Below are 115,343 nucleotides of genomic sequence, written 5' to 3' on the forward strand. Positions count from 1 at the left end.
GCCCAGCTTGTTGGCGACGACGTCGCGCGCCTTGAGCTGTTCTTCGGTGTTCCTGAAACGGATCAGAATGAAACCATGCTCGAACGCAGCATGCTTGACCGGGATCTGAGCCGCCTCTAGGGCCTCTTTCACCAGATCAAGCGTCTCTAGCTTGACTTCGGCACCCCGGCTGGCAGAGATCTGCAAGGCCGGGTCTTCGCCGTAAAGATTGGGGGCTGCATATAGAAAACCGATGGCGATCACGAAGACCACCATCAGGTATTTCCACAGCGGATAGCGATTTAACACGCTGTGCTCCTCGGGAGATTAAAGGGACTGGATAGAACCCTTGGGCAGAACGGCAGAGACGAAATCACGTTTGATGGTAACTTGAGTCTGATCATTCAGGGACAGCACTATGTATTCGCTATCGGCGGACACCTTGGCGATCTTGCCAACCAGGCCACCTGAGGTGAGCACTTCATCACCCTTTGCCAGGGAGCTCATCAGGTCACGATGAGTTTTGGCACGCTTGGCCTGGGGACGATAGATCATGAAGTAGAAGATAAGGCCGAACACGGCCAGCATGATGATCATTTCCATGCCACCACTCTGTGCACCCGGAACTGCGCCTTCTGCATATGCCTTGGAGATAATGCTCATTTAACAACCTCTTATTTGATGTAGATTTGATAACTAACTTATATATCGTTGTTATTTAACGTCATTTTCAGCTAATGGAGGCACAGGCTTCCCTTGCCGACGGTAAAACTCAGTTACAAAGTCGTCTAATTTACCCTGCTCGATCGCGTCCCGCAAACCCTGCATCACACGCTGGTAATAACGCAGGTTGTGAATGGTGTTCAGACGAGCACCGAGGATCTCGTTGCACTTGTCCAGATGGTACAGATAGCTGCGGGTGTAGTTCTTGCAGGTGTAGCAATCGCAATCGGCATCCAGGGTGCTGGTGTCGCTGCGATACTTGGCGTTGCGGATCTTGACCACACCATCGGTGGTAAACAGATGACCGTTGCGGGCATTGCGGGTCGGCATCACGCAGTCGAACATGTCGACCCCGCGGCGCACCCCTTCCACCAGATCTTCCGGCTTGCCCACCCCCATCAGGTAGCGCGGCTTGTCGGCCGGAATTTTCGGGCAGACGTGCTCGAGGATCCGGTGCATGTCTTCCTTGGGCTCGCCCACCGCCAGACCGCCGACCGCATAACCGTCAAAGCCGATCTCCAGCAGACCGTTGAGGGACACATCCCGCAGCTCTTCATAGACCGAGCCCTGGATGATGCCGAACAGGGCATTTTTATTGCCCAGCGCATCAAACTTGTCGCGCGAGCGCTTGCCCCAGCGCAGGGACATCTCCATGGACTTGCGCGCCTCTTCGTAAGTGGCCGGATAGGGGGTGCACTCGTCGAAGATCATCACGATGTCGGAGCCCAGATCGTACTGGATCTCCATGGATTTCTCGGGGTCGAGGAAGATCTTCTCGCCATTGATGGGGTGACGGAAGTGCACACCCGCCTCGGTGATCTTGCGAATGTGTCCCAGGCTGAACACTTGGAAACCACCTGAGTCGGTCAGGATCGGGCCCTGCCAGTTCATGAAGTCGTGCAGATCGCCGTGGGCGCGCATCACTTCCTGCCCCGGCCGCAGCCAGAGGTGGAAGGTGTTGCCAAGCAGGATCTGGGCACCGGTCTCACGCACTTCTTCCGGGGTCATCCCCTTGACGGTGCCATAGGTACCGACCGGCATGAAGGCCGGCGTTTGTACCACGCCACGTTCGAACACCAGCTGACCGCGACGGGCACGGCCATCGGTGGTTTTCAGTTCAAATTTCATTGTTACCTCGTTGCGTCAGAGAAACAGTCTGACAATAGAGAGCCCAAAGGCCCGGTATATAAGGGCGAGGCTTATGCCACTGCCCGGCGACGGGTGACAAACATCGCGTCCCCGTAGCTGAAGAAACGGTACTGCTCGGCCACGGCGGCCTGATAGGCCGCCATCACCTGATCGTATCCGGCGAAGGCACTGACCAGCATGATCAGGGTCGACTCCGGCAGATGGAAGTTGGTGACCATGGCATCGACTACCTGAAACTGGTAGCCGGGGAAGATGAAGATGTCGGTGTCGCTAAAAAATGGCGCCAGTGGCTTGCCCTGGGCCAGGCTCACCTTGGCCGCGCTCTCCAGGGAGCGTACCGAGGTAGTGCCGACGGCGATGACGCGACCACCACGGGCACGGGTCGCCGTAATGGCATCCACCACTTCCTGCGGCACTTCGGCATATTCCGAGTGCATGTGGTGATCTTCAATCTTGTCCACCCGCACCGGCTGGAAGGTCCCCGCTCCTACATGTAGGGTGACGAAGGCCGTTTCAACCCCTTTGGCGCGGATCTTTGCCAGCAGCGGCTCATCGAAGTGCAGGCCGGCGGTCGGCGCGGCCACGGCACCCGGCTTCTGGTTGTAGACAGTCTGGTAGCGCTCCTTGTCGGCATCCTCATCGGGCCTGTCGATATAGGGCGGCAACGGCATGTGACCGATGGCGTCCAAAATCTCCAACACCGGACGCGGGTCGAGGAAATGGATCTCGAACAGGGCATCGTGGCGGGCCCGCATCTCGGCTTCCACCCCACCATCCATGATCATCCGGGTGCCCGGCTTGGGCGACTTGGAGGAACGCACGTGAGCCAGCACGCTGTGCTCGTCCAGGATGCGCTCCACCAGCACCTCCAGCTTGCCGCCGCTGGCCTTCTGGCCAAACATGCGCGCCGGAATGACACGGGTGTTGTTGAATACCAGCAGATCACCGGGGTGGAGCTGGTCCAGCACATCCACAAATTGACCATGGCGCAGGGCGCCGCTTTGACCATCGAGCTGCAACAGGCGGCTGGCGGTACGCTCTGCCATCGGATAGCGGGCAATCAGCTCGTCTGGCAGATCAAAATGAAAATCGGATACTTGCATCTTTCACCTCGGGGGAATCGGCGGCTAGTCTAGTTATCCCCCTCTTCCAAGGCAACCCAAAAGACCAAAAACCCAAGAGAGACAAGGGATAGCGAGCAATATTGAGACACACCTCCGGTTAATGATTCTTTAATGATCTGTATTGACCCTGATCATGTTCTATTCAGGAGGGGTGAGCTAGGGTGAAAGCAGATACACAAGGAGGCCCACCATGATGACTTTATCCGAGATCATGACAGAACATCCCTTCACCCTGGGTCCGGAAAACAGCGTCAAACAGGCGATGGATTTGATGCAACAGGAGCAGATCCGCCACATCCCCATCGTCGACGAGCACCGTCATCTGCTGGGTCTGGTCACCCTCACCGACATCCTGGCCACCCGCGAGTCCAAGCTGCTGCTCATCAACCCGGAGCGGGAAGCGGAATTCACCGACAGCGTCCAGCTCGACGAGATCATGACCCGCCAGGTGGCGAGCGTGGATCCCCACGCCGGCATCAAGGAAGCGGCCCTCTACCTGCAACGCCACAAATATGGCTGCCTGCCGGTGCTCAAGGGGCGCAAACTGGTAGGCATAGTCACGGAGTCGGATTTCATTGCAGTTGCCATCAACCTGCTCGAACTGATGGAAGAACAGGAGCCGCTCAGCGATTCTGATCTTTAGATTATGTAATAAAATTACAACAAAAGCGTTTTCAGCACATTAAATCAGCAATAATGCTGAAAGCGCTCCATTTTGATGGAAAAATTACACCACAGACTTGCTTTGTGATCTGCGTCACACTATTATCTGCCCCATGCAATAGTTGCCGAGGGGGAGACGAGGGATTGTGCACCCAGCCTCTTCCTCTCATATGTCTGCAAGTTTGCACACCCCGTAGTTAGTCTTTGCTGTAAAGCTTTTGTTTACATAGCCATTCCTTGTTTGATGACCCGGCCTTGTCCTCACGACAGCGCCGGGATTTTTTTATCTGCACGATCCTGCCCCACCCCACTTTGTTACATGCGTCACGCAGCACGTCACTGCCACGCCCTGCCCGTCCCTGAAGAAGATGCCCATTCGGCCCTTGAAAATCCAGGGTGCCGCACAGATGTTAATCTCGACAAGGGGTTACCTTGGCACGTCAGAAATATTCATGTTTAGTACAGCAGCGGTAGATTATCTAATAGATAGATTGAAGTGATTCAAAATTGCGGCTTTAGCCGATTAGGAGAAGCCCCTATGATGAATCCATCGAACGTTAAACGCCTGATCCGGATAGACTCTTCAACACCAGACAGGCATATGTACATCACCAAGGAGCAAATACATGTCTACCTACATCAACACTGCAATCAAGCCGTTCAACGCCACCGCCTACCACAATGGCAAATTCGTTCAGGTGTCTGACGCTGACCTGAAAGGCAAGTGGTCCGTGGTGTTCTTCTACCCGGCAGACTTCACCTTCGTTTGCCCGACCGAGCTGGGTGACTTGGCTGACAACTACGCCGAATTCAAGAAGCTGGGCGTCGAGATCTACTCCGTCTCCACCGACACCCACTTCACTCACAAGGCGTGGCACGACACCTCCGACACCATCCAGAAGATCCAGTATCCGATGATTGGTGACCCGACAGGCGCCATCACCCGCAACTTCGGCGTGATGATCGAAGAAGCCGGTCTGGCTGACCGCGGCACCTTCGTCATCGACCCGCAGGGCATCATCCAGATCGTTGAAATCAACGCTGGCGGTATCGGCCGTGACGCTCTGGAACTGCTGCGCAAAGTCAAAGCGGCCCAGTACGTTGCCTCCCACCCGGGTGAAGTGTGCCCGGCCAAGTGGAAAGAAGGCGATGCCACCCTGGCCCCGTCCCTGGATCTGGTAGGCAAAATCTAAGCCTCCGCTTCCAAGACCGGCCCATTCAAGGGCCGGTCTGCTTTCTGGCCTGACAAAACGCCGACCCGCAATCACAAGAAGGAATTGGAAGATGTTGGATACCAACCTCAAACAACAGCTGAACACCTATCTGCAGTACATCGTCAATCCCATCGAGATCAGCGTGTCCGGCAACGACAGTGACAAAACCGCCGAGCTGCTGGCGCTGGCCCGCGAGATAGCCGAGATGTCCCCCAAGATTGCCATGACTGATGGCAACAATGCCCGCAAGCCTTCCATGAGCATCGCGCCGAAGGGCGAGATCCCGCGCGTTCATTTTGCCGGCATCCCCATGGGTCATGAATTTACCTCTCTCGTGCTCGCCCTGCTGCAAAGCGGCGGTCACCCCTCCAAGGCCGATGCGGCCGTGCAGGAGCAGATCCGCAATCTCAAGGGCGAGTTCCACTTCGAGACCTATATCTCCCTCTCCTGCCACAACTGCCCGGACGTGGTGCAGGCGCTGAACCTGATGGCGACCTTAAACCCCGGCATCACCCACACCATGATCGACGGCGCCCTGTTCCAGGAAGAAGTCACCGAACGTCAAATCATGGCGGTGCCGAACGTCTATATGAACGGTCAGCCATTCAGCCAGGGCCGCATCTCGCTGGAAGAGATAGTGGCCAAGCTCGATACAGGCGCGGCCGATCGCAAGGCTGCCGAGCTGAGTGAAAAAGCCCCCTACGACGTGCTGGTGGTCGGTGGTGGCCCGGCTGGTGCTGCAGCCGCCATCTATGCCGCTCGTAAAGGCATTCGCACCGCCATCGTCGCCGAGCGCTTCGGCGGCCAGATGATGGACACCGTCGGTATCGAGAACTTTATCTCCGTGCCCTACACCGAAGGTCCCAAGCTGACCGCGAGTCTGGAGCAACACGTCAAGCAGTACGGCGTGGAAGTGATCACCGAGCAGCGCGCCGCCGCCATCAGCAAAGATGGCTATGTGAATGTGGATCTCGCCTCCGGCGCCACCTTGAAGAGCCGTGCCGTGATCCTGGCAACCGGTGCCCGCTGGCGCGACCTGAACGTGCCGGGCGAGCTCGAGTACCGCACCAAGGGCGTGGCCTACTGCCCGCACTGCGATGGCCCCTTCTTCAAAGGCAAGCGGGTGGCGGTGATCGGGGGCGGCAACTCAGGTGTCGAGGCTGCCATCGATCTGGCCGGCCTAGTCGAGCATGTGACCGTGGTGGAATTTGCCGATACCCTGCGTGCCGACGAGGTGCTGCAGAAGAAGGCTCGCTCCATGGGCAATATCGACATCATCATGAGCGCCCGCACTACCGAAGTGATTGGTGATGGCAGCAAGGTGGTCGGCATGGATTACGAAGATCGCACTACTGGTGAGATCAAGCACTTAGGCGTGGCGGGTATCTTCGTGCAGATAGGCCTGATCCCCAACACCGAGTTCCTGAAAGGGAGCGAGATTGCCCTGACCCGTTTTGGCGAGATCGAGATCGACACCAAGGGCGCCACTTCCCTGCCCGGCGTCTATGCCGCCGGTGACGCCACTACCGTGCCGTTCAAGCAGATCATCATCTCCATGGGAGCGGGAGCCACTGCAGCACTGGGTGCGTTTGATTACCTCATCCGCAATGCGGCGCCGGACGCCACCGAGGCATCCGCCAAGGCCGATGGCGTGACCGCCTGATAATCCTTTTACCAATAAAAAGCCGGCTCACTGGAGCCGGCTTTTTTGTCCACGTCATTCAGACCGCTAGGCCGGCCCGGACGACTCAGGCGTGGCATAGCTGGCAGGTACGGCCTCCCCCGCCAGATCCGTTCTCGGCTCCAGCTCAGGCGTCATGGGCGTATTGGGCGGCACCGGCATGAACACCTGATGATCGGCCAGGGGAATGGGGGCCCGCTGCCGCTTGCGCCAACCCAGATACGCTGTCAGCAGGGTGCCGCACAGGGCGAAATAGACAAACAAGCCCTGCGGCCCAAACTGCAGCATGACGAAAGGCGCCAGCAGCGGCCCTATCATGGCCCCCAGACTGTAGGCGAGCAGCAGCCCCTGATTGGCCCCCAGCACCTGATCCGGACGCAGCTCATCGCAGGCGTGACTCAGGCTCAGGGGATAGATGGAAAACGCCATCCCTCCCAGCAAGAACACCAGGGTACCGGTGACAGGTTCGCGCCAATCCTCCGGCAGCAGCACCATCAGCAGGGCGAGCAGAGTCAGCACGGCGCCGAGCAGCAGGATCACCAGCCGCCTGTCATAGCGATCGGACATACGGCCTATGGGGTACTGCAGGCACATGCCCCCCAGGATAACCAGTGCCATCATCTCCGCCACCCGCGAAAGCGAGGCACCGCTGTCGGTAAAGTAAAGTGGCAGCAGGCCGTAAATGGCGCCGAGGATCAGGCCTGAGAGGAAGCTGCTGCCCATGCCAGCCGGAGTGAGCCGTACCAGATCGATCACCCCGACCGGTTGGGACGCGACCATGGCGGGCGTCGCCACCCGGGAGAGCGCCAGCGGCACCACAGACAAGGTGGCTGCCATGGCGCACAGGGCAAACGGGGTCAGCACCATGGGGTCCACCCACTTGAGCAGCAACTGGCCCATGGCCAAGGATCCGTAGAGCAGGATCATGTAGAGCGACATCAGCCGCCCCCGGTTGAGCGGGGTGCTTGAAACCAGCATCCAGGACTCCAGCACCACGAACAGGCCACCGGTGGCAAAGCCCCCCACCAGCCGCAGTGCGGCCCAGCTGACGGGGTCCACCACCATGCCGTGCAACAGAAACAGAAAACAGAGCAGGGAGGCGTAGGCCGCATAAGCCCGGATATGGCCGACCCGTATGATAAGGCGAGCGTTGACGAAGGCCCCCAGTACCAGGCCACTGAAATAGGCAGCCGACACCAGACCGATGGCCTGCACCGACACCTGCTCGGCCGAGAGGCGCACCGTCAGCAGGGTATTGAACATGCCGTGGCCCAGAATGAATATCACCAGACTGGCCAAGGGTGAGAACAACCTTGTGAGCGTCATGGGGTCTTCCTGTCGGGCTAAACAACCATGGTACCGTTTGCTTCCCCCCCACTTCAACCCAACCGGCCCTGCCACGACCACACTATGCTTGATGAGACCCACCATTGAGGTAACCAAGATGAAACCTGTCCTGTTATTGATTGGCCTGCTCTTTGCCGGCAGTGCCCTCGCGTTTCACTGCCCCGCAGACATGAAGAAGATCGATGATGCCCTCGCCGCAGGCCCCGCCCTCAGCGCCGAGCAACTGGCCGAGGTGAAGCAGCTCAGGGCCGAAGGAGAAACCCTGCATAACGCGGGCAAACATCAGGCATCCGTCGATGCCCTGGCCAAAGCCCTGGCCATCCTGGGCATAGACCAGGGCTAAGGTCACAAGCCCCCCTCGCGACTGTCTGCGTCGCAGCGCACCCAAACGAGGTACCCGGGAAATAACAAAGGCCCTCGCCGTGAACGACGAGGGCCTTGTCATGTCGGGAAGCCGGCTCCGATCAGGCCGACACCCGGCCGCTGTAGACCAGGGTGCTGTAGTTGAAGGAGACTCTGCCACCCACCGCATGGCGGCCAAATTCGCGTCGGATGAGCGCCGTCATCTGCTCATGGGCCGGGGTGCCGACGGCGGGGGCATAGGAGGAGGAGTTAAGCCGCCCCAGCACACCATCGAGATCGAACAGCTGGTGGTTCTCGAAGCGATCGAGCCGATACTCACCCTCGAAGAAGGCACGAAAATCGTGCTCGCGGAGGTTGCGATGATTGACCTCTTCGTAATCCCCCGAATAGGCGTGCAACCCCTCCTCATAGGCCTTGAGAAAGGGGGTGTCGGTCAGCCTGTCATTCCAGATGAGGGCGACCCGGCCATCTGGTCTGAGCAGGCGCTGGCACTCCTGCCGAAAGGCCGCGCGATCGAACCAGTGAAACGCCTGGGCGACAGTGACCAGATCCACCGAGCCCGCCGGCAGCCCGGTGGCCTCCGCACTGCCGTGCGACCAGCCGATATTGCCCACATCCGCCAGTAGTCGTCTGGCGGCGGCGCGCATCTCGTCATTGGGCTCCACCGCCCAGACCCGCGCCACCCGGGGTGCAAGCAGGGTGGTCAGGATGCCGGTGCCCGCCCCTATGTCGGCCACATGGGCCTCGGGCCCCATGGCAAGCTGCTGGGCCAGAAAGTCCAGCATGGCCGCCGGATAACCGGGGCGGTACTTCACATAAGCCTCGACCCTGGTCGAAAATCGCTGGGTACTGTCCATCGCGCACACCTCTCTTGTCAGTGACGGGCGCCATTTGCCCGCATCCCGTTGCCCTGGCTGTCGTTCAACACGCCAAAGCGGGTAGTCCGGATCACTATGCCACTACACTTGACGACATCATGCAACTCCCAGATTGGCAACATACGGGTCCACTCGCCAGCCAGTGCGGTGACCACGGACCCGCCACGGGTGAGATGAAGAGAGCGCCACCTTGGCGGCGCAGGGTGCAGGGGCCACCAGATGATGACGCCGTACACCGCGCCCCGGCCGATTACCCCGCCGGCAAGCGAGGGGATGTGCTGACGGTCTAGTTCAGGGTGATGGGGATCCCCTGCCTCGGGCTCAATGGCAGCCCCGGGGTCAGGCACAGCAGGGCCTTCTCGTTCCAGGTTGCCACCCAGAGCCAGGCCAAGACAGATCACTCTATTGGCACGCCATCATTGAGAGCGGCGGTCAGGGGTGCGAGTGTGGCTGGTGTCAGGACAAGTGGGGCATCTCCTGCCAGATGCCCTGACCGAGGCGATCGCCGAACCCGAGGCCATGATGCAGATGGGCAAGATTGATATCGCAGCTATCGAGGCGGCGCGTCGCGGCTGAAAGCCGTTTGAGGGCGCCACAAACGACAAGGCCACCCGCTGGGGTGGCCTTGTGTTTATTGGCTGTCAGCCCGTCAGGGACCGTGATTACTTGGCGTACTCCTCGGTGGGGATGCAGGCGCAGAACAGGTTGCGATCGCCGTAGACGTCGTCGATACGGTTCACCGACGGCCACAGCTTGCTGGCCCGCACGGCGTCGGTCGGGAAGACCGCCTCGGCGCGGCTGTAACCCCGGTTCCACTCGCTGTCCATCACGTCATCCTGGGTATGGGGCGCGTTGACCAGCGGGTTGTCGGCCAGGCTCCAGTGACCATCCTGCACCTTGGCAATCTCGGCACGGATGGCGGTCATCGCCTCGATGAAGCGATCCAGCTCGCGCTTGGATTCGGATTCCGTCGGCTCGACCATCAGGGTGCCCGCCACCGGGAAGCTCATGGTCGGCGCATGGAAGCCATAGTCCATCAGCCGCTTGGCCACGTCCATCTCGCTGATGCCACAGGCCTCTTTGAGCGGGCGGATATCCAGGATGCACTCATGGGCCACGCGGTTGTTGCGACCGGAGTAGAGCACGGGGAAGGATTCACCCAGCTTCTTGGCCAGGTAGTTGGCGTTGAGGATGGCCACCTGAGTGGATTTCTTCAGCCCTGCATCCCCCAGCATGGCGATATACATCCAGCTGATGGGCAATATGCTGGCCGAGCCGAACGGCGCCGCCGACACGGCGCCGTTGTTACGGCTCTCCTTGTTGGTCTTGACCACAGAGTGACCGGCCACAAACGGTGCCAAGTGTTTCTTCACGCCGATGGGGCCCATGCCCGGGCCACCGCCGCCATGGGGAATGGCGAAGGTCTTGTGCAGGTTGAGGTGAGATACGTCCGCCCCGATAAAGCCCGGGGCAGTGAGGCCCACCTGGGCATTCATGTTGGCGCCGTCGAGATAGACCTGACCACCGTGCTGGTGAACGATGTCGCACACCTCCTTGATGGTCTCCTCATACACCCCGTGGGTGGAGGGATAGGTCACCATCAGGCAGGAGAGCTGATCCCCCGCCTCAGCGGCCTTGGCGCGCAGGTCATCGAGATCCACGTTGCCGAACTTGTCGCAGGCCGTGACGATGACCCGCAGCCCCGCCATCTGGGCGGAGGCCGGGTTGGTGCCGTGGGCAGAGGCCGGAATGAGGCAGATGTCGCGATGACCATCGCCACGGGACTCGTGGTACTTCTTGATGGCGAGCAAGCCCGCGTACTCACCCTGAGCACCTGAGTTCGGCTGCATGCAGACCGCATCGTAACCGGTCACCTTCACCAGCCAGTCTTCGAGGTCGGCCAGCAGCAGCTGGTAGCCCTTGGCCTGGGCCAGCGGCGCAAACGGGTGCAGCTTGCCAAACTCGGGCCATGTCACCGGGATCATCTCGGCGGTGGCGTTGAGCTTCATGGTGCAGGAACCCAGCGAAATCATGGCGTAGTTGAGGGCCAGATCTTTGGCTTCGAGACGGTGGATGTAGCGCAGCATCTCGGTCTCGGAGTGGTACTTGTTGAACACCTCGTGGGTCAGCACGGCATCGGTGCGCAGCAGATCCTGCGGGATGCCGTGATGGGTCTGGGCCGCCTTGTCGAGCACCTCCACGTCCAGGCCGTGGCCTTGACCGAGGAAGAGATCAAACAGCTCGGCCACATCGGCGCGGGTGGTGGTTTCAGAGAGCGACACCCCCACGGCGCCATCGAGATCGGCACGCAGGTTGATGCCCAGCCCTTCGGCTTTGGCAATGAGCGCGGCTTTATCTGCTGTCAGCACTGTGAGGGTGTCGAACCAGCTGGCGTGCCTGAGGGCCACGCCCTTGGCTTTGAGACCCAGCGCCAGAATGGTGGTGAGACGGTGAACGCGGGAGGCGATGGTTTTCAGCCCCACCGGGCCGTGATAAACGGCGTAGAAACTCGCCATGTTGGCCAACAGCACCTGTGCGGTACAGATGTTGGAGTTGGCCTTCTCGCGGCGGATATGCTGTTCGCGGGTCTGCATCGCCATGCGCAGGGCACTCTTGCCACGGGCGTCCCTGGAGACACCGATGATGCGACCCGGCATGGAGCGCTTGTAGGCATCGCGGGTGGCGAAGAAGGCGGCGTGGGGGCCACCGTAACCCATGGGCACGCCGAAACGCTGGGCGGTGCCCAACACCACGTCGGCACCCAGCTCGCCCGGGGATTTGAGCAGCAGCAGGGAGAGCAGATCGGCGCTGACGCAGGCCAGCCCTTTCTGGGCCTGTACCGCGGCAATCAGGGCCCGCAGATCTTTCACCTCACCGGTAGTGGTGGGGTACTGGAACAGGGCACCAAACACCTCTTCGTTCACAGCATCGCTCGCGGCGCCGACCGCCACGTCAAAACCGAAGTGAACCGCGCGCTCCTTGACCACGTCGATCACCTGCGGGTGCACATCGTCAGCCACGAAGAAGAGGTTGGATTTGGACTTGGCCATGCGCTTGGCCAGCGCCATGGCTTCGGCGGCAGCGGTGGCTTCATCCAGCAGGGAAGCGCTGGCGAGATCCATGCCGGTAAGATCCAGCGTCAGCTGCTGGAAGTTGAGCAGGGCTTCGAGACGCCCCTGGGCCAGCTCGGGCTGGTACGGGGTGTAGGCGGTATACCAGCCCGGGTTCTCCAGCACGTTGCGCAGGATGACGTGGGGCACATGGGTGTCGTGATAGCCCATGCCGATGTAGCTCTTGGCAATCTTGTTCTGAGCGGCGTAGCCCTTGAGCTTGGCCAGCGCCTCCACTTCCGTCATGGAGGCGCCGATACCGAGCGGGCCCGGCCGGCGAATGGCGGCGGGGACCGTCTGTTCAATCAGATCGTCCAGGCTCTCTGCGCCAACGATGGCCAACAGGGCGCGCACTTCTTCCTCACCCGAGCCTATGTGGCGACGGATGAAATTGGTTTTTTGCTCGAGTTCAAACAGTGACTGGGTCATTTCCCTATTCCTGGTTTTAAGTCCTGATAACCAAGACCTGATGTTCCTGATAGCCGGCAGATACCAGCTCCACTCATGTTCTGGGTCCCGCAGGCAGAGTGCGGCACCAGCATTGACAGGGGATCGCCTTGTTGCGTACCGGCCTGCTTGCCCCGTGGCAAGGCCAGGTTGACAAACGGCAGGCGCGGGCGACGTCACCCTTCTACCAGAGGGCGCGTGCCCGGCTGGCGGTCATACAAACGGGCCCTGCTGTGTGGCAGGGCCCGGGGGCATTACTCTTCGTCCACCACGTTCTGGTAGCCTTCCGCATCCAGCAGGTTGGCGAGCTCGCCCGCATCGTCCAGCTTGATGCGGAACAGCCAGCCAGCGCCGTAGGGGTCTGAGTTGACCAGCTCCGGGCTGCCTTCCAGCTCTTCGTTGATGGCAACTATCTCACCGCTCACCGGGCTGTAGATGTCAGAGGCGGCCTTGACCGACTCGGCCACGGCGCAGTCATCACCGGCGCCAATTTGCTTGCCCACTTCCGGCAGGTCGATAAACACCATGTCTCCCAGCAGATCCTGGGCGTGCTCGGTGATACCGACCACGGCCTCGCCGTTGGCTTCAACACGGATCCACTCGTGGGAGGTGGCATATTTCAGTTCGCTCGGGATATGGCTCATTTGTGCTTCCTTCTTATTCACTTGGATCACTTGTACCTGGACCGCGTACAAGGGGTACTGGCGAAGGGCTGCCCCTTCGCCGCAATGGGGTTGTTACACCAGCTTCTGGCCGTTGCGCACGAAAGCGGGCTTGGTGACCTTCACAGTGACCAGCTTCTTGCGGATCTCTACCTGGGCCTCTTCACCGATATCGCGGGGCACCCGAGCCAGGGCGATGCTGTAGCCCAGGGTCGGCGAGAACGAGCCTGAGGTGATCACACCTTCCCGCTTCTCACCGCTGGCGGTGGTGAAGGTGACCGGCATGCCGGCACGCAGCACCCCCTTCTCTTCCATCACCAGACCAACCTGCTTGGGCTGGGTGCCCGCCGCCTTCTGTGCTTCCAGCACGGCGCGACCAATAAATTGGCGGGAGGCCGGCTCGAAGGCCAGAGTCCAGGCCATGTTGGCGGCGAGTGGGCTGATACTCTCATCCATGTCCTGGCTGTAGAGGTTCATGCCGGCTTCGAGGCGCAGGGTATCCCGCGCGCCCAGCCCGCAAGGGGCCACGCCGTTGTCCAGCAGCGCCTGCCACAGGTCGCACGCCCGGGATCCCGGCACCACGATTTCGTAACCGTCTTCGCCTGTGTAGCCCGTGGTGGCGATGAAGAGATCCCCTGCCTGCACGCCGAAGAAGGGTTTCATCCCTTCCACTGCCGCGTTCTGCTCAGGGGTAAACACCTTGGCCGCCTTGGCCTTGGCGTTGGGGCCCTGCACCGCGATCATGGCGAGTTCGGGACGTTCGGTCACGCTCACGGCAAAATCGATGGCGTGGTGACGGATCCAGGCCAGATCCTTCTCACGGGTAGCCGAGTTCACCACCAGGCGATAGAAGGTATCGGTCAGATAGTAGGTAATGAGGTCATCGATGACGCCGCCATCGGGGTTGAGCATGCCACTGTAGAGGGCCTTACCCGGGACTGTGAGTTTGGCCACGTCATTGGCCAGCAGGTGTTGCAGGAAGGCTTTGACCCGCTCGCCAGTCAAGTCGACTATGGTCATGTGGGAGACGTCGAACATGCCGGCATCGGTGCGCACCGCGTGGTGCTCTTCCAGCTGGGAGCCGTAGTTGATGGGCATTTCCCAACCGTGGAAGTCCACCATTTTGGCGCCGGCTTCCAGGTGCTTGGGATGCAATACTGTAGTCTGGATCATCGCTGTGTTTCCTTAAGCGTTCGCGACAACACTCGCAATCCGCCCTCCCCTGACAGCCAACAGAACATGCCATCGTCTGTGCAACAGAAAAAGAGAAGAGACGGTCGGAGTCTGTGCTCGTTCCAGCCCCGCAGGGCAAGAGTGATTCCTTGAACGCAGCGGATTATATGACAAGCGGGCGAGCGGGCCGCTCAAAAAAAACTAATCCACTGCCAGTAAACAGACCCCAGACACTAAGGTAAAAACAGTGATAAAAACAGTAAAAAAGCGACTCACACGAGATTAAATTTTGATTTTTACCGTTTCGTCACAATTTACAGAAAAACGTTTCGCCCGCCACCCAGATTAAAGGCTGATGCCCAAAATAGGTCATCAGCCTCGTCAGATTAGTTTTGTTGTAAAAAAACCTGAGTAGTATTAGATTTTTTCACCCTTGGCCAGGATGGGCAGTTCGCCATCTAGCCCCATGGCAGCCCGGATCACCCCTTGTTTGAGCGGCGCCAGTGCGTCGAAAGCACACAATCCCACCCCGCGCACCAGCTTCTTGAGGGGGTTGGCCCCGCTGAACAGCCGCTTGAGCCCTTCCATCGCCGCCAGCATGCGGGCCGCCTCGCTCTTGCGCCAGCGCTCGTAGCTGCGCAGGTTGGCCAGCAGGCCTATATCCCCACCGACACGATGAGTGTGCACAATCTGCTCCGCCAGCGCTGCCGCATCCAGCAGGCCCAGGTTGACCCCCTGCCCCGCCAGCGGATGTATGGTGTGAGCCGCATCCCCCACCAGCACCAACCGCTCGCGAGCGAAATCGCGGGCATAGCGGGCGGTGAGCGGGATGGCACTGCGCGCCCCTTCCACCTTGCACAACCCCAGCCGGCCATCGAAGGCGGTGGTGAGCTGGCGATTGAACTGTTCATCATCGCAGGCACACAGCGCCTCGGCCCGCGTGGCGGGCACAGACCAGACGATGGAGCAGAGATCGGGTTGCCACAGGGGCAGGAAGGCGAGTGGACCATCGGGGGTGAAGATCTGGCGGGCCACCGCCTCGTGGGGCTCGGCACAGCGCACCGTCACCACCAGGGCGTGATGACCGTAATCCCAGCTGGTGAGCGGAATATCCGCCTGCCGGCGCACCCAGGAGTGGGCGCCATCGGCGGCCACCACCAACTTGGCCGACAGGGCGCGGCCATCGTCCAGCAGCAGGAGCGAACCCGCCTCACCACTTTGCAGGCTGGCGGCTCGGGCTGGGCTCAGCAGACTGATGTTGCTCGCCCCCCCGTTACTGTCATCGAGAATCGCCTCCAGCAACGCCAGCTGAATGACCCGATTCTCGACGATGTGACCGAGCGCCGCCTGGCGCAGACCGGCGGCATCAAAGCCAATCTGGCCGAAGCTGTCTTGCTCCCACACCTGCATCTTCTCGTAGGGCTGCAGGCGGCGCGACTCGATCCCGGCCCAGGCGCCAACCTGCTGCAAGATGCGCTGACTGGCCAGACTCAAGGCACTGACCCGGTTGTCCGGCGCGTCACCAAGCGCAGGATCGGGCAACTGCCCCTCCACGATGGCGATCTTGAGGCCACTCTGCTTGAGTGCGGCGGCGAGCCCAAGGCCCACCATGCCACCTCCCACAATCACCACATCCACGTTTTGCATCTGCATCATCTGTTCCTTTCGTGGCTGACCGTCGGGTCAGCAGGGGACGCCCGTTGGCATCAGCCCTTTCAATTCGCGTTTGACCGCTGCAGGGCGACGCACCTCATTTACTACGGCACACGTCAGCCACAAACCCCAGGGTACGGGAGGCCAGCGGCGCCTTGAGGCAAGCCAGCCGCCCCATCAGGGAGAGCGCCAGGTTGCGGCCCACCACCAACGGAGCGTGGCCATTGGAGAAGAGCTGGGCCAGCGAGGAGGTGAGCCAGATGGTGCGGGCCTGATCCTCCTTGCGCCGCTGCCAGTAACCGTTGAGCACAGCAAAGCTGCCGATGTCCTCCCCCACCGCGAGCGCGCCAGCAACCGCCTGGGCAAGCAGGTCAAGATCGCGCATGCCGAGGTTGAAGCCTTGCCCTGCGATGGGGTGCAGCAGGTGAGCGGCATTGCCCACCAGCACGGTGCGCTGAGCCAACGGATAGTCGGTGGCCGTCTGCACCAGCGGATAGACGTGACGCTGGCCGCATCGCTCGAAACGGCCGAGCCGCCAGCCAAACGCCTGCTGCAACCGGGCAAGAAAGGCGGTGTCATCCAGTCCCATCAGGTCATCCGTCTGATCCCGCCCGACGCTCCACACCAGGGAGGAGAGCCCATCCTGCATCGGTAGCAAAGCCAGCGGCCCCCCTTGGGTGAAGCGTTCGAACGCCCGCCCGGCGGGATCCTCGGCGGTCTTGACCGTGGCGATGATGGCACTTTGCTCAAAGTCGTGACGAGTGACCGGCAACTTGAAGTGCTGACGCACGAAGGAGTGACCGCCATCCGCCGCCACCAGCAGCCGGGTCTGGTAACGCTCGCCACTGGCCAACACCAGGGTCACGCCCTCCTCAAGCGGTTCAATGGTCGAGAGTTGGGCCGGGCACCGCATATGGATGTGAGGACAGGTCGCCATTCCCTGTTGCAGTGTGATGCCGGCCGCTGACAGCTCGATCACCTGGCCGAGCGCAGGCAGACCATATTCCGCCGCCGACAACCTGGCCTGGCCACAATGGCCCCGATCCGAGACATGGATCTGGGTGATGGGGGTGCAGTGGGGGGCGAAGCGAGGCCAGAGGCCGTGACGGGCCAGCGCATCACAGGTGCCCGCAGAGAGCGCGATGGCGCGGGCATCGAAGCCGGGATGGGCATTGAGCTCGGGAGCGCTCGCCTCCAGCAGCAGGATCTGCAGGGGCTCGCCGTCGGCACCTCGCAACGCGGCAAGAGAGAGCGCCAGCACGGCGCCACTCATTCCACCGCCGACGATAGCCACGTCGACATGAACCAGATCAGATTGAGACATGAGATGAGAGGAAGAAGCTGGAAACGTGGCCCCATGCTATCACAAAGCGGGGGGCCGGGATGCGAAGCCACGGGCAAAAAACGGCGTCACGACCATGATCTGGTTGAAAAAATGCTGAACGGGTTCCCCCATCAGGCCGGATAAAATCAGAGCGCCACCAGGGCGCTCTGCGTTGTTTTATGCTGTTTCTGTCGCAAGGGCCATCAGTGCAAGGTCGGCGGCGCGATCGGGGTATCGGGACGCTTGCCAAACTCCTCGAAGGTCATCATGACCCCCAGCCGTACATGCTCGTAGAGCACCAGGAAGGAGGCTTCGTTTTCGTCATCTTCCTGATCGAACTCGGCAGAGACCTGGGTGATGCTGGCGATGTCCTGGATCATCTCCTGCAACTCTTCGGACGCCCTGGAAAGCTCCTGCTGCACCACGCCAAACCCGGCCAGAAATGCCTGTGACCAGTCCACCAGCGAGTCGATGCGCTCATCGAGCGGCGCCTCATCGCTTGGCAGCAGCAGCTCGACGCCCTTCTGGGCCATCAGGCTCTCGACTATCTCGTGATAGAGATCTGTCATCACCTGGCGCACCGGGGCCGGCAAGCCGAAACCGTCGTTAACCAGATCGTTGAAGGGCGGCAGCCAGCTCTTGTCATCCAGTGCCACGCCACCGCAGACGAGACCGCAGATCACGCCATGGGCCTCCACCGCCGTTGCCATCAGCTCATGCTGTTCCATCAGGTCGGCCACGGCCGTGTATTTCAGGGGGTTCGTTTTGCTCATCGAAGATCCGCTCAAAGTTCAGGCAAATATGCAAAATTAATGGTCAGGATCCTAGCATTCTCCCCCTTCCAGAGCCAGCAAGGCCTTGAAACTTCTGCATCTGCGCTATATAGTCCCGCCCAGTTGTCCACGTGGATAAAGGCGGAAATCAGCACCGCCGTATTGAGGAAGGCATGAGCACAGAGGCCGTAGAAATCGTCATTTTGGGACGTCCCTACAAGGTATCCTGTCCCTTGGGACAGCAGGATGCCCTGCGCCAGGCCGCCGACCAGCTGACTGACAAACTCATCGAGCTGCGTCAACGCTCAAAGGTCTCCAGCAATGAACAGCTGGCGGTGATGGCCGCGCTCAATTTTTGCCATGAGCTCTGCCTTGAAAAAGAGAAGAATCACCAATACTCTGAGACCATGGACAAGCGGATCAAGATGCTGCAACGCACCATAGAAGCGGCCTTGATCGAGCACGGACAGTATGGCGAATCCAGCGGCGAGGGCCTGCAGCCCTAATCGCGTACCGTTTTAAAATTCCCTGGGATGTTTGTCAGCCGGTTCAAGTCCCCGAGCCGATAATCATACCCACTAGGGGATCGGCCTTCTGGCTATTGCGCATGCTCGGCACGACCGAGAAGCCTGCGGTCAGATTCGATTCCCGCCTTGAACCTACGGTTCAAGGGCCCAAACCGGCAACGGCATCTCCGGGGTACCAACAGCAAAAAGCCCGTCATCCAGATGACGGGCTTTTTCTTTGCCTGCCGTTTACCAAGGCCCAGCGCGCAGCGCATTCTTGTCTGCTCAGATTCCCCCCGGTCGATGCCCGCGCGGCACCGGCTATCGAGCCAATAAAAAGCCCGCCGACGAGGGCAGGCTTGTCATTGTGACAGAAGGCGATCAGACGGCCATCTGCTCGTGAGGCGAGCCGTGGTGGCGCAGCCAGGCAAAGCTCAGGGCCACCAGCAGAACCATGAGCGTCATGATAACCCCCAGGGTCACCTGCCCTTCCATCGGGAAGCAGGCAGCCAGCAGGGTGACTATCCCCGCCCCCAGGTTCTGCATGCCACCCAGGATCGCGCCGGCTGTTCCCGCCTGTCCCGGGAAGGGCTCGATGGCGCAGGAGGTGGCGGTCGGATAGAGGATGCCGCTACCGATGAAGTAGACGGCCGCACCGCCCACCAAAGAAGCCGCACTTACCACGCCAAACAAGCCCGGCAGCAGAATGATCAGCGACCCCAGCGCCAGGAATACGATGCCCAGGCGCATCAGCTTGCCCTGACTCAGGCGAAAGCTCAGCTTGGCGGAGAGCCAGGCGCCGAACAGGTAGCCGGGCAGCGGCAACACGAACAGAACGCTCACGGTGCGGGCACTCAGCTTGAGCACATCGCCGAGCAGCACGCCGGCCGCCGCTTCAAACACTGCCAGACCGGCAAAGGTCGCCATCAGGCAGAGCAGATTACCCTGAAAGCGCGGATTGCCCAGTACGTGGCGGTAGGCGGCGCCGACTCGCAGCGGCTGTTGCCGGGCAGCCTGCGGCAGGGTTTCACCAAACCAGGCCAGCAGTGCCAGGGTGGTCACGGCACCAAAGCCGAACAGGAACCAGTAACCGGCGCGCCAGTTGAACAGCTCGGTCAACCAGCCACCCAGTACGGGCGCCAGCAACGGGGAGAAGATCACCCCCATGCTCACCAGGCTGTTGGCCCGGTTCAATTCGGCGCCGCTGTAGCGATCGCGCATCACGGTACGGCTCATGGCCCCGCCGGCACCCGTCCCCATCCCCTGGATCAGGCTGCCCACCAGCAGCGCGGTGAAGCTCGGGATCAGCTGAATGGTCAGAGTCCCCACCAGAAATACCATCATGCCGATAAGCAACACCGGACGACGGCCGATGCGATCTGACAGCGGGCCATAGACAAACTGGGAGAGCCCGTAGGGAATGAGGTAACAGGCCATCACCGCCTGCAACTGGCCGGAGGCCACGTTGAAGTCCCCCGCCATCATAGGAATAGAGGGCACATACAGGGTCTGGGTCATCTGGCCCACCGCAACCATCAGGATGGTCAGAAAAAACAGAGGGTAAAAACTGTGCCGATACATATCTCAGTCCCGAAAATCATCAAAAAGCTGCCGCATCCCTGACAGAAACCTGCAGAGGGGATCCAAAAAAAGAGTCAATCAAAGGTGAAAATACAAGGCGGAGAACCCGCACCGGCCGGGAGCAGGGCACTCCCTTGGCTTGGCGTGATCTTAGTGATTCAGATCACGAAAAACGAACGAATCTTTGTAATCAGCTTTCCCAAGTTTTTCTAATGTAACGGGGCAATTTGCCCCGTCAGCAATAAAAATCAACGCGTTACCATCCGCTGTGCCTGCTTGACCAGATCCTCCGGTGTCTCGTTGCGCGGCGGTATAGTAATCCCTTTCTGGCAGGCGGGTTTCTCTGCCATGCGCACCATCCAGGCTTGCAGATGCGGCAGACCCTCGATGGAGATACCACTCCAGTCATGAATGCGCACCCAGGGCCAGGTGGCGATGTCGGCGATGCTGTACTCATCGGCCAGGTATTCATGCTGCGCCAGGTGACTGTCGAGCACCTCGAACAGGCGGCGTCCCTCCTTCTGGTAGCGCTCGATGGCGGCCGGAATCTTCTCCGGGAAGTAGCGATAGAAGACATTGGCCTGCCCCATCATGGGGCCCACCCCGCCCATCTGGAACATCAGCCACTGGATGGCTTGGGAACGACGCTTGGGATCCTGCGGCAGCAACTTGCCCGCCTTCTCAGCCAGATAGAGCAGGATGGCGCCGGACTCGAACACGGCGAAGTCACCGTTATCCCGATCGACGATGGCCGGGATCCGTCCGTTGGGGTTGATGGCCAGAAACTCGGGCTTTTTCTGATCCAGCGCCGACAAATCCAGCGGGATCACCCGATAAGGCAGCCCCAACTCTTCGAGGGCAATCGCCACCTTGAAACCATTGGGGGTAGCTGCGGTATAAAAATCAATCATCATGAACTCCTTGTGATCCACACATTGGCACAGAGATGGCCACTACTGTGCTTATGCCAGATCGTTAACGACTACGGGGTAGATCCACGCGGACATCTTCCCGTGCTCCGGCATGGCAAAGCGGCACAATACGGTCAGTTATGACAAATATTGCACCGCTTTAACAGCCCGATAGCAGGAAAGAAAACGCTAGCTATACAGCCCCATGGGTTGGCGCTGACGCAACAAGATGAGACGGGACAACAGCGGAAAATAGGACTCAAGCTTGCTCAATAGCACTCTGCTACAGGCGGGATCGGCCAGCTCGGATTCGTCCAGCACTATGCCATTGGAGACAAAATAGAAACGCGGATCCCGCACATCCGGCCCCTGAATGGTGAGGGTCTCATCCCCGCCGCGCATCAACAGCGGTAATACCGGCAAACCGAACGTCTCGCCGCTGCGCTGCCAGGCAAACTCGGGCCAGGGTGTATCGCCATCTAACAGCAATATGGCCGCCTCTTCTGTACCCGGCTGCCACAGTGATGGCTGGGCAATGCTCACCTCGTTGAAGTAGTCGCCATATCCGGTTGATGCTCTCAAGGCAGCCAGCAGACCTTGAGTGGTCGCTGCCGACGGTTTTTGACTGACTAATGACAGATTCATGATCCACGTCCCTATGCTCAATGCAGCCTGTTATTCGGCTACCGCCATAAGATTAGACCAAAAAGAGTCTGTATTGGAGCCGTCAGATCTGGCAGTCGCCAAGGTCAGGGAGAAGGCGTATAACGGTTGCCATTATCGAAAAGACTGCTATTATACCGCGTCCTTTTATCCCCCGTTCTTTAACATCCAGTGGTGAACCTATGCATCCGATGCTGAATATCGCCGTGCGCGCTGCGCGCAACGCCGGTCAAGTAGTAGTAAAAGCCTTCTCCCAGCCCGAAAACATCGAGGCCATCCAGAAAGGCAGCAATGACTTCGTGACCAACGTTGACCGTGACGCCGAAGCGGCCATCATTCACACCATCAAAAAATCTTACCCGGAACACAGCATCATAGCTGAAGAGTCTGGTGAGATTGCCGGAACCAATCCGGACTACCAATGGATCATTGACCCACTGGATGGCACGACCAACCTCGTCAAGGGCATTCCGCACTTTGCTGTCTCCATCGCCCTGCGCGTCAAGGGCAAGACCGAGCAGGCCGTCGTTTACGATCCCATCCGTGACGAGCTGTTTACCGCGACCCGTGGTAACGGCGCCCAGCTGAACGGCTACCGCATCCGTGTCGGCAAGGCCAAAGAGCTGGCTGGCACCGTACTGGCCACCGGTTTCCCATTCAAACAGAAGCACCACATAGAACCGTACCTGAAGATGTTCCAGAGCATGTTCATCGAATGTGCTGACATCCGTCGCTCCGGCTCTGCCGCGCTGGATCTGGCCTATGTGGCTGCCGGTCGCGTCGACGGTTTCTGGGAAATCGGCCTCAAGCCCTGGGATACCGCTGCCGGTGAGCTGCTGGCCAAAGAGTCCGGCGCCATCGTCACCGACTTCGTGGGTGGTCACAACTACGAAAATTCCGGCAACATAGTGGTTGCCAACCCGCGCGTCCTGAAAGAGATGCTCGGCAAGATCCGTGAAAACCTGCCTGAGTCCCTGGCCAAATAAGCCAGCGCCTCGCAGAGGCACGCACAGTGAACCCGGTCCAGGCCGGGTTTTTTTATGTCTATTGCAAAGCCATCTATCTGCAAAGCCGCAAAACAATCCTGCCCGGCACCTACCTTACCCTCAGCCGGGAGCTTGATATACACATGCTCTCAGCAAGTGTCTTGCCACCGATATCAACTCCCTCCCCTTTGCAACGGCTCAATCAACCACAAAAAGGGGTTTATCCACTGGGCGCCGGCCTTTTCAGTACTGTCTTTGCCAAATAACAAAACCCGGCCTGAGCCGGGTTTTGTTATCCATCCAACGGGGACAGTGCCTGCTCAGCGTGAGCCGACCCGGCACAGCCCTTTATATCATCAAGCCAGACGGAAGCGACCTATGGTCTGCTTCAGGCCGGCGGCCAGCTGGCTCAGCTCCAGACAAGCGCGGGCGGTGTGATCGGCCCCGATGGCAACTTCGTTGGAAGATTCATTGATCCGCTCCACGTTGCGACCCAGCTCATCGGAGACCGCATCCTGCTCACCACAGGCACTGGCAATCTGAATGGCCATGTCGGCAATCTGGGCGACCGCCTCTTCGATCTGCTGGATGCCATCGCTGGTCTGTTCGCTCTGCACCACACACTGGCGGATCATATCGCAGCTTTGACCTGTCACCTCTTTCGCCTGGTTGGCGCGCGCCTGCAGGGTTTCTATGATGGCCACTATCTCGCCGGTGGATGCCTGGGTGCGACCCGCCAGGGTACGCACCTCATCAGCCACCACGGCAAAGCCACGACCCTGCTCACCGGCACGGGCCGCCTCGATGGCGGCGTTGAGCGCCAGCAGGTTGGTCTGATCGGCGATGCCGCGGATCACGTCCACCACCACGTTGATCTGGGCAGATTCACGCTCCAGCTCGGCGACCAGGGTCCCCGCCTGTTCAATCTCCTCGGCAACCCGGGTAATGGCCACCAGCGAGCTCTGCACATCCTGATTGCCGCGACGGGCCAGGGCGTTGGCAGAGCTGGCGGACTCAGAGGCGGTCTCTGTGTTGCCGGCCACATCGGCCACGGTCGCCTTCATCTGGGTCATGGCGGTCGCCACCAGGGTGATCTCCTGCTGCTGGCTCTGGATCCCCTGCGCCGACTGTGCGGAGACGGCACTCACCTCTTCGATGGCGGTGCCAAGCTGGGTCACGGCGGCGACCACTTCTTCAATCAGGCCACGCAGATTGTCCTGCATCTTGAGGGATGCCTTGGCCAGCATGCCCAGCTCATCACGGCCTATGTGCTGGCGATCCAACTGATGGGTCAGGTCACCTGCGGCGATGGCGTTGGCCTGCGCCACCACGGCTTGCAGCGGCAAACAGATCTGGCGAGTCAGGAACCAGGTCATGGCCATCATGAACAGCAGCAGACCACCGATGCTCACCATGGCAAAACGGGTCACCATGTTGACGCTGTCGAGCAGGCTGCCACGATTCTCCTTCACGAAGCCGAGGTTCACCTCCACCAGGCTGTTGACCGACTGCTCCAGTGCACCATAGGCGGCGTTGGACTGGAACAGCTGTGCCTTGGCCTGGGCCAGCTGGCCTTGTACCAACAGCTGATCGACTGCATTGACCGAGTTCAGGTACTGCTGCCAGTCCTGCTTGGCTCGGTTGAACACCCGGCGCTCATGTTCAGCACCCACCGTTGACTCGTAGCCACGAAAAGCACGCTCGACCTTCTGGACACTGTCCTGAATACGGCCACGACGGGCCTGCAGATCGGCGGCATCGTCAACCATCAGCAGGGCGAACTGGGCCCGACGCACATAAGAGACGTCGTAGAGCAGCGTTTGCACCGAAAGCACGCTCGGCAGGGTGGAGTCGGTAAAGTTCAACACGCGGTCGCGCACGCCGCGCAGCTCGCTGGAGAGAAAAATACCGAATATCACGTTGACGGCAGCAATGACCGCAAAGACCACGGCAATCTTCTTGCCGATAGACAGATTTTTATAAAACATGGTGACTGGTGATCCTCAACTGCTGACAAGCAGGTGCACTGTGGCGATCACATCCGTGTGAGCTAATACCCGGACATTCCTGACGGGAGATGAGACGTTGCGAAAAACCAAGGGAAGGGCTGGTTTCGCGAGGGCGGCATGTTATCACAGAACGGCCTACTCCCTTCACCGGAATTCGCAGTGTGAAAGCAAGTTACTTTTCCTAACAACCAGACTTTCATCACAAACTATTTATAGCGACCAAAACATATCAAATCGTTAGCCGATGAATGCAATCGGTCAGCGGGCATGGACCCATGCCGCAGGCCCGCCTCGGTGTAATGCAACACCATGGTGATGAGCATCCTCATCCGCTGCCAATCGAGGTCATGCTTATGGATAACGCGTCGGCGCTGCCAGTTTCCTCCAGCTCAATCCCGCTACACGGGCTGGCGGTGCCCGTTATGGCCTCATCGGTGGACCGGCCGGCTTGGCCGCCAGTGCCATAGAGATCTATCACACGGTGACGCAACCGGAATCGGTCCCAAAATAGATCGACAACCGGGATGGACACACTAGCCGGGTCTGCGTCGTCCTCAGCAACCATGACAACGGCGCCATAGCGCGGCGGCAAGCCATCGGCGGGCTCTTCATCAATCGCGGCGAGATCCGCAACCGGACCCACTGCGACAAGGGCTGATGAAACGGGGACATATCACTTCCACCTCTGCCCCCTTTTATCTTCCTCCTGGCGATAATCTCGGAATGCTCGGCGCCATCGCCAACTTTTGTTATGATTCACAACAACTTATTCGGCCACACGGCCATCGAGACGAGGTGAGTGATGAAAGTAGGTATTATCGGCGCCATGGAACAGGAAGTGGCCTTGCTGCGCAGCCAGATGAACGAGCCAACCACCCTGCAACTGGGCGGTTGCGAGTTCTATCAGGGAATGCTGGCGGGCAAAGAGGTGATCCTGACTCGCTCTGGCATCGGTAAGGTTGCCGCCAGCGTCGCCACCAGCCTGCTGCTGGAAAAATTTGCCCCGGATTGCGTGATCAACACCGGCTCTGCCGGCGGCTTTGCCCAGGATCTGCATATAGGTGACGTGGTCATCGCCAGCGAAATGCGCTTCCACGACGTGGATGTGACCGCCTTCGGCTACGAGATGGGCCAGATGGCGCAACAACCCGCCGCCTTCCCCTGCGATGATAAATTGATTGCAGTGGCCCAAGATTGCATCGCCGAGCAAGGCAAGCATCAAACCAAAGTTGGCCTTATTTGTACCGGCGATCAGTTCATGTGCAAACCGGATGCCATCGCCAAGGCCCGTGCCGATTTCCCGCAGATGCTGGCAGTCGAGATGGAAGGGGCCGCCATCGGCCAGGTGTGCCACATGTTCAAGGTCCCCTATCTGGTGGTGCGTGCCATGTCAGACATCGCCGGCAAGGAACAGGTTGAATCCTTCGACGCCTTCATCGAGGTGGCGGGCAAGCATTCGGCCGAGATGATCATCAAGATGCTCGGCAAGCTGTGATCGACCTCGCCACGCTGGAACACATGGCCGCCACTCCGGCGGCCATTTTGCTCGGGGCCGCGCTGCTGGAAGCCATACTGCCCTGGCCTGCCCAGTTCAGACTCTCCGCGCTGGTGCCCCTGCTGACTCGCTTGGGCCACAAGGTTCACCGTCCAGATGGCGCGCCCCAGCAGCAATTTCGGGCCGGCCTGCTGGCCCTGCTGGTCGTCTGGCTGCCATGCGCCGCCGGACTCTGGGCCGTGCGCAACCTCTCCCTCTCGGAGCCGCTGTTTGATCTGCTGTTTCTGCTGCTGATGATAGAATCGCGCCCGCTGCGAGAGCTCGCCAAGTCCACCCGTTCACTAGCATGTCAGGAAACCCTGGTGGTTGCCCGCCTGCAGGCCGCCCCCTGGCTCAGGCGTGAGACCGGCAAACTCTCCGTGATGGGGGTCACCAAGGCGGTCAGCGAGACCTGCGCACTGCGGCTGACAGGGCAGTGGGCCGGCCCCTTGCTCGGGTTTGCGCTGGCAGGCGTTCAAGGTGCCCTGCTGTGGCGACTCGCTCAATTGATGAACCAGGGCTGGAGCCCCAAGCAAGCGGCATTCAGCCACTTCGGCCGTGCCGCTGCCATGCTTTACCAGGGGCTCTGTACCCCCGCCATCCTGCTGCTGGTACTGCCCCTCGGCCTGATCCGGCTGCGCCAACTGGGGGCTCGCCTGCGCACGGCCATACAGTGGCCCTACCCTGCCATGGGCGCCTTGTTGACGCTGCTGTCCCACTCGCTGGGTATCCGGCTGGGTGGCCCACGCTATTACCAGAACACCCTGTTCCGCTTCCCGGTGTTCGATGCGGTGAACGACCCTGATGCCAGCAGTGCACTGCGCTTGCTCAACCGGTTGCAACAGGTTGGCTGGGGCTGGCTGGCACTGGCACTCCTCTTCACCGCTCTGGAGCAACTGCATGGCTAGGTATGTCGCCCTGATCTGTCTGCTCTGTTGGCCACTGACGCTGCTGGCGGCTGCGCCGATGCGCATCGTCAGCCTCACGCCCCATCTGACCGAGCTGCTGTTTGCCATCGGTGCCGGCGATCGCATCGTCGCCACCGATGATGCCTCCGACTTTCCGCCCGAGGTGACAACTCGGCCACACGTGGCCAACTACCGCAGCATCAACCTGGAAGCCCTGCTGGCCCAAAAACCGGATCTGGTGGTGGCCTGGCACTCTGCCCAATCCCGCATGCTCGCCCCCATAGAGCAGCTGGGCATTCCCGTGTTCTACTCTGAGCCCACGGACTTCGCCTCCCTGGCCACGGAAATACGGGCGCTGGGACAACGGCTGGAGCTGGAACAAGCAGCCAATTCCCAGGCCGATGCCTATCTCGCCAGATTGGCAGAACTCAAGCAACGCTACGGCCAGCCCAAGCATATCAAGGTGTTTTATCAGCTCTGGCATCCCCCTCTGACCAGCGTCAGCGGTGCCGCCTGGCCAGCTCAGGCCATCGAACTATGCGGGGGGGAGAACCTGATGGCCAAGGCCAAGACCCCCTACCCTCAAGTCAGTCTGGAGCAGGTGATCAAGGCCAACCCGGCACTGATCCTGGCGGGGAGTCAAGATCCCGGCGCCCTGCGTCACTGGCAGCAGTGGCCCATGATCGATGCGGTCAAACACCAGCGCCTGCAACTCATCAACTCGGATGAGCTACACCGCTTCACCCCGAGGGCACTCAATGCCGTGCAGCAGGTGTGTGATGCCATAGAGCAAGCGAACCCATTCAAGCCCACATGAAACGACCCCACAACCATTTCAAAATGGTCCAAATTTTGCTAGGGAATATGAGTGATTTAAGTTTTAGCTCAGTGAGGATCATACTAAACAACGCACTGATCTATTTTTACGCTATTAGAATGACACTTTGTCCTCTCGATTTGTATTGGTGATAAAGAATGAACAATGAGATCCTGCCCCTGATTGATCGTAAGATGTCCCTGTTTACTCTCGATCTCCAAAAAGTGGAAGTACTGCTGAGTCAGACGGTAATAAGTTCACGGTTCTTGGTATTAGGTGGGGCTGGTACGATAGGGCAAGCCGTCACTAAAGAGATCTTCAAACGTCATCCTCTCAAACTTCATGTCATTGATATTAGTGAGAATAACCTAGTTGAGTTGGTAAGAGATATTCGCAGCTCGTTCGGATACATCGATGGCGATTTTCAGACCTTTGCGCTGGATATTGGCTCCATTGAATATGATGCGTTTATCAAAGCCGATGGCGCTTACGACTATGTGCTCAATCTCTCCGCGTTGAAGCACGTGCGTAGCGAAAAAGATCCCTTCACCCTGATGCGCATGATCGATGTCAACGTGTTCAACACAGAGAAAACCATCCAGCAGTCCATCGAGATGGGAGTGAAGAAGTATTTCTGTGTCTCGACGGACAAGGCCGCCAACCCGGTCAACATGATGGGGGCCTCCAAGCGCATCATGGAGATGTTCCTGATGCGTCGCAGCGAGCAGATTGCCATTTCAACCGCGCGTTTTGCCAACGTGGCCTTCTCCGATGGCTCCCTGTTACACGGCTTCAATCAACGGCTGCAAAAGCGTCAGCCCATCGTCGCCCCCTGCGACATCAAGCGCTATTTTGTGACACCGCAAGAGTCCGGGGAACTGTGTCTGATGTCCTGCATCTTTGGTGAGAACCGGGATATTTTCTTTCCCAAACTCAGTGAAGCACTGCATCTCATCACGTTCGCCGAGATTGCGGTGAAATATCTGGAGCGGCATGGTTACAAGCCTTATCTGTGCAAGGACGAGGATGAAGCCAGGACCATGATGGCGAGCCTGCCGGAGCAGGGAATGTGGCCTTGCCTCTTTACAAAGAGCGATACGACGGGTGAGAAAGACTTCGAAGAGTTCTTCACTGATAAAGAAGTGCTGGACATGGAGAGGTTCGAAAATCTGGGTATCATCAAGAATGCAGCCGCCTACCAGAATGACTTGCTCAACCATTTTGAGCAGACCATTACTGCCATGAAAATGAAACGTGCCTGGGACAAGAAAGATATCGTGGAGTTGTTTTTTGCCATGCTCCCGGGCTTTGCTCATAAAGAAACGGGCAAATACCTCGACGGCAAGATGTAAGGAGTCGGTGTGCATACTCAATTAATTCGTTTTATTCGTGATACCTACAAGACCGATGACTTCATCCCTCTCCATTCGCCGACCTTTGCCGGCAATGAGCGACAATATGTTCTGGACACTCTGGAAAGCACCTTTGTCTCCAGTGTCGGCGCCTATGTTGAGCAGTTTGAGCACCAAATAGCGGCCTTTACCGGTTCTGCCCGTGCCGTTGCCACCATGAATGGCACGGCGGCGCTGCATATCGCGCTCTATATGGCGGGGGTACAGGCCGGCGATCTAGTGATCACCCAGCCCCTGACTTTCGTGGCGACCTGCAACGCCTTGTATCACATGGGCGCAGAACCCGTGTTTGTCGATGTGTCACGCCAGAGCCTGGGTCTGTGCCCCATTGCCTTGGCCAACTGGCTGGAAGAGCATGCCTCTCGCACCGAGACAGGAGCCATCCACAAGGCAAGCGGGCGCCGCCTGCAAGCCGTTGTGCCCATGCACACCTTTGGTCATCCGGTTGAACTCGATGAGCTTCAGGCCGTGTGTCAGGCCTGGGGCATAGCTCTAGTGGAAGATGCTGCCGAAAGCCTTGGCTCCTATTACAAAGGCAAACATACAGGGACGTTGAGTGCATTTTCCGCCCTGAGCTTCAATGGCAACAAGATTATCACCACGGGGGGCGGCGGCATGGTGCTCTGCCAGAATGCCGAACAGGGGGCGCGTACCAAGCACATCACCACTACGGCCAAGGTGCCGCACCCGTTCGAGTTCTATCACGATGAGCCTGGCTTTAACTACCGGATGCCCAATCTGAATGCGGCTCTGGGGTGTGCCCAGATGGAGGCCTTGCCTCAGTTCCTGGCACAGAAGCGGGCACTTGCCATGCACTATGCCGAGTTCTTCAAAGATCAGGCGTGCCAGTTTGTCACCGAACCGCCCTACGGGCGTTCCAACTACTGGCTCAATGCGATTGTCTGTGAAGATCAAAGCCAGCGGGATACCCTGTTGACCGAGCTGAATAAAGCGGGCGTCATGATCCGACCGGTGTGGAAGCTGATGCACCGCCTGCCCATGTTCTCCCATGTCCTGCGAGGAGACCTAAGTCAATCAGAATTCCTTGAAGCTCATTTGGTAAATTTACCGAGTACGCCTGTACTCCGAGGATAAGACAATGGTTGCACAAAATAACTGTGATCTATCGTCAGATATCTACTACCAGCGAGCTTATTCGGCATTGTATGAGGGAGCCAGTGCTTACTTTCACTTTCTCTATGAAGAAGGATGTCACTCCGTAAAATTTAGTGCGTTGAAACGCCGAATAATGAATGTTGCAGGAGTAAAAATAGATGAGGAGCTGTATGATTTAGAAACGCCTTATGGGTATGGAGGTCCTATCTCTAACTGTATGGATGAGCAATTTTTACAAAATGCCTTCACTGCATACAGAGAATACTGTAAGCAGCATCACATTATATGTGAATTTATCCGATTTCATCCATTTAACAGTATGGCTGATAAAAGCATGCTGTTTGACATGCACTTTCCTGAGCGACAAGTAGTTATTGTTGATTTAAAAAAAACGATAACAGAGCGTCGCAATATATATTCAAAAACGACAAGAAACATTGTAAGAAAAGCAGAAAAAAACTTGTTAGTCGAAACTGAAGATGTAAGCCTTAATGACTTCATTGGTATGTATTACCTGACGATGAAAAAAAATTCCGCGAGCGATTTTTTCTACTTTAAAGAAGATTACTTCAAAGAGTTGATGAATTTAGCGGGAGTATCCCTCCTCGCTATTAAAAAAGAAAACATTTACGCATCCATTGGTTTTTTTATGTGTAGTAAAGAACTTGCTTATTATCATCTTTCAGCCAATAACCCAGAGTTTGTTAAAGAGAATGGTAATTATCTGCTGCTTGATGCTGCATTTGAGTTTGCGAAAAAGCAGGGATGCAAATATATGATGTTAGGAGGAGGAAGGACTTCATCTCCAGATGATAACTTGTTTCTATTTAAGTCTAAGTTCTCGCCATTAGTCGCCCCCTTTTATATTGCAGGCTTGGATTTCATGCCAAAAAAACGCCAGATGTTAAACCAAATTTGGTGTGAACAAAATCAAGGAGTACAACCTCCGAAATTATTCCAGCTATACAGAGTTGAGAGGAACACATGATGAGCAATACTTTTATTATTGCAGAGGCTGGAGTGAACCATAATGGTGACATCAACTTAGCAAAAAAATTGATCGATGTAGCCTTTGATGCCGGCGTTGATGCTGTAAAATTTCAAACATGGAAAACTGAATTACTGGTAACTGAAGACGCAAGAATGGCGAACTACCAGATTGAAAATACCCAGCGAGAGGAAACTCAGTTTCAAATGCTGAAACGGTTGGAACTAAGTTACTCCGACTTCATCTTGCTTAAAGAATATTGTGATGAAAAAAATATTATTTTTATGTCTACGCCAGATGAAGAGCAAAGTGCAACATTTCTAAATAACTTGCAAAGCATATTTAAAATTGGCTCTGGTGAACTAACCAATATTCCATTTCTTCGTCACATTGCGTGTTTTGGTAAACCCGTTATCTTATCTACCGGTATGGGGTATCTATCGGAGGTAGAGAATGCAATTCTTACGTTAAGTGAAGCGGGGATTCCTTTGTCAGATATTACTGTTCTTCATGCAACAACAGACTACCCTACTTCACCTAGTGATGTGAATCTGCGAGCGATGACAACTATTGAAAATGCATTTCCAGGAGTGACTATTGGTTATTCAGATCATACCTTGGGCATCGAAATACCAATAGCAGCAGTCGCTCTTGGTGCGAAAGTAATTGAAAAACATTTCACCCTAGATAAAACCATGCAAGGTCCCGATCATAAGGCAAGTTTGGAACCTTCTGAATTGGCCAATATGGTATCAGCTATTCGAAATATCGATAGAGCACTGGGTGATGGTTGGAAAATACCAACTAAAGCAGAAAAATTAAATCGAAATATTGTCAGGAAAAGCATTATTGCAAGAATAAATATTCCTATTGGTACACTAATTAGTGCGGATATGTTGGAAATTAAGCGCCCTGGTAATGGTATCTCAGCAGCTCGTTGGGATGAAGTTGTTGGGTCGATAGCGAAAAAAAATTACCGTGAGGGGGAGCTGATCTAATGCGTAAGATCTGTGTAGTAACTGCCACTCGGGCGGAATACGGTTTACTTAAGTGCCTGTTAGAGGATATCCAAGCTGATAGTGATCTTGAATTACAAATCATATCTACCGGCACCCACCTTTCTCCAGAATTTGGTTTGACGAATCAGCAAATTGAAGGAGATGGTTTTGCTGTTAACAAAAAAATTGAAATACTCTTATCGTCAGATACACCTATAGGTGTCAGTAAAAGTATGGGACTGGCTCAAATTAGTTTTGCTGAAGCATTTGATGAGTTAAATCCAGATATTATTGTAGTATTAGGTGATCGCTATGAGCTTATCCCTATAGTCTCGGCTGCCAATATTGCTCGTATTCCTGTTGCACACTTGAGTGGGGGTGAGCTAACTGAAGGGACCATAGATGAAACGATTCGCCATGCCATTACTAAGTTGTCACAACTTCACTTTACAGCTATGGATGAGTACACTCACCGAGTGATACAGATGGGTGAGCAGCCAAACAGAGTATTCACAGTTGGTGAAGTTGGCTTGGACAACTTAATGCGAATGAAACTGATGTCTCGCTCAGAGTTTGAAAATTCAATTGGATGTAATCTTAAAGCGCGAAACATCCTCTTTACCTATCACCCAGAGACGACTAAAGATATTTCTGAGATAGCGATTGATTTATCTAAAATTTTACGAAGTTTAGATAAACTGGAGGATACATTATTAATATTCACTAAAGCTAATGCTGATGTCGGTGGCCGATTACTCAATAAGATGATCGATGACTACATCACTAAAAATGAAACTAAAGCAGTCTGTTTTTTGTCATTGGGACAGTTAAGATATTTATCTGCATTGCAATATGTAGATGCAGTTGTCGGTAATTCATCTAGTGGTATTGTGGAAGCACCGTCATTTAAAATTGCAACTATTAATATTGGTAGTCGTCAACATGGGCGTGTCAGAGCCTCAAGTGTTATTGATGTAGATGTGGATGAAGATAAAATATATTACGCTATCCAGTATATATATTCATCAGAGTTTATGGATATTTTAAAAAATACGACTAATCCGTATGGCCAAGGGAATAGTTCTCCACGAGTAGTCAGTGTACTGAAAACAGTGGATTTAGATAATTTAAAAACGAAGAGATTCTATGATGTTAAATTTTAGTTTAAAACCTATAGGTGGTGAACAAGAGATAGACTCTGATGACCTTTTTTATGAGGTGACAAATAGTGGTCGTTCATCTTTGAGATGGGCTTTGCTCTCTATGGAGTTGCAAGGTAAACGTATTCTGGTCCCTGACTTTATTTGCCAAGTCGTGATTGATATTCTTAATGAATATAATATGCAGATACACTTTTACAATGTACAAGAAGACTTTGAATTTTTTTTGCCAAGTTGTTTAGATAATTACGATGCTCTATATGTAGTTAAATATTTTGGCCATGAATCTGTATCTTTTAAAAAAACAACTAATAATAATACGTTGCCTCTGATTATTGATGGTGTATTTGATGTGCAGCGTCCACATGTTAATTTAAAAAGCCATTGGTGTTATTTTAATAGTTTGCGAAAAATATCAGCCATAGCTGATTTTAGTCAAATCATTTCAAATAAACCATTATTTAGGATAGCGAAAAAAAATATCCCTGAATTTTCAATGTTAAAATATAAAGCGAAAGAAATAAAACATGCTTTTATTAACAATTCAAAATGGAACGAAAAAAAATATTTAGACCTCTTTTCAACTGCCGAATGTTTGATAAACGATAGCCACGACATTTATCATCCTGAAGGTAGAAGCATTTATCTGACGAGCTGTTTTTATTCAAAAATACACGATGAAATAAGTCATCGGAAAAAAAACTTAATGTCAGCAATAGAGAACTTGAAAAAAATTAACTTTATTGGCATATCACCTGAGTTTCCCAGTTTTTTACCTTTACTTTTAAATAAGCGAGATGATGTTAGATATGAACTAATGAGGAATTCTATTTATCTTGCCATTCACTGGCCCACAATAGAGCAGTCAAAAAATTCATTATCTGATCGAGTAATATCTATCCCCTTAGATTCTAGATATTCTGACATGGAAATTAAACACATATGCAACATAATAAGTAAGGTGGAAAATGAATAATAAAAACTTCACTCTTCAACTAACTAAATCTTCTGATTTTGAGGCTTTTTTAAACTTGAAATCTGAAACAGAAAATATATATTGGTCTGGCTTCAATAGTGTTCCAGATCGGAATATCCTTTGGTCCCATTTTATCGAGTCTATATATAGTAAGACTCGTTATTTTTTTCTTTTATTTGAGGGTGAGCAAGCAATAGGCTATCTTTATATTGATTACATTATGTTAACCAGAGCCATAGAAATCGCATATGGTATATCTAAGACTAAATCAGGAAGTGGCTTAGCTAAAACAATGATAAATTTGGGTTTATCATATATTGAACTTGAATATGACACTATCATTGCATGGATTGCGATATCTAACATCGCTTCAATTAAATCAGTTGAGTCTTTAGGATTTAAAAGGACAGGTGAGGAAGAGTACCGAACGTTTCTTCAAGAAGTTGAACAAATAAAATTCTGCAAGTATATAAAGAAAAAAGGTGATACAAATGAGTTATGAATGGAAAAATCTATTACTGACTCCATCTTCGACAATCTTAGATGCCCTAGCGATTATTAATAAAGAATCCTTGAAAGTTGCACTTGTCGTTAGACAAGATAATTACCTAATGGGTGTGGTGACTGATGGTGATATTCGTCGTGGCCTACTGAAACACTTGTCATTATCTGATAGTGTATCTATGGTAATGAATACTAATCCGATTACTGCGGAGTTTGATACTGAGAACAAAGTCTTGATTGCGCTCATGGCTTCTAGGTCAATTCTATTCATTCCTTTAATGAAGGGAGGTACAGTCGTTGGATTAGAAACAATGCAAGGGGTGCTAAGTAAGCCAATATATGAAAATCCAGTTTTCATCATGGCAGGTGGATTTGGAACTCGCTTGAGACCCTTGACGGAATGTTGTCCCAAACCAATGCTAAAGGTAGGAGGAAAACCAATCCTTGAGCTACTACTCTGTAGATTTATCAAGGCAGGGTTTAAAAATATCTATATCTCCACCCACTATATGCCGGAGCAGATCACCAACTATTTTGGTGATGGTTCAGCTTGGGGAGCCAATATTCGTTACGTACATGAAGAGACTCCACTAGGAACAGGTGGAGCCCTAGGTCTACTACCTACCGATATACCAACCTTGCCACTCATCATGATCAATGGTGATATTCTAACTACGGTAGATTTTGAACGACTGATCGATTTTCACAATAAATATCAGCCAGCAGCCACCATGTGTGTTCGTGATTATGAACATCAGATCCCATTTGGGGTCATTAGCGGTGATGGTCATCGTATAATCGAGATGCAAGAAAAACCCATCCAGCGCTACCTCGTTAATGCGGGAATATACGTGGTCAGCCCTGATGTGTTTAGGAGTGTGCCAAGCCAGAAGTATATTGATATGCCTACTTTGCTGGAACAGCAGATAGCCAAAAAACAAGATGTTTTAATGTTTCCTCTCCATGAATATTGGCTAGACATTGGCCGTATAGATGATTTTAACAAGGCACAGCTAGACATTAAGGGGTTAGTGTAATGTCACTAAATATTGCTATCATTCCGGCACGTGGAGGCAGTAAACGCCTACCAAATAAAAATATCTTGCCATTGGCGGGTAAACCGTTGATCACCTGGACGATAGATGCGGCTCTCGAGAGTCAGCTATTTGATATGGTATTGGTGAGCACAGACTCTCAAGACATCGCTGATATCGCAATAAATGCTGGCGCGACCGTGCCATTTTTACGACCAGCCCAGCTAGCCAATGATACCGCAACAACCAATGATGTAATCACTCATATGATCGAGTGGGTTGAATTACATTACAGAAGGGTGTCAAGGGTGACACTGCTACAGCCAACATCGCCCCTGCGTGATGCAAATAATATTAAAGAGGCCATGGCACTTTATGAGATGAAAAATGCGCTGGCCGTTATCTCGGTTTGCGAACTTGAGCACCCTATACAATATTGCAATCGCCTATCAGAGAATTTAAGCATGGAGGGTTTTCTTCCCATTGCAGCGAATCGACGTAGTCAAGAGCTAGAACCTTATTATCGATTAAATGGTGCAATTTATATTTTTGATAGAAAATTTGTTGGCAAAATGTCCGATATATATTCTAAAGGTTCTATAGCTTATATTATGAGCAAGTTAAAATCTGTAGATATTGATGATGAATTTGACTTCAACATGGCTGAATTTATTAAAAATAACTGCCATCATGAAAATAAAAGATGACATATGCCACCTGATTTTTAATCAAAGTGGCAGTGATGATATTTCATACTCATTTTTAAAATTTAAAAAAAAGATTATGAGCTCATCCTGCCACTATATATTTACTTTTTATATAAATTAACTATTTCATTATCAACCATATCTACACTATCAAGTGCCTTGGGATACATATCTTTTGCTTTTTTCAGAAAACCTAACCAGAGGTCGATTGCAGGTTTCATCATGGCTAATGCTTTTTCTTCCTCTTTAAACAAGTAAAGAATAGAACTCAACATGGCGAACATATGATTCATCGAGCCGTTCAACATTTGTGCGATTATCTTATTCTTGGTTGTAGATATCTGAGAAAGATAACCGAAGTGCCTTAGCATCAATTGATTTATCTCATTTCTAGATGAAAAATCATGTTGCCATTCACCTATTATCTTATCGACAACATAATTGAAGAAATCAACATCCAGTAATGATTTAAAATCCTGCATTGGCAGTCCCAAAGGGGCACAGAGGTGATTGGTTATTTCATGCAGAATAGCTGCCTTATCAATAGGCTGACATAGTACGATGTCATGGGCGGGAACAGGTCTAGCCCCCGATATTTTGGCACCATCACTACAGTTGGCACAATGTACATCTTTATTTATGGCCAATACATCTTCAATGATATGCCTCGAGGTATCATACATCGCATTACTTATAACGACACCACCAAAATTAGCCTCACATTGCCGTTCATGGTCGCTACACACCAACTCAGTCAATATTTTAGCATTTTTTTCATTATTATAATATGCACTAGACTTAGCGTGATGGTGATTTTTATCCTTATAGCCGTTATCCAAACCAAACAGATATAGATTTTTAAATCCAAGCTGGATAGGCGCATGAACCCCTATATTGCCAACAAAGGGATTAACCGCCTGCCAAGCGGCAAAATCTTTGGCGGCAGAAAAATATGTTTGGCACATCATCACCCCTGGTTCATTGCTCTTAAACGCAAGAACCGTTTTCTTGAACAGGGTTGAACAGTCTGGATGGACGACATCAGTGCTCAAAAACAAAATATCTTGTAAGTATTCAGGGTCATCCAGATTAACCATAAAATCATAAATTGCTTTGGTGCGTTCAATTTGAACTTCTATATCTGGCTTGATCCCATGCTTATGTAAAGCTGATATAGCACTGCCACAAGATATCAAAATGGCACGGTCTTTATTATTTTTAATAGTAGCTAATGACTCATCGAGTGATGGGCCACTACCAATAATAAACACCGGAACTCTTTGATAATCCTGCGCAATTTTTTTATTTTTCTTAAAAAATGGTACGCCACGTTCAATATTGCGCATAGTATGAGAAAGTGCGATCAGGCTATCATCAAAAAAGCCCCATCCCATCACTAATAGATAATATTGCTGCTGTACCGTTTTCATAAGATTTTTTATCATATCATTTTGATACCCCCACATAATAAAAGCATTTGCAACCAAGAATGCACCTCGACAACTAACCGCCGATGAAAAATCCCTGACTATACTCTGTTCATCCTGTCCTAACAGAATATGCAATCCCAGATTTTCCTGATACAAATAGGCTAGCAGTGGGGCCCAGTCGAAGCAGAACAATGAAGCGTAGAATAAATCCAGGTCTGGCTCAAACAAGAACAACGAGCTAACTTTGCAACGCTCATAAAGATAACCAAGGTGATAACCCAAACCAACCCCAAAGATCAATGCACAGGGAACTTGATCTGGTACTTTAACGAGGTGTTCTGCTTGTGATGATATTTCATCCTTATAAATATTAAGATTGTTGAGGTGTTCAACATGGATGGAGCCCATTGGGTTCGCTTCCTGGCGGAAGGAAAATTTTGACAATGCCCCCTTATCCATGAATTCATTCACGAGTGTCTCACAGCTGAGATAGGGTTCAGCCCCATAAATGGCAACGTCATCGTCAAGCCATTTAAGATTTGGTTGACCGTTTTCATTACAAAAAAAACTGAATGGACGTGTAGGAGAATAAACCTCATACATATCAGCGATGTGAGGAATATATTTCCGAAAGGCCTCTATGTTCTGTGTAAAACGAAGCGGCAATGCGACCATCATGGCAGCTTCTTGCTCTGCTTGTTGTTGAAGTCTCCGCATTTCCTGCTCGGCTTTTACCAGCACAGTATCAATATTGACCGACATCAGAACTCCTTACTATTCAGGTTATAGGCCTGTCCAGCCTTGTTACCTTTCCCGACTTGAACCAGCTTATTAAAAACAATTTGATGATAGCTGACAGTTAAAGCTTTCAGCCTTTCTTCTTGAATGGACAGTGCAGCGGCCAATTCCGCAACTGCCTGCTGTTGCATTGGGCACTCTTTGGCCAGTTGCGCCAACTGATCTATCAAGGCCAATCGTTGATCCATGCACGGCAAAGCCTCATCATATTGATGCTGTTGCAATAGATCCTCTATCAAGTAGAGATTATTCCGTAATGCCTCATCGAGGAAGGCAAGAGTGACTCTCACAGCTCACCCAACTTTTTTCGCATCTGATAGCCCTGCTGCTTTTCGGCTTCCGGCAATTGATCCCAAGCAGACTTGATCGTCACCATCAGTGCCATAACCTCATCGAGGGGCGCGACATCCCGTGCCAGACTGGCATCCCAAATGCGCTCATCCATATATGCATAGAGTTTGTATAAATCTTCAGAAATCGCACCCTGACTCATATCTAACGCATCCTGCAATCCATGTAATAGGCCCTGAGCTTTAGAAACCGCAATAGACTTTGCTTCCATGTCACCACGCTCTATCGCGCCTTTAGATTGAGCCAACCGTTCTAAAAAGCCTTGCATCATGAGTTGAATAACACGATGTGGATCTGCAACAGCAAGATCAGCCGCAATACTGGTTGCTTTATATGCTTTTAGATTACGTTGGTACATCATATGCTCCCTCTAATAATAATCATCATCTGTTATTGTTATTGTTATTGTTAATCTGTAATGACTTCAACGCTAATGCGGAGTTATTCATTTTAGCTAGCAACACATCCAGACTACCATATTGTGCACGCAATGCTGCTTCATACTTAGCCAGTTGAGCATTTGATGTTGCCTGCTTTTGATTCAAACTGCGTAAGTCCGCATTAAGCGTATCTGTGCGTTCAGCCAACATACCACCTGACTTGGTATACTCCTTGAGCCCTTTATTCAAAGTACCAGCAAGACCATCATCACCACCAAATAAGGCTACTACCTGATCGAAATTTTTATCCACTGCTTGGCCAAATTTCTCTTTATCTAGAGATAACTTGCCCTTATTATCCATTTTGATACCAATTTCGAAAATACTTGAATATGTTGTACTCGAACCTGCGTTTCCAGTGATGGTATTAGCCATAAAGCTACTGATTGTCCGTGTACTTGCATCACCTGCAAGAGCACCACCATCATCTTGTCTGACTCCACCGACAATACTGTTTCGCTTGCCCAGCGCATCCATCTTGTCCTGAAGTGCGTTATAGCCATCGATAAATTGTTTCACCATATCTTCAATTGAAGACTTATCGGTGGATATATCTACTTTGTTAGATTTGAAACCACCGCTACTATCTTCATCCGATACGCGTAGCACAGTAAGTTTGAGATCCTGTATCGAATCATCAAAAACATTGGTATCACTTTTAAGCTCATTACCATCAATCAGAATTTCAGCACTGCTCGCGGCCTGTGTCTGACTCATGACACTACCAGGCTCTCCAATCGAAAACATTCCAAGCTCTGATGTATTGCCGGTGATAGTAAGACCCTTACCATCCCCAGAGACACCTGAATCAATAATTAATTTTGCTTTACCATCTGCGGTGTTAACAATATTGGCACTTAACCCAAAGTTATCACTGTTGCTGTTAATACTCTTGCGAATATCTTGCAGGGTATCGCCAGCCTTAACATCAACTTTGAACTCTTTATCACCAGCTTTGAACGTCAGTTGACCATCTTGGGTAATAAGTGAAGTCGTTGAGCTATCAAAGAGACCTTCTTGGCGACTGGTGGTCGCTAATTTTTTTACGGTGACATTATACTGGCCATTTGAGCCACCACTTTTACTCTCTACTTTCATCACCGGGTTATCTTTATCTTGGGTGATATTGATAGCACGTTTGTTGAAAGCGCCAGGTTTGCTCAATGTATCGAGAATATCAGTGAAGGTGGTGAGGGATGATTTTAGCTGACCAATACCAGAGATCGCGATCTGGGTACTGTTTTGTTTTTTGATGATCGGTTGTTGTAACTGTGCTTTTTTAGCCGCCACACTGGCCGCAATCACACTCTCGAGATCAAGCCCAGAACCCGCGCCAGCAGAGGTAATTGCCATGTTATCGTCTCCTCATTTGTTCGATTTAAATTTCACTATCTAGCAACAGGCCAAGTTTCGGATTAGCACCCGCATCTCCCTGACGCAAGGCCTGGATCCGCTTGTGAATTTCGAGCAGCTCTTCACTCGGAATTTGCCGTATAACGGATCGGGTGTCCGAGTCAACCACCTTGATCACCACCTGCCCCAAGTCTTGCTCCATGCTGAAATTAACCGTCCAACCTTGTTGCACGCTAAATTCTTGCAAATTCTGTACCTGTTTTTCAATCTCTGCTTGGCTTTGTACCGGCTGACGATCAGTTTTTGCCGTATCCTGATTTTTCCGCAGTGCAACGCCAGGTTCTTCCACTAAACCAGAAAGCAGTTGAGCGGCCACTTGGCCGCTCTTATCACTTAGCTGTAAGGAAGCGCCATTGGCAGATGACACATTACCGAGTTCAGTTGTCATCTTATTTCTCCCATTTCAATCAGCACTGTCCATCATTAGCCGAGCAGAGACAAGGCAGACTGAGGACGCTGGTTAGCTTGGGCCAACACGCTTGAGGCCGCTTGCTGCAGAATGTTCTGCTTGGTCATATTGGCAGTCTCGGTGGCAAAGTCCGCATCACGAATACGGGAGCGGGCTGCTGATACGTTCTCCGAAATATTGGCCTGGTTGCGAATGGTCGAATCCAACCGGTTCTGTACCGCACCCAGCTCGGCACGCTTGCCATCGACTACCCCCAGCATGGCATCTGCTGCGGCCAACACCTTTTGTGCCTCACTCTGGCTAGTAATATCGATAGCACCAGCGCCGCCACCACCAAAAATAGTGATAATGCTAACATTCGTCGTTACACTGCCCGCAGCACCGCTGATGACAGCAATCGTGGTTCCCGCAGCCTTGGCAATGCCAGAAATGCTGAACCCCGCAGACTGATTCAAGCTAAAGCCGATAGTTTGGTTGGCATCAGCACCAACTTGGAAACTCCCCTTAAAAGACCCATCCAACAGTTTGGTGCCCGCAAAGGTGGTATCCTTCGAGATCCGGTTAATCTCAGACCCGAGCTGATCTACCTCTTTTTGTAGCGCTTCACGATCTTTGGCAGAGTTGGAACCGTTGGCAGATTGCTGGGCCAGGGTGCGCATCCGCTGCAGCATGCCGGTTACCTCATCCATGGCCCCTTCCGCTGTTTGCGCCAACGAGATACCATCGTTGGCATTACGGTTACCCTGATCCAGACCGTTGATCTGTGAGGTTAAGCGGTTTGAAATTTGCAGACCTGCCGCATCGTCCTTGGCACTGTTGATGCGTAGGCCAGATGCCAGGCGAGTATATGAGGTATCCAAGGATTTACTGGTATTCATCAGGTTACGCTGGGCGTTCAGTGATGAAGTATTGGTGTTGATAAACATGGCCATAATAAAATCTCCCGAAGAACATGCGACTGCGGGTTGCGCCGCCAAAGCGACGTCCCACCGTTAGAAGAACAGGTTGAACAATCCTGTGTCTTCTGGCGGGTGTCTGTTTGAACGAACAGGCCACCCGCAGTAGTGCAAACGTTGGATTCCGAACACCCCTCGATTGCTTCACTTTATGTAACGGCCGCATGAACACAAGCTTTAGGAAAATAATTGCCGAAGGCGGCAAGTTTTATCCGGCCAGCGGCAAATCACAGGTATCAGAAGACTCGCCATGTGACGTCAGTCACCATGACGACTAGCACATAGGAGAAGGTGGTTTTGGCACGGTTTGTGCTTAGTAGGATGGAGTGGCGTCAATTTGACGGCACAATAAAAAGAGGCCGGAAAATCCGGCCTAAAATGAGCATATGCTCAGGAGAATACGACCAAGCGTGACAGAACTGAACAGCTGGACAACACTTGGCACTACTAATAGAGAATTTATTCTCTCCCGATAGAACAGAGTGCTAACCCGAACACCCCTTTGTTCCATCTCTTGACCAGGGCGGCCTGAACAACCGCCCTGTTTTCTTTTGTTAGCCCTGCAACAGTTGGAGTGCAGCCTGCGGACGCTGGTTGGCTTGTGACAGAACGCTAGATGCAGCCTGCTGCAGAATATTTTGTTTGGTCATATTGGCGGTCTCGGTGGCAAAGTCCGCATCGCGAATGCGGGAGCGAGCAGCTGATACGTTCTCCGAGATATTGGCCTGGTTACGAATGGTTGAATCCAAGCGGTTCTGCACCGCACCGAGTTCGGCACGCTTGCCATCTACTACCTCCAGCATGGCATCTGCTGCTGCCAACACCTTTTGTGCCTCACTCTGGCTACTGATATCGATACCACCAACGCCGCCACCACCAAAAATTATTGATACGCCAACATTGGTAGTTACACTGCCCGCCGCACCGCTGATGACAGCAATCGTGGTTCCCGCAGCCTTGGCAATGCCAGAAATACTGAAACCTGCGGCCTGAGACAGGCTAAAACTGATGGTCTGGTTGGCATCAGCGCCTACTTGGAAGGTGCCACCAAAAGATCCATCCAACAATTTGGTACCCGCAAAAGTGGTAGAAGTAGAGATACGATTTATCTCTGCACCCAGCTGATCCACCTCTTTTTGCAGGGCTTCACGATCTTTTGCTGAGTTGGAACCGTTGGCAGATTGTTGAGCCAAGGTGCGCATCCGCTGCAGCATACCGGTCACTTCATCCATGGCCCCTTCGGCAGTTTGCGCGAGAGAGATACCATCGTTGGCATTACGGTTACCCTGATCCAACCCGTTTATCTGAGAGGTCAGACGGTTGGATATTTGCAGACCGGCGGCATCATCTTTTGCGCTGTTGATGCGCAGACCAGATGCCAAACGGGTATAAGAAGTATCCAATGATTTGGTCGAGTTCGTCATATTACGCTGAGCGTTGAGCGATGAAACGTTGGTGTTGATATACATGGCCATAACTATTCTCCTAAGCTATTAAATTTGCTATCTAATTTGCTCGAACTTTATTGTCTTTCATGTCCGATGCGTCTTATTTAACGGCCTCTTTTTCGATGTCTTTAGCATTATTTTTAACGCTTCATCGCATTAACGCCGCTTACCCTATTTATCGGCACACTCTCGCAGGACTTAAGCAAAAAAATTCAAAAAGTCCCCCTTATCAGCGGGATGCAGGCATAGACAGAGGGTCATGAGACGTCCGGCCCCTTGTCAGCTTCGGCTCCCGCCTCAAGCCAGCAGCCACTTCCCCTCTGCTCACCCCGTATCCCGCCTGCAAAAACTGGGTCTGGCTCCCACTTTTGCAGGCCGCCATTGGTCAGATGCTGGCCCAGCCCCTAAAATCGCGGCCCCATCAACAATTGGACGTGAGTTGTTCTCCATGCAGACACTGGTTGAGCAGATTGTTTACATCAGCGACATGTTTGGTACTGCGGTATTCGCGTTTTCGGGCGTGCTGGTTGCGGGGCGGCTCAGGATGGATGGCTTCGGCGTCATGGTACTGGCAGCCGTCACCGCCATCGGCGGCGGCACCATACGTGACATGATCCTGGGGGCCACCCCTGTGTTCTGGGTGCGCGACCCCCTCTATATCTGGATCGTCATCGCCACAGCGCTGATCGGGATGTGGATGGTCAAGCTGCCCCGTCGCATGCCCTGGTATGTGCTGCCGGTGGCAGACGCCTTCGGGCTGGCCCTCTTCACCGTGATCGGCACCCAGAAGGCCCTCAACTTTGGTTCCCCCGGCCTGATTGCCGTGATCATGGGAACCATGACAGGGGTGGCCGGTGGCATGATCCGGGATGTCTTGGCCCGGGAAGTACCCATGGTGCTGCAAAAAGAGATCTATGCCACAGCCTGCATCCTGGGAGGCATCCTCTATACCCTGGCGCTTGAGGTCAATATGGACAGGGTCACCGCCATGCTCATCTGCATGACGGCCGTGTTTGGTTTACGGGTTGCCGCCATCTACTGGCACCTGTCACTGCCCACCTTCTCGTTGCAACGCCATTGATATCCAGGCCGGGGGCGCTATGTCGCACTCCCGGCCGAGTTACGTTGAACCAAGCAAGCTTTTCTGTTGTCATACGATCCAGTCGTTGTAAGCCGGAATCCCTCATGCAAAAACTTGGGCTCATCACTTCCCTGTTACTGATGAATGTGGCAACGGCGCAAGCCGATGCACAGATACTGTTCGGACGACTGGCTTCTACCCCGGTACAGCAGTTTAACCTGCAGATCCGCCAGGCAAACACTGCCCAGCAAACCTGGGTCAACGATTATCGTGAAGTGGCACTGCGTTTTGTCGGCCACAGCGACATACCCAGTCGTATCCAGGCACAACAACTGGACAACGATCTGGTGCTCTCGGTGGCCCTCGATGGCAACAAAAGCGACATGATCTACATCCTGACCCTGTTTCGCAGCAACAACCTGTGGCAGATGCGGCAAGCCGAAATGGGCTGGCGCTGTCAGGGGCAATCGACCTTTACACCCGTCCCCTGCCCCTGAGCCGCGTGCGACGTCAGGACCCCATCAGAGTGACATAAAAAATCCGGCACATTGGCCGGATTTTTTTATGGGAAACGTGTGCCGTTACGGGCGGTACACCTTGACGTTGTCAAAGCCCTTCTCTTTCAGATAGAGCGCCTGCAGCTTGCTCATCACGCCGCGATCGCAGTAGAGCAGATAGGTCTTCTCCCTGGGCAGATCACCAAAGGCGGTGGCCAGCTTGAAGAAAGGAAGGTGCAGCACCTCACGTCCTTCCACCACCAGCGGCTTCTCGTCTCGCTCATCACTGGAGCGGATATCCAGGATCACCTCATCAGCGCCCAGCACTTGAGTCGTTTCGACCTCTTGCACTTCAGCGGCGGTCTCTTCACCGATGCGGCGGATATCGAGGTAACGGGCCTCGGACACCACCTTGTCCAGGATGGCGAAGTCGAAGTTGGCCTCTTCCGCCTCGATGTTGGACAGCACAGCCTTGATGGTTGGCTTCTTGGAGATGACGCCGCAATACTCCGGCATGGTCTCGGCAAACTCCAGAGTGCCGATGCGGCGGGCTTCACTGATGATGTCCGGCTTGTCCCAGGTGATGAGCGGGCGCAGGATCACCTTGTCGGTCACCCGATCGATGACGTTCAGGTTGGTCAGAGTCTGGCTGGACACCTGACCCACGCACTCGCCTGTCACCAGTGCCGGGATCTGGAAGTAGTCGGCCACATGACCGGCGGCGCGCATCATCATCCGCTTGAGCACCACCCCCATCTGACCGTTATCCACCTTCTCCAGAATCTCGGCGACCACGGGTTCAAAGTCGATGGCGGTGAAGCGCACCTTGTGGGAAGCGCCAAACTTGTTCCACAGGTAATAGGCCACCTGCTTGACACCGATCTCGTGGGCGGCGCCGCCAAGGTTGAAGAAGCAGTAGTGCACCCGGCAACCGCGCTTAATGAACTGGTAGGAGGCGACACCCGAGTCGAAGCCACCAGAGAGCAGGCTCAGCACATCTTCCTGGGTCGCCATGGGGAAGCCCCCCATGCCGTGGTGGACGGCGCTGATGATGTAGAGCTCGTCATTTTCCACTTCCAGGTTGACCTGGATGTCAGGTTTTTTCAGGCGCACACCGGCGGTTTCGCAATGCTGGTTAAGGCCCCCCCCTACATAACGCTCCAGCTCCAGCGAGCTGAAGTCGTGCTTGCCGACACGGCGGGCACGCACGCAGAAGGTCTTGCCTTTCAGGCGATCGCCCCAGACGGCACGGGTCTGCTCGAAGATATCGTGCAGGTCGGTGAAGTTGCTCAGTTTCACTTCGAGGAAGTACTGGATGCCAGGAATACAGCTGAGCGTCTCCAGATACTGGGCGTGGAACTGATCGTTGCGAGAGCTCACTACCAGCTTGTCCCAATCCATCCGTACGCGGGCGTCTTCGTCGAAGCGGCGCAACACGTTGCGAATGTTGCCCTGCAACATTTTGGTGAAGCGCTGGCGAACTGACTTGCTCTTGATGGTGATTTCCGGGAACAGTTTGATAATGAACTTCATGGTTTTGACTCGGGTGGCCTTGATTTAAGGGCGCGAATTATATCAGAACTTTGTAGCCAGCGCCTACTGGATGCACGTTTACTCACATTCCCTCATGCAACGTTTGCGACGCGGCGGCAATCTTGCGTATATTCCCAAACCTGCGCCCTGGCCACCCCCCTGACAACAGACAGATTCGATGAAGACCTTTATCTACTACCCCGGCATGGAGGTTCGCGACGAGCTCTGGCTCAAATTTGCCCTGCTCTATCTGGAGCGACTCGCCTTCGTCTTTACCGTCAGTGAACAGAGCAGCCTCACCGTCCTGCTCCATACCCTGGAAGAGCAGACCGATCTGCTGGCAAAGCGGCCTGAGCCAAGCTTCTTTGCAGACATCACCCCGCAACTGGAGAGCCAGATCAGCGGCCTTGTCGCCCCCGATTTTGTCCGCCACAAGGTGTTTGGCAACAAGGCGCTGATCACTCGCTGGCGCCAACCTACCAACCACGACTGCTTCTGCCCCGCTCAGGCCGGTCTTGAGCGGCTACACAGCTTTTGCCTCGCCCACGGCTTTGCCACGTCGGATGAGGGAGGGGTCAAGATGGCGCGGCGCTTTGCCAATCTGCTCTCCATGCGCCTCGCCCGTGAGTGGGCACTCGCCAATGAGGGTGCGCTCATCACGGATCACGACTATCTCGACCGCCTGCTCCACCTGCTGGAGTCTCGCTACCACAACCGGGGCGGTCAGGATTGTTTCCACCTCGAGATACCATTGCAAGTGCCCACTCACCTAAGCGACATCCCGTTTGCCGAGCTGATTGCCCTGCGTGCTCGCAGCGGTTTTCGCCAGCAACTGGCTGAGTTCCATCAAGCCTTCGATGCCATGCTCACCATGCTCGGCAGTGGCTATGCTGACCCGACGGCTCTGACCCGTTTCGAACAAGCACAACAGGGGCTCAATCAGCTGCTGGGACCAGAGACCCACAGCCTGCCGCTCACCACCCTGGTCAGCACAGGCCTGCCTGCCATGGCGATGATCCATCAGCTCAAGACGAGCCACCCAAAGAGCCGCCTGATCTTCCATCCCATCAAGAAGAGTCATTTCCACCAGCGCAAGAGCCAGCACTTCTTCACCCGGTTGGGGCAAGTCAAATCCTGAGCCAACCGGCAGCCGATATGGCCCAACGGGATCAGCTCAAAGCCTGATCCCGTCTTGGCGGCATGAGGCGCCGGCAATATTATGGCGCTCGGCCAGCGCGAACCAGTCGCCCTCTCAGGAGGGGTTTTCCAGCCGAAATTCGACTCTATCGCTGTTGCCCGCCTCATCCACCACCACCAGCTGGTAGCGCCCCGCCTCGCTCAATACCTGATCCCCGTCCCAGCGCAGCCGCTGGCCATTGAGAAACCAGAACGGCTTGCCGACGCCACCCAGCACCTTAGGTTGCAGGCGATAGCGCTGGCTGCGGATAAGGTTGCCCTCCCCCAGCGCGACGATGCGAATGGGGGCTTGCAGCTCGGCGCTCTGCACTTCCCCTGCACAACCACTTGCCAGCAGCGCCTGCCGTCGCTCGCCGGGTGACCGCCACGGCTCCAGCGACAATGGCCAGAGTGCCCGGAAGCCCGACTGCGCCGCATCGGGGCAGCGGGCCAAGGTCGGCTTGCCCTCGGCGGTCAGTGCAACTTGGCGCAGCGGCGAGGGCCAATCCATGGGGTCGGGCAAGGTGGGGGGATCGCGCCCTTCCAGCAACCAGGCGCTCTGGCGCTGCAAACAAGTCTGCGGCAGGGTCGCGCTCGCCTTGCGCCCCAGCGGCCAGCAGATTTCGGCCTCGCTCACCGTGTTGGGCTGCACAGGCAGGGGGCTGTTGTCAGCCAGCCGCGAGTAGACCGAGAGCAGCAGCGGCACCGCCGCACTCTGGCCGTAAAAGCCGGGCAAGGGGGTGCCATCGGGGCGCCCCAGCCAGACGCCGATGGTCCAGCGACCGGAGACCCCCATCGCCCAACTGTCGCGATAGCCGTAGCTGGTGCCGGTCTTCCAGGCCAGTCGGTTGACCCGACCGGTCGCCTCGCTGGTAAAGGGCTGATCCGCCCGTCCCTGGGCGCTCAATATTTGCCAGATGATCCAGGCCGCCCCCGGGCTCAGCAAGGGGCGGGGCACCGCCTGCTGCCCCGCCAGCCAGACCGGCATAGCCACCTGCCCCTCACGGGTCAGCGCGCTGTAGAGCGCCACCAACTGCTCGAGCCGAATGCCTGCCGCCCCCAATGCAATGGCCGGATTGGGTTTGTCGGAGAGCGCCAGCCGCACCCCGGCGTTGTCGAGGCGGCTGACCAGTTTGTCGGCCCCAAGCGCCTCCAGCACCTGTACCGCCGGCACGTTGAGGGATTGCTGCAATGCCTGAGTGAGGGTCACCGGCCCCTGAAAGGCGCCGGAAAAGTTAGCGGGGCGATAATCCGAGCCCACTCTTGGCGCGTCGGAGAGCAGGGAGGCCGAGTGCACCAACCCCTCGTCCATCGCCAGACCGTAGATAAAGGGCTTGAGGGTGGAGCCGGGGGAGCGGATCGCCTGCACCATGTCGAGATAACCGTGGCGGCGCAAATTGCCATACTCGGCGCTGCCAACATAGGCGCGCACCGCCATGGTTTTATTGTCCACCAGCAGCAGCGCAGCAGAGGTCTGCTCGGGGAAGCGGCGGATATAACTCGCCACCCGCGTCTCCAGCCAGCGCTGCAGATCGCCGTCTATGGTGGTGTGCACCAGGACGCCCGGCTGGCTGTCGGCGGCCAGACGAGCAAACAGCGGCGCCTCCATCGGGGTGAAATGGCCGCGAGCCAGCACAGGCTCGATGCGTCCCTCCTGCCACGCCTGCTCGGGCCAGACCCCCTGTGCCACCAGTCGCTGCATCACCTTGTCGCGGGCGGCGCGGGCCCGCTCGGGATGGCGATCTGGTCGGTTGCGGCTGGGGGCCTGTGGCAGCACCGCCAACAGCGCTGCCTCGGCGTGAGTCAGCTTGGCCACGCTCTTGCCAAGATAGGCAAAACTTGCCGCCTGCACCCCTTCCAGGTTGCCGCCAAACGGCGCCCGGTTGAGGTAGACGGTGAGCAGGGTGCGCTTGTCGTAGTGCCACTCCAGCTGCAGCGCACGCGCCATCTGGCGCAGCTTGCCGGGTATCGACCTCTGATAGGGCTCGATCAGGCGGGCCACCTGCATGGTGAGGGTCGAGCCCCCCGAGACGGCGCGCCCGTAGCGCAGCCACTGACCGATGCCGCGCACCATGGCCACCGGATTGACCCCGGGATGGCGCCAGAAGTAGCGATCCTCGTAACCCAGCAGCGCCTCGATATAGCGGGGGGAGACCTGATCCAGCGTCACGGGGTAACGCCACACGCCGCTGGTGTCGGCAAAGGCGCGCAGTGGCCTCCCCTTCATGTCGAGCACCACCCGCGCGTAGGCGGGGTCGAGTGGCGGAGGTGGAAAGAGGCGATCCAGCGCCAGCAGCGACAGGAACAAGGCAACGGCCCCCAGCACCGAGAAGCGCAGCCAGCGCGGCAGACGGCCCAGCCAACGCCGACAGGCGCGGCCACTGCGACCCAGGCTCAGCCAGCCACGCTGCCAAAAAGTGAGCGAGCGAACCCGCTCGAGGGAGGGGGCGTTGCCCAGAGGGCGTCTGCGACTCATAAAGCGCCAGCTACTCAGAAATCGTTACCTCATGGATATCCTCACCCACAGCCCGCAGCTCGGGTCGGTACATATCCTCCACCTGGGTCGGCGGCACCTGATAGCGACCCGGCGTCACCGCCCGCATCAGGTAGACCAGCTGCTGATTGCTCCCCTCGCTCAGTTCGAGCGCTGCCGTGTAGCTGTCGTCGCGAAACGCCTGATGCTTGAGGTAGTCGTTCCACTCGCTCTGCCACGCAGGTTTCCCCTCAATCGAAAGATCTTCGAGCTTGATACTGTTGCCAAGGGCCGGATTCTCCAGCTCGAAGCCCGCCGGTACCATCTCCACCAGCAGGGCATCGGGCACCGCCGATTTGCTGCTGACATTGAGCCGCACCACCACCAGATCACCGACCTTCACCTTGGCGGGATCAAACGGCTGACCCTCGCTGTTGAACCAGCTGCGGGTCACGCTTATCCCCTGACTTAACCGGGCAGGAGCCCGTTCGGGGTAGCCGATCAGGGTGCGCTGCACATAGAGGGATCCCTTGCCCTCGTTGGCGACGGCGCTGGCGGCCAGTGCCTCGGGGGCGCCCTGCTGCAGCGGAGCCGAACCGCTCAGGGATTCACTGCCAAGAGAGGAAGTTACCTTGGCCTGCCAGTCGATAGCCGGATCGAAGCGGGCGAGTCGCAACAGGGCGAACCGCTCCTGGGTGCTGAGCCACTGACGGTGAGCCAGGGTATCGGCCACCTTGGCACTCAGCGTTGGCCAGCGTTCCAAAGCCAGCTTGTACTGGCGCAGCAAGGAGAGCTCAAGGGCTTCATCGCGCAGGGGGGAACCGTAATCCCCCAGATAGTCGTCACCCCGCGCGGTCCCTAGCGCCCGGCTGAGTGCCTTGGCGGCGGTCTGCTCATCCCCCATGGCCGAGAGGGCTAGCGAGAGGTGGAGCAGCGGCAAGCCGGATCTGGCGTGATCGGCCTGCTGCTCCCAGATAAGGCGCAAGGTAGCGAGCGGCGCCTTGCCCACCCGGGCCAGCACATAGGCGCTGTAGGCCTGATAGGCCAACCGGCTATGCTCGGGGGCACCGCTCCAGCGCTCGCCGTACTGGCTGTCGCTGAGATAACTCTGCAGCCGGTTCAGCGCCTGATTGAGCATGGCCTCCGGCACTGCGTCGCCTGCCTCCTTGCGGGCCAGCAGGTAGTCGGCGGCATAGGCGGTGAGCCACTGCTCCTCGTCGGAGCGACCATCCCACAAACCAAAACCGCCGCTGGGCAGTTGCAACCGCTGCAACCGTTGCAGCAGGGCGCGCTGCACATCCGCCTCGCTCGCCGGTTTCTTGCCCTCTGTGGGTTTGCTCCAGACAGCCCGCTCATCCGCCGTGGTCAGCAGATAGGGCCAGGCACGCGACAAGGTCTGCTCCAGACAGGCGTAGGGGTAGTCAGCCAGCGCCTGCCACTGGGCTGCCGGATCCCAGGGCGGGGTGCCGGAGAGGCTGAGCAGCCCCTGCAGATTGGCGCGATCCAGCCCGGCCAGCTCAGCTGGCGCAAAAGCCATCTCTTGGCCGGGGGCCAGCATCTGGTAGCGCTGGCGAGTCTCGGCAGGCCAGGGGGAGCGCAGCGGCAAATACCAGTCGCGGCTGATGGCAAAATCCTTGCCACTGGCCGCCAACTGCAGGCTCGCCAGACCGCTCGCGCCAATCACGGTGAGCGGCAGGGTCAACCACTGCTCCTCGCCGTTTTTAAGAGACAGCGAGCTGGGCAGCTCGCCATTTGCCTTGAGCCCGCCATTGAGGGTCCAGGCCAGGGAGAGAGTCTGATCCTCGCCACTCATGTTGCGCAGCTGCACCAGCGCCCGGGTCTCATCCCCTCTGGCGCCAAAGCGCGGCCAGCCGATCTCGGCCACCAGCGGCGCCACAACTTTGACGGCGCGTTCAGCCTCGCCGACTTGCTGTTCATTCCAGGCCAGCGCCATCAGCGCCAGCTCGCCGTTGAAGTTGGGTAGTTCGAGCGGGATCACCGCCTTGCCGCTCTCGTCAAAAGTCACCTCGCCGCTCCAGAGCGCTGCTACCTCGACCCGGCTCTCCAGCGCGCCACCTTTTTTCAGCGGCGCACGGTCGCCCCCGTAGTTAAGGCGGGCCAGCTTGCCATCCTGCGGCGGGATCACCTGGCCGTAGTTGTCGAACAAATCTTGGGCGAAGCGCTTGCGACCAAAGAAGATCTCGAACGGGTCGAGGGGCTGGTAGTCGCTGATGTTGAGCACGCCCCGATCCACCGCCGCCAGCACCACCCGCCCCTGACTGTTGGGGGTGGAGGTGGCGGTCACCTCCAGACGGGTGAGCGGCACCGCTTTATCAGGCGCGCTCAGGGTAAGCGGCAGACGGCGCGCTTCCCGGTCCAGCGTGAGCGGCACCAGCCCGACCGAGCGCAGGCTCTGCACACTCTTTTGACTCACCGGCTTGGATTCGCTGTCTGGCGCGGCTATCTGGGCCGAGATATGCAGATCGTGACGCTGCCACTCGGGGCTGACCGGGATCTCGAACTCGCCGCGGGCATCCTTGGCATCACCACCGGCTGCGTTAAGCTCGATACGCTGCCACCAGCGCAGGCCATCGCCATCCTCCACCAGCAGCAAGCCCTTGCCGGGTCGCGGTGCGACGAGCGTCACTTTTGCCTTGTCGCCCGCCAGATAGGCGCGCTTGTCGAGGGTGATGGCGATTTTGTCAGGCCGCGCCTGCTCGCCACCGCCGCCCCAGGCGTAACTGCCGATCTCTACCCGCAGGCTCGATTGATGGCCCTGACTGTTCTCCACCTCCAACCGATACCAACCCGCCGCCAGCTGCAAACTGAGGGGGGTCGGCCCCTTGCCATCCAGCTGCAGGGTCTGCTCCTGCTCCAGATAGGGCTGGCTGTTGAACTCGTACTTCCACCCCTCGCCATCGGCGTAGTGCCAGTAGTAGTCGCGGTACTCGTTGATGAGGCGCACCTTCACCGCCCCCGCCACCGGCTGACCTTGTTCATCGAGGTTGAGGATCTGGAAGGGGAGCGGCTTGCCCCCTTCCACCCGATCCGCCACGAAGTCGGCCTTGAGCGCCGGCCACTGGCTGCCTGCAGGCCAGCCATACTGGGTGCGGCTGCGATTGACGGCGCGGCCACCGGGCTCGGAGAGCGACACCCGATAAGCCACCTCCAGCGGCCCGAGGGCGCGCACGCCATCGAGTTCATCAGCCAGCAAGAAAGTCCCCTGCCCCTGCGCATTGAGGGTGAGACTCCGCGCCTCGAGATCCTTGGCCTGCTCGGCCAGCAGCACGTCACCCAGAGTGAACTCCTGCCATTGGGTGAAAGGCATGGTGGCGCGGCTGATTTTCACCTCCGCCTTCGCCTTGGTGGCGCTCGCTGGCGCACCGTAGAGATAGTCCCCTTGCAGCGGCAGGTTGAGCGCCTGTTGCTGGGTCAGCAATTCCCCATCCGGCCCCTTGCCAAGCTGCAGTTTCAAGCGCTCCGGCAAAAACTCCTCCACTAGGAAAGGCCACTCGAAGCGGCTGCCAGCGGCGGTCTTGAGGTTGATGGTCCAGCGCCCGAGCGGCGCATCGTCCGGCAGACGCAGGCCGTAGTGGGCCGCGCCAAGATTGTCCGGTAGCAGTCGTTTCTGTTCGAGCAGCTGACCGTCCGGCTGTTTCACCTCCAGCTCCACCGCCATCCCCGGCAGCAGCTGGCCATCCTGCCCCTTGAGCAGGATCTCGCTGTCGAGCCGCTCGCCGGGGCGATAAAGGTCGCGCCCGCTGAACAGATAAAGCTGCTGGGCCTGCCAGGGCTGGGTACCGAGATCGAAGGTGGAGAGATCGAGCGCAGCCCCATCGAGGCGCAGCACCGCCAGATGGTTGCCCTGTTCGGCCAGTAGCAGGCGAGCACCCTGCACCTGCTCAAAGCGACGATGGCCCTGCGGATCCGTGGTTTGCACCTGCAGCCGGTTGCCTTTCTCGTCGAGCAGGGAGAGCTGCACATCCTTGAGGGGGTCGGCGGTGGCCAGCGAGCTGACGAACACCTCCAGCTGATCGCGGTAACGGCGGGCACTGAGTCCCATGTCGCTCACCGCAAAGTATGTGGTCTCCTTGCGCCAGTCGTAGTTGCCAAGGGGCGACATCACCGCAAAGTAGACACCGGCCTCGGCCAGCTGCGGCTCCTTCACATTGATAAGGCGGGTCTCGCGCCGGTTGGCATCGAGCTCCAGCGCGTAGCGGCCGCTGAATACCCGCTTGGCGCGGCTGGTGATCTGTTCAAGCTCCCAGTTACCCATGCCGGCGCCGGGGCGATACTCGGCCAGAAAACGGGGCAGATACTCGGCATCGACCCGAAAGAAATCGATATTGACCTCATCCACGTTGACCGCGCTGATGGGCAGGCGAAGTTCCTGACGCAGCGGCAATACCATGCCGCTGGCGGTAAAGGAGGCCCCCGCCTCCAGCGGGCGGGTCTTGAGGGTCCAGCTTTGGGGGGATGGTCCCAACCCCGACTTGAGACTCACCTCGTAGCTTTTGTCGGGCTGAACGTTCGGAAAATAGAGGGTGCGACCATCTTCGGCGAGGATCCACTCCCCCTGTACCTGCTTGCCCCCTTCACTGACCCCGAGCCAGCTCTGCCAGTTTGCCTTGGGCACCAGAGGGCCGGAGAAGACCAGCGCCAGCGCCGGGGCGTCTCTATATTGACGGGCATTGGCCTGCACCACGGCCATGGGTACGCCAGCTGCTTGCTGCGCGGCCGGCACATTGACCGTCGGGGTGGGCTTGTCCTGACCACAACCGACCAAGAGCAGACCGGTCAATAACAAGGCAGACCAGCGACGCTGGCGCGGCGCAAGCCAGATGGGAGCAAGGTACTGGGAAGCAGGACGCGGGGCAAAGGGGCGCATGAGTTCCATCCCGGATTGGATCGCTGCCACAGCAGCGCGATAGGCAACAGGATAAGACATTCGACTCGCTTGACACAAAACTCATTGCAAAGTATCGGGCGTGAATGGCCACCGGTCAGACAGCAAAACGCCAACCTGATGGTCGGCGTTTTGCGGGTCGGTGAAGCCGTTACGCCATCACCGCCATCTGCCAGGTTTTGAAACCGCCGGAGAGGTTCTTCACCTTGAAGCCGTGCTGGCTGAGCAAGCGGCAGGCCACGTGGCCACGCAAGCCCACCTGACAGCTGATGAGCAGCTCTTTCTCCCTGGGCAGTTCATTCAGGCGACCGCGCAGCTCATCGAGGGGGATGTGCAGGGCACCGGGAATGCGACCCAGCTGGTCGAGCTCGGGGCCATTGCGCACATCCAGCACCTGCTGATGGGGATGGCAGGCCTGCACCTCGGCGGTATGACAGAGCAGGGTATCTCCCTTGAGATGATTGCTCGCCACGAAGCCCGCCATGTTGATCACATCCTTGGCCGAGCCGAATGGCGGCGCATAGGTGAGCTCCAGATCCTGCAGATCAAACACCGTCAGCCCGGCACGCTGGGCCACCGCCAGCACGTCGATGCGCTTGTCGACTCCGTCCTTGCCGATGGCCTGAGCGCCGTAGATCTTGCCATCGGGGGCAAACAGCAGCTTGAGGCTAACCGGGTGAGCGCCCGGGTAGTAACCGGCGTGACTGCCCGGATGCACATAGACCTTCTCGAACGGCAGCCCCAGTTGCAGCAACCGTTTCTCGTTGAGACCCGTGCTGCCCACCGCCAGATCGAACAGCTTGCAGATGGCAGTGCCCTGGGTCTTCTTGTAGGTTTCGCTGCGGCCCAGCATGTTGTCGGCGGCGATGCGTCCCTGCCGGTTGGCGGGGCCCGCCAGCGGGATCAGCACGGACTCGCCGGTGACGAAGTCGGTCTCCTCCACCGCATCCCCCACCGCATAGATGAAGGGATCCGAGGTGCACATGCTGGCATCCACCTTGATACCGCCGCGCGGCCCCAGCTCAAGACCCGCCTGTGCTGCAAGCCGAGTCTCGGGCTTGACGCCGATGGCCAGGATCAGCAGGCCGGTGTCGAGCCGGGTGCCGTCACTCAGGGTCAGCCGCAAGCCGGTGCTGACCGTTTGCTCCGGCTGCCCGTCCAGGATCTCGATAGACGCGAGGCCGGTGCGCAGCCGCAGGTCGATCCCCTCTTCGCGGATGCGGGCATGGAGCATGTTGGCCATCTCTCTGTCCACCGGTGCCATCACCTGATCGGAGAGCTCCAGCAGGGTGACATCCCGCTTGCGCTGGTGCAGTGCCTCCATCATTTCCAGCCCGATGAAGCCGCCCCCCACGACTGTGACGTGGTGCGGATCATCGCGCTGCAGGGCCGCCAGTATGCGGTCCATGTCAGCAATGTTGCGCAAGGTATGCACGCCCGGGCTGTCGATGCCGGGGAAAGGCGGGCGAATGGGGGCCGCTCCCGGGCTCAGCAACAGCTGATCATAAGATTCGCGCCGCTCGTCGCCGGTGAGCAGGTTGCGCACCAGCAGGGTCTTGCCAACCTTGTCGATGTCGATCACATCGTGAAAGACCCGCACATCCACGTTGAAACGGCGCTTGAAGCTTTGCGGCGTCTGCAACAGCAAGGCCGAGCGGTCCTGAATGTCGCCACCGATATGATAAGGCAAGCCACAGTTGGCGAAGCTGACAAACTCGCCCCGCTCGAACATCACTATCTCGGCTGTTTCGCTCAGGCGACGGGCTCTGGCCGCCGCGGAGGCTCCCCCCGCCACACCGCCTACAATCAGGATCCGTTTCATCAGAAAGACTCCGGTTAACAATAGATTGCCACTAAATTAGCTATTACTAATTTAGATTTCAATGAAATTTTGTTTAGGTCGATTTTGCAGTATTCTTGCCACCCGCCAGTTGTTCAACAGGATGTTACCAGTTCATGTCGTCTACCGCGCTCAGTCACCTTCCCCCTGCCTGCCAGCCCCCCCTGTTCTTTCGTCTGGATGTCCGCAGCCAACGGCTGGTCGCCCTGACCGATGTGATGCAAACCCCGCTCTACTGGCTGGATGAGCCGAGAAGCGCCTGGCCCGCCCAGTTGCCCGATGCCCTGCGTCTACCCATAGAGCAAGCCCTTGCCAGCGGCTTGGGAGGCAAACTGGTACTGCGCTTCGCCGGCCAGCAGTGGCACATAGCCCTCTCCCACGAGCAGGATGCCTTCTGGCTCATCTGCCTGCAGACCCAGCGCCAGGAGCCCATCGCCGATCTGGCGTTGCAGCTGCCACGGCTGAGCCAGATGGCCAGCCAGCAGCAGTTTGCCGCCATGCTGGAGGCCCTCAAGGAGAGCCTGGGGGCCGATCGCCTCATTCTTTGGCACTATCAGGCCAACGGCTCGCTCGGCAGCGAGCAGCTGACCCCTGTCTTTGCCCTTGGTGCCGAGGGGATCTCGGCCATCCGGGGTGACAGTCGCTACATACGCGCCCTGCGCACCCGCAAGTCTTTGAGTTTCTCCGAAGCCGCGCACCAGCCCATGCTGAGCCAGCACTACTATCTGGCCAGTGCGGGGATCAGCTCGCGCCTCGACGGCGCCCTGCTGGAGCAGGAAAAACTCATCGGCGTACTGAGCCTCGAATACCTCAACGCCACCCCGCTCAGCGAGGAGATGCAGCAGCTGGTGCGTCACAGCGCCCAATTACTCGGCCACTGGCAGCCGGACCCCGAGCCCCTGCTCACCCCTGTGCTGACCCTGCCGACTGAACTGACCCTGCTGACCGGCATCGCCTATTGTCGCGCCCTGTTGCACTGGGCCATGACCGCCAGTGGCGCCCGCATCGGCTGGGTCGGTGAGTACCAGCCGCGCGGCCAGGATCTCTGGATCATTCCGCGCTGCGTGCTGGAGGGGGAGACCTTCTCCGTCCTCAAACCCATACAGATGGATCCGGGCCCCGACCAGGAGCTGTTCCAGCACGGTCAAGCTGTCTATGTGGAAGACCTGCCCCTGCGCTACCCCCAGGCAGCCCAGCTGCTGGCCCTCAATGCCAGGGCCTATGTCGGCATCCCCCTGCACGGGCCGGGTAGCGTCCCCATGGGCCAGCTCACCCTGCTGCTCGACGAGCCGCTGGCCGACCCTATGCCACTGCTCGATGCCCTCAACAGTCAGCACGAGCGGGCCGCCATCGAGCTGCAGCGGCTCGCCGCCGACGATGCCCTGCGCCTGGCGGAAGTGGCCTTCAACACCCACGACGGCCTGCTGGTGATGGATCACCAGGGGATCATCCTCAAGGTCAACCGCTCCTTTGGTCGCATCACCGGCTTTAGCGATGATGCGATGATCGGCCAGCATATCATCAAGCTGCGGCCCACCTATTACGGCGATCACCTGAAAGAGGATGTCAGACGGGCGGTCGATGAGCAGGAGTTCTGGATGGGCGAGGAGCGTTGCCTGCACCAGGATGGTCATCTGTTCCCGGTGCGGCTGATGGTGAGCGGCGTCAAGGATGAGCACGGTGAGCTCAGCCATTACGTCTGCAGCTTTTACGACATCACCAAAGAGAAAGACGCCGCCCGCCACATAGAGCAGCTCGCCTATTACGACGATCTGTGCGGCCTCTACAACAGGCGCAGCCTCAACGACATCATGCAGCGCACCCTGCAGGCACCCAGTGGTCAGTGGGGTGCCCTGTTGCTGGTGGATCTGGACAACTTCAAATCGATCAACGACTCCCTCGGCCACGCCTGCGGCGATCTGCTGCTGCAAGCCGTGGTAGAGCGGCTCAAGGGGCTACCTCAGGACAACCTGGTGCTGGCCCGCATTTCAGGAGACGAGTTCGCCCTGCTGTTCACCGCCCTGGGTCAGGGCTATGTCACCGCCAAGATCCTGGCCGAGCACTTCGCCCGCGAGCTGATGGGGCTGTTTCGCACCCCGTTCGATATCGAGGATCACAAGCTGCACTGCAGCGCCTCAGTGGGGATCAGCCTCTTCTCCAACGAAGATCAGGATCATCTGGTGCTGATGCAGCAGGCCGATACCGCCACTCACATGGCCAAGCGCTCCGGCCAGAGTAACTATGTGTTCTTCAGCGAGGCCATGGCCCAGAAAGAGAAGAGCAAGCTGGCCCTCAACAACCAGCTGCGCGATGCCCTGCGCAACCATGAGCTGCAGCTTTACTACCAGCCGCAATACAGGGTCGACAACGGCAGTTTGTCAGGGATAGAGGCGCTGCTACGCTGGCAGCGCAGCGACGGCACCATGGTACCGCCGGGAGACTTCATCCCCATCGCCGAGGAGACCAGCCTCATCCAGGACATAGGCTACTGGGTGATGAAGACCGCCTGCGCCCAGTACAGCTTCTGGCTCAACCGCGGTTTTGCCATTCCTCACCTGTCGGTCAACGTCAGCGCCCGCCAGTTCCACACGGCAGGATTTGTGCAGCAGGTGGAGTACATATTGCGCGACACAGGAGTGCCCCCCTCCCGTCTGCTGCTGGAGGTGACCGAATCCGTGGTGCTGGAGAACCGGCTGGAGAGCATCGCCAGGATGCGGCAACTCAAGGATCTTGGTCTCTTGCTCTCCATCGATGACTTCGGTACCGGCTACTCGTCGCTCGCCTACCTGCGGGATCTGCCGGCGGACGAAGTGAAGCTCGACCGAAGCTTCATTCAGACCCTGGTGCACAGCGAACAGGACAAGGCTATCGTCAAGGCGATCCTGGATCTGGCCAAGGTTTTCCGCTTTACCGTGACCGCCGAAGGGGTGGAGGATGAGGCACAGCTCGCCATCCTCAAAGCGCTGGGATGCCAGCATTATCAAGGCTTCCTGACCAGTAAGCCACTCACGGTCAGGGCCCTGGAAAGCCTGCTGGGTTCGCCCCTGCCGGGCTAAACAGGTAGGATTTATAGGGCTTTATGTAATAAAATAACGACCTGCTCGAATCGTTGGAGTTGTCTATGTCTGTCATTAATCGGATCCCTGCTGTCAACACCAGCGGTGCGGTCGCTGAAACCAGCGAGTCCGGGATCATTGGCCGGATCCATTCCGTTGAAACCTGCGGCACTGTCGATGGCCCCGGGATACGGTTTATCGTGTTCATGCAAGGCTGCCTGATGCGCTGCAAGTACTGCCACAACCGGGACACCTGGGACACCCAGGGTGGCCGTGAAGTGACGGTGCAGGAGTTGATGAGCGACATCACCAGCTATCGCCACTTCATGAATGCCTCTGGCGGTGGCGTGACCGCCTCGGGTGGCGAAGCCATGTTGCAACAAAACTTCATCGCCGACCTGTTCGCCGCCTGCAAAGAGAAAGGCATACACACCTGTCTCGATACCAATGGCTTCGTGCGTCATTACGACGAACAGCTCGACAAGGTGCTCGACAACACGGATCTGGTGCTGCTCGACATCAAGCAGATCAATGACGAGAAGCACATACCGCTCACCCACGTCAGTAACAAGTACACCCTGGAGTTCGCCCGCTATCTGGCCACCAAGGGCAAGACCATGTGGATCCGCTACGTGGTGGTGCCGACCTGGTCAGACGATGACGAAAGCGCCGAAGGGCTGGGTCAGTTCATCGCCGAGCTGGGTGATTGCGTCGAGAAGGTTGAGCTGCTGCCCTACCACGAGCTGGGCAAGCACAAGTGGGACGTACTGGGTGAGAACTATGATCTGAACGGGATCAAGCCCCCCAGCAAGGAGACCATGGACCGAGTTCAGGGCATCCTCAGCAAGTATCACAAACACGTCAAATACTGATTGTTAAATCAGGGCTGGCAGGGAATACGCCAGCCCTTGTTATTGTTATCCCTCACCCCTGCTCGCTCAGTACGCCATCACATGACAAGGACATGCCATGAGTGAAGGACAAGCCGCAGCCCTCCTGCTCTGGCTATTGCTGCTTATATTCAGCCTGCGCGGCCCCCTGCTGCGAACCCTGCTTGCCCAGCCACTCTATCAACACCTCTGCCTGGGTGGCGCCATCGCGCTGGTCCCACTCTGGCTCTTGCGTGCCGGCCTGCACGAGGGGCTGGAGGTGCACTTTCTCGGCCTCACCAGCCTGACCCTGTTGCTAGGGTGGCGCCTCGCCCTGCTCGCTCCCTGCCTGACACTGCTGATCCTCGGCTACTTCGATGTCATCGAGCTCGCCGACATCGGCTGGCATGCACTGATCGGCGTCGCTCTGCCCGTGGCCACCAGCTGGTTGCTGTTTCTGGCCAGCTGGGCCTGGTTGCCCCGCCACCTGTTCGTCTACCTGTTCGTGGTCGCCTTCGGCGGCGGCGCCCTCAGTATCTCGGTCAAGGTGGTCGCCAGCGCCCTGCTGATGGACATGAGTGGCACCTATCCGTGGCACACCATCAGTGCAGACTACCTCTCCATCTGGCCACTGCTGCTCTTCCCCGAAGCCCTGCTCAACGGCATGACAATGACACTGCTCGCCATCTACCGCCCCCACTGGGTCAATACCTTCTTCGAGCGGGAGTACCTGGGGCGCTGACCCCTACGCCATGCTTGTCTGTCCATGACTCACCCCCCATGGGCAGACAAAAAGCCCCTGACGAGCAGGGGCTTGGCAACCAGAAGAGACGCAAGCGTTAAAACCGGTAGTCGATATGAAGTGAGTGAGTATCCAGACTTGGGTTGGACTCATACATGTTGGCGTTGGACATGTGCTCATACTGATAGCCAATCAGCCAGTTGCGGGTGATTGCATAGCCCAGACCAATACCGGTGGCAAACTGGAAGGGGCCGCCGTAATCCTTGAAGCCATTGCCACGATGACCAAATTCATGATCCGCCAGCCATAACACCTCGGCCGGGAGCCAGACCACCCAGTTACCCCATAGGCATTCGGCGCGAGCCCCCGTGCCCAGCCTGGCCGCTCGCTCATCCTCCACCTCCAGCATGCCCCCTCGCACACCGAGACCAAACTGGCAGCCTGAATCCCCCCAGCGCCAGAACATATGATGAAGTTTCACGTCAGCCGTAAAGATGTCGAGCTTCTCGCTCTCGGCAGGTGTACCCAATTGCAGTACAACAATATTGTCATTGGCGATTGCCCCTGAACTCGCGACCAACGAAGCCAGCAGTCCCGAGAGCAAGAGAGTATTAGCGTCCATATCCCCTCCTACATCCTTGTTATCTATGGTGCCGTCCGAACGGGCACATATGAGGATAGGTCAGCGGGATGGACGCTTGTCAACGCGATGGATAAAACTAAAAAAATCATCATTTAAGAATAAATAGTCTAGCAATGCTGAGGTGTTGGCGTTTAATTCAGGTAAACCAACAACAATTGGTCATTATTTGACCGCAAGGACCATGGCGGCCACTTATCGCAATCCAACATAAAATACAACAAATACGGATCGCAAAAACAAGATAAAATAACGACACTTGTTTGATCCGGCGGCACCTGAATTAATCAGCTTATCGTCACGAACACTCATCAGACCTGTTATATTTTAACCAATAACACCATAAACTATTACATAACAACGCCTTACATCTTACAGTTGACATTTTGGTAATTAGCTATCGTGTGTTGACTCAATTGCACCTGATAGGTACCATGCGCCACAAATAAAAATAAGCATGATGAGCGTCACATAATGGCGCTATATGCACGGGTTGGTTGCTTACCTTTGTAAGTTGAATTCTGTTTGCTTTTTAAGCAAGCAGCCCCTCGTTATCACCCTCGATTTATTTACCATCATTACAACTCGCTTTTTGGTCCGGGAATATGTCATTGCCGTGCGGTAGCCATGCCTAAAAAGCACCCTAGCGCCACATGTTGGTAACAAACCAGAAACCAAAAACATTCAACACACACTGATGACTAGCTATTCATCATGAGCGCTCGCCTGTCGCCTAAACGTTTGTGATAGAGTCGCCCCTCTTCTTCATCCATATGCCGATATAAAGATTAAAATTTGAACACCCCAATTCTATCAAATCAGCGTCGGGCCTCATGGGCGGTGCTCAAGGATGTGACCTTCGGCTTGCTGATGCGGGAGCTCAAGACCCGTTTTGGCAACTACCGCATGGGATATTCCTGGGCTGTGCTGGATCCCTTACTTACCATTACGTTGTTCTGCTTCGTATTCGGGATGCGGCAACGCAATGGCTTTGGCGGGGTCGAAGCGCCCGTTTTTGTTGCTGCTGGCTACCTTCCTTTTCTGATGTTTCAAAACATGGCCAGCCAGCTGCAGTCCGCAGTTAGTGCTAACAAAGGGCTGTTCTGCTATCGGCAGGTAACTCCCTTTGCCACCCTGTTCTCTCGTTTCTTGCTGGAAACTCTGATCGGCGTGCTGGTGGCCTTTGTACTGATCCTGGGGCTGATGTGGTTCGGTTTCGATGCCATGCCAACAGATCCATTGGCCGTACTGACAGGATATGGCCTGCTGATGCTCTTCTCTTTTGCGCTGGGAACCTTGTTCTGTATCGCCACCTCCCTCTCTGAGGAGGCGCGCAAGCTGATACCCATTCTGATGCGCCCCATGATGTGGATCTCGGCGGTCTTCTTCCCGCTGGCGGCCGTGCCACAAAATTTCCAGCATCTGCTGCTGTGGAACCCAGTGGTGCACGCGCTTGAACTTATCCGCTCGGGCTGGATTGCCGGTTTTCAGACACAGGGGGGCAATTGGTCGTATCTGGCGGGCATCACCCTGGTGCTGCTGACCTTTGCGATGAGTGCCTATCGCCTCAGCCATCGACGACTCATAGCAAGCTGACAACATGATCACTCTGGATAACGTCTCAAAATATTACCCGACCAAGTTTGGCCGCCATTACGTGTTAAGAAATGTGAGCTTTACCCTGCCGGGGGATCGCAATATTGGCATTTTGGGGGCAAACGGCGCGGGCAAGTCGACTCTGCTGCGCCTGCTGGGCGGCATGGACATGCCCAACAAGGGCAAGGTGATCCGCCACAGCCGGGTCTCCTGGCCACTGGCCCTGAGCGGCGGCTTTCAGGGCAGCATGACGGGGCGTGAAAATACCCGCTTCGTCTGCCGCATTCATGGGGTACACGACACGGCCGAGGTCGAAGAGTGGGTAAAAGCATTCTCTGAGATTGGCCAGCACTATGAGTTGCCCATCAAGGGGTATTCGAGCGGGATGAAATCCAAATTCTCCTTTGCCGTCAGCATGGCCTTTGATTTTGATATCTATCTGACCGACGAGATCACCTCGGTGGGGGATGCCAGATTCAGACAGAAATGCATCGATGTCTTCACCCAAAAACGGGAAACCGCCAGCCTTATCATGGTCTCTCACGACATGAAAACCCTGCGCCAACAGTGCGACATGGGCATAGTGCTGCAAAACGGGCAGTTGACCCTGCATGACGACATCGAAAAAGCCATCGCCATCTATCAAACGCTCTGATGTTTTCTTTTAAGTCTTTCCACGGATATTTATGACCAAAGCCAATTTGACCGCCCTGCTTGAGCGCAAGCTGCGTAAATTCAAGCGCGACCCCAAGCTGTTTCTTATCGATTCCAAGGGCTATCGGGTTGCCCATCAATCATGGAAAAAAGCCATCAAACTTGGCAGTTTTCTGTGGATCCTAGCGTGCTTCATGCTAGCAACCTTCTATTACAGTTTTATGGCAAGCGATCGCTATGTCAGTCAGGCGAGCCTAATCATCAAGCAGGCCGATCAACTCAAGATGCTGCCGGATGCCCTCTCCATGCTGGGGCTGGGGGGCAGCAATCATCAGGATGTGCTGGTGATCCAGGACTACCTCAAATCCTGGGATATGCTCAACACCCTGGATAACGCACTGCAACTGAAAAAACACTTTCAAAGCGACAGTGCCGATATGTTCTCGCGCCTGCCGGCAGATGCCACCCGCGAAGAGTTTCTGGCATTTTATCGGGATCACCTCACCGTCAGCCTGGATGAACTCTCCGGGGTATTGACCGTCAGCCTGCAAGCCTTCGAGCCTGATTATGCCAAACAGGTTGTTAGCCTGATGCTCAAAGAGAGCGAAGGCTTTATCAACCGGTTGAGCCGTCAGGTGGCGATGGAGCAACTCAAATTCGTGGAAACAGAAGTGGCCCGCTCACACGAGCGGCTGTTGGGAGAGCAGGCAAAGATGCTGGCCTTCCAGAACCAGCACCAGCTGATGAGCCCCGAGGCCACCAGTACCGCCATGATGGGGGTGGTGTCTGAGCTTGAAGCGGAACTGGTGCGCCAGGATGCCGAACTCAAGCGACTGCAAATCTACATGAACCCCAATGCCCCTGACGTGGTCGCGGTCAAAGACAGGGTCGATGCCCTCACCCGCCAGCTGGCACAAGAGAAGAAGCGCCTGACCGGCAGCGAGAAGCAATCCCTCAACGAGGTCAATGCCGACTATCAGGCGGTACAGGTACAAACCCAGCTGGCGGCCGATGTCTACAAGACAGGTCTGGTCAGCATGGAGCAGGCCCGCGTCGAGGCCTATCGCAAACTGAAGCACTTGCTGGTGGTGAGCCAACCCACTCAGGCCGAAGAGGCCGAATATCCCCGTCGTCTCTACAATCTGGCCACCATTGGCGTTCTGCTTTGCCTTTTCTACGGTCTGATCGTGATGGGTCTTGCCACCTTGCGCGAACATCAGGACTGACAGGAGTATGTCGTTGAATACCTTCTTTACCAGACCATTGAATCTCAAGCCGAGCGTGCTGGCACTGAGCCTGAGCTTGCTGCTCCAACCCGCTTATGCCCTGGAAATCTCCCAGGAAGGGGCCCCGGTGCGCAAGGTCATCACGGATACCCAGACCCGGGATCCTGTGTTTGGCAACTGGCTGTTTCGCGGTGAGTTTGCCCGTGAATCCTTCAACGGCTTCAACCCGGATTACCGCATCGCCATCGGCGATCGCCTGCAGGTGCAGTTGTGGGGGGGGGTCGAGTTTGATCAACCCCTGACGGTCGATCAACAGGGCAACATCTTCCTGCCCAAGGTGGGCCCCATCAAGGTAGCCGGGGTACGCAACGAACAACTGAACGACACCCTGCTCGGGGCCGTCACCACCGTCTATCAGAAGAACGTCAGCGTGTACGCCACGCTGGACGTGAGCCAGCCGGTCAAGATCTTCGTGACCGGCTTTGTCAAACAGCCAGGCCTGTTTGCCGGTCAGTCTGGCGACTCCATTCTCTACTTCCTCGACAAGGCTGGCGGTATCGCCCCCGAGCGCGGTAGCTATCTGGATGTGGCCCTCAAGCGCAATGGCCAGACCCTGCGCCACTACAACCTCTACCAGTTCCTGGTCCATGGCACCCTGCTGCCAACCCAGCTGCGCGATGGCGACATCATAGTGGTGGCGCCGCTGCGCTATCAGGCCACGGTGCGCGGCAAGGTGGCAAATGCCAACAAGTTCGAGCTGAGCAAACCCCATGTCACCCTGGCCGAACTGATGCAGATGGCCAGCCCCGATCCCGATGCCACTCATATTCGGGTGAGCCGCAATCAGGGCGAAGATATCCGCATGGATTACTACCCCATCAATGACGCCCAACTGGCCAAAAACATGGTCAGCTCGGGCGACACAGTGGAAGTGATCGCCGACAAACGCTATGCCTCCATCGCGGTGCGGGTCGAAGGGGAACACGACAGTGCGCAGGAGTATGTGCTCAAGTACGGTGCCCGTCTCGGCGACATCCTCAACGGCCTGAAACTGACCCAGGATGCGGACCTGAGCGCCATCCAGCTCTATCGTGACTCGGTCAAGGTGCGCCAGAAAGAGATGTTGCAATCGTCACTCAAGGCGCTGGAGGCCAGTATTCTGACCGCCCGCTCCTCTTCCGAAGGGGAAGCCAAGCTGCGCAACAGCGAAGCCCAACTGCTGATGCAGTGGGTTGAGCGTGCCAAAGACATTGAACCCAACGGGCAGGTGGTGTTGGCCAATGGCACCAATATGGAAGATGTGCGACTCGAACCGGGCGATATCATCCGTATTCCGCGCCAGACCAACCTCATCATGGTGCACGGCGATGTCATGTTCCCGAACGCCATCCTGATGGACAACAAACGTACCGTGGCCGATTACATCAATCTGGCCGGCGGCTTTACCCAGAAAGCCAGCAACTCCCGTATTTTGTTGCTGCATCGTGATGGCACCTTCAGCCAGATCGAGAAGAGCGATCTGGAAAATAAAGAGATCACCATCAAGCCGGGTGACGAGATCTTCGTCCTGCCGCAGGTCGATACCAAGTCGCTGCAGATCACCAAGGATATTACCGAGGTGCTCTATCAAATCGCCATTTCGGCTAGGGCCTTGGTACTTCTTTAATCATTCACTTGCCATAAAAGTTTGGTAGGACCGAGATGTTATCTCGGCCCTACCCTATTACATATAAAAAAACCAACATAAATATAAGTAAGGGATAAAATGAAAGCTGTTATTCCAGTTGCGGGTTTGGGCACCCGCATGTTACCTGCCACCAAAGCTATTCCGAAAGAAATGCTTCCTATTGTAGATAAACCATTGATCCAATATGTGGTCAATGAGTGTATTGCTGCAGGTATCAAAGAAATTATTCTGGTCACACATTCATCCAAAAATGCGATAGAGAACCACTTCGATAAATCATTCGAACTGGAAGCCACTCTAGAAAGTCGTGTAAAACGGCAGTTGCTGGAAGAAATTCAATCCATATGCCCCAAAGACGTGACTATCATGCATGTTCGCCAAGGGGAAGCAAAAGGATTGGGCCACGCGGTGCTGTCAGCGTATCCCCTTGTTGGCCACAATCCTTTTGTTGTGGTACTGCCCGACGTCATTATTGACGATGCCGCCAGCGATCTGAAAAAAGACAACTTGGCTAAAATGGTCCGTAACTATAAAGAGTCAGGCCATTCTCAGATCATGGTTGAGCCGGTAGCGGTTCAGGATGTGTCAAAATACGGTATTGTGGATTGCCATTCCATCGATATAACCGCTGGTGAATCTGCCACTATATTTAATGTGGTCGAGAAGCCAGAACAAGATGAAGCACCATCCAATCTGGCTATCGTGGGACGTTACGTATTGACCCCGGATATATGGCAACACCTGCGTATGACACTGCCGGGGGCAGGAGATGAAATCCAGCTTACTGACGCCATATCCGAATTACTCAAAGGTGGACAGGTGGATGCCTTCTGCATGCAAGGAAGATCTCATGATTGTGGTGACAAGTTAGGATATATGAAAGCGTTTGTTGAATATGGTCTTAGACACAAAGACTTTCAGCATGGCTTCCGAGAATTTATAACATCATTGGTTTGATTTTATAATATTTTGAGCGAGGGTTTCCCTCGCTCTATATGAAGTTCAAGATTATGCGTAAACTCAAAAAATTCTTCAAAAATCCTGGCATTTTTATTCGAGACCACTTAAATAAAAAACACCCAATCATTCGTAATGAGATCGCGTGTGCAGAGAATGAAGAAGATATTCTTATGCGACACGATCTTGCCATGGAAAGTCAGATTGAAATTGATTTTCCAATCGATGTTGTATTCACTTGGGTTGATGATTCAGATCCTGATTGGCAGATACGCTGCCAACAGTACAAGCAGTTGGTAAATAATAATTATGTGGGACAACATGCCACTGATCCTGCCAGGTTCAGTAATCATGATGAATTAAAATATTCACTGGGCAGTATACTCAAGTTATTACCTTGGGTTAGACGAATATATATTGTCACCGATAAGCAGTGCCCAAAATGGTTAACACCGAGTGATAGAGTTCGTATCGTTGATCATACTGATATTATCGAGGCGCAGTATCTGCCCACCTTTAACTCACATGTGATAGAAGCCCATCTGCACCAGATCCCAGATTTGGCAGAACACTTTATCTATTTCAATGATGATGTATTCGTGGCCAGACCACTTCCTGCCGGACATTTCTTTAGAAGCAATGGAATTGCATCCCTATTTATGTCAAAAAAAAGTCTCTCTGCTATGCAGGCTAAAGGAACTGATACCCCAACACTTTCTGCCTCATTGAAGTCAGCCTCCCTGCTTAATCATGACTTTAGCTTTTTGATTGATCACCCTCTAGTTCACACTTATGTTCCGCTAAGAAAGAGTATGTTTGAAGAATGTTGGCGGTTGTATAGGGCTGATATTAAGAGCTTCTTGCCAAATAGGTTTAGAACCAATAATGATCTGAACTTAGCCACATTTTTTATCCCTTGGCTATCTTACATAAGAGGAGTTGCTGTGCCATCTAGGGATATATGTTATTACTTTAATGCTAGATCACCTGCAGCTGCGAACTATTTTAATGCTTTACAATTAGCAAAAAAGAATGGAACACTACCTCACTCATTTTGTGCAAATGACTTTAACACGAAGAATATAAATCACAGACACAATGTAGCAAAACTGTTATCTAATTATTTTTCTGAATGATCGGGATAAGAAAGTGAACAAGTTAATATCAATTATAATTCCAGTCTACAATGTAGAAAAATATATAAAAGACTGCCTTGAATCCTTAATCATGCAAACCGTTGATGGCTTTAGTTTTGAGGAATCAATAGAAGTCATTCTCATCGATGATGGTTCTCCAGATAAATCCGTTGACATAATAAGGGAGTACCAGAAAACTTATAAGAATATATATCTCATTCAGCAAGAAAATGCCGGGCAATCCGTTGCTAGAAATAATGCTATAAAAGTTGCTGTAGGTGAGTATATATTTTTCTTGGATTCTGACGATTTACTACCTCCTGACGCTCTAGCACCACTATACAAACTAGCAAAGGAAACTTGCTCAGAGGTCATTGTATCTCATAGTAAAGCATTTAATTCTAGAAGAAGCTGGTTTATTGAAGACCACGCTGAAGTAGCCAGTGCAGCCCTTAGAAAAGTTAAGTTCTTTCATCACTCTATTTTAGTGAAAACGCCCGCCCCATGGGCCAAGTTATATAAAAGAAGTCTGCTATTAAGAAACAATATCGAGTTTCCTGTTGGTATCAAATTAGCCGAGGACTGGATATTTGTAATGAAGGCTATGTATAAGGCTAATCACATATCAACAACTCCACATATAAGCTATCTCTATCGTGGGCGAGATGATGAGGATAACCCTTCATGTACACAAATCGTCAACGAAAAAGTATTCTATGATCTAACAAAAGTGTACGAATTGACATTGCAGTTTGGATTGCCGGAGCGACAAACTTATCTTGCAAAGCTGTTTATATTACGGGGGTTACTATACCGTCTAACCAAGTATTCGACTGATTGTACTATTGATGAAGTAAAACCTATATATAAGCATGTTAGACACTTTCTAAACTCTCATATTGGAGATAAGCCTCTAAGAGTTTTTACACCACAGAGACGTCTACCCTTATTGCTTATCTATCATGGCTTCTATTCAGAAGCACATAGAGTCATGAATGGCATATTTAAAAAATCATGTCTGAATAAGGGAATAGAAAAGAGTGATAATGATATTACTCAAGATTATCACAACTTGAAAAACAAGAAGATAAAAGTAAAGATAAAAAAAATAAAAAATAAATTCAAGTCAGCATGCATTAATACTGCATGGAAAGCTAAATATGGAATATCAAAAATAGCTAGTGCAATTCTATATAAAGATAGAGATAACATTGTTCTTGTAGGTGAACGATTAGGAAAAACGGCAAATGATTCTAGTTACCATTTGTTCTGTCACGTTAATGATGCAAAAAAATATAAGGGAAGTAAAGAGTATTATTATGTTATCGACAGAAATGCAAAAACAAAAGATAATTTAGATGGATTTAATAATGTAATTAGGTATGGCAGCTTAAAACACTTTATTATATTTAATAGATCATCAACTTATGTATTCAGCGATAGCATGAGGGATGTATTCCATCAATGGCAACGTGTTGCTGAAGAGCACAAACATAAGAAAAAGATTTTTCTACAGCATGGCATTTTCGCTCTTAATAGAGCAACTGGATATTATGATAAAAACTCCATGGAAAAGCGTCATGAACTTCCAGATAAATTTATTGTGAGCTCTGATTTTGAAAAGCAACTGATTTGTAGACAATTTGGTTTTGATAAAAGTGAAGTTTCGGTTACAGGGCTTTCTCGTTTTGATAAGTTACCTAAAAAACAGAATAAACGCTCAAGAAAAATATTGATTCTTCCAACATGGCGAGATTGGCTATCAAATGTCAGTGAGAAACAGTTCATTAATTCTCAATACTACAAAAAAATTAATGAATTATTGGTGTCAGAAAACTTCAATCAAATGCTAGCAGAAAACAATATGTCTGCTGATGTCTGTTTACACCATAAAATGCATGCACATTTAAAAGCATTGCCTTGGTCAGACACAATTACAGTGCATAGTATGAATGACATTGATGTTCAATCACTTATTATATCAGCAGATATAATGATTACTGATTATTCCTCTGCATCATTTGACATGCTTTATCAAAGAAAACCTGTAATCTATTATTGGTTTGATGCACAAAAGTTCTTTTCAACTCGTGGTGGGCCTCTTGTGTGCCCTCGTACTGGCATTCCTGGACCAGTTGTCACTTCAGAACATAAACTTATTGATGGAATAAATGAAATTATAGCCAACAACATTAACATAGATAAAAAATATGAAGGAATTGCAAATAAATTCTTTACCTATAGAGACAACAAAAATTCAAAAAGAATTATTGAATTGATTGAAGCTTGAGTTAAAATCCTTGCCAGTGGAATTTTCATTTTCACTGGCACTTAATAAGTATAGTTAAGGCTGGCAATGATTAGAATTAAAAGCAAAGAAGATATGTTAAAGGTTGGTTCTAACTTTTTCCATGGTCATTTACCTGAGATGATAAATTCTGAAATTCTCTTAGATGGTGAGAACAATATAATCTACTGTCAGGATAAGGTTACACTAAAAAATGTAACATTAAGATTCCTCGGTAATAACTCGGTAATTTTTTTATCGAGTAGCAAACATGCGTATACATTAACCACAAACATTTTTAATAACTCAGTTCTTTTTTTCGGGGAGGATAATTATTTTAACCCACATGGACAAACCATGAGTCTTATTCTTTCTGAAGGAAAAAACATTTTTTTCGGCAGTAGATGTTTATTATCTTTTGGTATTAGTGTTAGATTAGCAGATCCTCATCTCATTTTTGATGCCAAAACTAAAAAAAGAATCAATCACAGCAAAAGTGTTTTTGTTGGAGACCATGTTTGGATTGGGCAGGACACACTCCTTCTTAAAGGGGTAAAAATAGGTTCTGGTAGCATTGTTGGTGCTAATTCTGTATTATCAAACAAAACAGTTCACTCAAATTCCAGCTGGGCAGGCAATCCCGCTAAAATATTGAGAAATGATGTTTTCTATACTGAGGAATGTGTCCATGATTGGGGGGAGCTCGAGACAGAGAAGTTTTGTAAGAAAGATACCGATGCATATATATTTAATTTCAAAGATGGTGAAACAAGGTCTTTCAATAGTATTGATGATGACGTTTTATCTTTGGCTAGCGCTAAGGAAAAACTCGGCTACATAATATCTAACATAAGTTCTTTTGATAAAAAGAATAGATTTTTCATTCCTTCTTCCGCTCAACTACTGTGATATAAGCCTCTATCACAACAATTTTTCATTGGGTGTCAAACCAATATAGTAATTGAAAAAAGCGTCCACTTTAATATCTTCATGTGATTATAAAAGCTAGATATCGTATTTATTGAAATTTAAAAAATATGCCGTAAACAGCTTGCGTAATTCGAAAATATATTCCTTTTGCTTTTTAACACCCTTTTATCCGAGCAACTTGCATGACTCTATGGACACAATCTGGCGGCATACTGGCCCGCAGCGCGCAGATCAGCGCCTGTCTGGGCCAGCCATTGGCACGTCTCACCCCTGATGCCCCCCCCCAGCCCGGCGATGCCCTGGTGGGCTGGGGCCAGAAAGCCAATACCCGTCAGATTAAACAGCAGGCGCAGGCATTGGGCCTGCCCTATTGGCAGTTGGAAGATGGCTTTATCGGTTATATCGGTCATCCCGCCAAAGGCGGCAAGGCGGTCTCGCTTATCGCAGACCCCGTCGGCATCTATTACGATGCGCGCCAGCCCAGCCAGCTTGAACAGCTGATTGCCACCCCGGTGGATGACGCCCTGCTTGAGCGAGCGCAGCGACTGATGGCTGACCTGGTGCGCCTTGGTGTGACCAAGTACAACTGCTATGCCACTCGCCCTGCCCATCCCGCTGGCGATGCTTCTGCCGGGCTCTCTGCGCGAGGTGAGCCGGGTGGTTTGCCCGCGGCGCTGGCCCAGCGCCTGCTGCAAGATGGCAGACCCAGGGTGCTGTTGGTGGATCAGGTGGCGGGCGATCTCTCCATTCCGGGGGCCCTGGCCAGTGAGACCGATTTTATGGCCATGGTCGAGGCGGCACGTCGCAATCACCCCCATGCCCGCCTGCTGCTGCGCACGCATCCCGACACCCGTTTTGGCAAGAAGAGCGGCGTGCTGGCCCGACTGCAACTGGATGATGTGGAGGTAGTTGCCGATCACTGCCATCCCCATGCCCTGCTCAGCCGGGTGGAGGCCGTCTATACCGTCTCTTCCCAACTCGGATTTGAGGCGCTGCTGCTCGGCAAGCCGGTGTATTGCTTCGGCATGCCGTTCTACGCTGGCTGGGGGCTGACCGTTGATAGCAAGCAGTGCGAGCGCCGCAAGGTTCAGGTATCGCTGCCCCAACTGGCAGCGGCGGCGCTTATCCTCTATCCGCGCTATCTGGATCCGGTGCTCGGTCAGCGCTGTGAGGTGGAGGAGGTGCTGGCCATCATTGCGCGCCAGCAGAGGCCAGCGCCGCGCTGGCGCAGGCTCTATCTGGTTGGTTTCTCCCTGTGGAAACGCGCCTTTATGCAGGCATTTTGCCACCACCTGGCCGATGAGCTGCGCTTTGTGCGCACGCCGCCCAAGCGGCTGACCGGCGATGAGCAGGTGCTGGTCTGGGGCAGCCGCTACCCGGATCTGACCTCGGCCATTCGGGTTGAAGATGGCTTTATCCGATCCCGGGGGCTCGGTTCCAACCTCTGTCGCCCCTCTTCCCTCTCCATCGATCTGGTCGGGATCTATTTCGACAGCCGCATGCCAAGCGGGCTCGAGCAGTTGCTCAACTATCAGCAACTGACACAGGTCGACGTCAATCGGGGCGCCGCCCTGATTGAACTGCTCCTGCAGCACAGGGTCAGCAAGTACAACGTGGGCACGCCACAGCACTACACACCGCCTGCCGATGGGCGCCCGCTGGTGCTGGTGGTGGGTCAGGTAGACGGGGATGCCTCCATCCTGACCGGCAGCCCGACCATTCGCAGCAATGAACAGTTGCTGTGGGCCGTGCGCGCCGCCAAGCCAGAGGCGCATATCCTGTTCAAGCCACACCCGGATGTGGTGGCGGGCAATCGGGCAGGTGCCATCTCTGCCGCCTGCCTGGCAGAGTGTGTCGACAGCCAGGTGCTGGACATAGGGCTAACCAGTCTCTACCCCCACGTGGACGAGCTGCATACCATGACCTCGCTGAGCGGATTCGAAGCCCTGGTGCAGGGGGTGAAGGTCACGACCTGGGGGCAGCCCTTCTACAGCGGCTGGGGACTGACGACAGATGCTCATCCCCCGGCCCGGCGCCAGCGCAACCTGCCCCTGGCGGCGCTGGTTTACCTGACGCTGGTCGCCTATCCGCTCTACATCGATTGGCAGACCGGGCTCTGGATAAGCCCGGAGCAGTTGATCCGCCAGCTGGCAGAGCAAGGGCACTCATCGGCCCACAAGTCGAGCCGCTGGCAACGCTGGCAGATCAAACTGAGTTACCTGACACAGACGCTGTTGCAGCGCCCCGCCCTCCCCCGGTTCATGAGATAAGCCGCACATGAAGATTTTGTTGTTGCAAGGACCGCTCGGCCCCTTCTTTCAAACCTTGAGCCAGACCCTGAGCGAGGCAGGCCACGAGGTTTACAAGATCCATTTCAATGGCGGCGACGAGTGCTGGCCCTGCACAGGCCATAACGAACGCTTCACCGGCAAGCCGGAAACCTGGAATACCTTTTTTCGCCGCTTTATCAAGCGACATGGTATCGACAGCCTGATCTGCTACGGCGATTGCCGCTATTACCACCTGCAGGCCATTCGCATCTGCAAGCTGAAGAAGATCGCCGTCTGGGCCATGGAAGAGGGGTATCTGCGCCCCGACTATGTGACCCTGGAGCAGGGGGGTGTCAATGCCTTCAGCCCGCTCTTTGCCAAACGTGACCAGCTGGCCAAGATGGCCTGGCCCGCCCCCTATGAAGCGCAGCTGCAGGTAGGCAAGACCTTTGCCCGCCGCGCCGGGTATGCCAGCCGCTACCACATCAACAAGATGCTGTTTCGCTGGCGTTATCCGCATTTCGTCAACCACAGACCCTGGAGCCTGTATCAGGAAGCCCGAGGCTGGGTGGCGGGCGGCCTGGTCAAGTGGTGGTACAGATGGTCTGATCGCTCGCTGCTCAAGGCGCTGCCCCAGCACAAGGGCCATATCTTCTTCGTGCCCTTGCAGGTCACCGAGGATTTTCAGATAAGGGAGCACTCTGACTTGAGCGGCGTGGAGGAGATGGTCGCCCAGGTGATGAACTCCTTTGCCGAGCATGCCCGCCGCGAGGATGTGTTGCTGTTCAAGCACCACCCCATGGACCGGGGTTATGTCAGCTACCAGTCCCAGATAAACCGGCTGGTGACGCTGCTCGGGCTGGAAGGGCGGGTGTTTTATGGTTACGACTTGCCGCTGCCGACCCTTTATCCGCTGCTCAAGGGCGTCATCACCATCAACAGCACCGTTGGTCTCTCCGCCCTGCTGCACGATGTGCCGACCTTTTGCATGGGGCGGGCCCTGTATGATCTGGCAGGCCTCACCACCCGTGGCAGCCTTGCAACCTTCTGGCACAAGCAGAGCCCGGTGTGCAGCGACACCTTCGAGCGCATGCGCCAGTCCCTGCTCCATCTGACCCAGCTCAATGCCAGCTTCTACCGCCATCTGGAACTGAGCGCCATGGCCGTGGTGCAGAAGATCCATCAGCACAGCGAGCAGACCCTGCCCGTCAAACAGGGCAAGCAGGCGCAGGCGCCGACCAGTATCATCGGCGCCCTCAGTGCTCTGAGTGCCTTGGGCCTCCTGGCTGAAGCGCTGTTGACCCCCATCGCCACCTTGTAAGCAACACAGAGAAACAAAAAAGCCCGCGCTGCGGGCTTTTTTTATGGGATTACACGATGCGGGGGCGCAGGTGGGCGTGCCAGCGGGCTTCCCACTTCTTGAACAGCCAGACGATGACGAAGGTCAGCAGCATGTAAAGCAGGCCTGCGGTCAAAAACGCCTCGAACGGGCTGTAGTAGCGGGAGTTGATGATCCGCGCCGCACCGGTCAAATCGACGATGGTGATGATGCCGGCCACCGCAGAGCCCTGCAGCATGAAGATCACCTCGTTGCTGTAGGCTGGCAGCGCACGGCGAAACGAGTTGGGCAATATGATACGGGTGAGGGTCTGCCAGCGGGTCATGCCAAAGGCGCTGGCCGCTTCAATCTGCCCCTTGGGCATGTTGAGCACGGCGCCGCGCACTATCTCGGCGGTATAGGCACCTGTGTTGAGGGTGAACGCCAGCAGGGCGCAGAACCAGGCCTGGGCGAACAGATCCCAGGCGGCGCTGTTTTTCAGCCACTCCCACTGGGCGGCGCCGTAGTAGATGATAAAGAGCTGCACCAGCAAGGGAGTGCCACGAAAGAAGTAGATATAGGCCCAGATCGGCCCCTTGATCAGCCAGTTGCGGCTGTTGCGCAGTATCCCCATGGGCACCGCCAGGGCCAGGCCGAGCACCAGGGACGCCGCCACCAGCAGCACTGTGGTGTAAAGCCCCTCCCAGTAGGTGGGCCACTCTTTGAGAATGATTGAGAAATCCATGGCTTACCTCGTCTTTATCGCATAGTGACGTTCGGCCCATTTCAGCGCCGAGGTGGAGACCGCAGTGAAGATCAGGAAGATCAGGGCCACCGCCATGTAGAAGGTGAAGGGCTGTTGGGTCGACCCCGCCGCCAGGGAGGCTTTGCGCACCATGTCATCGAGCCCGATGATGGAGACCAGCGCCGTGGTTTTCAGCAGCACCAGCCAGTTGTTGCCAAAGCCCGGCAGGGCATGGCGCATCATCTGGGGGAAGAGGATCCGCACAAACACCTGGGTCGCTCGCATGCCAAAGGCGCGGGCTGCCTCCAGCTCCCCCTTGTCCACCGCCAGAATGGCGCCGCGGAAGGTCTCTGTCATGTAGGCGCCGAAGATGAAGCCGATGGTGGCCACCCCGGCCGCAAACGGGCTGATGTCGATGTAGTCAGGCAGCAGGGAGACCCACTCCTGATTGGGATTGCTCTCCAGCAACCAGCTGTTATAAGTCTCGTTGACCCAGCTGCAGAGGCTGTTGATCAGCACCTGGCCGCCGAAGAACAGCAGCATCATCAACACCAGATCGGGAATGCCGCGAATGACGGTGGTGTAGGTGGTCGCGATGCCGCGTGCCCACTTGTAGGGGGAGAGCTTGGCAAGCGCCCCCAGCATGCCCAGCAGCAGCGCCAGCAGCAGTGAGGCCAGCGCCACCTCCAGCGTGACCCATGCGCCCTCCAGCAGGGAGGCTTCGTATCCTTTCAAATCAAACATATGCGGCTCCATTGCAACGCATTGAGCGGGCCAGCCCGTCCCAATATCCTTTCAAACCAAACACATGCAGCTCCATTGCAACTAAGCGGGCCCGTCGCTCCCAGCAGGAAGGCAACGGGCCCGATGACGACTGACAGGGTCAACCTGTCGTTATTCGCTGTAGAGGTCTTTGGACTTACTCGCCGTAGACGTCGAAGTCGAAGTACTTGTCGTTGATTTCCTTGTACTTGCCGCTGGCGCGCAGCGCCAGGATGGCGGCGTTGAATTTCTCTTTCAGATCCTTGTCAGCCTTGCGTACCGCGATGCCGGCACCCTCGCCAAACCACTTGGGATCGGTCAGTTTCGGGCCGACGAACTCGTAGGCATCGCCCCCTTCTTTCTTCAGCAGACCGTCGGTGATGGCAGCGGAATCGGCCATCACATAGTCAACCCGACCGGATTTCAGATCGAGATAGGCTTCATCTGCGGTGCCATAACGCTTGATGGTGGCATTGGGGAAGTTGTCGGTAATAAAGGTATCCATGGAGGTGGCGCGTTGCACCGCCACGGTTTTACCATCCATGAAGGCCTTGTCGAGCTTGACCTCGGTGCCCTTCTTGGCGGCGAAGCGGGCCGGAATGTGCTGGTACTTCTGGGTGAAGTCCACCTTCTTCTTGCGCTCTTCGGTGATATCCATGGTGGCAATGATGGCGTCATATTTGCGCGACAGCAGCGCCGGAATGATGCCGTCCCAGTCCTGCTTGACCAGGGTACATTTCACCTGCATCTCTTCGCACAAGGCCTTGGCGATGTCGATGTCGAAACCTTTCACCTCACCACTGGGCTCGGTCCAGGAGAAGGGAGGATAAGCACCTTCGACCCCGATCCGTACCTCTTTCCACTCCTTGGCCATCAGGCTGCCGGAAGACAGGGCAGTGACTATGGCAGTCGCCAGCATCAGCTTGTTCATGTATCTCTCCTTGATAAAAACGTCGACTGTTGAAGTTGCAGCTTGCTGATAAACCATCCCGCCCATCAATAGATGGAGGAGATGAATTGCTTGAACCGTTCAGACTTGGGATGGGCGAAGATCTCCTGGGGATTGCCCTCCTCTTCCACCCGCCCCTGATGCAGAAACATTACCTTGTTCGACACATCACGGGCAAACGACATCTCGTGGGTCACCACCAGCATGGTGCGCCCCTCCTCGGCCAGCTCGCGCATCAGGCCGAGCACCTCCCCCACCAGCTCGGGATCCAGCGCCGAGGTGGGTTCATCAAACAGCATTACGTCGGGCTCCACTGCCAGCGCCCGGGCGATGGCCGCCCGCTGCTGCTGGCCACCGGAGAGGTGACCAGGATAGTAATCGCGCCGCTCCCACAGCCCCACCCGGTTGAGCAGGTGTTCTGCCTTGGCGATGGCCTCGGCGCGGGGCATCTTTAGCACCTGAATGGGTACCTCTATGATGTTCTGCATGATGGTCATGTGCGACCAGAGATTGAAACTTTGAAACACCATGGCCAGCCGGCTGCGAATGCGCTCCACCTGACGCATGTCCTCCGGCTGCCGCTCACCGGCCCGGTTGGATTTCATGCGAATAAGCTCGCCATGGAGTGAAACTGTGCCGGAAGAGGGGGTTTCCAGCAGATTGATACAACGAAGAAAGGTCGACTTCCCCGAGCCGGAGGAGCCTATCAGGGAGATGACATCCCCCTTGTGGGCGGTCATATCGATGCCCTTGAGCACTTCGTGGGTGCCGAAATACTTGTGCAGTTCACGAACTTCCAGTGCGGCAACGTCACTCATCCATTACAACCTTGTCTGTCCCTAGACGCCGCTACGGCGTGACTCACACCATCATGAATTTAACAAAAAGTTAACCGATGGCAACCTTCAGCGAAAATATCACTCGAATAGTTAAAAAACAATACAGAACAGAGGTCTTTGGTGTTTTGTCTGTATTTTGATTGGTCTCGATGGTATTTTTCAGCACTTTGTCTGCATAAAACCCGGTTCAGGCCAATCGAGCGCCACCGCCTTTTTATACCCTGATCACAAGGGTGGCAAGCACATTTCGATATCATGACAGGAACACGGAGCAGGCGACTTTATTCACCCGGTCACTGTTTGCATCTTGTTGAAAACTGGGCGATGGCCTTGATTTCATTGCTCCCCCCTTGCCGCACCAGGGTGGGCCTTTGAACCAAATGCGTGCAGCGGCTTGCACCAAAAACATAACAACCGGACAAAAAGCCCCGGATGAGCCACCCAAACTCACAGAAATGTGACACAGAGCCAATAAGTAGTGATAAGGTGTTATTTTTACCAGTTTTCGTGTTCGAGGCCCCGATGTTGCTCAATGTATTGCTGATCCTGCTGCCGTTAGGCGTCGGTTATCTGATCCCTCTCTCCTCCGCTCGGCTCATCAAGCTGGTCAATCAGTCCCTTGGCAAGATGGTCTACCTCATCCTGTTTCTGATGGGGCTGGGGCTGGCCTATGTGGACAACCTCGGCAGCAATCTGGCGGTGATCTTCAAGGTGGCCGGCGTGATGCTGGCCGCCATCACCGCCTGCAACCTGCTGGCGCTCTGGTGGCTGGACAGGCGCAGCCCGCCAACCCATGAGGCCAGCGATGCCAAGATGCCGAGCAAGCTGCACCTGCTGTGGGAGTCCCTCCAGCTCTGCTTGGTGGTGCTGGGGGGCGTACTGCTGGGGCTGCTGATGGATCTGCGGGCCCTGCCCATCGACACATGGAGCGAGTGGGCGCTGATGCTGTTGCTGCTGCTCATCGGGGTACAGATGCGCAACTCCGGCATGCGGCTGCGCCAGATACTGCTGAACCCCTGGGGCATGAAGATCGCCTTCACCGTCATCATCAGCAGCTGGCTGGGCAGCGTGCTGGCGGCCCAGCTGCTGGGTATGCCATTGAGCCACGCTCTGGCGCTCAGCTCCAGCTTCGGCTGGTATTCGCTGTCGGGCATTCTGGTCGCCGACAAGCTGGGGCCCGTGCTGGGCTCGGCCGCCTTTATCAACGATCTGGGCCGCGAGCTTATCGCCATCCTCATCATTCCCATGCTGATGCGTCGCCACCCCTCCGCCGCCATCGGCTACGGCGGCGCCACCGCGCTGGACTTCACCCTGCCGGTCATCCAGAAGTCCGGCGGCATTCAGGTGGTGCCGGTGGCGATTGTCTCGGGCTTTATCCTCAGCCTGCTCGGCCCCATCCTGATCCTCGGCTTTCTGGCAATCTAGCGCCGCCAACCCTTCCGGCCCGACCCGCGTATCGGGCTTTTTGTACCATGGTGCGCCAGCGGCCAGTCAGCCATAGGCAAGTGCGGCCGGATCCGCTAGGCTCACCAGCATTTCCATTTTGCTGGTCGACATCCACCGTCATGAACTATCTGGCTCATCTGCATCTGGCTGCCCATACCCAAAGCTCCCTCACCGGCAACCTGCTGGGGGATTTCGTCAAGGGGCCACTGCCAACGGGTCTTGCTGCTCACTTCGATGAGGGGATCTGGCTGCATCGCAAGATAGATGCCTTCACCGATGCCCACCCCGAGCACAGGGCGGCAGTGGCCTGCTTCGAGGCGCCCTGGCGCCGCTTTGGCGGCATTCTGGTGGACATGCTCTACGACCACTGGCTCAGCCTGCACTGGCCGCAATTTGGCGAAGCGCCCCTGCCCCGTTTTCTGCAGCACAGTTATGGGCAGCTGCTGGCGGATCACCAGCACCTGCCGGATGGCTTGCCCGTTGCGCTCAAACGGATGGCGGAGCAGAACTGGATCGCCTCCTATCGCCACAGGGAGGGGCTGGGCCGTGCCCTCAACGGCATAGGACACAGGCTGCGCCGACCCATCTTGCTGGGCGATGCCCTCGCCACCCTGGACGACGCCAGCTGGCACAATAGCGAGCAGGGATTTCTGCGCTTCTATCCCCAGTTGATGGGCTTTAGCGAGCAACAGCTCATCCACTATCGCAAGAGAGGCGGCCGCGCTGGCCTTCAGCCATAAAAAAACCGGACCCAGGGTCCGGTTTGCAGATAAAAGCCCGCTGGCTCAGCTCTTTATTTCTCTTGCTGTGAAGGCTCACCCTTCTTCTTGCGAATGCTGAGCCCCAGCTCACGGCCACGCAGGCGGGCGTAATAGATGGTGCCGACGAAGGCGAGTGTGGCGAATACCAGCTCCACCACCGCCAACCAGCGCTCTCCCTCATCCGTGGTGATCAGGGTCAGGGCGTGGACGAAATAGGGCATCAACACGAAGTTGCCCCAGGCATGGGTGTAGGGGTTGCCCTGCACTATGCCCTTGAGGGGGAAGAGCAGCGGCACCGTCCAGATCACCGGCAGCAGCCAGGGGTTGAGATCAGGGTGGGGCGAGAGAAACAGGTGCCAGATGATGACCCAGGCCAGCAAGCCAAAGAAGCCGACCAGGGTCAGCAGATGAGCGAAGCGGGTACTCACTTGATGATCTCCAGCACCCGCTCGGGCGGACGACCAATACGGGCCTGACCATTGTTGATGACAATGGGGCGCTCGATCAGCTTGGGGTGCTGCTGCATGGCGCTGATCAGGGCATCACCGTTCACCTCGCCCAACCCCAACTCCTGGTAGAGCGCTTCCTTGGTGCGCATCAGCTGACGCGGATCGGTGAAACCGAGCTGGCTCAGCAGGGTGCGGATTTGCGCCTCGCTCGGTGCCTGCTCCAGATAGAGCACCACATCAGGGGCGATCCCGTGCTGTTCCAGCAGGGCCAGGGTTTCACGGCTCTTTGAGCAGCGCGGATTGTGGTAAATTTGGGTCTCGCTCATGGTAACTCCCTGATTGATCGCAAGATGGGACAAGAAACGGCGCTATTGTAGGGGAAACTGATGGTCAGGGTAAGCGGCAGTGGAAAGGAATTGAAACGAATTTGTTGGCTGATTGTGGCCGGTCTGCTGAGCGCCTGCTCCCCGGCGCCCGAGTTCACGAACGGCCAGGGCCAGCCGGTGACACTGGCCCAGTTTGCTGGCAAGCCGCTGCTGATCAACTACTTCGCCCCCTGGTGCGCCCCCTGCCTGCGCGAGTTGCCACTGCTGGAGGCGCTGGCGCAGGAGGGCTCCCTCACCGTAGTGGCCATTCACTATGATCCGGCCATCCCGGCCGAGCTGGCATCACTGGCGAGCCGCTACCGGGTCACCTTGCCACTGCTGATCGCCAATGACACGGCAAGCCTGCCCTTCCCCCGCCCAACCGGACTGCCCACCAGCTATCTGCTCGATGCAAAGGGCAAGCTGCAACAGACAATCGTCGGCGAGCTCGATGCGCGGCAGATTGCCACCCTCAAGGAGCAGGCTGCGGCATCTCGCTAGCCCGGCCCCATCCTGCCCTTTGCCCACACATAACGACAGGATTGGTCTGAACGATGCCCTGGCACCGATGGGTAAAGAAACGGGGTGTCCCATTGCTGGCACACCCCGCTTCACCGCACCTCTGACTCATCACCCTTTCAGGCTGTCGAGATCTTTCTTCGCCCGCTCCAGCTCGGTGATGCGCGCCTCCAGCCGGGCCAGCGTCAGCTTGTCGCTGGTGGTGCCACGGGCCACGATCAGCTCGTCGATGGCCGCCTGATAATCCCCGCGCAGGGAGAGTATCTCGGCCCGCGCCATGTGCAGATCCGTCATCCGCCCCGCCTTGCGATAGGCATCGGTCAGCAGGTTCCAGGCCAGATTGTTCTCCGGGTGCTCGCGGGCATAGGGGTCAAGAATGGCGATGGATTTCTTGTAGTTGCCGCTCTCGAGGTAGGCGTTACCGAGGTTGACCACCACCACTTCGTTGTCCGGCATGCGGGTGCGGAACTTCTCCAGCCGGGCGATAGCCTGGGCGCTGCGCCCCTTGGCAAGATCGATGTCGGTGAGGGCATCCACCACGAACAGATCTTCCGGGTGACGGCTCGCCAGCTCCTGCATCAGGGCATCGGCCTCGTCGGTACGCTTGAGTTGCAACAGCGCCAGCGCCTTGCCGTAGATGGCCGCATCCTTGAGCGGGTAATCCCCCTTCTGCAGGCGGTGGTCGAAATAGCTGAGCAGCGCCTGCGGGCTTTCGGTGCCATAGCGCACCTGGATGCGCACCTTGGCCAGCCAGAAGTCGAGGCTGGGGGGCAAGTCGCGGCGAGCATAGCTGGAGGCGCGGCCACGGGCCTCGGAGATCCGGGTCTCGGGCAGCGGGTGAGTCAGCAGCATCTCGGGTGGCTTGCTGGCGTAGCGATACTCGGCCGCCAGTTTCTGGAAGAAGTTGGCCATGCCCATAGGATCAAAGCCCGCGTCATACAGGGTCTTCATGCCGATCCGGTCCGCTTCGTACTCGTTCTCGCGGGTGTAGTTGATGGCCGACTGCATGGAGAGGCCCAGCGTGGTCTGCAGGGCGGCGATACCGGCGGTGGGGTTGATCACCGCTAGCGCGATGGAGCCCACCAGCCCGGCCAGGGTCATGGCGGAGGTGCTCGCCTGCGCCTCCATGTAGCGGGCTATGTGGCGCTGGGTCACGTGAGTGATTTCGTGCGCCAGTACCGAGGCCAGCTCGCTCTCGCTGTCGGCGTAGAGGAAGAGGCCTGTGTGCACCTTGACCCGTCCGCCGAGGAAGGCCGCCGCGTTGATGCTGGGATCATTGATGAGGAAAAAGGTAAACGGGAAGCGTACCCCATCGGCGTTGGAGAGCAGCCGCTGGCCAAGATCATCTATGTACTGGTTCAGCACAGGATCATCGATGATCGGCAGGCCAGCCCGGGCGAAACGCATGAAGGCGTTGCCATAGCGCATCTCCTGCTCGATGGGCAGGGCCGCCACCCCGGCGGTGCCGATATCAGGAAGCTGGTTGCTCGCCTGGGCATGGAAAGTGGCAACCATCAGGGAAGCCAGCAGGGGAAGCGATGCCATCAAAGGGGAAAAGCGTGCCACGTTATCTCTATCTCCATCAGTAGGGACCTCGGCAGAATACCCTTGCCCCTCTAGGGCTACAAGCGTTGTTTCGTGCACCCATCACGGCCATAATAGTCGCCTAACGCCTGCTGGAGCCCTCATGGAACACCTCGATCTGACCCCCTGGCGCTGCCCCGAGCCACTGATCCGGCTCAAGCTCTGGCTAAGGGAAGCCAAAAGTGGCCAAACGGTGACCATTCGGCTGGCCGATGCTGGCTCCCGGCAGGATATTCCGGCCTACTTGCAACGCCAGGGACACGTCGTCAGGCTGCGACAGGCGCCGGACAATACGATCTTTTTACAGTTGGTTGTCGGGGCCAAACAGCCATCATGAGCCCCCGTCACGAAAGGATGCTGTCATGTTAGAAGTACTAAAGCGCTGGTATCAGACCCGTTTTTCCGACCCGGATGCGGTCGCTCTCTTCCTGTTGCTGGTGTTCAGCTTTGCCATGCTTTGGCTGTTTGGCAGCCTGCTGACCCCCATACTGGTGGCCATCGTCATGGCCTATCTGCTGGAGTGGCCGGTACTCAGGCTGCAACGGAGCGGCCTCTCCCGCACGCTCGCCACCACGCTGGTGCTGCTGCTCTTTATCGCGGTGACTGTGATGTCACTGCTGGGCCTGATCCCGACCCTGGTGAGCCAGGGCATCAATCTGATCAAGGAGGCGCCCTCCATGCTGGCCCATGCCCAAGATTATGTCCGCACCCTGCCAGAGCTCTATCCCGAGTTTATCGACGTCACCCTGGTCGAGACTGTGATTGACAGCATCCGTCAGCGCATCCTCAGTGGTGGCGAGCATCTGGTGACAGCATCACTGAGTTCGCTGGTCAACGTGGTGGTCCTGCTCATTTACCTCATTCTGGTGCCGCTGATGGTGTTCTTCATGCTCAAGGACAAGCAGCTGCTGCTCTCGGGGCTCGCCCGTTTCATGCCGCGCAATCGGGCCCTGGTCAAGCAGGTCGGGACCGAGATGAACGGCCAGATCATCAACTATGTGCGGGGCAAAGTGATCGAGATCCTGATCGTCGGGGTGACCTCCTACATTACGTTTGCCATGATGGGCCTGCGCTATTCCGCTCTGCTGGCGGTAGCCGTGGGTTTCTCTGTGCTCATTCCCTATATAGGCGCAGCGGTAATGACTGTCCCCGTGGCCATGGTGGCGCTGTTTCAATGGGGATTCTCTTCTGAGTTCGTCTGGGTGATGGTGGCCTATCTGGTGATCCAGGCCCTGGATGGTAATCTCTTGGCGCCCCTGCTCTTCTCCGAGGCGGTCAATCTGCATCCGATAGCCATCATCATTGCCGTGCTGGTGTTTGGCGGCCTGTGGGGGTTCTGGGGGGTCTTCTTCGCCATCCCTCTCGCTACCCTGGTCAAGGCGGTGATCAATGCCTGGCCCAAGCGCGATGACGCCCTCCAGCCTGACGCCTGACGCCTGACGAGACAGCTTCTCGCACTCCTGGTTCATTCCCACAGGGCATCTTTTCGAAGAGGCCCTGTGTCATCTTGACCATGGCCTATCTGGCGCTGTCGGCCCCCTGATAAAGTGCGCGAGTATCCAGCCTCACAGTGCCAACGCAGCAGGGGGGCACTACGCCGGATTCGGGATCGGGTATATCTGGTAAGTCACCACACCCTCACAAGCAAGAAGGGAGCCCATGGCTCCCTTCTTGGTCAGGCAAAGCTGGCGTATCGGTCTCAGCGGTCGGCCAGAAATGCGGCCAGGGCCTGATTGACAAAGGCGGGATTTTCCAACGACGAGATATGACCCGCAGCCGGGATCTCCTTGAAGGGGCAACCCAGCACCTCGGCCATCAGGTAGCCCTCCAGCACGGGGCGCGCCTTGTCCTCGCAGCCGGTCATCACCAGCGCCGGTACCGTGATCTCTTCCAGCCAGTCAATGCGATCCTCCCGGGTCACGAAGCTGCGACCGACCGCCACCATGGCGGTAATCTTGTCGGCAGGCCAGGCCGCCAGCCGCGCCGTGAAATCTGCCAACAAAGCCGCATCGGGCTGATTGGCAAAGAAGAGAGGGGCAACCTGTTCGACGATGGGCGCCGGAATAGTGCCAAGCTGCTCGATCATCGCGAGCATGCCGAGGTAACGTTCGCAGGTAATCTGGGGCTCGAGGCCAACGAAGCTGTCCATCAGCACCAGACCCTTGATACGGGCCGGCGCCATGTTGGCCAGCTCTACCCCCCACATGCCGCCAATGGAGAGGCCCACCAGCACGCACTCGTCGATCCCGAGAGCATCGAGCAGGGCCAGGTGATCCCGCGCCAGGGTCGTCAGGGTGCAAGGACCGTCCGGCAACCGGTCAGAATCACCGTGGCCCCACAGCTCGGGCACGATGCAGCGATACTGGCCCTTGAGCGCGGCGACTTGCGGCGCCCACATGGCGCTGTCCCACAGGTAACTGTGACCAAACAACAGAACCGGTCCCTGCCCCTCGTCCAGATAGGCCATTTGGCGGCCCGCTATCTCCATAAATTGCTTCATGTTTTCTCCTGTTGCCAACTGACGGGGCGGCAGTGTAACACGCAGCCCTCGGTAGTCGCGCCTCCCTGGTGCAAGCTGGGGTGACGCACAGAAAGGGCTCAAAAGGAGAGTTCCATACCCAAGGAAAAGGACAAGCAACGCCCGCGCTTCTCTGAGTACCCCCTCGCCCACTTGCAGGCGGAGCCGGTCAAGCGACAGGCGTGTGTCAAGCAGGCGGGGATCCCGAACCGCAGGCAATAAAAAGCCGGTCTGACGACCGGCAAAAAGGCATTGCATACTAAGGAATACCAGCGCAAAAAAATCAGGTGCGAATGTACTTGGCGGTGCGAGGGAATGCCTGCTCTTTAGCGTCAAACAGATAACAGGCTTCAGCCGGGATACCCACGCTGTAGGTCTGACCGGTCGCCACATCCACATCCGAGGTGGTCTTGACGGTGAAGTCATGACCATCCACATCCATATAGACGAACGACTCGGCGCCCAGATGTTCGGCCACCTGCACCACACCGCTCACCTTGCTGTGTGCATGGGGGTGCGTGAGCGGGAACAGATGCTCGGGACGAATGCCCAGCTCCACCTTGTCACCGACAGCGCCACGACGGGCATCCACCCGCGCCCGCACCGTATCGCCGGAGGTGAGCTTGACCAGGCACTCTTGCTCGCCAATTTCCTGCAACTCACCCGTCAGGAAGTTCATCTTGGGTGAGCCGATGAAACCCGCCACAAACTTGTTATCCGGGTTGTGGTAGAGATCGAGCGGGGTGCCGAACTGTTCCAGGTTGGTCTCGGCATCGCCCTTGAGCGGGCTCAGCACCACGATGCGGTTGGCCAGTGTCATGGCTTCCACCTGATCGTGGGTCACGTAGATGATGGTGGAGTTGAGCTCCTTGTGCAGCTTGGCGATCTCGATGCGCATCTTGACCCGCAGGGCCGCATCCAGGTTCGACAGGGGTTCATCGAACAGGAACACCTGGGGCTGCTGTACGATGGAGCGACCGATGGCCACCCGCTGGCGCTGACCGCCAGAGAGAGCCTTGGGCTTGCGGTCAAGCAGCGGCTCAAGCCCCAGGATCTCGGCGGCGCGCATCACCCGCTTGTGGATGTTCTCCTTGCTCATCTTCTTGAGCTTGAGGCCAAAGGCCATGTTCTCGTAGATGTTCATGTGCGGGTAGAGGGCGTAGGACTGGAACACCATGCCCACGTTACGCTCCACCGGCGGCACGTCGTTCATGTAGCGACCGCCGATGGTCAGCTCACCGCTGGTGATGTCCTCCAGGCCCGCGATCATTCGCAGCAAGGTGGACTTGCCGCAGCCGGACGGGCCGACGAAGACGATGAACTCCCCTTCCTTGATGGCCAGGTTGATGTTGCGCAGCGTGTCCTTGTGGACCGCCGGATCGTAGTTCTTGCGAACGTTGTTGAGTACTACTTCAGCCATGACGAGCTCCGCTCTGAAATCTGTGCAAATCGTGATAGCGGGGGGAGTCAGCTCCCCCGGCCATAAACCTTTAACCTTTCACGCCGCCGGCGGTGAGGCCACCGACCAACCAACCCTGCGATAGACCAGCAGGAACACCTGGGTGCTGGCTGCGTGGCGCCACTTAACCTTTCACGCCACCGGCGGTGAGGCCACCGACCAGCCAACCCTGCGATAGACCATCAGGAACACCTGGGTGCTGACTGCGTGGCGCCACTTAACCTTTCACTCCGCCGGCGGTGAGGCCGCCGACCAGCCAACGCTGAGCCATCAGGAACACCACTGTAATGGGCAGGCCCGACAGCACGGCGGCGGCGGCAAAGTCACCCCACAGATAGTTCTGCGGATAGAGGTATTGCTGGGCACCGACCGACAGGGTCAGGTTGTTCACATCCTGCAGCAGGATGGAGGCCACAGGCACCTCTGTGATGGTGCCGATGAAAGCCAGAATGAACACCACCGCCAGGATGGGCACCGACAGGGGCAACAGGATCAGGCGAAATGCCTGCCAGGGGGTCGCCCCATCGATGGCCGCCGCCTCCTCCAGTGAGGAGTCGATGGTCTCGAAGTAGCCCTTGATGGTCCACACGTGCAGCGCTATGCCGCCCATGTAGGCCAGGATCAGGCCACCGTGGGTGTTGAGACCCAGCCAGGGCACATAGTCACCAATCTTGTTGAACAGCGCATAGATAGCCACCAGCGCCAGCACGGCCGGGAACATCTGGAAAATCAGCATGCCCTGCAGGATGGTGGACTTGCCACGAAAACGCAGGCGGGCAAACGCATAGGCACAGGTGGTCGACAGCGTCACTATCATCAGGGCCGTGATACCGGCGATCTTGATGGAGTTCCACAGCCAGGTCAGCACGGGGAACGGCGGCGGCGTAATGCTGCCATCGGCGTTGGTGATGGACATACCCAGCGCCAGCCTCCAGTGATCCAGGGTCGGATTGGAGGGGATGATCTCCCCGACCGAGAAGTTACCGGTACGAAACGAGATGGCGATGACCATGATCACCGGGAAGATGATCAGCGCCAGGAAGCCCCACATGACCAGGTGGGTTGCCCACACCCGGTATTTGACTGATTTGGGTTGTACGATAGCCATTGAGAAGCCTCCTTAGTGTTGCTTGTCGGCTTTGGACAATTTCAGGTTGAGCAGTGCAAGCGCGCCGACAATGAGGAAGATGGCGGTGGCAATGGCACTGGCCAGACCGTAGTCCTGACCACCCGAGCCCTGGAACGCGATCCGGTAGGTGTAGTTCACCAACAGATCCGTGGTCCCGGCAGGGGTACTGGCGCCTATGATGTCCGGAGCCCCGTTGGTCAACAACTGGATAAGTACGAAGTTGTTGAAGTTGAAGGCAAAGGATGCAATCAGCAGCGGTGTAAGCGGCTTCATCAACAGCGGAACCGTGATCTTGAAGAAGTTCTGCACCGGACCCGCCCCGTCCATGGCGGACGCTTCATAGAGATCTTCCGGAATGGCTTTGAGCAGGCCCATGCAGAGGATCATCATGTAGGGGTAACCGAGCCAGGTATTGACGATAAGGATCATCACCTTGGCCAGGAAGGGGTTGGTAAACCAGTCAGGCTTGATGCCAAACACCGCTTCCAGGAACATGTTGATCTCACCGAAGTTCTGGTTGAACAACCCCTTGAACACCAGGATGGAGATAAACGCCGGAATCGCGTAGGGCAGAATCAGCATGACCCGATAGAAACCGCGCCCCTTGAGGGACTCCCACTGCACCAGACAGGCCAGCACCATGCCGATGGCCAGGGTGAAAACAACCGAGCAGGTGGAGAAGATCACGGTCCAGATGAAGATCTGCATGAAGGGACCCTGGATACCCGGGTCTGTCATGATGCGCACGAAGTTTTTCCACCCCACACTCACCACAAACCCCGGCGCCATGCCCTTGCCGACAAACTCTCCCCGCTCGTCGATGTATTGATAGAAGCCGGTGTCACCGTTGGGCAGCATCAGCTCGCCGGTCTGGGTGTTACGCAACAGGTTGCGATCATTGATGACCACACCGGAACTGAGTACGGCGCCATCCATCAGACGCGTGTACTGCTGCTTCTGGGCGGCAAACTTGCGCAGGCTGCTCAGGGTCAGGTGGGTACCACCGTCCGGCAGAACCAGATCCAGGTCACTCAGGTGAGAACGATGCTCAACGATGGTGCGGATCGGCGCGGCCTGGCTGGCGGCTTCGCCAGTGAAGGGCTGCAACTCAACCACTTGTTGGGAGCTCTGCACTCTGCCCTCACGGGACGCCAGCGCACGGGCCTTGTTGGTCATCAGGGAAACAGGTTGGCTGATAAAGGAGTGATCATCCTGTGTCAGCAGCAGCTGGAACTGGCCATTGTCGCCACCCAGCAGGGTGAAATCGAACTCACCGCCCGCCACCTTGTAGCTTTTTTTCAGATGGTAATCCCGCGCCTGCTCGAGGGAGAGCAAGTTGGTTCCAGAATAGTTGGTGAAGGCAATGCCGATCGTGTAGACAAGAGGGAAGATGATAAACACAACCATGCCAGCCACACCGGGGAAGATATAGCGGTGGGCATAGGTCTTCTTGTTCATGAAGACATACAAACCGACGGAAACCACCACCAGAGACAGCAGCGCGAATACCCACTCGCCACTGGCGTACATCAATACGGCTGCGTAGCCGTTGAGGATGGCAACCAGAGCAGCGATGGTCCACTTAAGCCAAGTGTGCTTATCCTTCGGACCGGCATAGGACTCAACAGAAGGTACTACTTCCATGCCAATTAACCTTTATAACGCCAAGAGATATTTGAGAGAGTGGGAGGCCATTGCGGCCTCCCGGGTCGTGCGTGCTTACTGAACGATACGCTTGGCAGCGGTATCCAGTGCCTCGTCAACACCCTGACGACCGGAGGTCACGTTCTTGAGGGCGGTTTCCAGGGAAGACCAGAAACGGCTCATCTCGGGAACAGATGGCATCGGCTCGCCGGCCTGGGCGTTTTGCATGGTGGCCTTGATGTTCGCATCGGATTCCAGGGTTTTCTGGAAGGATTTCAGCGCCACGGCGCCCAGCGGCTTGTCGGCGTTAACCGGTGCCAGACCGGCATCGGTCAGCAGGTAGTTTTCCAGGAACTCGATGGCCAGATCCTTGTTCGGGCTGGCGGCGTTGATGGTGGCACCCAGTACGCCAACGAAGGCTTTAGCCGGCTTGCCGTTCAGGGTCGGCAGCGGCGCGACGCCGTAATTGATGCCGCTCTTGTCCAGGTTGCTCCAGGCCCAGGGACCGTTGATCATCATGGCCACTTCGCCCTTGTTGAACTTGGCGTCCATCACACCGTAGTCGATGCCTTTTTCCAGATGACCGGACTTGATCATCTCGGAGATGTAGCCCACGCCCAGCTTGGCACCCGCGTTGTTCACGCCGGTATCTTTCACGTCATAACCGGTAGCGGTTTTCTTGAAGGCGTAACCACCGTTGGCAGCCAGCAGCGGGTAGCTGAAATAGGGGGTGTCATAGGCCCACATGATGGCGCGCTTGCCGCTCTTCTTCAGGGTCTCGTCAATTTTGGCGATCTCTTCAAAGGTTTTCGGCGGCTCAGGCAGCAGATCCTTGTTATAGATCAGGCTGACCGCTTCCATGGCAACCGGATAGCCATAGGTTTTGCCATCCACCGTCATGGCATCCCATGCCAGCTGTTCAAATTTGCCTTTGGTCTCAGCGCTCGGCGTCACCGGAACCAGCAAACCGGCTTTGACCCACTCACCGTAACGGTCGTGAGCCCAGAAGAAGATGTCCGGGCCGTTGCCGGTGGCAGCAGCTTGCTGGAATTTCACTTCCACCTGATCAGGGTGAGCAACCCTCACCTTGATGCCGGTTTCGGCTTCAAATCTCTTGCCAACTTCGGCCAGACCATTGTATCCCTTGTCACCGTTAATCCAGATGGTCAGTTGACCTTCGTCAATGGCGGCGGTGGCAGAGCAGGCTACGCCCAGAGTAGCCAGACCGATCAGGGATGACAGCAATTTCTTTTTCATGAGCCTTTCCTTGTATTAGTTCCGCGCTGTAAGAGCATTGTGTGCGGGATGAATATTATCCCAAGCCGTCACCCCCTCACATGACGCAACTCGCATTTTTGAAATGCAATTACGTGTTTTCCTCCAACAAGTTCTGAAAACATTTTCTTATTTCAGGGGGTTATCGCCATTTATTGGCATATTCCTCGCCAAAAATGGAAATTAAATTACCAAACAGAAATAAAAAAACACAATTGAAAGGGTTTTCACCTCATTGAAAACCCTTTCATGGTGATTATTCTGTTTAATTTGTTAACAAAGCACCGAGTTGGTTTCGGCAAGCCTTACCCCTTTAAATAAAAAGACACCGCAGCAAAGTGCGGTGTCTTTTTGCCAAAAATGGTAAGCGGATCACATTACGACTGGCGCAGCAGCTGATCCTTTAGGTTTGGCGGCACACCACGAATGGTCAGGGTATCTGTCTGGGGATCGTAAAACACCCGGCTGTTCAGCAACTTCTGCTCGAAGCTCAGGGTCAGACCACCACCGGACCCAACGAACTTGGTCAGGCCGCGCAGAGTGGAACGATCGGCGGGGAAGCGATCTTCCAGCTCATACTCCTGACCGATGAAGCTGTAAAAATCGAGGTCGCCATCGCCCGGCAATTCTGCAGAGAGCTCCTTGATTTCGATCTCCTCTCCGGCGCTGGCCTGCTCGGTGCAATATTTGAAGACCTGCTTCTTGTAGTCATTGCGTTCGGCCGGCTCCAGCTGGCGGCTGTCGCAATAATCGTCCACCGCCTGCAGTAACCCCTTATTTTGCACCTTGGCATCCATCCCCTCGCGGGCACCCAGCAGATCCATGAAGAAGTCGCCCAGTTTGCGGCCGACCCGCCCCTTGCTGAAGGTGATATAACGGCGAGAGTCTGGCTGGGTTTTCCATTCGGTCAGATCGATGCGAGCCACCAGATTGAGTTTGCCGATATCCAGATAATGAATATGGCGCAAGTCCAGCGCCTCGCTGACAGTGACGCTCTCCTTGCCTTCCAGCAGGGCAAGCATCAGATAATCGACCCCGACATAGTTGTATTTGGCAAACAGCAGCACCCCCTGCTCGTCGAGGGCGTGCTCCACCAGGTTTTTCACCAACAGATGGGTCATGTTGACCGAAAAGGGGACGAATTCGCTCTGCTCGCCGAGCAGTTGCTCGAGGGCGATGCGAAAGGCGGGAGAAGGCTGCTTGGGGGCCGTTTCGCCCTCCGCCAGCTCGGCCACGGCAGTTTCTGGGTCGGCAAAGAAGCCAAAACCCTTGCCACCCTTGCCGTTGTAAATGCGATGCAGCTCCGCCATCAGCCCCTGTACCGCCTCATCGGCAGGCAGGGTCTGGCTGCGGGTGTCGGCGTGAGGTTGACCATCGCCGCCCTGGCGCAGGGAGTGAAGAATGATCTTGTCGATATCGAGACTCATGTCACAAAGCCATAGTGTTAGCCGAAAGGGTGAAGTATTATAAGGCGCTTTGAACCGAGATGAACTCAAGATTATGCCCATCGTATCAAAGTACACAAACCAGCAATTTGATGACCTGATGAATGACCTGATCACAGTACTGGAAAAGCACAAAGCGCCAGTCGACCTCAGCCTGATGGTGCTGGGTAACGTGACCACCAATATCATCAACGGCATGGCCCCGGCACAACGCCAGGCGATCACTGAAAAATTTGTCCAGGCACTGACTTCCTCGGTCGACAATCGCCACGACGCACACTGAATCGCCGCTTTTTTTTGACGTTTCTCAACGCAGATGGATCACTATGGTCGAAACCGGCAACCCCTATCGTGATAATGTCTCTCGCCTGATCACCTGGGGGCATTGGTTCTCCTTCTTCAACATCATCCTGGCCATGCTGATTGCCACCCGCTATCTGGGGGCGATCAGCTGGCCATCGAGCACGCTCGGCGTGACCTATCTCATCATCAGCTGGATAGGCCACTTCTCGTTTCTGAGCTTTGTCACCTACCTGTTGACAGTGTTCCCCCTGACCTTCGTGCTGCCCAACGAGAAGGCGCTGCGCTTCATTTCGGCCATCATTGCCACCCTGGCGCAGGTGCTGCTGCTCATCGACACCCAGGTGTTCCAGCTGTTCAAGTTCCACTTGAACGGTCAGGTATGGCAGCTGCTGCTGGATCAGGCCCAAACCGAGGAGGGCTCGATCTGGAGCATCATCTTCGTGGCGGTGCCGACCATCTTTCTGCTGCAACTGCTGCTGTCGGCCTATGTGTGGCGCAAGATCAACAAGCGCAAACGCCGCCAGTATGGCAATCAGGTGGGGTTGGCCCTGCTGGTCTGCTTCATTCTGACCCACGTGGTCAACAGCTGGGCTGATGCCACCCTGTATCAGCCCATCACGATGCAACGTGCCAACTTCCCCCTCTCCTACCCCATGACCGCCAAGAGTTTCCTGGCCAAACACGGCTGGCTGGATCTGGATCAGTACGAGAAGCAGGCCGAATCCCAGGATGGCGACCGCGCGAGCCGCTTGCGCTACCCGCTGCGTCCGCTCAGCGTCAATGCTCCCGTCGAGCACAAGAATCTGTTGATCGTGGTGGTAGACTCGCTGCGGGCCGACATGCTCAACAACATCAACATGCCCAATCTGCAGCGCTATGCGGATCAGCACCTCCACTTTGCCAACCACATGAGTGGCGGCAACAATGATGTGATGGGGATGTTCAGCCTCTTCTATGGCCTGCCCGGCCACTATTACGACGACATTCGCAACGACAAAACGCCGCCGGTACTGTTCGACGAGATGTTGCGCCAGGACTACCAATTTGGTCTGTTCGGCGCGCTGGACGATGCCCAGAAGTATCGCCAGAGCATACTCTCGGGCCTGCGCAAGCAGGTATTTGTCTCAGAGCAGACCGATGACAGACAGCTGATCGACGACTGGCAGCAGTGGCTTGCCAAGCGTTCACCGGACAGGCCCTGGTTCTCGCTGGTCTATCTGTCAAGCCCGGGTGATTACCAGCTGCCAGCCAACATCAAGGGACCCTTCCAGCCCGAGCTGACCAAGTTCAATCCGGCCACCGCCTATCAGACCGAGAACCTGCAAAAGCTGGAAAATCGCTACAAGAACACCGTCTTCTATACCGATCAGTTGCTGGAGCAGATGCTGACCCAGTTGCAACAACAGGGGCTCAATGAGCAGACCATAGTCGTCATCACCGCCAACCACGGTCAGGAGTTCAACGAAACCCAGAGCAACAGCTGGGGCTATGGCACCAACTACTCACCCTACCAGGTGCAGGTGCCCTTCGTGCTGGCCTGGCCGGGCAATGACACCCTGCCGCTGAGCCAGGCTAGCAGTCATGTGGATCTGGTGCCGACCCTGATGCAAAACATGCTGGGGGTACGCAATCCGGCGCGGGACTACAGCATAGGCCGCAACCTGTTCGACACCAGCCCGCGCAACTGGGTGCTGGCGGGAGATCAGCGCGACTTTGCCATCTATCAGGACAACACCATCACCCACTTCAACAAGCAGGGTGACTTCGAGTTGCTGGAGCGCGACAGCTACCGTCCCATCAAGCACGACACCCCCGACATGGGCGTCATGATCCAGGTGATGAATGAGCTAAACCGCTTCTATCGCGCCCCCTGAGGCCAAGCCAACCCGCCATGAACAGCCCGCTCTCGCAGCGGGCTTTTTATTGCGTCTGCGCCAGCACAGCCAAAGAGAGAACAGCTCCGCACTCATCGCTAATCGGCCCCACCTGCTGCAAAGCAACCCCACGGTAGCGCGGAGCAGTCTCTTTGGACGAGGGGGCTCCCCCTCTGCTCAAGGCCTGTCAGGCCGGGCGCGAGTACCGCGAGTACTATGAATACCCAAGGCAAGCGGGCACCCGGCGTCTCGGCCAAACAGCTCCTCTTGATACGCTGATTGCACAGGGGTGGGCAGGGGATGCAGCTGAAAAACAGGGCCCGGTGCCGGCTACCCCAGCCCCTGGCCGGTGAGGCGCACAAGGAGTGTGCACCCTGTCAGAAAACAACCAAAACACGTCATCCTGTGCCGGATCCAGCATGATTTGCACCGCAGATCGCTGGCATGAAACGGGCAGAGCGGTTAGTCTAGCGGCGTTGAACCAACCCCATGAGGTACAGATGAAAACCGTATTGCGTTTTAGCCTGCTGGGCGCCTTGTTGCTGGGCGGCCATGCCTTCGCCGCCGAACCGAAAAAATTTGATATCAGCATGTTCCCGGCCGCCGAAGTAAACCAGGAACGTGTCGTCATCCGCCTGCCAGAAGTCGAGAATGAAGCCGACATGATGGTCGAGTTGCAGGTCGGCAAGAAAATGATGGTCGATTGCAATGTGCCGCGCTTCGCCGGCAATCTGGAACAGCACAGCGTCAAGGGCTGGGGCTACAACTACCTGATGCTCGATAAGGTTTCCGATCCCATCAGCACCCTGATGGCCTGCCCGGATGCCCAGAAGAAAGAGACCTTCGTCCAGATCTATGGTCAGGGCTTCTTCGTGAACTACAACTCCAAGCTGCCGTTCGTGCTCTACGTCCCGCAGGAGTATGAAGTGCGCTACCGTCTGTGGCGTGCCGACAACCTGGCCCAGCCAGCCATGATAGAGTAAGCATCTATCGAGACCAAATTTCCTACGTTGGTTCATGAATGATGCAAAATAGAGCGCCAAACGGCGCTTTATTTTTAACCAAAAAATCGTCTACCTACCCACCAAACCTTTATAGAACCTGACATAACTCCGCTTTTTTTCTCACTTTTTTGCTTCTGCTTCCCCTGCATGCCCATTGGATCATGGATAAATCACTTTCGATTAAAGAAATTTATCCATATAGTGAAAAAATTGATTTTGCACTCTGCGACAGCCTGATGATACTTGCCCGCAAAGGTCAAACTAACCAGAAAAAGAGCACTATGAGCTTCGAATCCGACAAGCGTTTCAACGACTTCAAACATTTTCCCCGTGGCCTGCGTCGCAGTGGCGAATTCACTGTGGCCGAAGCGGACAGTCTGGAAAAATACGGCACCGCCATGCTGGCGCTCTATCAGGGCAACCTGACGCCGCGCGATGACATAGAAAGCGCCTTTCTCGAACAAATCAAATCTGGCTCTGCCGGCAGCAACCCCCATGCCAAGGTGTGGTTCAAATATCTGAAGGTGATAGGTCCCAAGCGCGTGCATCGTCTGTGCACAGTCGCGGGTGGCGCCAACGAGGAAACCGGTGGCGGTGGATTTGAAGGTGGCAATGGCAGTGGCGGCGGCAGCGACGAGTCCATCGATTAATGGATACCGAACTGCTTCGGACCTTTATCGAGGTCAGCAAGACCCGGCACTTTGGCCGGGCTGCTGAGAATCTCTACCTGACCCAGTCGGCGGTGAGCTTTCGGATCCGCCAGCTCGAGCAGCAACTCGGGGTCAGTCTGTTTGCCCGTCATCGCAACAACATCCGCCTGACCGCGTCCGGTGAACGTCTGCTGCCCTATGCAGATGCTATCTTGCATACCCTGGGTCGGGCCAAGCAGGACGTAGCGCTCTCCCCCGGTTTCAGTCAACAGCTCGCCATAGGCGCGCCCGCCGTGTTCTGGGAGCTCGATTTCAACGACTGGCTCAATCACGTCTATGCGCTGGCTCCCGGCCTCGCCGTGCGGCTCGAAACCGCCTCGCGCGAGCACCTGTGCCGCCAGTTGCTGGAGCGCTCCCTCGACTTGGCCCTGCTCTCCGAGCCAACCAAGATTGACGAGATTGCCCTGCACCCCATCGGTGAGCTGGTGTTCGAGCTGGTGAGCCGGGATGGTGCCGCCAGCGCCGACAGCCTGATGCAGATGCCCCACATTCACCTCGACTGGGGCACTAGCTTCGAGCCGCAACCCAGCCGCTTGCAGAGCCTGCAAAAGACACCTGTACTGCACTCGAGCTCCGCCAGCATGGCGCTGCAGTTCGTGCTGGCCAATGGCGGTGCCGCCTATCTGCCACGGCGAATGGTGAGCCCCTTCCTGGAGCAGGGACTGCTGCATCTGGTGGAGGGAGGCCAGCCACTGAGCCGTCCGCTCTACCTCGCCTATCTGGAGAAATCCGATCGCCGGGAGCTGATCGATCAACTGCTGACCCTGCCACTCGGTTGGGATGGCGCCGATCTGCGCCTGCCGCAGCCTGAATAACCTCAGGGCGGATAACACAGACAGAAAAGGGGCCGAATAGGCCCCTTCTCTATGATGCTTATGTGCAATCGCATCAGCCGTGCTGGCGGCGGTCGTTGGCCTGGGCCAGCAACATGCGGCTCTCGCGCAGGAACTGGTCGGCGTGTTCGCCGAAGAAACCGGAGACCTGTGAGAAGGCGTCGATAAATCCGGCCCTGTCCCCCCGCTCCAGCAGCCCCAGCACCTCGCCAAAGTTCTGGTAGTAGCGGCGGATCATCGCCAGATTCTGCGGTGACGACAATATGATGTCGGCATAGAGTTCCGGGTCCTGAGCGAACAGCCGCCCCACCATGGCCAGCTCCAGCCGGTAGATGGGGGAGCTCAGGCTCAGCAGGCGATCCAGATTGGCACTCTCTTGCGAGAGGTGCCAACCGTAGGCAAAGGTGGCGAAGTGGCGCAGCGCCTGAATGAGAGTCATGGCCTCATCGTGAGCCTTGGCTTCCACCTGCTGCAAGCGGGCGCCCCAAATGGTCATCTGATCCAGCAACCACTGACTGGCGGCCGCGTCACGGCCCTGACAGCACACGATCACCTGCTTGGCGAGGCTGGCCACATCCGGTCCGAACATGGGGTGCAGCCCCAGCACGGGCCCTTGGTGTACCGCCAACATATGGGCAAGCGGCTCACTCTTGACGCTGGTGACATCCACCAGCAAGCAATCGACGGGCAAGTTGCCGAGTCGGTCGATGATCTGGCAGGTGATGTCGATGGGCACTGCCACCATCACCAGACCCGCATCAGCCAGGATAGCGTCAGCCCTTGGCCAATCTGCTTGTTCGAGGGTCTCGACCCGGTAGCCGGAGAGGCCGAACATGTGACCGAACAGCCGGCCCAGCTGGCCCTGGCCGCCGATGATGACCACCTTGCCAAGGTCCGGCTTCATGCATTTGAAGTGGTTATCTTTTTCGCTGGCCGATTCGAGAATGTAGGATTCACGCATCACCCGGCGCAGCACATCTTCGATGAGATCGCCGGGCACTCCCAGCAGTTCGGCCTCGGCGCGGCGGCGAGCCAGCATGCTTGCCTCCCTGTCCGGTGCATAGATGGGCAGGCCGTAGCGGCTCTTTACCTCACCCACTTCTCCCACCAGGGCCAGACGGGCGGCCAGCAGATCGATCAGCTGCCTGTCCACCACATCGATTTTGTCCCTGAGGGCATTCAACTCTTCAGCCATATCCAGTCCCTGCCGGCGCCGCGGGCAGCGGCACCCTGAAATTCAAGAGGCAACAAAGTATCACGGCGTGATGCCACGTGCGGTGATACCCAGATTGTTCAATAGGTTACGACAAGATACCACGGCTTACCGTGCAGTTCTGCCCTTGAGAGGTTCAACCAGCTGGTTGTGGCAGCGGGCTAGCAGGGTCGCTGTGGTGTCCCAGTCGATGCAGGCATCGGTGATGGAGACCCCGTAGCGCATCTGCTGCTTGGGCTGCTCGCTGGACTGGTTGCCCTCGAACAGGTGGGATTCGAGCATCACCCCGATGATGGAGCGGTTGCCCTCCTGGATCTGGTGGATCACGTTGTCGGCCACCTTGGGCTGCAAACGGTGATCCTTGCTGGAGTTGCCGTGGCTGCAATCCACCACCAGACCGGGCAGCAGGCCCGCTTTCTCCAGCGCCTCTTCTGCCAGCGACACATTGACCGAGTCGTAGTTGGGATGCTTGCCGCCGCGCAGGATCACGTGACCATCCGGGTTGCCCTGGGTCTGCAGCAAGGCGACCTGACCCTGCTGGTTGATCCCCATGAAGGCGTGGGGGCTGGAGGCCGCCTGCAGCGCATTGATGGCGGTACCCAGGTTGCCGTCGGTGCCGTTCTTGAAGCCCACCGGCATGGAGAGGCCGGATGCCATCTCCCTGTGAGTCTGGGATTCGGTGGTACGGGCGCCAATAGCTGACCAGGAGAAGAGCTCCGCCAGGTATTGCGGGCTGATGGGGTCGAGTGCCTCGGTCGCCAGCGGCAATTCCAGCTCCGCCAGCCAGCAGAGCAGCTCGCGGGCCCGGTGCAGCCCCAACTCCACATCGAAGGTGCCATCCAGATTCGGATCGTTGATAAAGCCTTTCCAGCCGACCGTGGTGCGTGGCTTCTCAAAGTAGACCCGCATGACAATGTAGAGAGAGTCCTGATAAGCGTCATGCAGCGCTTTGAGTCTGGTTGCGTACTCTTTGGCGGCGTCCATGTCGTGAATGGAGCAGGGACCACAGATCACCAGCAGGCGGTGATCGCGGCGGTGAATGATGTCGGCGATGGTGGTACGGGCCCCTTGCACGAATGCCAGCGCCTGGTCGGAGATGGGTAGCTTCTCCTTGAGCTGGGCAGGCGTGATCATCACTTGTTCGGACTGGATATGGATGTTGTTCAGGGGGTCTCTTTGCATGATCTCATTCTCTCTACCGTTTTTAAGCCAATTGCACTGGTCGTATCTTTTTGTTTACACAAGTCAGCACATTGTTACGCAACCGCCCTCACCTTACCAAGGAAAAACAAACAATCAAGTGAAACTAGCGGTTAAACTGCCTGATAGGTGGATAATCGACCAGCGCGGTGACCTAAACAGCCAGAAAGTCGCGGATAACAGGTCCTTAATCGCCAAAAATCGTAAACCTATAGTTACACCCCAATGCGGCTGTCAGCGCTGCTCAACCACCATCCCACCCCAGCGCTTGCCTCCATGTTATAAAAAAGCGGGGCACCTGGCCCCGCTTGCGTTCGCGTCTTGCTCTGCAGTTATGGTTTGCCGTGTGCCTTGATGACTTCGACCGCCTTGTCCGGGAAATCGCTGAACACCCCGTCCACATCGGCCTGATAGAGGAAGATGTTGAGCAGATCACTGAAGTCCTTGGCATAGGCCGGGATCTGGCCTTCATCCTGACGGAAGGTATAAGGATGTACCTTGAGACCGGCGGCATGGGCCTCTTTCACCATATGGGTAAACACAGGTTTGCCCAGGATGCCCGGCTCTGTGACTATCATCGGCTTCCAGGGGCCTATCCCTTCGGCATAGCTGGCGATGGTCTTCATGGCGCCCGGCTTGAACATCCAGTCATAGTCATAAGGGGTTGCCTTGCCCTTGGCATCATAGACCATGGTCTCGTTCCAGTCGGTCTCGGCCATCAGCTGCACCAGTTTCAAGTCCATGCCCATGGCCGGCATCAGCTCGCTGTTGATGCGCTTGAGCTCGTCGGCATCGAAGCTCTGCAGGTAGACCTTGTCATCCTTCCCTGTGTAGCCGTACTCCTTGAGTACGTTCAGCACCGCCTTGGAGATATCTTTGCCTTCGTGGCGAAACAGCCAGGGGGCCTTGATCTCCGGGTAGATGCCAATGTGCTTGCCAGTGCTCTTGTTGAGCCCCTGGATCATCTCTATCTCTTCCTGGAAGGTGTGGATCTTGAAGCTGGACTTCCACAGCGGGAAGCGGGCCGGATAAACGGGCACCTGCTTGCCATCCACCAGCTGGAACGGCTCCGTCATGCGCAGGGAGCGCACCTCGTCCAGGGTGAAGTCCACCACATAGTAGCGTCCGTCCGGACGGACCCGACCGGGGAAACGCTCGGCCACGTCCGTGATGCCATCGAGGAAGTGATCGTGCATCACCACCAGCTGGTCATCCTTGGTCATCACCAGATCCTGCTCCAGATAGTCGGCCCCCATGCCATAGGCCAGCGCCTTGGACTCCAGGGTATGCTCGGGCAGATAGCCGGACGCGCCACGGTGGGCAATCACGATTTTACCTTCATCGGCAGCCAGGGCAGGCAATGCGAGGGCGCCCCCCAGGCCAAGGGCGATCAGGGAGAGAGAGAGTTTTTTCATGCGCGGTGCTCTTTGTTATTGTGTATTGGATGTAGGTTATTGTTATAACAGAGGTTTATTGCAGTTTAACGGCGGGCGGCCAAGGGGCCGCCCGTCTCTTCATCAATCAGCTGGCCTTGAGCAGGGCGTGCTGGTGTTGCTCCAGCCAGACGTGCAGTTGCAGCTGCTCGGTATCGGACAGGCGCAGCCCCAGCTTGCTGCGGCGCCACAGTATGTCTTCCATCGAATGGGCCCACTCGCGGCTCATCAGATAACGCACTTCCGACTCGTACAAACCGGCGCCAAAGTGCTGACCGCGCTCCTCGTGCAGCCAGAGGCGAGCATGGCTGCCATAGGCTTCCGCGATACGGCGGGCATTGCGCTCATCCAGCCAGTCAAATTCGAGCATGTAAGCGCGGGCCAACTCGGTGGTGGAGCAGTCGAACTCACCACCGGGCAGACGGCTGCTCGCGGTCCAATCTTCGCCCATCTGGCTGAACCAGGGTTTGAGCTTGTTACAGGCGGCCTGGGCCAGCTTGCGATAAGTGGTGAGCTTGCCGCCAAACACCGAGAGCAGCGGCGCACCGTCGGATTCGCCGGAGAGCTCGAGGGTGTAGTCGCGGGTCACCGCCTGGGGGGAGTCGGACTCGTCATCGCACAGCGGGCGCACCCCGGCATAGGTCCAGATCACATCTTTCGGGGCGATCTGGCGAGTGAAGTGGGCGTTGACCACCTTGCAGAGGTAGCTTATCTCGGCGTCGCTGATCCTGGCTTCGCGCGGACTGCCGTGATGCTCCACGTCCGTGGTGCCAATCAGCGAGTAGTCCTGCTGATAGGGGATGACGAAGACGATACGGTTGTCCTCGTTTTGCAGGATATAGGCCTCTTCGCGCTCATGGATGCGCGGCACTATGATGTGGCTGCCCTTGATAAGGCGAATGCCACGGGGAGATTTCTCGTGCAGGCTCTCGTCATAGAAGGTCTTGACCCAGGGACCGGCCGCATTGACCAGACCACGGCAGGTGACGGTGAACTGTTCGCCCCCTTCCCGCTCCAGGGTCAGGGTCCAGTGCTTGGAGCCACGCACCGCCTTGATGCAGCGGGTACGGGTCTGCACATCGGCACCCTTGTCCCGGGCCATCATGGCATTGAGCACCACTAGGCGAGCATCATCGACCCAGGCATCCGAATATTCGAAGCCCTTGTTGATACCGCTCTTCAGGCCGTCTTGCGGCAGGAAGCGCAGGCCACAGCTGCCCTTGAGCTTGTCGCGCTTGGCCAGGTTGTCATACAGGAACAGACCGGCGCGGATCATCCAGGCCGGACGCAGGTGCGGGCGATGGGGCAGCCGAAAGCGCATGGGACGGGCGATATGGGGGGCCATGCCGAGCAGCACTTCCCGCTCCGCCAACGCCTCTTTTACCAGCCGGAATTCGTAATGTTCGAGGTAACGCAAGCCACCGTGGATCAGCTTGCTGGAATTGGAAGAGGTGGCAGAGGCGAGATCTTGCGCCTCGAACAGGGCAACCTTCAGACCCCGACCCGCTGCATCAGCCGCAATGCCCACCCCATTGATGCCGCCGCCAACGACGACCAGATCATAATGTTCGCTCATGTTCACCTACTCTTTCTTATTTTGTGTTGCCATGACAGCAATGTTTGATTTCGCTCATATTAGAGCATGAAAAAATGATAAACGAACATTTTATGGAGAAAATGTGATCGCGATGGTTATGGCAATGCTAAAAATGCGGGCCGTCGGTGATCAGGGTGTCAGCAAGGGGCTGGCTGGCAAAAAAGGGGGCGCGAGATCGCGCTCATGCCCGTGGGCATCCAAGACGCGGGGCATCCAGAATGCAAGCGCAGGGTGTGCAAACAGAGAGGAGGAGGAAGCGGAAAAGAAGCGGCCGCCGGTGCGGCGGCCTGATACCAGTGCGGGGGCAACTCAGCAGATGTGGCACGCGATCTGATGCTGGGACATCAACCGCATGAGCTTCTCGGGCGGCTCCTGATCAGTGAACAGGGCGTGGATCTGGTTGAGATTGCCCAGATTGACCATGGCATTGCGACCAAACTTGGTGTGGTCGGCGGCCAGAAACACCTGACGGGAGTGGGCGATGATGGCTTGGGCAATCTTCACCTCGTGATAGTCAAAATCGAGCAGGGAGCCGTCATTGTCGATGCCCGAGATACCGATGACACCGTAGTCCATGCGGAACTGGCCGATGAAATCGCGGGTCGCCTCCCCCACTATGCCGCCATCCCGGTTGCGGATCTCGCCACCGGCGATGATGACGGTGAAGTCATCCTTGGCCGTCAGAATGCTGGCCACGTTGAGGTTGTTGGTGACAACCCGCAGCTCACGGTGATCCAGCAGGGCACGGGCGATGGCTTCTGTGGTGGTGCCTATGTCGATAAAGAGCGACGAACCGTCGGGAATGTTGGCGGCCACTTCGCGGGCGATACGCTCTTTCTCCTTGAGCTGCATCACTTTACGGGCACTGTAGGCGGTATTGACGGTACTCGAATGCAGGGAGGCACCACCATGATGGCGCCGGATCTTGTTCTGTTCGGCAAGATCATTCAGATCCCGGCGAATGGTCTGGGGGCTGACGTCAAAGTGGGTCACCAGATCCTCGGTCGAGACAAAGCCCTGCCGCGTCAGGACGTCCAGGATCTCCAGATGTCGTTGGGTTTGCTTCACGCTTGCACTCCGATGATGGGACGAAAAAAGGCCCCGGCAGATGCGGGGCCTTTTGCAGTTTACCTGATCCCTTTTCGGATCGATAAGGGCAGGATCACGTTTTATGCCCTATCGGCAGCCGCTTTCTTGGCCGCGACGGCAATGTTCTCATGCTTGAGGGTCATGGCCAGCAAAATGATGGAGAGCACGCAAGACGCGGTCAGCACCATGAAGCCACCATCCCAACCGAAGTGGTCAACCGTGTAGCCCAGCATGGCGTTGGCTGCCACGGCGCCGCCCAGATAACCGAACAGCCCGGTGAAACCTGCCGCAGTACCGGCTGCTTTCTTCGGTGCCAGCTCAAGCGCATAGAGGCCGATCAGCATGACGGGACCGTAGATCAGGAAGCCGATGGCCACCAGTGCCATCATGTCGATGGTCGGGTTGCCAGCCGGGTTGAACCAGTAAACCAGTACGGCAACGGTCACCAGCACCATGAACAGGATACCGGCCGGGGCACGGCGACCCTGGAACAGCTTGTCCGAGATCCAGCCGCACAGCAGGGTGCCCGGAATACCGGCCCACTCGTACAGGAAGTAAGCCCAGGAGGAGTTATCGACACTGAAGTCCTTGGCCTCTTTCAGGTAGGTCGGGGCCCAGTCCAGCACGCCGTAACGAATGAGGTAAACGAAGGCGTTGGCAATGGCGATATACCACAGCAGCTTGTTGTGCAGCACGTACTTGACGAAGATCTCCTTGGCGGAAAACTCCTGCTCATGGCTTTCGTTGTAATCCTTCGGATAGTCGTTCTTGTGCTCTTCGATGGGGGGCAGACCCACGGATTGCGGGGTATCGCGCATCACGAAGAAGGTGATCACCGCAATGGCAGCCGCCGCAGCCGCCGGCACATAGAAGGCACTGCGCCAGTCATTGAACCAGCCCATCCCGAGGATGAACAATGGGCCTATCATGCCGCCGCCGACGTTGTGCGCCACGTTCCAGACCGCGACCACTTCGCCACGCTCCTTCTGTGACCACCAGTGCACCATGGTGCGACCGCAGGGCGGCCAGCCCATGCCCTGTGCCCAGCCGTTCAGGAACAAGAGCACAAACATGATGCCGATGCTGGAGGTGGCCCAGTGCACTGTCCCCATCATGAACATGATGCCGGCCGAGAGCAGCAGGCCTGCGGAGAGGAAGTAACGGGCATTGGAGCGGTCAGAGACGTTCCCCATCAGGAACTTGGACAGACCATAAGCGATGGAAACCCCCGACAGGGCCAGGCCCAGATCGCCGCGGGAGAACCCCTGTTCAATCAGATAAGGCATCGCCAGACTGAAGTTTTTTCGTACCAGATAGTAACCGGCATAACCGAAGAAGATCCCGAAAAACACCTGCCAACGCATGCGTTTGTAGAAGGGATCGACCTTGTCGGCCGGGAGCCTGTCTATATGTGGGGCAGGCCTGAAGAGACTAAGCATGTTCTGCGTCCTTATTGTTGTTGTGGGCGGTTGAGGGTGCCCTGTCCATGCTGACCAACCAGAGGAGTCCTGATTCGAAAGCGAGCCTATTGTGCTCATATATGAACATTTAATCTGTGATGGAGGCTCAAATATTGCAGTTTTATTACAAAAGAAAGCGCCAGTTGAGTAGTTGCGTATCAGCCGCAATCCCTTATACAGCAAGGCTTTCAGATACCCACTAAGTGGTACAAGCATGGCTGCATCTTGCTTTCCGTCACAGTTTTTTAGCAATGAGTGGGATCTTGTCCACACTTCCTGCGGGGAGGAGGTGGTGAATGTTCGATTTAGGTTTATTTTCTCCCTCGTCCTGGAACGAGCACAAACGAGCATAACGTTTGCGTCAGCTCAAAAAACAAGAAAAACGTTTTCCAACGAAATAATGGGACTGAAAAAAACAACAAAACAGAACATCAAACCTACTCTGGGTAGATATAAGGAATAACGGTATGAGCATACAAAGACCCAATACCCTGCTTGGCGAGTGCATCGCCGAATTTATCGGCACCGGCCTGCTGATATTTTTCGGCGTTGGTTGTGTGGCCGCCCTGGTGCTGGCAGGCGCCAACTTCGGACAATGGGAAATCTCGATTACCTGGGGTCTGGGTGTCGCCATCGCCATCTATGTGACCGGGGGTATTTCAGGTGCCCACCTGAACCCGGCCGTGACCCTGGCGCTGATGACCTTCTGCGGGTTCGACAAACGTAAAGTGGTGCCCTACATCATCGCTCAAGTCGCAGGCGCCTTCTGCTTCGCCGCCCTTGTCTACTTCCTCTATAGCGGCCTGTTCACCCAGTGGGAAGTGACCCACAACGTGGTGCGCGGCAGCGTCGAGAGCCTTGGCACCGCTGGCATCTTCTCTACCTATCCGCACTCGCTGCTCTCCAACATGCAAGCCTTCGCGGTCGAGCTGGTGATCACCGCCGTCCTGATGCTGGGCATCATGGCGCTGGGTGACAACAACAACGGTGCCCCCAAAGGCTTCGCCGCCGCCCTGCTGATCGGTATCCTGATCGCCGTGATCGGTGCTTCCCTCGGCCCGTTAACCGGTTTTGCCATGAACCCGGCCCGTGATTTCGGCCCCAAACTGTTTGCCTTCCTGGCAGGCTGGGGTGACGTGGCCATGACCGGTGGTCGTGACAACCCCTACTTCTGGGTACCCATCCTTGGCCCCATCGTCGGTGCCCAGCTTGGTACCGCCCTGTACGTGAAAGTGTTGGCCCCCTGTGTGCCTGGCAACCGTGTTGCCGCCACCGAGCAAGCTGCCCAAACCGCCAACGAAGAGGCCGCCGCATAAGAGCGGCCCTCCCCAACGTGTAAAAACGTGGAAAATAAAAACGTGGAGAACATCATGTCTGCTGAAAAAAAATATGTCGTCGCTCTGGACCAGGGTACTACCTCTTCCCGCGCCATCGTGTTTGACCAGGATGCCAATATCGTCGGCACCTCCCAGCGCGAATTCACCCAGCACTACCCGAAAGCGGGCTGGGTAGAACACGACCCCATGGAGATCTGGGCGACCCAGTCTTCCGTCTTCACCGAAGTGCTGGCCAAGACGGGCCTGCGCAGCGAAGAGATTGCCGCCATCGGCATCACCAACCAGCGTGAAACCACAGTGGTATGGGAAAAGGCCACCGGCAAACCCATCTACAACGCCATCGTCTGGCAGTGCCGCCGCACCGCCGCCATCTGTGAAGAGCTCAAGGCCCGTGGCCTGGAAGAGTATGTGCGCGAGAACACCGGTCTGGTGCTGGATGCCTACTTCTCCGGTACCAAGGTGAAGTGGATCCTCGACAACGTCGAAGGTGCCCGCGAGAAGGCGATGAACGGCGAGCTGCTGTTCGGCACCATAGACACCTGGCTGGTGTGGAAGATGACCAACGGCGAAGTGCACGTCACCGACCCGACCAACGCCTCCCGTACCATGCTCTACAACATCCGCGATCTGAAGTGGGATGAGAAGATGCTGGACGAGCTGGGCATTCCTTTGTCCATGCTGCCAGAGGTCAAGCCCTCGTCCGAAGTGTACGGCTACACCACCCGTGGCGGCGGCTCCCGTATCCCCATCGCCGGCATTGCCGGTGACCAGCAGTCTGCCCTGTTTGGCCAGCTCTGCTTCGAAAAAGGGATGGCCAAGAACACCTACGGTACCGGCTGCTTCTTGCTGATGAACACCGGCACAGAGCCGGTTCGCTCCAGCAACGGCCTGCTGACCACGGTCGCCATTGGCCCGAAAGGGGAAGTGAATTACGCGCTGGAAGGGGCTGTCTTTATGGGCGGCGCGACCGTGCAGTGGCTGCGTGACGAGCTGAAACTCATTCACGATGCCCGCGATACCGACTACTTCGCCTCCAAGGTGGGTGACACCAATGGCGTCTATCTGGTGCCAGCCTTCGTCGGTCTGGGCGCCCCCTACTGGGATCCCTATGCTCGCGGCACCATGGTCGGCCTGACCCGTGGCGCCAACCGCAACCACATCATTCGTGCTGCGCTGGAGTCCATCGCCTATCAGAGCCGCGATGTGCTGGATGCCATGCAGCAGGACTCCGGCATCAAGCTGGCGGCCCTGAAGGTAGACGGTGGCGCCGTCGCCAACGACTTCCTGATGCAGTTCCAGTCCGACATGATGCACACCCCGGTGGTGCGTCCGACCCGCATCGAGACCACCGCCATGGGCGCCGCCTTCCTGGCCGGTCTGGCCGTCGGCTTCTGGAAGAGCTCTGACGAGCTGGAAGACAAGTTCAGCGTGGATCGCGAGTTTATCCCGCAGATGGATCACGCCGATCGCGACAAGCGCTACCACGGCTGGCAAAAAGCGGTTGAACGCTCACGCCGCTGGGCTGAAGAGGATTAATCGGGCAGCCGACGTCTTCTGAGATGAAAAGACAAAGAGGCCGACAGCGATGTCGGCCTCTTCTTTATTCAGCCAGATATCCACAGTGGGCATTCACCACCGCAGGCACCCGCCGGTCAGTCCCGTCCCCTTGTCATGGAGTGAGGCGGACCAGAGCGCAGGCTCAGCGCTTTTGCACCAGGCCTATCTGGCCCGGCTCACACCACTCGAACATCACCTCCTGACGCTTGCCGCAGCAGCTGCCGCCGCACACCTGGGTCTCCCGCTTGGCGACCCGACCCTTGCGCATCCAGACGCCGAGCATGGCCTCCACCGCATCTTCCGAGGTGTGGAAGTGGCGCGCCAGATCCCGCCGGCTCACCTTCTGCTGTGCGGCGAGATAGTCGCCGAGCTCCCGCAGGATCACAGGGCCACCACCTTGCGGGCGACTATGTCGCCGTGACGACGGCCCAGCCACCAGAGCAGCAGCAGGGAGAGGCCATAGCTGCCGATCCAGAACAGGCTCTGCTCGGGATGAGCGGTAAAGGTTGCAAGCTGATAGAAGACAGTGGCGCACATAAAGGCCACGTAATTGCACCAGGCGGCGGTCAAGAGCGCCCACTGACGACCGGTTTCCCGCACCAGCGCCCCCATGGCGGCGGCGCAGGGCATGTAGAGCAGCACGAACAGCAGGTAGGCAAAGGCACCGGCCGCGCCGTCGAAGTGGGCCTGCATGTTGCCGTAGGTGGAGACATCGACCTCCTGCGCGTCGGCGGCGGCTTGCTGGTCGCCGAGATTGCCAACGGCAAGCCCCATGGGGTCGGTCGGGTTGATCTCCGCCAGATTGGTCGTCACGGCAGCCACGGCCTCGTGGAAGCTGGCCACCAGCGAGAACTCGCCCGCCTCCTCACCACCGCTCTTGCCCGCGTAGAGGCTGTTGAGGGTGCCGACCACCGCCTCTTTGGCGAAGATGCCGGTGACGATACCCACTGTGGCCTGCCAGTTGTCATCGCGCACACCTATGGGGTGCAACACCGGGGTCACGGCCTGGCTTATCTTGCTCAGCACCGAGCTCTCCTGATCCTGGTGGCCGAAACTGCCATCCGTGCCCAGCGAGTTGAGCACGCTCAGCACGGCGACCACCAGCACTATGGTTTTACCGGCGCCGAACACGAAGGATTTGAGCTTCTGCCAGGTCTTGATCCCCACGTTGATGGGGCGCGGCCACTCGTAATCGGGCATCTCCATCAACATGGCGTCGCTCTTGCCTGGCAGCAGGGTGCTGCGCAGCAGCAGGCCGGTGAGCACCGCCACCACAATGCCGATGAGGTAGAGACCGAACACCAGGTTCTGACCCGATTCGGGGAAGAAAGCCACCGCAAACAGGGCGTAGACCGGCAGGCGGGCACCGCACGACATGAAGGGGGCCATGGCCGAGGTCATCAGCCGCTCCCGCTCCGAGTTGAGGGTGCGGGTCGCCATCACCGACGGCACGGTACAGCCAAAGCCCATCAGCATGGGCACAAATGCCTTGCCCGGCAGGCCAAGGCGGCGCATCAGGGCATCCACCACGAAGGCGGCCCGGGCCAGATAGCCTGAGCTCTCCAGCACAGCCAGAAACAGGTAGAGACAGCCGATCACCGGGATAAAGGTGGCCACCGTCTGCAAGCCGACGCCGAAGCCATCCGCCAGTATGGCCCCCAGCCAATCAGGGGCACCGAAGAGCCCCAGCAGGTGGTGCACGCCATCCACGAACAGGGCACCGCCCATGATGTCGAAAAAGTCGATGAAAGCGCTGCCCACCTTGATGGCGAACATGAACATCAGGTACATCACCAGCAGAAAGAAGGGAATGCCAACCCAGCGGTTGAGCATCACCCGATCCAGCCATTCGCTCTGGGCCACGGTGAGCTTGCCCTTCTGCTGACACGCCTGGCCGGCCCACTGGTGAATGTGGCCATAGCGGATATCCGCCAGTTGCAGATCGATGTCCTGGGCATGATGGGCACGGGCTACCACGTTAGTGGCGGCGGCCTGCTGGCCGGGCAACAGGGTCTCCTGCATCACCACATCCTCTTCCAGCAGGCGCAGGGCGCGGCCACGGGGGGTGAGGTGATGGGGGGCGAGCAGGGTCTCAAGCTCTGCCAGATCGTGTTCAAGGTCGCGACCGTAATCGAGCCGCAGCGCCTGCTGGGGCTGGCCAATGAACTGCTGGATCTGCTGCTTGAAGGCGGCAACCTGCTTGCTGTTGTGCGCAGAGAGGGCAACCACCGGGCAACCGAGGGATTTGCCGAGCCTGCTCTCGTCGATAACGATGCGGCGCTTTTGCAGGATATCCAGCTTGTTGAGCACCACCACCATGGGCAGCCCCAGCTCGCGCAACTGCAGCGTGAGATAGAGGGAGCGTTCCAGGTTGGCGGCATCGATGACATTGAGCAGCAGGTCCGGCTGCTGACCCTGAACGAAGCGACTGGCAATCTGCTCGTCCAGGCTCCCTTCCTGATTGGCCAGGCTATAGATGCCGGGCAGGTCCATCAGCTTGTAGTCGTGACCATCGGCGGAAAATTCGCCCATCTTTTTATCGACGGTGACGCCACTCCAGTTACCCACCTGCTGGCGGGCACCGGTCAGGGCGTTGAACAGGGAGGTCTTGCCGCTATTGGGATTACCGACGGTTACCAGGGAATAACTCATACCGGTTCGACCTCGATTTGCTGGGCCAGACTCTTTTGCATGGAGAGACAGATCCCCTGACACTGGATCTGAAGCGGATCCCCCAGCGGGGCGGATCGCAGATAGATGACTTCAGTCTGTGGCAACAAGCCCATCACCATCAATTTGCGCCGCAGGGGGCGGGTCAACTGGTTCATGTTCTTGATGCGAGCACTCTGTCCCGGTGACAACTGCGTGAGTACCATGACTGACTCCTGAAGTTAAACAATAATAATTCGCTTTTACTCGGGGCATTATATGCTGTGTCTTCAACTTTTATTTGAGTAAAATCAAACTCCGCTTAGCTAACCCATAAAGTATTGCCATGAGTCACGACAACAACAGCCGCCTGGTTTACAGCACAGATGGCGGCATCATCAAGGAACAGACCCAGTCTCAATCTGCCTCCCCCTTCCCGCAGGATGGCACTGTGCGCATCCGGCGCGAGACCAAGGGGCGCAAGGGCGCCGGCGTCATCAGCATTCACGGCGTACCGGCCGAACAGCAAAAGGCCATCGCCACCCTGCTCAAGAAAAAGTGCGGTACCGGCGGCGGCCTGAAAGAGGGGATCATCGAGATCCAGGGGGATAAACGGGACCTAATCAAAACCGAACTGGAGAAGGCCGGTTTCAGCGTCAAGCTGGTCGGTGGCTAACCCACTTGTCTGGCGGATGATTTTTCCCTAGAATGCCCGCTCCCATCGAGGGGGAGTAGTCTCGCAGCCCGATCCCAAACCGGTTTGCGACCCTGATCAACATGCTTGGTGCCAACTCACCATGGTCAGGGTGATCCATCTAATCCGTGGATTTGACAAGACCTTTGACGGGCCAGTGCCAATACCGGGGACGGATGGCGCAGGCTTGTCTCAGGTATAACAATTCCGTCCCCCGGTCATTTTTATGGAAGCCTTGTTAACCTCAACCCTGAGCGTGGCTATCGCCGAGATCGGCGACAAGACCCAGCTGCTGGCGTTGCTACTCATCTGTCGTTTTCGCAAGCCCTGGCCCATCATAGCCGGCATGCTGGCGGCTACCCTGCTCAACCACGCCGCCGCCGCCTGGTTTGGCGAGTTCATCAGCCGCTGGCTGGATCCCCAGGTGATGATCTATCTGGTCGCCGGCGCCTTCATTGCCATGGCAGCCTGGATCCTGGTGCCGGACAAGATGGACGACGAGGAGAGCTCGCTCGACAAGTACGGCCCCTTCATGGCCACCTTCGTGCTCTTCTTCATCGCCGAGATAGGCGACAAGACCCAGATCGCCACCGTGTTGCTGGCGGCCAAATATGACTCGCTGGTGCAAGTCATCACAGGCACCACCCTCGGCATGATGCTGGCCAACGTGCCCGTGGTGCTGCTCGGCAAGCTGGGCGCCGACAAGTTGCCGCTCAAGGGGATCCGCATCGCCTGCGCCATCCTGTTTGTCGGCCTCGGGGTCAGCACCCTGATCTTCGCCTGACACAGACCGGCCCCGAAGGCGGCGAGGCAAGCGTGAGCACTTGCCTACCCCGCCCCGTGCCGGCATCCATGTGGTGTTTTACCAAGCCAGCCCCGCCTCTCTTCAAACAGGCGGGGCTTTTTGTTGCCGCGTCAGCAGCCTAACCCTGCGCCCCCCACCCCGCTGCCGCACGCCCGCACACGGGGAGTGTTCCGCAGTGCCATGACGGTGGCATAATGCGGCAAACCTCATGGAGCCTCCCATGCACTTCACCTCAAGACAGACGCTGCTCGACTGGGTCAGACGCGGACGCCTCGCCCAGGCGCAACTGCCCGCCGCCCTCGCCCTGTGCGAGCTGCCACCCGGCCACAGCCGCTGGCAATGGTTGTTCGATCGCCTGCTGCTCTGGCTTGGCAGCCTGTGCCTGGGCGCCGGTCTGGTGCTCTTCGTCGCCTTCAACTGGCAGGAGCTGGGCCGTCTCCCCCGCCTCGCCCTGCTGGAGCTGCCCCTGCTCGCCATGCTGGTGCTGCTATGGCGCAAGCCCCT

General features: G+C 56.3%; 102 protein-coding genes, 1 other RNA gene and 1 pseudogene (2 of these 104 running past the window's edge). 53 read left to right on the top strand and 51 right to left on the bottom strand.

Annotated elements, in window-relative coordinates; all coding sequences use genetic code 11:
- From secD to queA, 4 genes are all read right to left on the bottom strand, one after another.
- Positions 1–288: the 5' portion of a protein translocase subunit SecD gene (gene secD / locus BN1129_RS03095; protein WP_042034424.1), read on the bottom strand. It extends 1,566 nt beyond the left edge of the window; only the first 288 of its 1,854 coding nucleotides appear in the window; it begins with the start codon at positions 286–288; its stop codon lies off the left edge, out of view.
- An 18-nt stretch (positions 289–306) separates the two neighbouring features.
- Positions 307–642: a preprotein translocase subunit YajC gene (gene yajC, locus BN1129_RS03100; protein ID WP_042034425.1), complete on the bottom strand. Its 336-nt coding sequence runs from the start codon at positions 640–642 to the stop codon at positions 307–309.
- 51 nt (positions 643–693) lie between these two features.
- On the bottom strand, positions 694–1,830 hold the full coding sequence (tgt, locus tag BN1129_RS03105) for a tRNA guanosine(34) transglycosylase Tgt (RefSeq protein WP_042034426.1): 1,137 nt from the start codon (positions 1,828–1,830) through the stop codon (positions 694–696).
- A 71-nt stretch (positions 1,831–1,901) separates the two neighbouring features.
- The gene (gene queA / locus BN1129_RS03110) at positions 1,902–2,954 is read right to left on the bottom strand and encodes a tRNA preQ1(34) S-adenosylmethionine ribosyltransferase-isomerase QueA (RefSeq protein WP_042034427.1); all 1,053 of its coding nucleotides are present in this window, start codon (positions 2,952–2,954) and stop codon (positions 1,902–1,904) included.
- Positions 2,955–3,165: 211 nt separating this feature from the next.
- On the opposite strand from queA, the gene BN1129_RS03115 reads away from it, so the two are divergent.
- The 3 genes from BN1129_RS03115 (at position 3,166) to ahpF (ending at position 6,515) form a co-directional block, all read left to right on the top strand.
- Positions 3,166–3,618, top strand: a complete 453-nt coding sequence (locus tag BN1129_RS03115; protein WP_042034428.1) for a CBS domain-containing protein — start codon at positions 3,166–3,168, stop codon at positions 3,616–3,618.
- Between the two features lie 646 nt (positions 3,619–4,264).
- Positions 4,265–4,831, top strand: coding sequence for an alkyl hydroperoxide reductase subunit C (gene ahpC, locus BN1129_RS03120; protein WP_042034429.1), 567 nt, complete (start codon positions 4,265–4,267; stop codon positions 4,829–4,831).
- Between the two features lie 91 nt (positions 4,832–4,922).
- Positions 4,923–6,515, top strand: a complete 1,593-nt coding sequence (gene ahpF / locus BN1129_RS03125; protein ID WP_042034430.1) for an alkyl hydroperoxide reductase subunit F — start codon at positions 4,923–4,925, stop codon at positions 6,513–6,515.
- A 66-nt stretch (positions 6,516–6,581) separates the two neighbouring features.
- On the opposite strand, the gene BN1129_RS03130 is transcribed toward ahpF, so the two are convergent.
- Positions 6,582–7,859 (bottom strand): MFS transporter, encoded by a 1,278-nt coding sequence (locus BN1129_RS03130; protein ID WP_042034431.1) that lies wholly within the window; start codon positions 7,857–7,859, stop codon positions 6,582–6,584.
- Positions 7,860–7,977: 118 nt separating this feature from the next.
- Between BN1129_RS03130 and BN1129_RS03135 the strand changes: the two genes are divergently transcribed.
- A complete protein-coding gene (locus BN1129_RS03135) occupies positions 7,978–8,223 on the top strand; it encodes a helix-turn-helix domain-containing protein (protein WP_042034433.1) in 246 nt (81 codons plus the stop codon).
- Positions 8,224–8,344: 121 nt separating this feature from the next.
- Here the strand turns inward: BN1129_RS03135 and BN1129_RS03140 are convergent, their stop codons facing one another.
- Both BN1129_RS03140 and BN1129_RS24340 read right to left on the bottom strand, forming a co-directional pair.
- Positions 8,345–9,100 carry a class I SAM-dependent methyltransferase gene (locus BN1129_RS03140; RefSeq protein WP_042034434.1) on the bottom strand — a complete coding sequence of 252 codons (756 nt, stop codon included), beginning with the start codon at positions 9,098–9,100 and terminating at the stop codon, positions 8,345–8,347.
- A gap of 17 nt (positions 9,101–9,117) precedes the next feature.
- On the bottom strand, positions 9,118–9,243 hold the full coding sequence (locus BN1129_RS24340; RefSeq protein ID WP_280136029.1) for a hypothetical protein: 126 nt from the start codon (positions 9,241–9,243) through the stop codon (positions 9,118–9,120).
- A gap of 177 nt (positions 9,244–9,420) precedes the next feature.
- Here BN1129_RS24340 and BN1129_RS24345 point away from each other — a divergent pair.
- Both BN1129_RS24345 and BN1129_RS24350 read left to right on the top strand, forming a co-directional pair.
- Positions 9,421–9,468: pseudogene (locus tag BN1129_RS24345) on the top strand (hypothetical protein); the annotation flags it as partial.
- A gap of 71 nt (positions 9,469–9,539) precedes the next feature.
- Positions 9,540–9,614, top strand: a complete 75-nt coding sequence (locus BN1129_RS24350) for a VOC family protein (RefSeq protein ID WP_280136030.1) — start codon at positions 9,540–9,542, stop codon at positions 9,612–9,614.
- A 169-nt stretch (positions 9,615–9,783) separates the two neighbouring features.
- Here the strand turns inward: BN1129_RS24350 and gcvP are convergent, their stop codons facing one another.
- From gcvP to BN1129_RS03175, 6 genes are all read right to left on the bottom strand, one after another.
- Positions 9,784–12,660 carry an aminomethyl-transferring glycine dehydrogenase gene (gene gcvP, locus BN1129_RS03150; RefSeq protein WP_042034435.1) on the bottom strand — a complete coding sequence of 959 codons (2,877 nt, stop codon included), beginning with the start codon at positions 12,658–12,660 and terminating at the stop codon, positions 9,784–9,786.
- A gap of 272 nt (positions 12,661–12,932) precedes the next feature.
- Positions 12,933–13,322, bottom strand: coding sequence for a glycine cleavage system protein GcvH (gcvH, locus tag BN1129_RS03155; RefSeq protein ID WP_042034436.1), 390 nt, complete (start codon positions 13,320–13,322; stop codon positions 12,933–12,935).
- Between the two features lie 93 nt (positions 13,323–13,415).
- Positions 13,416–14,513, bottom strand: a complete 1,098-nt coding sequence (gene gcvT, locus BN1129_RS03160) for a glycine cleavage system aminomethyltransferase GcvT (protein ID WP_042034438.1) — start codon at positions 14,511–14,513, stop codon at positions 13,416–13,418.
- A 417-nt stretch (positions 14,514–14,930) separates the two neighbouring features.
- Complete coding sequence (locus BN1129_RS03165; RefSeq protein ID WP_042034439.1) at positions 14,931–16,166, bottom strand: FAD-dependent 2-octaprenylphenol hydroxylase; 1,236 nt, start codon at positions 16,164–16,166, stop codon at positions 14,931–14,933.
- A 97-nt stretch (positions 16,167–16,263) separates the two neighbouring features.
- Positions 16,264–17,490 carry a 2-octaprenyl-6-methoxyphenyl hydroxylase gene (ubiH, locus tag BN1129_RS03170; RefSeq protein ID WP_042034441.1) on the bottom strand — a complete coding sequence of 409 codons (1,227 nt, stop codon included), beginning with the start codon at positions 17,488–17,490 and terminating at the stop codon, positions 16,264–16,266.
- Between the two features lie 203 nt (positions 17,491–17,693).
- A complete protein-coding gene (locus BN1129_RS03175; RefSeq protein WP_042034443.1) occupies positions 17,694–18,263 on the bottom strand; it encodes a UPF0149 family protein in 570 nt (189 codons plus the stop codon).
- Between the two features lie 173 nt (positions 18,264–18,436).
- On the opposite strand from BN1129_RS03175, the gene zapA reads away from it, so the two are divergent.
- Both zapA and ssrS read left to right on the top strand, forming a co-directional pair.
- The gene (zapA, locus tag BN1129_RS03180) at positions 18,437–18,769 is read left to right on the top strand and encodes a cell division protein ZapA (protein ID WP_042034444.1); all 333 of its coding nucleotides are present in this window, start codon (positions 18,437–18,439) and stop codon (positions 18,767–18,769) included.
- Positions 18,770–18,785: 16 nt separating this feature from the next.
- Positions 18,786–18,968: non-coding RNA, 6S RNA (gene ssrS, locus BN1129_RS22110), on the top strand.
- A gap of 182 nt (positions 18,969–19,150) precedes the next feature.
- On the opposite strand, the gene emrD is transcribed toward ssrS, so the two are convergent.
- From emrD to BN1129_RS03195, 3 genes are all read right to left on the bottom strand, one after another.
- Positions 19,151–20,350, bottom strand: coding sequence for a multidrug efflux MFS transporter EmrD (gene emrD / locus BN1129_RS03185; protein WP_042034445.1), 1,200 nt, complete (start codon positions 20,348–20,350; stop codon positions 19,151–19,153).
- Positions 20,351–20,598: 248 nt separating this feature from the next.
- Positions 20,599–21,261 (bottom strand): glutathione S-transferase family protein, encoded by a 663-nt coding sequence (locus BN1129_RS03190; RefSeq protein WP_042034446.1) that lies wholly within the window; start codon positions 21,259–21,261, stop codon positions 20,599–20,601.
- Between the two features lie 189 nt (positions 21,262–21,450).
- Positions 21,451–21,906 carry a hypothetical protein gene (locus BN1129_RS03195; protein WP_042034448.1) on the bottom strand — a complete coding sequence of 152 codons (456 nt, stop codon included), beginning with the start codon at positions 21,904–21,906 and terminating at the stop codon, positions 21,451–21,453.
- A gap of 200 nt (positions 21,907–22,106) precedes the next feature.
- Between BN1129_RS03195 and suhB the strand changes: the two genes are divergently transcribed.
- Positions 22,107–22,910 (top strand): inositol-1-monophosphatase, encoded by an 804-nt coding sequence (suhB, locus tag BN1129_RS03205; protein ID WP_005310327.1) that lies wholly within the window; start codon positions 22,107–22,109, stop codon positions 22,908–22,910.
- Between the two features lie 26 nt (positions 22,911–22,936).
- Positions 22,937–23,176, top strand: a complete 240-nt coding sequence (locus BN1129_RS23050) for a hypothetical protein (RefSeq protein WP_157013241.1) — start codon at positions 22,937–22,939, stop codon at positions 23,174–23,176.
- 90 nt (positions 23,177–23,266) lie between these two features.
- On the opposite strand, the gene BN1129_RS03210 is transcribed toward BN1129_RS23050, so the two are convergent.
- Positions 23,267–24,898 (bottom strand): methyl-accepting chemotaxis protein, encoded by a 1,632-nt coding sequence (locus tag BN1129_RS03210; protein ID WP_042034450.1) that lies wholly within the window; start codon positions 24,896–24,898, stop codon positions 23,267–23,269.
- A gap of 823 nt (positions 24,899–25,721) precedes the next feature.
- On the opposite strand from BN1129_RS03210, the gene mtnN reads away from it, so the two are divergent.
- From mtnN to BN1129_RS03270, 12 genes are all read left to right on the top strand, one after another.
- Positions 25,722–26,414 carry a 5'-methylthioadenosine/S-adenosylhomocysteine nucleosidase gene (gene mtnN / locus BN1129_RS03220; protein WP_042034452.1) on the top strand — a complete coding sequence of 231 codons (693 nt, stop codon included), beginning with the start codon at positions 25,722–25,724 and terminating at the stop codon, positions 26,412–26,414.
- On the top strand, positions 26,411–27,361 hold the full coding sequence (locus BN1129_RS03225; protein ID WP_042034453.1) for a cobalamin biosynthesis protein CobD/CbiB: 951 nt from the start codon (positions 26,411–26,413) through the stop codon (positions 27,359–27,361). The genes mtnN and BN1129_RS03225 overlap by 4 nt, the downstream gene beginning before the upstream one ends.
- A complete protein-coding gene (locus tag BN1129_RS03230) occupies positions 27,354–28,178 on the top strand; it encodes a cobalamin-binding protein (RefSeq protein ID WP_042034454.1) in 825 nt (274 codons plus the stop codon). The genes BN1129_RS03225 and BN1129_RS03230 overlap by 8 nt, the downstream gene beginning before the upstream one ends.
- Positions 28,179–28,336: 158 nt before the next feature.
- Positions 28,337–29,530 (top strand): UDP-N-acetylglucosamine 4,6-dehydratase, encoded by a 1,194-nt coding sequence (locus BN1129_RS03235; protein ID WP_042034455.1) that lies wholly within the window; start codon positions 28,337–28,339, stop codon positions 29,528–29,530.
- Between the two features lie 9 nt (positions 29,531–29,539).
- Positions 29,540–30,685: a LegC family aminotransferase gene (locus BN1129_RS03240; protein WP_042034456.1), complete on the top strand. Its 1,146-nt coding sequence runs from the start codon at positions 29,540–29,542 to the stop codon at positions 30,683–30,685.
- Between the two features lie 4 nt (positions 30,686–30,689).
- Positions 30,690–31,694 carry a GNAT family N-acetyltransferase gene (locus BN1129_RS03245; RefSeq protein WP_042034457.1) on the top strand — a complete coding sequence of 335 codons (1,005 nt, stop codon included), beginning with the start codon at positions 30,690–30,692 and terminating at the stop codon, positions 31,692–31,694.
- A complete protein-coding gene (gene neuB, locus BN1129_RS03250) occupies positions 31,694–32,692 on the top strand; it encodes an N-acetylneuraminate synthase (protein WP_209418473.1) in 999 nt (332 codons plus the stop codon). The genes BN1129_RS03245 and neuB overlap by 1 nt, the downstream gene beginning before the upstream one ends.
- Positions 32,692–33,855, top strand: coding sequence for a UDP-N-acetylglucosamine 2-epimerase (gene neuC / locus BN1129_RS03255; protein ID WP_042034461.1), 1,164 nt, complete (start codon positions 32,692–32,694; stop codon positions 33,853–33,855). Before neuB ends, neuC begins: the two co-directional genes overlap by 1 nt.
- Complete coding sequence (locus tag BN1129_RS22115) at positions 33,839–34,828, top strand: aspartate aminotransferase family protein (RefSeq protein WP_084204554.1); 990 nt, start codon at positions 33,839–33,841, stop codon at positions 34,826–34,828. Before neuC ends, BN1129_RS22115 begins: the two co-directional genes overlap by 17 nt.
- Complete coding sequence (locus BN1129_RS03260; protein ID WP_042034464.1) at positions 34,821–35,330, top strand: GNAT family N-acetyltransferase; 510 nt, start codon at positions 34,821–34,823, stop codon at positions 35,328–35,330. Before BN1129_RS22115 ends, BN1129_RS03260 begins: the two co-directional genes overlap by 8 nt.
- Positions 35,320–36,369, top strand: a complete 1,050-nt coding sequence (locus BN1129_RS03265) for a nucleotidyltransferase family protein (RefSeq protein ID WP_042034465.1) — start codon at positions 35,320–35,322, stop codon at positions 36,367–36,369. Before BN1129_RS03260 ends, BN1129_RS03265 begins: the two co-directional genes overlap by 11 nt.
- Complete coding sequence (locus BN1129_RS03270; protein WP_042034466.1) at positions 36,369–37,073, top strand: acylneuraminate cytidylyltransferase family protein; 705 nt, start codon at positions 36,369–36,371, stop codon at positions 37,071–37,073. The genes BN1129_RS03265 and BN1129_RS03270 overlap by 1 nt, the downstream gene beginning before the upstream one ends.
- A gap of 101 nt (positions 37,074–37,174) precedes the next feature.
- On the opposite strand, the gene BN1129_RS03275 is transcribed toward BN1129_RS03270, so the two are convergent.
- From BN1129_RS03275 to BN1129_RS03305, 7 genes are all read right to left on the bottom strand, one after another.
- Entirely contained in the window at positions 37,175–39,265 is a 2,091-nt protein-coding gene (locus tag BN1129_RS03275; RefSeq protein WP_042034467.1) for a motility associated factor glycosyltransferase family protein, read from the bottom strand.
- The gene (locus tag BN1129_RS03280) at positions 39,265–39,525 is read right to left on the bottom strand and encodes a hypothetical protein (protein WP_244463008.1); all 261 of its coding nucleotides are present in this window, start codon (positions 39,523–39,525) and stop codon (positions 39,265–39,267) included. Before BN1129_RS03280 ends, BN1129_RS03275 begins: the two co-directional genes overlap by 1 nt.
- A gap of 62 nt (positions 39,526–39,587) precedes the next feature.
- Positions 39,588–40,010, bottom strand: coding sequence for a flagellar export chaperone FliS (gene fliS / locus BN1129_RS03285; protein WP_084204555.1), 423 nt, complete (start codon positions 40,008–40,010; stop codon positions 39,588–39,590).
- A 25-nt stretch (positions 40,011–40,035) separates the two neighbouring features.
- Positions 40,036–41,445 (bottom strand): flagellar filament capping protein FliD, encoded by a 1,410-nt coding sequence (fliD, locus tag BN1129_RS03290; RefSeq protein ID WP_042034471.1) that lies wholly within the window; start codon positions 41,443–41,445, stop codon positions 40,036–40,038.
- Positions 41,446–41,470: 25 nt separating this feature from the next.
- A complete protein-coding gene (locus BN1129_RS03295; protein ID WP_042034473.1) occupies positions 41,471–41,893 on the bottom strand; it encodes a flagellar protein FlaG in 423 nt (140 codons plus the stop codon).
- Between the two features lie 35 nt (positions 41,894–41,928).
- Positions 41,929–42,846: a flagellin N-terminal helical domain-containing protein gene (locus BN1129_RS03300; RefSeq protein ID WP_042034475.1), complete on the bottom strand. Its 918-nt coding sequence runs from the start codon at positions 42,844–42,846 to the stop codon at positions 41,929–41,931.
- 578 nt (positions 42,847–43,424) lie between these two features.
- Entirely contained in the window at positions 43,425–44,345 is a 921-nt protein-coding gene (locus BN1129_RS03305; protein ID WP_042034476.1) for a flagellin N-terminal helical domain-containing protein, read from the bottom strand.
- 421 nt (positions 44,346–44,766) lie between these two features.
- Between BN1129_RS03305 and BN1129_RS03310 the strand changes: the two genes are divergently transcribed.
- Positions 44,767–45,399: a trimeric intracellular cation channel family protein gene (locus tag BN1129_RS03310; protein ID WP_042034478.1), complete on the top strand. Its 633-nt coding sequence runs from the start codon at positions 44,767–44,769 to the stop codon at positions 45,397–45,399.
- 104 nt (positions 45,400–45,503) lie between these two features.
- Positions 45,504–45,896: a hypothetical protein gene (locus BN1129_RS03315; protein ID WP_042034480.1), complete on the top strand. Its 393-nt coding sequence runs from the start codon at positions 45,504–45,506 to the stop codon at positions 45,894–45,896.
- A gap of 84 nt (positions 45,897–45,980) precedes the next feature.
- Here the strand turns inward: BN1129_RS03315 and thiI are convergent, their stop codons facing one another.
- Positions 45,981–47,429, bottom strand: a complete 1,449-nt coding sequence (gene thiI / locus BN1129_RS03320) for a tRNA uracil 4-sulfurtransferase ThiI (RefSeq protein WP_042034481.1) — start codon at positions 47,427–47,429, stop codon at positions 45,981–45,983.
- 178 nt (positions 47,430–47,607) lie between these two features.
- Between thiI and BN1129_RS03325 the strand changes: the two genes are divergently transcribed.
- On the top strand, positions 47,608–48,567 hold the full coding sequence (locus tag BN1129_RS03325) for a hypothetical protein (RefSeq protein WP_042034482.1): 960 nt from the start codon (positions 47,608–47,610) through the stop codon (positions 48,565–48,567).
- A gap of 114 nt (positions 48,568–48,681) precedes the next feature.
- Here the strand turns inward: BN1129_RS03325 and pbpC are convergent, their stop codons facing one another.
- From pbpC to BN1129_RS03340, 3 genes are all read right to left on the bottom strand, one after another.
- Positions 48,682–51,081 (bottom strand): penicillin-binding protein 1C, encoded by a 2,400-nt coding sequence (gene pbpC / locus BN1129_RS03330; protein ID WP_042034483.1) that lies wholly within the window; start codon positions 51,079–51,081, stop codon positions 48,682–48,684.
- A 10-nt stretch (positions 51,082–51,091) separates the two neighbouring features.
- Positions 51,092–56,044: an alpha-2-macroglobulin family protein gene (locus BN1129_RS03335; RefSeq protein WP_157013242.1), complete on the bottom strand. Its 4,953-nt coding sequence runs from the start codon at positions 56,042–56,044 to the stop codon at positions 51,092–51,094.
- A gap of 91 nt (positions 56,045–56,135) precedes the next feature.
- Positions 56,136–57,806, bottom strand: coding sequence for an FAD-dependent oxidoreductase (locus BN1129_RS03340; protein ID WP_042034484.1), 1,671 nt, complete (start codon positions 57,804–57,806; stop codon positions 56,136–56,138).
- A gap of 134 nt (positions 57,807–57,940) precedes the next feature.
- Here BN1129_RS03340 and BN1129_RS03345 point away from each other — a divergent pair, with 134 nt between their 5' ends.
- The 3 genes from BN1129_RS03345 (at position 57,941) to BN1129_RS03355 (ending at position 62,491) form a co-directional block, all read left to right on the top strand.
- A complete protein-coding gene (locus BN1129_RS03345) occupies positions 57,941–60,880 on the top strand; it encodes a sensor domain-containing phosphodiesterase (protein ID WP_042034485.1) in 2,940 nt (979 codons plus the stop codon).
- Positions 60,881–60,945: 65 nt separating this feature from the next.
- Entirely contained in the window at positions 60,946–61,752 is an 807-nt protein-coding gene (gene pflA / locus BN1129_RS03350) for a pyruvate formate lyase 1-activating protein (protein ID WP_084204556.1), read from the top strand.
- Between the two features lie 97 nt (positions 61,753–61,849).
- Positions 61,850–62,491 carry an energy-coupling factor ABC transporter permease gene (locus BN1129_RS03355; protein ID WP_042034486.1) on the top strand — a complete coding sequence of 214 codons (642 nt, stop codon included), beginning with the start codon at positions 61,850–61,852 and terminating at the stop codon, positions 62,489–62,491.
- Positions 62,492–62,588: 97 nt separating this feature from the next.
- On the opposite strand, the gene BN1129_RS03360 is transcribed toward BN1129_RS03355, so the two are convergent.
- The gene (locus BN1129_RS03360) at positions 62,589–63,113 is read right to left on the bottom strand and encodes an acyloxyacyl hydrolase (protein WP_042034487.1); all 525 of its coding nucleotides are present in this window, start codon (positions 63,111–63,113) and stop codon (positions 62,589–62,591) included.
- Positions 63,114–63,926: 813 nt separating this feature from the next.
- On the opposite strand from BN1129_RS03360, the gene BN1129_RS03365 reads away from it, so the two are divergent.
- From BN1129_RS03365 to BN1129_RS03395, 10 genes are all read left to right on the top strand, one after another.
- On the top strand, positions 63,927–64,727 hold the full coding sequence (locus BN1129_RS03365; RefSeq protein WP_042034488.1) for an ABC transporter permease: 801 nt from the start codon (positions 63,927–63,929) through the stop codon (positions 64,725–64,727).
- A 4-nt stretch (positions 64,728–64,731) separates the two neighbouring features.
- The gene (locus BN1129_RS03370) at positions 64,732–65,382 is read left to right on the top strand and encodes an ABC transporter ATP-binding protein (protein WP_042034489.1); all 651 of its coding nucleotides are present in this window, start codon (positions 64,732–64,734) and stop codon (positions 65,380–65,382) included.
- 31 nt (positions 65,383–65,413) lie between these two features.
- Positions 65,414–66,607: a KpsE/RkpR family capsule polysaccharide export protein gene (locus tag BN1129_RS03375; protein ID WP_042034490.1), complete on the top strand. Its 1,194-nt coding sequence runs from the start codon at positions 65,414–65,416 to the stop codon at positions 66,605–66,607.
- A 37-nt stretch (positions 66,608–66,644) separates the two neighbouring features.
- On the top strand, positions 66,645–68,273 hold the full coding sequence (locus BN1129_RS03380; RefSeq protein ID WP_042034648.1) for a polysaccharide biosynthesis/export family protein: 1,629 nt from the start codon (positions 66,645–66,647) through the stop codon (positions 68,271–68,273).
- A 99-nt stretch (positions 68,274–68,372) separates the two neighbouring features.
- Positions 68,373–69,251 (top strand): UTP--glucose-1-phosphate uridylyltransferase GalU, encoded by an 879-nt coding sequence (gene galU / locus BN1129_RS03385; RefSeq protein WP_042034491.1) that lies wholly within the window; start codon positions 68,373–68,375, stop codon positions 69,249–69,251.
- 53 nt (positions 69,252–69,304) lie between these two features.
- A complete protein-coding gene (locus tag BN1129_RS22120; protein ID WP_084204566.1) occupies positions 69,305–70,387 on the top strand; it encodes a stealth family protein in 1,083 nt (360 codons plus the stop codon).
- A 13-nt stretch (positions 70,388–70,400) separates the two neighbouring features.
- Complete coding sequence (locus tag BN1129_RS22125) at positions 70,401–72,677, top strand: bifunctional glycosyltransferase/CDP-glycerol:glycerophosphate glycerophosphotransferase (protein WP_084204557.1); 2,277 nt, start codon at positions 70,401–70,403, stop codon at positions 72,675–72,677.
- A gap of 66 nt (positions 72,678–72,743) precedes the next feature.
- Positions 72,744–73,583, top strand: coding sequence for an acyltransferase (locus BN1129_RS22130; protein ID WP_084204558.1), 840 nt, complete (start codon positions 72,744–72,746; stop codon positions 73,581–73,583).
- Between the two features lie 203 nt (positions 73,584–73,786).
- Complete coding sequence (locus tag BN1129_RS03390) at positions 73,787–75,874, top strand: capsular polysaccharide biosynthesis protein (protein ID WP_042034492.1); 2,088 nt, start codon at positions 73,787–73,789, stop codon at positions 75,872–75,874.
- Between the two features lie 7 nt (positions 75,875–75,881).
- Complete coding sequence (locus tag BN1129_RS03395) at positions 75,882–77,195, top strand: capsule biosynthesis protein (protein ID WP_042034493.1); 1,314 nt, start codon at positions 75,882–75,884, stop codon at positions 77,193–77,195.
- 49 nt (positions 77,196–77,244) lie between these two features.
- Here BN1129_RS03395 and BN1129_RS03400 read toward each other — a convergent pair whose 3' ends face one another.
- The 4 genes from BN1129_RS03400 to BN1129_RS03415 all read right to left on the bottom strand — a co-directional run bounded on the left by BN1129_RS03400 (position 77,245) and on the right by BN1129_RS03415 (position 80,466).
- Positions 77,245–77,937, bottom strand: coding sequence for an ABC transporter permease (locus tag BN1129_RS03400; RefSeq protein WP_042034494.1), 693 nt, complete (start codon positions 77,935–77,937; stop codon positions 77,245–77,247).
- Between the two features lie 3 nt (positions 77,938–77,940).
- Positions 77,941–78,681, bottom strand: a complete 741-nt coding sequence (locus tag BN1129_RS03405; RefSeq protein WP_042034495.1) for an ABC transporter permease — start codon at positions 78,679–78,681, stop codon at positions 77,941–77,943.
- A gap of 175 nt (positions 78,682–78,856) precedes the next feature.
- Complete coding sequence (locus BN1129_RS03410; protein WP_042034496.1) at positions 78,857–79,630, bottom strand: ABC transporter substrate-binding protein; 774 nt, start codon at positions 79,628–79,630, stop codon at positions 78,857–78,859.
- Positions 79,631–79,695: 65 nt separating this feature from the next.
- Positions 79,696–80,466, bottom strand: a complete 771-nt coding sequence (locus BN1129_RS03415) for an ABC transporter ATP-binding protein (protein WP_042034497.1) — start codon at positions 80,464–80,466, stop codon at positions 79,696–79,698.
- 543 nt (positions 80,467–81,009) lie between these two features.
- Here BN1129_RS03415 and BN1129_RS03420 point away from each other — a divergent pair.
- Positions 81,010–81,912 carry a LysO family transporter gene (locus BN1129_RS03420; protein WP_042034498.1) on the top strand — a complete coding sequence of 301 codons (903 nt, stop codon included), beginning with the start codon at positions 81,010–81,012 and terminating at the stop codon, positions 81,910–81,912.
- A 140-nt stretch (positions 81,913–82,052) separates the two neighbouring features.
- On the top strand, positions 82,053–82,673 hold the full coding sequence (locus BN1129_RS03425) for an acyl carrier protein phosphodiesterase (RefSeq protein ID WP_042034499.1): 621 nt from the start codon (positions 82,053–82,055) through the stop codon (positions 82,671–82,673).
- A 53-nt stretch (positions 82,674–82,726) separates the two neighbouring features.
- Here the strand turns inward: BN1129_RS03425 and BN1129_RS03430 are convergent, their stop codons facing one another.
- A complete protein-coding gene (locus BN1129_RS03430; protein ID WP_042034500.1) occupies positions 82,727–83,122 on the bottom strand; it encodes a DUF2069 domain-containing protein in 396 nt (131 codons plus the stop codon).
- Positions 83,119–83,469: an arsenate reductase (glutaredoxin) gene (gene arsC / locus BN1129_RS03435; RefSeq protein WP_042034501.1), complete on the bottom strand. Its 351-nt coding sequence runs from the start codon at positions 83,467–83,469 to the stop codon at positions 83,119–83,121. The genes BN1129_RS03430 and arsC overlap by 4 nt, the downstream gene beginning before the upstream one ends.
- Positions 83,470–83,529: 60 nt before the next feature.
- Here arsC and BN1129_RS03440 point away from each other — a divergent pair, with 60 nt between their 5' ends.
- Complete coding sequence (locus BN1129_RS03440) at positions 83,530–84,009, top strand: TlpA disulfide reductase family protein (protein ID WP_042034503.1); 480 nt, start codon at positions 83,530–83,532, stop codon at positions 84,007–84,009.
- Between the two features lie 129 nt (positions 84,010–84,138).
- On the opposite strand, the gene bepA is transcribed toward BN1129_RS03440, so the two are convergent.
- Positions 84,139–85,593, bottom strand: a complete 1,455-nt coding sequence (gene bepA, locus BN1129_RS03445) for a beta-barrel assembly-enhancing protease (protein WP_422613990.1) — start codon at positions 85,591–85,593, stop codon at positions 84,139–84,141.
- Between the two features lie 121 nt (positions 85,594–85,714).
- On the opposite strand from bepA, the gene BN1129_RS03450 reads away from it, so the two are divergent.
- Together BN1129_RS03450 and BN1129_RS03455 are read left to right on the top strand one after the other, a co-directional pair.
- Entirely contained in the window at positions 85,715–85,948 is a 234-nt protein-coding gene (locus BN1129_RS03450) for a sulfurtransferase TusA family protein (protein WP_042034506.1), read from the top strand.
- Positions 85,949–85,973: 25 nt separating this feature from the next.
- The gene (locus BN1129_RS03455; protein WP_042034507.1) at positions 85,974–87,044 is read left to right on the top strand and encodes an AI-2E family transporter; all 1,071 of its coding nucleotides are present in this window, start codon (positions 85,974–85,976) and stop codon (positions 87,042–87,044) included.
- 266 nt (positions 87,045–87,310) lie between these two features.
- On the opposite strand, the gene BN1129_RS03460 is transcribed toward BN1129_RS03455, so the two are convergent.
- The 6 genes from BN1129_RS03460 to yejK all read right to left on the bottom strand — a co-directional run bounded on the left by BN1129_RS03460 (position 87,311) and on the right by yejK (position 95,063).
- Positions 87,311–88,111 carry an alpha/beta fold hydrolase gene (locus tag BN1129_RS03460; RefSeq protein ID WP_042034508.1) on the bottom strand — a complete coding sequence of 267 codons (801 nt, stop codon included), beginning with the start codon at positions 88,109–88,111 and terminating at the stop codon, positions 87,311–87,313.
- 301 nt (positions 88,112–88,412) lie between these two features.
- Positions 88,413–89,549 (bottom strand): ABC transporter ATP-binding protein, encoded by a 1,137-nt coding sequence (locus BN1129_RS03465; RefSeq protein WP_042034509.1) that lies wholly within the window; start codon positions 89,547–89,549, stop codon positions 88,413–88,415.
- Between the two features lie 256 nt (positions 89,550–89,805).
- Entirely contained in the window at positions 89,806–90,696 is an 891-nt protein-coding gene (gene malG / locus BN1129_RS03470; RefSeq protein ID WP_042034510.1) for a maltose ABC transporter permease MalG, read from the bottom strand.
- 12 nt (positions 90,697–90,708) lie between these two features.
- Positions 90,709–92,361 (bottom strand): maltose ABC transporter permease MalF, encoded by a 1,653-nt coding sequence (malF, locus tag BN1129_RS03475; RefSeq protein WP_042034511.1) that lies wholly within the window; start codon positions 92,359–92,361, stop codon positions 90,709–90,711.
- A 75-nt stretch (positions 92,362–92,436) separates the two neighbouring features.
- Entirely contained in the window at positions 92,437–93,618 is a 1,182-nt protein-coding gene (gene malE / locus BN1129_RS03480) for a maltose/maltodextrin ABC transporter substrate-binding protein MalE (protein WP_042034512.1), read from the bottom strand.
- Positions 93,619–94,013: 395 nt separating this feature from the next.
- On the bottom strand, positions 94,014–95,063 hold the full coding sequence (yejK, locus tag BN1129_RS03485; RefSeq protein ID WP_042034514.1) for a nucleoid-associated protein YejK: 1,050 nt from the start codon (positions 95,061–95,063) through the stop codon (positions 94,014–94,016).
- Between the two features lie 73 nt (positions 95,064–95,136).
- Between yejK and BN1129_RS03490 the strand changes: the two genes are divergently transcribed.
- From BN1129_RS03490 to hdfR, 5 genes are all read left to right on the top strand, one after another.
- Positions 95,137–95,364 carry a YejL family protein gene (locus tag BN1129_RS03490; protein WP_042034515.1) on the top strand — a complete coding sequence of 76 codons (228 nt, stop codon included), beginning with the start codon at positions 95,137–95,139 and terminating at the stop codon, positions 95,362–95,364.
- Between the two features lie 43 nt (positions 95,365–95,407).
- Positions 95,408–97,258, top strand: a complete 1,851-nt coding sequence (locus tag BN1129_RS03495; RefSeq protein WP_042034516.1) for a DUF3413 domain-containing protein — start codon at positions 95,408–95,410, stop codon at positions 97,256–97,258.
- A gap of 500 nt (positions 97,259–97,758) precedes the next feature.
- Positions 97,759–98,241 carry a serine protease inhibitor ecotin gene (gene eco / locus BN1129_RS03500; RefSeq protein WP_042034517.1) on the top strand — a complete coding sequence of 161 codons (483 nt, stop codon included), beginning with the start codon at positions 97,759–97,761 and terminating at the stop codon, positions 98,239–98,241.
- A gap of 302 nt (positions 98,242–98,543) precedes the next feature.
- Positions 98,544–98,912 (top strand): MaoP family protein, encoded by a 369-nt coding sequence (locus BN1129_RS03505; RefSeq protein WP_042034519.1) that lies wholly within the window; start codon positions 98,544–98,546, stop codon positions 98,910–98,912.
- Complete coding sequence (hdfR, locus tag BN1129_RS03510) at positions 98,912–99,787, top strand: HTH-type transcriptional regulator HdfR (RefSeq protein ID WP_042034520.1); 876 nt, start codon at positions 98,912–98,914, stop codon at positions 99,785–99,787. Before BN1129_RS03505 ends, hdfR begins: the two co-directional genes overlap by 1 nt.
- A 73-nt stretch (positions 99,788–99,860) precedes the next feature.
- On the opposite strand, the gene tyrA is transcribed toward hdfR, so the two are convergent.
- The 6 genes from tyrA to glpT all read right to left on the bottom strand — a co-directional run bounded on the left by tyrA (position 99,861) and on the right by glpT (position 107,776).
- On the bottom strand, positions 99,861–101,000 hold the full coding sequence (gene tyrA / locus BN1129_RS03515) for a bifunctional chorismate mutase/prephenate dehydrogenase (RefSeq protein ID WP_042034521.1): 1,140 nt from the start codon (positions 100,998–101,000) through the stop codon (positions 99,861–99,863).
- 126 nt (positions 101,001–101,126) lie between these two features.
- Entirely contained in the window at positions 101,127–102,200 is a 1,074-nt protein-coding gene (locus tag BN1129_RS03520) for a 3-deoxy-7-phosphoheptulonate synthase (RefSeq protein WP_042034522.1), read from the bottom strand.
- A 350-nt stretch (positions 102,201–102,550) separates the two neighbouring features.
- Complete coding sequence (glpQ, locus tag BN1129_RS03525; RefSeq protein ID WP_042034523.1) at positions 102,551–103,633, bottom strand: glycerophosphodiester phosphodiesterase; 1,083 nt, start codon at positions 103,631–103,633, stop codon at positions 102,551–102,553.
- Positions 103,634–103,739: 106 nt separating this feature from the next.
- A complete protein-coding gene (gene glpD, locus BN1129_RS03530) occupies positions 103,740–105,227 on the bottom strand; it encodes a glycerol-3-phosphate dehydrogenase (RefSeq protein ID WP_042034524.1) in 1,488 nt (495 codons plus the stop codon).
- Positions 105,228–105,557: 330 nt separating this feature from the next.
- Positions 105,558–106,316: a DeoR/GlpR family transcriptional regulator gene (locus tag BN1129_RS03540; RefSeq protein ID WP_042034527.1), complete on the bottom strand. Its 759-nt coding sequence runs from the start codon at positions 106,314–106,316 to the stop codon at positions 105,558–105,560.
- Positions 106,317–106,417: 101 nt separating this feature from the next.
- Positions 106,418–107,776, bottom strand: a complete 1,359-nt coding sequence (gene glpT / locus BN1129_RS03545; protein WP_042034528.1) for a glycerol-3-phosphate transporter — start codon at positions 107,774–107,776, stop codon at positions 106,418–106,420.
- Between the two features lie 488 nt (positions 107,777–108,264).
- Here glpT and BN1129_RS03550 point away from each other — a divergent pair, with 488 nt between their 5' ends.
- Both BN1129_RS03550 and glpK read left to right on the top strand, forming a co-directional pair.
- A complete protein-coding gene (locus BN1129_RS03550; RefSeq protein ID WP_042034529.1) occupies positions 108,265–109,113 on the top strand; it encodes an MIP/aquaporin family protein in 849 nt (282 codons plus the stop codon).
- A 54-nt stretch (positions 109,114–109,167) separates the two neighbouring features.
- The gene (glpK, locus tag BN1129_RS03555; RefSeq protein WP_042034530.1) at positions 109,168–110,670 is read left to right on the top strand and encodes a glycerol kinase GlpK; all 1,503 of its coding nucleotides are present in this window, start codon (positions 109,168–109,170) and stop codon (positions 110,668–110,670) included.
- 163 nt (positions 110,671–110,833) lie between these two features.
- On the opposite strand, the gene BN1129_RS03560 is transcribed toward glpK, so the two are convergent.
- The 3 genes from BN1129_RS03560 to BN1129_RS03570 are packed head-to-tail and all read right to left on the bottom strand — an operon-like array spanning position 110,834 to position 113,567.
- Entirely contained in the window at positions 110,834–111,076 is a 243-nt protein-coding gene (locus tag BN1129_RS03560) for a FeoC-like transcriptional regulator (RefSeq protein WP_042034531.1), read from the bottom strand.
- The gene (gene feoB, locus BN1129_RS03565; RefSeq protein WP_042034532.1) at positions 111,073–113,343 is read right to left on the bottom strand and encodes a Fe(2+) transporter permease subunit FeoB; all 2,271 of its coding nucleotides are present in this window, start codon (positions 113,341–113,343) and stop codon (positions 111,073–111,075) included. The genes BN1129_RS03560 and feoB overlap by 4 nt, the downstream gene beginning before the upstream one ends.
- On the bottom strand, positions 113,340–113,567 hold the full coding sequence (locus BN1129_RS03570; RefSeq protein WP_042034533.1) for a FeoA family protein: 228 nt from the start codon (positions 113,565–113,567) through the stop codon (positions 113,340–113,342). The genes feoB and BN1129_RS03570 overlap by 4 nt, the downstream gene beginning before the upstream one ends.
- Before the next feature lie 119 nt (positions 113,568–113,686).
- Between BN1129_RS03570 and BN1129_RS03575 the strand changes: the two genes are divergently transcribed.
- The 3 genes from BN1129_RS03575 to BN1129_RS03585 all read left to right on the top strand — a co-directional run.
- Entirely contained in the window at positions 113,687–114,016 is a 330-nt protein-coding gene (locus BN1129_RS03575; protein ID WP_042034534.1) for a translation initiation factor, read from the top strand.
- A 244-nt stretch (positions 114,017–114,260) separates the two neighbouring features.
- Positions 114,261–114,818, top strand: a complete 558-nt coding sequence (locus BN1129_RS03580) for a TMEM165/GDT1 family protein (protein ID WP_042034535.1) — start codon at positions 114,261–114,263, stop codon at positions 114,816–114,818.
- 241 nt (positions 114,819–115,059) lie between these two features.
- A protein-coding gene (locus tag BN1129_RS03585) for a DUF2157 domain-containing protein (RefSeq protein WP_042034536.1) crosses the window boundary here: on the top strand, positions 115,060–115,343 show its beginning. It continues 655 nt past the right edge of the window; 284 of the gene's 939 nt are visible here — the first part of the coding sequence; it begins with the start codon at positions 115,060–115,062; its stop codon lies beyond the right edge, outside the window.

This window comes from Aeromonas popoffii, from assembly GCF_000820025.1.
GTDB classification, from domain to species: domain Bacteria; phylum Pseudomonadota; class Gammaproteobacteria; order Enterobacterales; family Aeromonadaceae; genus Aeromonas; species Aeromonas popoffii.

What these genes read in the sequence shown, in the direction of transcription:
- BN1129_RS03135 (WP_042034433.1), top strand. Translation starts at nt 7,978, where the DNA reads ATGAAACCTGTCCTGTTATTGATTGGCCTGCTCTTTGCCGGCAGTGCC.
- glpQ (WP_042034523.1), bottom strand. Translation starts at nt 103,633, where the DNA reads ATGAAAAAACTCTCTCTCTCCCTGATCGCCCTTGGCCTGGGGGGCGCC.
- yajC (WP_042034425.1), bottom strand. Translation starts at nt 642, where the DNA reads ATGAGCATTATCTCCAAGGCATATGCAGAAGGCGCAGTTCCGGGTGCA.
- BN1129_RS03375 (WP_042034490.1), top strand. Translation starts at nt 65,414, where the DNA reads ATGACCAAAGCCAATTTGACCGCCCTGCTTGAGCGCAAGCTGCGTAAA.
- ahpC (WP_042034429.1), top strand. Translation starts at nt 4,265, where the DNA reads ATGTCTACCTACATCAACACTGCAATCAAGCCGTTCAACGCCACCGCC.
- malF (WP_042034511.1), bottom strand. Translation starts at nt 92,361, where the DNA reads ATGGAAGTAGTACCTTCTGTTGAGTCCTATGCCGGTCCGAAGGATAAG.
- BN1129_RS24340 (WP_280136029.1), bottom strand. Translation starts at nt 9,243, where the DNA reads ATGTTGCCAATCTGGGAGTTGCATGATGTCGTCAAGTGTAGTGGCATA.
- BN1129_RS03300 (WP_042034475.1), bottom strand. Translation starts at nt 42,846, where the DNA reads ATGGCCATGTTTATCAACACCAATACTTCATCACTGAACGCCCAGCGT.
- BN1129_RS03415 (WP_042034497.1), bottom strand. Translation starts at nt 80,466, where the DNA reads ATGAGTGACGTTGCCGCACTGGAAGTTCGTGAACTGCACAAGTATTTC.
- tyrA (WP_042034521.1), bottom strand. Translation starts at nt 101,000, where the DNA reads ATGGCTGAAGAGTTGAATGCCCTCAGGGACAAAATCGATGTGGTGGAC.
- BN1129_RS03465 (WP_042034509.1), bottom strand. Translation starts at nt 89,549, where the DNA reads ATGGCTGAAGTAGTACTCAACAACGTTCGCAAGAACTACGATCCGGCG.
- suhB (WP_005310327.1), top strand. Translation starts at nt 22,107, where the DNA reads ATGCATCCGATGCTGAATATCGCCGTGCGCGCTGCGCGCAACGCCGGT.
- BN1129_RS03425 (WP_042034499.1), top strand. Translation starts at nt 82,053, where the DNA reads ATGAACTATCTGGCTCATCTGCATCTGGCTGCCCATACCCAAAGCTCC.
- eco (WP_042034517.1), top strand. Translation starts at nt 97,759, where the DNA reads ATGAAAACCGTATTGCGTTTTAGCCTGCTGGGCGCCTTGTTGCTGGGC.
- gcvP (WP_042034435.1), bottom strand. Translation starts at nt 12,660, where the DNA reads ATGACCCAGTCACTGTTTGAACTCGAGCAAAAAACCAATTTCATCCGT.
- pbpC (WP_042034483.1), bottom strand. Translation starts at nt 51,081, where the DNA reads ATGAGTCGCAGACGCCCTCTGGGCAACGCCCCCTCCCTCGAGCGGGTT.
- BN1129_RS03575 (WP_042034534.1), top strand. Translation starts at nt 113,687, where the DNA reads ATGAGTCACGACAACAACAGCCGCCTGGTTTACAGCACAGATGGCGGC.
- fliD (WP_042034471.1), bottom strand. Translation starts at nt 41,445, where the DNA reads ATGGCAATTACCTCTGCTGGCGCGGGTTCTGGGCTTGATCTCGAGAGT.
- fliS (WP_084204555.1), bottom strand. Translation starts at nt 40,010, where the DNA reads ATGTACCAACGTAATCTAAAAGCATATAAAGCAACCAGTATTGCGGCT.
- BN1129_RS03295 (WP_042034473.1), bottom strand. Translation starts at nt 41,893, where the DNA reads ATGACAACTGAACTCGGTAATGTGTCATCTGCCAATGGCGCTTCCTTA.
- BN1129_RS03345 (WP_042034485.1), top strand. Translation starts at nt 57,941, where the DNA reads ATGTCGTCTACCGCGCTCAGTCACCTTCCCCCTGCCTGCCAGCCCCCC.
- BN1129_RS03340 (WP_042034484.1), bottom strand. Translation starts at nt 57,806, where the DNA reads ATGAAACGGATCCTGATTGTAGGCGGTGTGGCGGGGGGAGCCTCCGCG.
- thiI (WP_042034481.1), bottom strand. Translation starts at nt 47,429, where the DNA reads ATGAAGTTCATTATCAAACTGTTCCCGGAAATCACCATCAAGAGCAAG.
- BN1129_RS03310 (WP_042034478.1), top strand. Translation starts at nt 44,767, where the DNA reads ATGCAGACACTGGTTGAGCAGATTGTTTACATCAGCGACATGTTTGGT.
- gcvT (WP_042034438.1), bottom strand. Translation starts at nt 14,513, where the DNA reads ATGATCCAGACTACAGTATTGCATCCCAAGCACCTGGAAGCCGGCGCC.
- BN1129_RS22120 (WP_084204566.1), top strand. Translation starts at nt 69,305, where the DNA reads ATGCGTAAACTCAAAAAATTCTTCAAAAATCCTGGCATTTTTATTCGA.
- BN1129_RS22115 (WP_084204554.1), top strand. Translation starts at nt 33,839, where the DNA reads ATGATGTTAAATTTTAGTTTAAAACCTATAGGTGGTGAACAAGAGATA.
- BN1129_RS03550 (WP_042034529.1), top strand. Translation starts at nt 108,265, where the DNA reads ATGAGCATACAAAGACCCAATACCCTGCTTGGCGAGTGCATCGCCGAA.
- zapA (WP_042034444.1), top strand. Translation starts at nt 18,437, where the DNA reads ATGAGCACAGAGGCCGTAGAAATCGTCATTTTGGGACGTCCCTACAAG.
- BN1129_RS03325 (WP_042034482.1), top strand. Translation starts at nt 47,608, where the DNA reads ATGAAGACCTTTATCTACTACCCCGGCATGGAGGTTCGCGACGAGCTC.
- BN1129_RS03360 (WP_042034487.1), bottom strand. Translation starts at nt 63,113, where the DNA reads ATGGACGCTAATACTCTCTTGCTCTCGGGACTGCTGGCTTCGTTGGTC.
- BN1129_RS03165 (WP_042034439.1), bottom strand. Translation starts at nt 16,166, where the DNA reads ATGCAGATGCAAAACGTGGATGTGGTGATTGTGGGAGGTGGCATGGTG.
- BN1129_RS03130 (WP_042034431.1), bottom strand. Translation starts at nt 7,859, where the DNA reads ATGACGCTCACAAGGTTGTTCTCACCCTTGGCCAGTCTGGTGATATTC.
- BN1129_RS03265 (WP_042034465.1), top strand. Translation starts at nt 35,320, where the DNA reads ATGAGTTATGAATGGAAAAATCTATTACTGACTCCATCTTCGACAATC.
- glpK (WP_042034530.1), top strand. Translation starts at nt 109,168, where the DNA reads ATGTCTGCTGAAAAAAAATATGTCGTCGCTCTGGACCAGGGTACTACC.
- BN1129_RS03410 (WP_042034496.1), bottom strand. Translation starts at nt 79,630, where the DNA reads ATGAACAAGCTGATGCTGGCGACTGCCATAGTCACTGCCCTGTCTTCC.
- hdfR (WP_042034520.1), top strand. Translation starts at nt 98,912, where the DNA reads ATGGATACCGAACTGCTTCGGACCTTTATCGAGGTCAGCAAGACCCGG.
- BN1129_RS03245 (WP_042034457.1), top strand. Translation starts at nt 30,690, where the DNA reads ATGGTTGCACAAAATAACTGTGATCTATCGTCAGATATCTACTACCAG.
- ahpF (WP_042034430.1), top strand. Translation starts at nt 4,923, where the DNA reads ATGTTGGATACCAACCTCAAACAACAGCTGAACACCTATCTGCAGTAC.
- arsC (WP_042034501.1), bottom strand. Translation starts at nt 83,469, where the DNA reads ATGAGCGAGACCCAAATTTACCACAATCCGCGCTGCTCAAAGAGCCGT.
- BN1129_RS03570 (WP_042034533.1), bottom strand. Translation starts at nt 113,567, where the DNA reads ATGGTACTCACGCAGTTGTCACCGGGACAGAGTGCTCGCATCAAGAAC.
- BN1129_RS03490 (WP_042034515.1), top strand. Translation starts at nt 95,137, where the DNA reads ATGCCCATCGTATCAAAGTACACAAACCAGCAATTTGATGACCTGATG.
- neuB (WP_209418473.1), top strand. Translation starts at nt 31,694, where the DNA reads ATGAGCAATACTTTTATTATTGCAGAGGCTGGAGTGAACCATAATGGT.
- emrD (WP_042034445.1), bottom strand. Translation starts at nt 20,350, where the DNA reads ATGTATCGGCACAGTTTTTACCCTCTGTTTTTTCTGACCATCCTGATG.
- BN1129_RS03405 (WP_042034495.1), bottom strand. Translation starts at nt 78,681, where the DNA reads ATGTTTGATTTGAAAGGATACGAAGCCTCCCTGCTGGAGGGCGCATGG.
- BN1129_RS03450 (WP_042034506.1), top strand. Translation starts at nt 85,715, where the DNA reads ATGGAACACCTCGATCTGACCCCCTGGCGCTGCCCCGAGCCACTGATC.
- BN1129_RS03505 (WP_042034519.1), top strand. Translation starts at nt 98,544, where the DNA reads ATGAGCTTCGAATCCGACAAGCGTTTCAACGACTTCAAACATTTTCCC.
- BN1129_RS03495 (WP_042034516.1), top strand. Translation starts at nt 95,408, where the DNA reads ATGGTCGAAACCGGCAACCCCTATCGTGATAATGTCTCTCGCCTGATC.
- BN1129_RS03305 (WP_042034476.1), bottom strand. Translation starts at nt 44,345, where the DNA reads ATGGCCATGTATATCAACACCAACGTTTCATCGCTCAACGCTCAGCGT.
- BN1129_RS03315 (WP_042034480.1), top strand. Translation starts at nt 45,504, where the DNA reads ATGCAAAAACTTGGGCTCATCACTTCCCTGTTACTGATGAATGTGGCA.
- BN1129_RS03175 (WP_042034443.1), bottom strand. Translation starts at nt 18,263, where the DNA reads ATGAGCAAAACGAACCCCCTGAAATACACGGCCGTGGCCGACCTGATG.
- BN1129_RS03395 (WP_042034493.1), top strand. Translation starts at nt 75,882, where the DNA reads ATGAAGATTTTGTTGTTGCAAGGACCGCTCGGCCCCTTCTTTCAAACC.
- BN1129_RS03455 (WP_042034507.1), top strand. Translation starts at nt 85,974, where the DNA reads ATGTTAGAAGTACTAAAGCGCTGGTATCAGACCCGTTTTTCCGACCCG.
- malG (WP_042034510.1), bottom strand. Translation starts at nt 90,696, where the DNA reads ATGGCTATCGTACAACCCAAATCAGTCAAATACCGGGTGTGGGCAACC.
- BN1129_RS03370 (WP_042034489.1), top strand. Translation starts at nt 64,732, where the DNA reads ATGATCACTCTGGATAACGTCTCAAAATATTACCCGACCAAGTTTGGC.
- yejK (WP_042034514.1), bottom strand. Translation starts at nt 95,063, where the DNA reads ATGAGTCTCGATATCGACAAGATCATTCTTCACTCCCTGCGCCAGGGC.
- BN1129_RS03270 (WP_042034466.1), top strand. Translation starts at nt 36,369, where the DNA reads ATGTCACTAAATATTGCTATCATTCCGGCACGTGGAGGCAGTAAACGC.
- gcvH (WP_042034436.1), bottom strand. Translation starts at nt 13,322, where the DNA reads ATGAGCCATATCCCGAGCGAACTGAAATATGCCACCTCCCACGAGTGG.
- BN1129_RS03190 (WP_042034446.1), bottom strand. Translation starts at nt 21,261, where the DNA reads ATGATTGATTTTTATACCGCAGCTACCCCCAATGGTTTCAAGGTGGCG.
- BN1129_RS03195 (WP_042034448.1), bottom strand. Translation starts at nt 21,906, where the DNA reads ATGAATCTGTCATTAGTCAGTCAAAAACCGTCGGCAGCGACCACTCAA.
- BN1129_RS03400 (WP_042034494.1), bottom strand. Translation starts at nt 77,937, where the DNA reads ATGGATTTCTCAATCATTCTCAAAGAGTGGCCCACCTACTGGGAGGGG.
- pflA (WP_084204556.1), top strand. Translation starts at nt 60,946, where the DNA reads ATGTCTGTCATTAATCGGATCCCTGCTGTCAACACCAGCGGTGCGGTC.
- BN1129_RS03440 (WP_042034503.1), top strand. Translation starts at nt 83,530, where the DNA reads ATGGTCAGGGTAAGCGGCAGTGGAAAGGAATTGAAACGAATTTGTTGG.
- glpT (WP_042034528.1), bottom strand. Translation starts at nt 107,776, where the DNA reads ATGCTTAGTCTCTTCAGGCCTGCCCCACATATAGACAGGCTCCCGGCC.
- BN1129_RS03460 (WP_042034508.1), bottom strand. Translation starts at nt 88,111, where the DNA reads ATGAAGCAATTTATGGAGATAGCGGGCCGCCAAATGGCCTATCTGGAC.
- BN1129_RS03235 (WP_042034455.1), top strand. Translation starts at nt 28,337, where the DNA reads ATGAACAATGAGATCCTGCCCCTGATTGATCGTAAGATGTCCCTGTTT.
- tgt (WP_042034426.1), bottom strand. Translation starts at nt 1,830, where the DNA reads ATGAAATTTGAACTGAAAACCACCGATGGCCGTGCCCGTCGCGGTCAG.
- BN1129_RS03275 (WP_042034467.1), bottom strand. Translation starts at nt 39,265, where the DNA reads ATGTCGGTCAATATTGATACTGTGCTGGTAAAAGCCGAGCAGGAAATG.
- BN1129_RS22130 (WP_084204558.1), top strand. Translation starts at nt 72,744, where the DNA reads ATGATTAGAATTAAAAGCAAAGAAGATATGTTAAAGGTTGGTTCTAAC.
- glpD (WP_042034524.1), bottom strand. Translation starts at nt 105,227, where the DNA reads ATGAGCGAACATTATGATCTGGTCGTCGTTGGCGGCGGCATCAATGGG.
- mtnN (WP_042034452.1), top strand. Translation starts at nt 25,722, where the DNA reads ATGAAAGTAGGTATTATCGGCGCCATGGAACAGGAAGTGGCCTTGCTG.
- BN1129_RS03230 (WP_042034454.1), top strand. Translation starts at nt 27,354, where the DNA reads ATGGCTAGGTATGTCGCCCTGATCTGTCTGCTCTGTTGGCCACTGACG.
- BN1129_RS03260 (WP_042034464.1), top strand. Translation starts at nt 34,821, where the DNA reads ATGAATAATAAAAACTTCACTCTTCAACTAACTAAATCTTCTGATTTT.
- BN1129_RS03520 (WP_042034522.1), bottom strand. Translation starts at nt 102,200, where the DNA reads ATGCAAAGAGACCCCCTGAACAACATCCATATCCAGTCCGAACAAGTG.
- BN1129_RS03420 (WP_042034498.1), top strand. Translation starts at nt 81,010, where the DNA reads ATGTTGCTCAATGTATTGCTGATCCTGCTGCCGTTAGGCGTCGGTTAT.
- feoB (WP_042034532.1), bottom strand. Translation starts at nt 113,343, where the DNA reads ATGAGTTATTCCCTGGTAACCGTCGGTAATCCCAATAGCGGCAAGACC.
- BN1129_RS03355 (WP_042034486.1), top strand. Translation starts at nt 61,850, where the DNA reads ATGAGTGAAGGACAAGCCGCAGCCCTCCTGCTCTGGCTATTGCTGCTT.
- BN1129_RS03115 (WP_042034428.1), top strand. Translation starts at nt 3,166, where the DNA reads ATGATGACTTTATCCGAGATCATGACAGAACATCCCTTCACCCTGGGT.
- BN1129_RS03390 (WP_042034492.1), top strand. Translation starts at nt 73,787, where the DNA reads ATGACTCTATGGACACAATCTGGCGGCATACTGGCCCGCAGCGCGCAG.
- BN1129_RS03140 (WP_042034434.1), bottom strand. Translation starts at nt 9,100, where the DNA reads ATGGACAGTACCCAGCGATTTTCGACCAGGGTCGAGGCTTATGTGAAG.
- BN1129_RS03210 (WP_042034450.1), bottom strand. Translation starts at nt 24,898, where the DNA reads ATGTTTTATAAAAATCTGTCTATCGGCAAGAAGATTGCCGTGGTCTTT.
- neuC (WP_042034461.1), top strand. Translation starts at nt 32,692, where the DNA reads ATGCGTAAGATCTGTGTAGTAACTGCCACTCGGGCGGAATACGGTTTA.
- ubiH (WP_042034441.1), bottom strand. Translation starts at nt 17,490, where the DNA reads ATGTCTCAATCTGATCTGGTTCATGTCGACGTGGCTATCGTCGGCGGT.
- galU (WP_042034491.1), top strand. Translation starts at nt 68,373, where the DNA reads ATGAAAGCTGTTATTCCAGTTGCGGGTTTGGGCACCCGCATGTTACCT.
- queA (WP_042034427.1), bottom strand. Translation starts at nt 2,954, where the DNA reads ATGCAAGTATCCGATTTTCATTTTGATCTGCCAGACGAGCTGATTGCC.
- BN1129_RS03580 (WP_042034535.1), top strand. Translation starts at nt 114,261, where the DNA reads ATGGAAGCCTTGTTAACCTCAACCCTGAGCGTGGCTATCGCCGAGATC.
- malE (WP_042034512.1), bottom strand. Translation starts at nt 93,618, where the DNA reads ATGAAAAAGAAATTGCTGTCATCCCTGATCGGTCTGGCTACTCTGGGC.